Below are 115,343 nucleotides of genomic sequence, written 5' to 3'. Positions count from 1 at the left end.
CCTGATCGTTTTGCGCGCCCAAAGTGACAGAAATCACAAAAATCGCTAGCACCAGTAAGAAAATGAATAAGTATTTCACATTACTTCCCGTCATGTGGTCTTACGCGACTAAATTATGCCCGAATGCTTTTACCCAACGGTATAAACTACCATTTCCCGGGTGTTCGGGGAATCAATAGAGAGCGTCCAATTCATAAGAAATGGGGATTAAATCAATAATCTCAAGGCTCATCATCCCGTTCGGCTATTTCATCAGCTTCTTGCGGCGGCGGTGAAAGCGGGCCGCATAATTTTTGAGCAAGCCAGGTTGCCAATGTTATCAACGCCCAGGAGATGATTGTGGCTACCACTAAATCCCGTGGCCAATGCATCCCGAGAAGCAACCGGCTGCCCATTACACCTGTTGCCCAAACTAACAGCAAAGCAATTGTCAAAGTTCGCCTGCGAGGCCACAACAATCCAACACCCAATAAGGCCCAACTTGCCGCAAACATCGTGTGCCCTGACGGAAACGCAAAACCGGTCTCTTTTTGCCAGTGTTTACGTAACCAACCCGGGACTTCCTGTTGCGTTTCAAGCTGGTTTTTTACCAGTTCGCTACGCTGCTTACGCTTTAAATTGTAGAACTCATCAGTTGGAATATGTTGCGTTTTTTCCAGCCACACAACAAACGGACGCGGTTCCTGCACTTTATCTTTGATGACAGATTTAACGCCCTGCCCAATAAGGATAGCCGCACCGAGTATGGCAAATAGCATCAGTGCTGCTTTTAAGCGAAACCTCAGGCACCATAAAAACCAACCGCACAGCAAAACATGAGTAATAATGCCCCAGGGCTGGGTTACGGTTTCGGTCACCCAATACATCATTTTAAGCCAGACACTATTTCCACCAGGAACCCACTGCCACCCCGAAATCCATACGGCTAAAGGCATGATTAACAGTATTCCGGCACCCATTGTCGTTCGCTTTGCTATTGCCCGCATCACTTATCCTTATGCAATTTGAATATCAAGAATACCTGAAAAAGCGCACCGATGGGAAAACGTAGAGTAACGCAAAGCGTAAAAATAGGAGCCGTGGCAGTCAATTAGGTGAAGTACCCGCCGTTGTGGCAAAATAGCCAGAAGTAATTAAACAAGCCAGACAGCTGGCAGGCGCGATGAGTGCCAACATAAGTACCTGGAGAATCACATGCAGCTTAAACGTGTGGCAGAAGCCAAACTGCCAACCCCATGGGGCGATTTCCTGATGGTGGGCTTTGAAGAACTGGCAACTGGACAAGACCACGTTGCTCTGGTTTTTGGTGATATTAGCGGGAATGATTCTGTTCTGGCGCGAGTACATTCTGAGTGTCTGACGGGAGATGCCCTATTCAGCCTGCGCTGCGATTGCGGTTTCCAGCTTGAAGCAGCTCTTTCCCAGATTGCAGAAGAAGGCCGCGGTATTTTGTTATATCACCGTCAAGAAGGCCGTAACATTGGTCTGCTTAACAAAATCCGCGCCTATGCATTGCAGGATAAAGGCTACGATACGGTCGAAGCCAACCACCAGCTCGGCTTTGCCGCCGATGAACGTGACTTCACGCTGTGTGCTGACATGTTTAAGCTATTAAGTGTTGATGCTGTACGGTTGTTGACTAATAACCCACGCAAGGTAGAAATTCTCAGTGAAGCGGGAATTAATATCGTTGAACGTGTGCCGCTGATTGTCGGCCGTAATCCGAAAAACGCGCATTACCTGGATACTAAGGCCGCCAAAATGGGCCATTTGCTATCTGAAGATTAAGAGATTTCTCCCCCATCGCTGGGGGAGATTTTTGTCTAATTTAGCATGTTGCGAATAACGTAATGCAGAATGCCATCATTTTTGAAGTACGTTAGTTCATTGCCGGTATCAATACGGCAGCGGCACTCCACCACCTCTTTTCTACCATCGGCAAAGGTTAATATCACCGGAACCGTAGCGCCTGGCGTCAGATCGTTGAGCCCGCTGATATCAATAAACTCCTCACCGGTCAGTCCTAACGTTTTACGTGTCACTCCCTGTGGGAACTCCAGTGGCAAAATACCCATGCCAATCAAGTTTGAACGGTGGATGCGCTCAAATGACTCAGCGATAACCACTCGCACCCCAAGCAGACGCGGGCCTTTTGCCGCCCAGTCACGGCTGGAACCGGAGCCATACTCTTTACCGGCAAACACCGCGAGCGGAATGCCTTTGTCGCGATATTTCATTGCAGCGTCATAAATTGAGATGACTTCATCGCCAGGTAGCAAACGCGTCATTCCCCCTTCAACACCAGGCACCATTTCGTTACGGATGCGAATGTTGGCGAAAGTCCCGCGCATCATCACTTCGTGGTTACCCCTACGCGACCCGTAGGAGTTAAAATCTTTGCGCTCAACACCATGGTTTTGTAGATAACGCCCTGCTGGGCTATCAGGCTTAATACTTCCGGCTGGTGAAATGTGGTCAGTAGTTACTGAATCTCCCAGCATGGCCAGCACGCGGGCACCATGAATGTCCTGCAATGGTTTCGGCGTAGCTTCCATATCATCAAAGAATGGCGACAGACGAATATAAGTAGAATCACTCTGCCAACCGTAAGTATCTGAATGGTCTACTTCGATACTTTGCCATTCTGGTGTTCCCTCAAAGACTTCAGCGTACTCTTTATGGAACATCTCCGTTGATACCTGTGCGACTGCACGGGCGATTTCCTGGCTGCTCGGCCAAATATCTTTGAGGTAAACAGGATCACCTTTGCGGTCATACCCAAGTGGGTCGGTGGTCAGATTAACGTTCATATTTCCGGCAAGGGCATAAGCCACCACTAACGGTGGCGATGCCAGCCAGTTAGTTTTCACCAGCGGGTGAATACGCCCTTCGAAGTTACGGTTTCCTGACAACACGGCACCAACAGTCAGATCTCCCTTCTTAATTGCCTGTTCGATGGGGTCAGGCAACGGCCCGGAGTTACCAATACAGGTGGTGCAGCCATAACCAACCAGGTTAAAACCTAATTCATCGAGATAAGGAGTAAGTTTCGCTTTTGCCAGATAATCCGAAACAACCTTAGAGCCTGGTGCCAGTGAAGCTTTTACCCACGGCTGGCGTTTTAAACCTAAGGTCACGGCTTTTTTAGCCAGCAAGCCCGCCGCCATCAGAACGCTTGGGTTTGAAGTGTTAGTACAAGACGTAATCGCCGAAATAACCACCGCCCCATCTGGCAGCTGATAGCTCTTCCCACCCATGGTGTAATCCACGGGTGCGCGATCTTTCTGGCTGCTATTTACTTCAAGCTCATTACTAGCACTAAAGGCTTTCGGCACGTCACCCAGTGCAACACGATCCTGTGGGCGTTTCGGCCCGGCGAGGCTAGCTTCAACCTCATCCATATCCAGGGCCAGTGTGCTGGTAAATACGGGTTCATCGCCCGTATTACGCCACATACCCTGAACCTTAGCATAGGCTTCCACCAGTGCTATTTGCTCTTCACTGCGCCCGCTCAGGCGCATGTAATCCAGCGTAACGGCATCAATCGGGAAGAAACCGCAGGTTGCACCATATTCTGGTGCCATATTGGCGATGGTTGCGCGATCGGCCAGTGGCAATGAGTCCAGACCATCACCATAGAATTCAACGAATTTACCAACCACACCGTGTTTACGGAGCATTTGCGTAACGGTGAGTACGAGGTCCGTCGCAGTAATGCCCTCCCGCAATTTGCCGTTAAGTTTAAAACCGACAACATCCGGGATCAGCATCGAAACAGGCTGACCCAGCATGGCAGCTTCCGCTTCTATACCGCCCACTCCCCAGCCCAGAACACCAAGGCCGTTGATCATCGTGGTGTGTGAATCGGTGCCCACCAGCGTGTCTGGATAAGCTACCAGCTCATCACCCTGCATTTCGCTCCATACTGCTTTTCCAAGATATTCCAGATTGACCTGGTGGCAGATTCCAGTTCCTGGTGGTACCACACTAAAACGACTAAATGCTTGTTGGCCCCAGCGCAGGAAAACATATCGCTCATGATTACGTTCCATTTCCAGGCGAACGTTTTCTTCAAAAGCATCATCATTACCGAAATGATCGACAGTCACGGAGTGGTCAATAACGAGGTCAACAGGAGAAAGAGGATTAACTTTGGCAACATCTCCGCCCAGACGTTTTACGGCTTCACGCATGGCGGCTAAATCAACCACTGCCGGTACGCCAGTAAAATCTTGCATCAGAACACGCGCGGGGCGATAAGCAATTTCACGATCGGCATGAGCATTCTTCAGCCATGCGGCCAGGGCATGAATATCATCCTGAGTGACGGAGTCTTCATCCTGCCAGCGCAGCAGGTTTTCAAGCAGAACTTTCAATGACTTGGGTAACCGAGTGATATCCCCAAGTTCCTTTGCGGCCAGCGGCAAGCTGTAATAGTGATAGGTTTTATTTAGCGCCTGTAAAGTATCCTTACTGGCCTCTCGTAGGGTTAACGACATAGCTCCTCCGTAAATTTCTTAGGATAGCGGTATCCCTGACTAAGATCAGGGACAGTATTAAAGATAACACAAAGATGTCGTAACGATTTGATAACAACCCAAATTGATAAATTGGGTTGTGTAAAGACAGAAGAGAGATTTGATTACACCCCGGAGGAGACCGGGGTGTTGGAATAATTAGTGAGTAAGCATCCAGACCATGTGGGCCCAAAATGCAAACGAAACGGAAAATACGCTAAGCCATGACCAGTATTTGGCACTACAGTGAGTATCCATAATCCACTCTCTTTATTTTTGGTAAACACTATGACTGAATAATTAATCAGTCTGCTTGAATATTGCTGTGTGTAGTGATTACTTAAAGAGTGAGGTGTTAATCACATATAATAAAAAAGTGTGATTGACCGCAAGTTAAATAAAGGTAAATAAAAATAACTCTTATTGTTCTATATGTTCGTCTGTTGAAAACAGATCGATAAATTCTTTTTGTTGTTGAGTCAACTGCCACGACTCAGGAACCTGAACTTCACCAGATTTTGCTTCTTTCTGCAGCTTGTCATCTTGCTGACGTACACTTTTTTGCACTTTTGTTTGAGCAAGGGTTGTCATAATTACCCCCAAAAATGCCAGGCTGCCAACGCGACAACGAGCCAGAACAGACCTGATACGAGAAACACCGCCATCCAGGCTTTACGCTTAAGCCCTGTTTCCTTTTGCGGTTCTTCACTTCCTGAAGGCATTGCTAACCTCATACAATCGGCACCACTTATCATAAATCATTAAACAATCGGTATAATTAATCGCCAGCTGGGATTAATCCTAAAGAAACTCTAGTACAAAAGCCAGCGAAATTGCTTTCCAGTTGCAGGAAAATATTTAATCTTTTGACCTGAAATAAATAATTGAAACACTAAATTTGCGCAGTGGTTATTTATTATCTACGTTTGTCTCTTAATTGAGACAGATTAACCACTTATATTATGTGGGAAATGAGAGTTTCAAGAAGGGAATAAATATGGCGAGAGGTAAATCATATTCTTTATGCAAATGAGAAGAGGTATCTTTCGCGCATGGAAAGATACCTCGCGATATTATTTTGCTGGTAATTTAATATCTTTAAACATCGCTTCAATATCTTCGTTAGATTTTAATGCTACAGCGGTATCAACCACATCACGAGTCAGATGCGGGGCAAAACGCTGAATGAAATCATACATGTAACTGCGCAAGAACGTGCTACGGCGGAAACCAATTTTAGTGGTGCTGTGGCTAAATACGCCCTGGGCTTCAATACGCACCAAATCAGGGTCTGATACCGGGTCCACCGCCATGCTGGCAATAACCCCGACCCCTAATCCCAGGCGCACGTAAGTTTTAATCACATCAGCATCAGTTGCTGTGAACACGATACGTGGTGTTAGTCCCGCACGATTAAATGCCGTATCTAATTCAGAACGCCCGGTGAAACCAAAGGTGTAGGTAACCAGCGGATATTGCGCCAGCTCTTCAATAGAGACGGACTCTTTTGATGCTAGAGGATGATCAGGCGTGACAACAATCGAGCGGTTCCAGTGATAGCAAGGCAACATCACTAAATCATCATAAAGATGTAAAGCTTCGGTCGCTATCGCAAAATCGGCATTGCCTTTAGACACTGCTTCAGCAATTTGTGTTGGTGACCCCTGGTGCATATGCAGCGAGACACGCGGGTAGCGCTCGATAAACCCTTTAATCACATTTGGCAGCGCATAACGAGCCTGTGTATGAGTTGTGGCGACGTACAGCGAACCTTTGTCCGGCCAGGTGTGCTCACCGGCGACAGATTTAATAGCATCCACTTTTGAGAGCACTTCGCGGGCAATTCGAATAATCTCCTGCCCGGCAGGCGTCACCTGAGTCAGGTGCTTGCCGCTACGCGCAAAGATCTGAATCCCCAGTTCGTCCTCCAACATACGAACTTGTTTACTGATCCCCGGCTGAGAAGTGTAAAGCCCTTCTGCCGTCGACGAGACGTTGAGGTTGTGATTTACCACCTCTACGATATAACGAAGTTGCTGTAGTTTCATGGCGTTCCATCCGCAGTAAAAGCAGCCCCGACACACGCAGTGGCAGGGGTTCAGACGAGGTGAAATTCTCTTCAACTACTATATCAGTTATATCATCTATGTATAGATTGAAAGAAAAAATAATAATCAGGTTATATAAAAGGATATAAAAAAGCCGGAGCAAATGCCCCGGCTTTTAAATTTTAAGAAGGATTACTTCTTGCCTTCAACCCACTTACCATCAACAAAGAATGCTGACCAGCCAGTCGCTTTGCCTTCTTTTTCAGAAGAAACATACTGTTGCTTAGTCTTACGGCTAAACCGGACAACCGCTTTGTTACCGTCCGCATCTTGTTGTGGAGCGTCAGCCAGATAACGCAGTTTCTCTGGCAGACGGTCACGGAAGCGGTACAGTTCTTCCACTAATGGCGCACGTGTTTCACGCGATTTAGGGAAAGTGTTTGCCGCAAGGAAAACACCCGCCGCGCCATCACGCAGGACAAAATAGGCATCCGACTTCTCGCAAGGAAGTTCTGGCAACGGAACCGGATCTTCCTTCGGTGGAGCAACTTCACCGTTACGCAGGATCTTACGGGTATTTTTGCAATCGTCGTTAGTACAAGCCATGTACTTACCGAAACGTCCCATTTTCAGGTGCATTTCAGAACCACATTTCTCACACTCAACGATTGGGCCGTCATAACCCTTAATGCGGAACTCGCCCTCTTCGATTTCGTAACCATCACATGTTGGGTTATTACCACAAACATGCAGCTTACGTTTTGGATCGATGAGGTAGCTGTCCATCGCAGTACCGCATTTGGTACAACGACGTTTCGCACGCAGTGCGTTAGTTTCCGCATCATCCCCTTCAAGAACATTGAGGACTTCGTTTTCCGGCACCAGGTTGATGGTGGTTTTGCAGCGTTCTTTCACTGGCAATGCGTAGCCGGAGCAACCGAGAAACACACCGGTACTGGCAGTACGAATACCCATTTCACGACCACAGGTCGGGCAATCGATGCTGGTCAGTACCATCTGGTTTGGACGCATACCGCCTTCTTCCGGATCCAGCTCAGCTTTACCAAGTTGCTCACTGAAATCGCTAAAGAAGTTGTCCAGCACCCCTTTCCACTCGGCCTGATTATTGGCCACCTGGTCAAGGCTGCTTTCCATTTGCGCGGTGAAATCGTAGTTCATCAGCTCACGGAAGTTTTCTTCCAGGCGATCAGTAACGATTTCACCCATTTTTTCTGCATAGAAACGACGGTTTTCTACACGCACATAACCACGATCCTGGATGGTGGAAATGATCGATGCGTACGTAGACGGGCGACCAATCCCACGTTTCTCCAACTCTTTAACCAACGAGGCTTCACTAAAACGAGCCGGTGGTTTAGTAAAGTGCTGGCCAGGAATGATCTCAACCAGTGCGAGTTCATCGCCCTGCTCTACAGCTGGCAATGTACGGTCTTCGTCACCTTTGCGCAGCGCAGGCATCACTTTTGTCCAGCCATCAAAACGCAACGTACGGCCACGCGTTTTCAGACGGAAATCACCGGCTTGCACAGTCAAGGTAGTGGAATCGTATTGCGCAGGCGTCATTTGGCACGCTACAAACTGGCGCCAAATCAGCTGGTAAAGTTTCTGTGCATCGGCTTCCATGTCTTTGAGCGACTCGGCAACAACACTCACATCAGAAGGACGAATCGCTTCGTGCGCTTCTTGCGAGTTTTCTTTGCTGGAGTAATGATTCGCGGCTTCTGGAAGATATTTCTTACCGAAACTCTCTTCGATATAACCACGTACCATGCTCACCGCATCCTGGCTCAAGTTAGTTGAGTCAGTACGCATGTAAGTAATATGGCCCGCTTCATAAAGACGCTGTGCCATCATCATGGTTTTCTTCACACCAAAACCAAGACGGGTACTTGCAGCCTGCTGCAAAGTAGAGGTAATGAACGGCGCACCAGGTTTGCTGCTGGTTGGCTTATCTTCACGCTCAAGCACCGAATAACTGGCTTTTTCCAGTTCGCTAACCGCAGACATGGTCTGCTCACGGTTAACCGGGCGGAATGGCTTGTCTTTATGGTGACTGACCTGAACCGGCAGACTATCGCCTTTCGGCGTCGTCAGGTTCGCGTCAATTTCCCAATATTCTTCCGGCACAAACGCTTTAATTTCGCGTTCACGGTCAACCACCAGACGCACAGCAACAGACTGTACACGGCCAGCAGAAAGACCACGGGCAATTTTCTTCCACAGCAGCGGAGACACCATGTAGCCCACAACGCGGTCCATAAAGCGACGCGCTTGCTGTGCGTTAACACGGTCAATATTTAATTCGCCCGGCTTTTCGAAGGCCTGTTGAATTGCATTTTTTGTAATCTCGTTAAAAACAACGCGGCTGTAACGCGTTTCATCACCACCGATAACTTCCCGCAGGTGCCATGCAATGGCTTCCCCTTCGCGGTCAAGGTCGGTTGCGAGATAGATATGGTCTGCTTTTTCAGCCAGTGATTTCAGTTCCGAAACCACTTTTTCCTTACCAGGCAGCACTTCGTACTGCGCTTCCCAGTTGTGCCATGGATCGACACCCATACGATTTACGAGCGCGCCGCGTTCATCCTTTTTGACCTTTTTGGTCCCTTTGGTGGAGGCGGAGTCAGCGCTCTTCTTGGTGGTTGATCCACTGGTCGGCAAATCACGGATATGACCGACGCTGGACTTAACCACGTAGTCATTCCCGAGATATTTGTTGATCGTTTTGGCTTTTGCCGGGGACTCAACGATGACGAGAGCTTTACCCATATTCACCTTTACCTAATGTAATTCTTCCAGGAGACGTCGCACGCCAGTTGCACCTTCCACTGGCGACGCGCTTTTCTATATTGCGACAGCGTCAATGGATATCAACTCTTTTTTCATCACCGGCCAGATTAAGCGAACATTCGCAGGTGATTGAGATAACGAGTCTTTCGCATCGGTGACATAGCACGACGGAACTTTGGTTGAATGTCAAGCAATTCCGTTGCCAGATTTGCGAAAGCGTCACACTCTACCTGATAAAATGAGTTACGCAACTTTATTAGCATGCAGCTCCGATTCCTACCAGCACACTAAACTGATTAAATCACCTTAGGTTTACTCAGGAGATATTGCCCTTTGCAGTATAGCGGAAGTACACTACTGCCAGTTTTTAAAGGAGGAAATCATGAAACCGACCACTCAACCTATCGATAAACAGTCGCTAATTATTGAAGCCAACAAAGTTATCCGTGCCCATGAAGATTTCATGCATGGAATGGAAGCAACTGACGTCGAACAAAAAAACGGGGTGCTGGTATTCAAAGGTGAATACTTCCTTGATGAGCAAGGCTTACCTACCGGTAAAAGCACCGCCGTATTTAATATGTTTAAACATCTTGCGCATGTATTTGCTGAAAAATATCACCTGCAAGACTAAACAAAAAAACGAGGCCAAAAGGCCTCGTTTTTAATTACGCGCTGAATTTGATTACAACAGTGGTTTTTCCCCACGCTGCCACCAGCGTAGCAAAAGATTATCAAGGCTATTTGCCGCACTACCGGTAAAACGGTCCATCATTTTTTTACGGCGCGTGTAGTGAACGTTGATCACTTCGCGGTCTTTCATCAGATTAATCAGCAAATCATCACTGGTGCTCACTGCATCGACCAAACCTTTTTCTAAAGCTTGAGTGCCGTACCAATGTTCACCTGTCGCCACGGAATCAATATCTAATGATGGGCGCATATCATGGACAAACTGCTTAAACAGCTGATGGGTTTCGTTGAGGTCTTCACGGAATTTCTCGCGCCCCTGCTCGGTGTTTTCACCAAACAGTGTCAACGTACGTTTGTACTGCCCGGCAGTATGCAACTCAACATCTATATCATTGCGTTTTAGTAAGCGATGGAAGTTTGGAACCTGTGCGACGACACCAATCGAGCCAATAATAGAAAACGGAGCAGCGACGATTTTGTCAGCCACACACGCCATCATATAACCACCGCTGGCTGCTACTTTATCCACAGCAACCGTCAGACGTACTTTGCTGTCGCGCAGACGCTGTAATTGCGATGCAGCAAGCCCGTAACCATGAACAACACCGCCAGGACTCTCCAGACGCAGCAGAACCTCATCTTCGGGCTTCACTACGGCCAATACTGCGGTTATCTCTTCGCGCAGGGAAGTAACCTCGTGAGCATCCATACTTCCTTTAAAATCCAATACATAAAGTGTTGGTTTGCCAGAAATAACCGTTTCACCTCGTTTAGCGCGTGCTTTTGCTTGTTTCGCTTCGAGTTTGTGTTTTTTCTTTTGAGCTTTATGCCAGAGTTTTTGCTGATGGCCATCAAGCCTTGCCACCTGCATTTCTTCCTGCATTTCCTGGTATTGTTCACTTAAATTGGTGAGACGCAGCTCACCTCGCTGATGTCTTTTGCGACCGGCAACATTCACAATAATCGTGACAAGAATACCAATAGCCGCAACGACCGTGACAATTTTCGCCAAAAACAACCCATAGTTTGCAATCAGATCCACGCTTTCCGCCTTCCATTCAGAGCATTAAATATCTATCACCCAGTGTAACCGAGCCGTGATTCTACGTCTGTAAGCAACTATAAATGCTGCGAGCCCTCTTCCTGAATGCCTTTAGCAAAATGAAACTTTTGCAAAATGTTAATCAAAGGTATTGTCTCCTGTTGCCTGATTGAAATAACCAGTCCTTTCAGGCATAAAGCCTAAAGGTTATAAATCCGAGAAATAAGACGTGAGCAAAAGCATCGCGCGAGGAGTTGAAAGTGCACTATCAACCGAAAACAGATTTACTGCAAAATCGCATCATTTTAGTCACCGGCGCCAGTGATGGTATCGGACGGGAAGCCGCCTTAACTTATGCACGTTATGGTGCAAACGTCATTCTGCTTGGCCGCAACGAAGATAAGCTGCGTAGAGTCGCCGATGAAATCAACACCAGTAATGGCAGCTTGCCGCACTGGTTTACTTTGGATTTTTCCAACGCAACACCTGAAGACTGTCATAACCTTGCGCATAAACTTTCAGGGCTAACTCCGCGCTTAGATGGTGTACTGCACAATGCCGGTATCCTCGGCGATATTTGCCCAATGGATGAACAAGATCCGCAAATATGGCAGAACGTGATGCAGGTAAATGTTAACGTCACCTTCTTCCTGACTCAGGCATTGCTTCCTTTATTACTCAAATCTGATGCCGGTTCGTTAGTCTTCACAAGCTCAAGTGTAGGCCGCCAGGGACGTGCGGGCTGGGGTGCCTATGCGGTATCAAAGTTCGCCACCGAAGGGATGATGCAAGTGCTGGCGGAAGAATATAAACAACATAATTTGCGCGTCAATTGTATAAACCCCGGTGGTACACGTACTGCAATGCGTGCTAGCGCATTTCCCACAGAGGATCCTGATAAGCTGAAAACGCCACGGGACCTCATGCCGCTCTATTTATGGCTGATGGGCGATGATAGTCGTCGTAAAACAGGCATGAGCTTTGATGCTCAACCCAACCGTAAACCAGGAATTTCCGAATGAGTGAAGATCGTTACCAGCAGCGCCAACAGCGCCAAAAAGAGAAAGTCGATGCTCGCGTCGCTGCAGCACAAGATGAACGCGGTATTTTGATTGTCTTTACCGGAAACGGTAAAGGGAAAACAACAGCGGCTTTTGGCACTGCAACCCGTGCCGTTGGCCACGGTAAGAAAGTCGGTGTGATCCAGTTTATCAAAGGCCAGTGGCCAAACGGTGAACGTAATCTACTAGAACCACTGGGTGTTGAGTTTCAGGTTATGGCAACTGGTTTTACCTGGGATACTCAAAACCGTGAAACTGATACCGCAGCGTGTCTGGAAGTGTGGGAGCATGCAAAGCGTATGCTGGCAGATGAGTCACTGGATATGGTTCTCCTCGACGAAATCACCTATATGGTCGCCTACGATTACCTAGTTCTTGAAGAGGTGCTGGCGGCGCTTACACAGCGTCCTGCAAACCAGACGGTTATCGTGACCGGGCGCGGATGTCATCGGGATATTCTTGAAGTGGCGGATACGGTGAGTGAGTTAAGGCCGGTCAAACATGCCTTTGATGCAGGCGTTAAAGCGCAAATCGGTATCGATTACTAGATAAAAAAATCCCCTCGTCAGAGGGGATTGATGTATTAACTGGAGCGTCCACCGCGACGGCCACCACCACTACCCGTGGTTTGCGTGTGGCGTTTCACCGCACGACGAATCTGGTTCGCCTTCATGCGGCGACGGTCTTTTTCTACCGCCACTTTGCTTTCTGTCTCTTCCTGCAACTCTACCAATTTACGCAGGTAGTTAGTTTGCCCCAGATCGAGTTCAGTGTAACCACCACGTGGCAGGCCTTTCGGCAACTGGATGTCACCGTAACGCACACGAATCAGACGGCTAACCTGGACACCTACTGCTTCCCAGAGGCGGCGCACTTCACGGTTGCGGCCTTCAGTCAGAGTAACGTTGTACCATTGGTTAATGCCTTCACCACCGGTAAATTTGATGGTTTTAAACGCGGCCGGGCCATCTTCAAGCTGCACACCACGACCCAGTTGCTTCACTTTGTCGTCGTCAACTTCGCCGAACACACGTACTGCGTATTCACGCTCTACTTCGCGACTTGGGTGCATCAGGCGGTTTGCCAGCTCACCGTCAGTTGTGAAAAGTAATAAACCACAGGTATTCACATCCAGACGACCGACCGCAATCCAGCGCGCACCGCGCAGTTTTGGTAAACGATCAAATACGGTTGGACGCCCTTCCGGGTCATTACGCGTACACAATTCGCCTTCTGGCTTGTAGTAAGCCAACACGCGGCAAATCTGTTCTGCAGATTCTTTAATGGAAATCAGGTGACCATCAATACGGATTTTCAGGGCCTGTGTTACTTCAACACGATCACCTAATTTGGCAACTTTGCCATCCACACTGACACGGCCGGCAGAGATAATGGTTTCAATCTCACGACGGGAACCATGGCCTGCACGGGCCAAAACTTTTTGTAACTTTTCGCTCTTATCGCTCATTGAGCTTCCTCGGGTGTCGCCTTCACAGGCGTCGAATTGGGATAATGAAGCATGTCAGCCCCATTTTAGGCCGCACAGTATAGCCGCAGACGCACTTATAAGAAAGGCTTAGCGTCACCGGCACCTTCGCGGATAACAACAGGTGCATCCTCAGTTAAATCAACAACCGTTGTCGGCTGCTGCCCAAGGTAACCACCGTGGATAACTAAATCGACAACCTTTTCGAGACGGTCCTTAATTTCTTCTGGATCTGACTCGGTAAACTCACTGCCTGGCAGCATCAGCGATGTCGATAACATCGGTTGGTCCAGCACTTCCAGCAACGCCAATGCTATCGGGTTAGAAGGAACGCGTAAGCCAATCGTTTTACGCTTTTCCTGCAACAAACGGCGCGGAACTTCTTTGGTGCCTTTGAGAATAAAGGTGTAATTACCTGGCGTATTATTTTTGATTAAACGAAACGCCACATTATCAACAAATGCATATGTTGAAAGCTCGGATAAATCCCGGCACATCAACGTAAAATTATGTCCATCAGGCAAATGACGGATGCGGCAAATGCGCTCCATTGCCGTTTTATCTTCAAGTTTACAGCCCAATGCATAACCCGAGTCGGTTGGGTAAACGATAACGCCGCCCTTACGAACAATTTCAACTGCCTGGTTAATCAGACGCTGTTGCGGGTTATCCGGGTGAATATAGAAAAATTGACTCATACGACTGCCCTCTATTTTGCGATGTGGCCGACATCCCAATTCTGCCAAACAGGTACTACGCCTGCAGGCAGCCAGAGCTTGCGCCCAAGCTCGATCCACGCGCAAGGCATATGGAAATCTGAGCCTTGTGACGCCAGCAAATTAAATTGCTGTGCGTAACTCGCAAGTTGGGTGCGCTCATTGGGAGCTTGCTGGCACTGCGCGACTTCCATGGCATCGCCACCATTTTCGGCAAAGTGCGCCAGCAACCTTTTCAGCCATTTAGCACTCAGGTCATAACGGCCTGGATGCGCCAGAACCGCTTGCCCGCCAGAATGATGAATGACATCAATAGCTTGTTCTATTGTACACCACTGTGGCGGAACGTAACCGGTTTTCCCCTTTGCGAGATATTTCTTAAACACATCAGCCATGGTATTGGCCTTACCACACTCCACCAAGAAACGCGCGAAATGCCCGCGAGTCACTTCGCCACCATTGGCATGACGCATTGCGCCTTCAAGTGCTCCGGGGATATGTGCTTTTTCCAGGCGTTCTGCGATTAATGCTGCTCGCTGAACACGGCGCTCACTTTGCTGGGCAAGAAACTCAGCTAATTGCGGATTGTGCTCATCTACACCTAGTCCAACAATATGTATTTCATGGTTTTCCCAGATGGTAGAGATCTCAACGCCACTAATTAAACGCAGTGGCAATTGCAGGCGTGATACCGCTTCCCTTGCAGCAGCAATTCCGGCTACTGTGTCATGGTCTGTTATTGCCAGAATGCCAACACGCATTTCAACGGCTCGTTGTACTAACGCCTCGGGCGTTAGCAGGCCATCTGACGCGGTGGTATGGCTATGTAAGTCGTAAATCACCGCTAGTGTTGGTTGGCTCAAAATAACTCCGGGTGTGTTAATAAAATGAAAAACGCCGCTCATGATAACGATTTTCCTTCATAACTAAAAATCGCTATTGACTTTGATTCATCGAACTAGTTAACTAGTACGCAAGTTCACACGAGAAAGGTATCTGATAATGAAAGCGATAATCCGCATGCACAGCTGGTGGCGTACTTCCTGATAACGGGCAGTGTCATCGCTATGGCTGAAATTCAGCCCAGATACCAGGCCCGCCAATGAAGCGGGCTTTTTTTTGAACAAAATATGAGAGCAAAAAATGCAAACACAAAAACCAGCGCTCGAATTACTGATTAACGACGCGCCATATCGTGATAACCCAACAGCCGTTTTCCACCAGCTGTGCGGCGCTCGCCCTGCGACCTTGTTACTCGAATCAGCCGATATCGACAGCAAAGACGATTTAAAAAGCTTGCTGTTAGTCGACAGCGCGTTGCGCATTACCGCTTTAGGTGACACCGTCACAATTCACGCCCTTTCAGAAAATGGTGCCTCACTGCTTCCGTTGCTGGATGCGGCTTTACCTAGCGGCGTAGACAATAAACATTCTCCACAAGGCCGTGTACTGCGGTTCCCGGCGGTGAGTTCCCTTCTGGATGAAGACGCGCGCCTGTGTTCGCTTTCCGTTTTTGACGCCTTCCGCATTATGCAGGAATTGGTCACCGTGCCGGAAAACGAGCGCGAAGCGATGTTCTTCGGCGGCTTGTTTGCATACGACCTGGTGGCAGGATTTGAAGACTTGCCCGAACTCAAGCAAGACAACAACTGTCCCGACTACTGTTTCTACCTGGCAGAGACGTTGCTGGTAATCGACCATCAGAAAAAACACACCCGCATTCAGACGAGCTTGTTCACCCCGTCAGCATCAGAAAAGCAGCGTTTGATTCAACGCACTGCGCAACTGAGCAAGCAGATGGAGCAAGAGCCCGCACCACTGCCAGTACAAAAAGTCGAGCGCATGACCTGCGAATGCAACCAGAGCGATGAAGAGTTTGGCGATGTGGTGCGCAAAATGCAGAAAGCGATTCGCATCGGTGAAATTTTCCAGGTGGTGCCGTCACGCCGTTTCTCGCTGCCTTGCCCTTCTCCGCTGGCCGCCTATCAGACGCTGAAAAAGAGCAACCCAAGTCCTTATATGTTCTTCATGCAGGATAACGATTTCACGCTGTTTGGCGCATCCCCTGAAAGCTCGCTGAAATACGACGCCGATTCCCGCCAGATTGAAATCTACCCGATTGCCGGGACTCGCCCACGCGGTCGCCGTGCTGATGGTTCGCTTGATCGTGACCTCGACAGTCGCATTGAGCTGGAAATGCGTACCGACCATAAAGAGATGTCCGAACATCTGATGTTGGTTGACCTGGCGCGTAACGACCTGGCGCGCATTTGTACCCCAGGCAGCCGTTATGTTGCCGACCTGACTAAAGTTGACCGCTACTCCTTTGTGATGCACCTGGTTTCCCGTGTGGTTGGCGAGCTGCATAAAGATCTGGATGTGCTGCACGCTTACCGCGCCTGTATGAACATGGGCACGCTGAGCGGTGCGCCGAAAGTTCGCGCTATGCAGTTAATTGCCAAAGCCGAAGGCGTGCGTCGCGGCAGTTACGGCGGTGCCGTGGGTTACTTCACCGCGCACGGTGATTTAGATACCTGCATCGTTATCCGCTCCGCCTACGTCGAAAACGGCATTGCCACCGTACAGGCTGGGGCTGGCGTGGTGCTAGATTCCGTACCGCAGTCCGAAGCTGACGAAACACGTAACAAAGCCCGCGCTGTACTGCGCGCTATCGCTACCGCGCATCATGCACAGGAGATTTTCTGATGGCTGACATTCTGCTGCTCGATAATATCGACTCGTTTACCTATAACCTGGCCGATCAGCTGCGTGCTAACGGACACAATGTCGTCATCTACCGTAACCATGTTCCAGCACAGACCTTAATTGAGCGTCTGGAAACCATGGACAACCCGATACTGATGCTCTCACCAGGTCCTGGTGCGCCTAGTGAAGCGGGCTGTATGCCTGAACTGCTGACGCGTCTGCGTGGCAAATTGCCGATTATCGGTATCTGCCTCGGTCACCAGGCGATTGTCGAAGCGTACGGTGGCTATGTCGGCCAGGCGGGAGAAATCCTGCACGGTAAAGCGTCGATTATTTCTCATGATGGCGAAGCAATGTTTGCTGGTCTGCCTAATCCACTGCCGGTTGCGCGTTATCATTCACTGGTTGGCAGCAACATTCCGGCGGGTTTGACGATTAACGCTCATTTCGATGGCATGGTGATGGCAGTTCGCCACGACGCTGACCGCGTGTGTGGTTTCCAGTTCCATCCGGAATCAATCCTGACCACGCACGGCGCGCGTCTGCTGGAACAAACGCTCGACTGGGCGCTGCTGAAGTTAAAACAAGCCAACACGCTGCAACCGATTCTCGACAAGCTGTACAAAGCACAGACGCTGAGCCGTGAAGAAAGCCACCAGCTATTTGCTGCGATTGTGCGCGGCGAGCTGAAGCCAGAACAACTGGCTGCGGCGCTGGTCAGCATGAAAGTTCGCGGTGAGCATCCCAACGAAATTGCCGGTGCCGCGACTGCAATGCTTGAAGCCGCAGCGCCATTCCCAAGCCCGGATTATCCGTTTGCCGATATCGTTGGCACCGGCGGCGACGGCAGCAATAGCATTAATATTTCCACCGCCAGCGCCTTTGTGGCCGCCGCTGTGGGCCTGAAAGTCGCCAAACACGGTAACCGGAGTGTTTCCAGTAAATCTGGCTCTTCCGACTTACTGGCCGCGTTTGGTATTAATCTGGAAATGAGTGCTGAAGCGTCCCGTAAAGCACTTGATGATTTGGGCGTCTGTTTCCTGTTCGCACCGAAATACCACACCGGTTTCCGCCACGCGATGCCTGTGCGCCAGCAGTTAAAAACCCGCACCTTGTTTAACGTGCTCGGACCGCTGATTAACCCGGCTCACCCGCAAATGGCGCTGATTGGCGTTTACAGTGCAGAACTGGTGTTGCCGATTGCCGAAACCCTGCGAGTCCTGGGTTACAAACGTGCGGCGGTGGTACACAGCGGTGGAATGGACGAAGTTTCTCTGCATGCCACCACGCAAGTTGCTGAGCTGCATGACGGCGAGATTAAAAGCTACCAACTGGAAGCGACTGACTTTGGCCTTCCCGCTTATCACCAGGACCAGCTTGCAGGCGGCACACCGGAAGAAAACCGTGACATTCTCAGCCGCCTGTTACAAGGTAAAGGAGAGACAGCTCATGAGTCCGCTGTAGCGGCAAACGTCGCAATGTTAATGCGCCTGCATGGGCAAGAAGATCTTAAAGCGAACGCACAACGAGTGCTGGAAGTACTGCGCAGCGGTGCTGCGTATGACCGGGTTACTGCGCTGGCAGGAAGAGGATAAGTCATGCAGGAAACAGTATTAAAGAAGATCGTCGACGATAAGGCGATTTGGGTTGAAGCACGCAAGCAACAACAACCCCTGGCAAGTTTCCAGAACAACATCGTACCGGCAACACGCAATTTTTATCATGCTCTGCAAGGTGCCCGTACAGCCTTTATTCTGGAGTGTAAAAAAGCCTCTCCATCTAAAGGCGTGATTCGTGATGATTTCGACCCGGCGCGTATTGCTAATGTTTATAAACACTACGCTTCCGCCATTTCAGTATTGACTGACGAGAAATATTTCCAGGGCAGCTTCGATTTCCTGCCAATTGTCAGCAGCATCGTCACGCAGCCAGTATTGTGCAAAGACTTTATTATCGACGCGTATCAGATTCACCTGGCGCGTTTTTATCAGGCCGATGCCTGCCTGCTGATGTTATCGGTACTCGACGACGAACAATATCGCCAGCTCGCTGCCGTTGCGCACAGCCTGAATATGGGCGTGCTGACCGAAGTGAGTAATGAAGAAGAATTGGAACGTGCGATTGAGCTGAAAGCAAAAGTTGTCGGTATCAATAACCGCGACTTACGTGATTTATCCATCGACCTCAACCGTACACGCCAATTAGCGCCGCGATTAGGCCATGGCGTGACGGTCATCAGCGAGTCCGGCATCAGCAATTACGGCCAGATTCGTGAACTAAGCCATTTTGCCAACGGCTTCCTGATTGGCTCCGCCTTAATGGGCGAAGACGATCTCAATGCAGCGGTTCGCCGCGTCACATTAGGCAATAACAAAGTTTGCGGCCTGACCCGTGCGCAAGATGCTCGCGCCGCCTATGAAGCGGGTGCCATTTATGGCGGCCTGATTTTTGTGCCAACCTCACCGCGCTTTGTCAGCGATGAAACCGCCGCAGCGGTTATTGCTGGCGCGCCACTGAAATATGCCGGTGTGTTCCGCAATACTCCGGTTAATGAAGTCGTGCAAAAAGCTGAGGCGTTCTCGCTGAATGCCGTTCAACTGCATGGCGACGAAGATCAGACGTACATCGACGAGCTACGTGCCATCCTGCCTGCGAACGTGCAAATCTGGAAAGCACTTAGCGTTAAAGAGAGTTTACCGGCGCGTGATTTAAACCACGTCGACAAATATCTCTTCGACAATGGCCAGGGCGGTAGCGGGCAAAGCTTCGATTGGTCACTCCTGGCAGGCCAGAATCTGGACAACGTGATTCTGGCTGGCGGACTGGGTGCGGATAATTGCATAGAAGCAGCGAAAACGGGCTGCATCGGTTTAGATTTCAACTCAGGTGTCGAAAGCGCACCGGGTATTAAAGATGCTAACAAGCTGGCTGCCGTCTTCCAGACGCTGCGGGCTTACTAAGGAAAATATCATGACTTTACTTAATCCCTATTTCGGTGAGTTTGGTGGCATGTACGTGCCACAAATCCTGATGCCTGCACTGCGTCAGTTAGAAGAAGCTTTTGTAGCCGCACAAAGCGATGCTGAGTTTCAGGCTGAATTTAACGACCTGCTAAAAAACTATGCCGGCCGCCCAACGGCACTGACCAAATGTCGTAACCTGACAGCTGGCACCAAAACCACCTTGTATTTAAAACGTGAAGATTTACTGCACGGCGGCGCACACAAAACCAATCAGGTTCTCGGCCAGGCGCTGCTTGCTAAGAAAATGGGCAAAACTGAAATCATCGCCGAAACCGGTGCCGGTCAACATGGCGTGGCTTCCGCATTAGCCAGCGCCCTGCTCGGCCTGAAATGTCGCATTTATATGGGTGCAAAAGACGTAGAGCGCCAGTCGCCGAACGTGTTCCGTATGCGCCTGATGGGTGCTGAAGTGATTCCTGTGCACAGCGGTTCTGCCACGCTGAAAGATGCCTGTAACGAAGCATTGCGCGACTGGTCTGGCAGTTATGACACCGCGCATTATATGCTCGGCACCGCAGCAGGCCCACATCCATTCCCGACCATCGTGCGAGAGTTCCAGCGCATGATCGGTGAAGAAACCAAAGCGCAGATCCTTGAAAAAGAAGGCCGCCTGCCGGATGCGGTTATCGCCTGTGTGGGCGGTGGGTCTAATGCAATCGGCATGTTTGCCGACTTTATCAACGATGCCAAAGTCGGCCTGATTGGTGTTGAACCAGCCGGGCACGGCATCGAAAGTGGTGAGCACGGCGCACCATTGAAACATGGCCGTGTTGGCATCTATTTCGGGATGAAATCCCCAATGATGCAAACTGACGAAGGCCAGATTGAAGAGTCTTACTCTATCTCTGCTGGTTTGGATTTCCCGTCTGTCGGCCCTCAACATGCGCACCTGAATAGCATCGGTCGTGCAGATTATGTTTCGATTACCGATGACGAAGCACTGGAAGCATTCAAAACGCTATGTCGTAGTGAAGGTATTATCCCGGCGCTGGAATCTTCCCACGCACTGGCTCACGCGTTGAAAATGATCAAAGAGAACCCGGAAAAAGAACAGCTGCTGGTGGTAAACCTCTCCGGCCGTGGTGACAAAGACATCTTCACCGTTCACGACATTCTTAAAGCGCGAGGGGAAATCTAATGGAACGTTATCAACACGCATTTGAACAGTTGCAAGCTCGTGGTGAAGGCGCTTTTGTTCCCTTCGTTACTCTGGGCGATCCGTCGCCAGAGCAGTCACTAAAGATTATCGACACACTGATTGAAGCGGGTGCAGATGCGCTGGAGTTGGGCATTCCCTTCTCCGACCCGCTGGCAGATGGCCCGACCATTCAAAACGCGGCTCTGCGTGCTTTTGCCGCTGGTGTCACACCAACGCAGTGTTTCGAAATGCTGGCCGTTATTCGCCAGAAGCACCCGACGATTCCGATTGGCTTGTTGATGTATGCCAACCTGGTGTTTAGCCGTGGGATTGATGAGTTTTATGCGCTTTGCGAGAAAGTGGGTGTCGATTCTGTATTGATTGCTGATGTGCCAATCGAAGAGTCTGCGCCATTCCGCCAGGCAGCGATGCGCCATAACGTCGCACCAATCTTCATTTGTCCGCCAAATGCAGATGACGCGCTGCTGCGTGAAATCGCGACCCATGGCCGTGGTTATACCTACCTGCTTTCTCGTGCCGGTGTCACGGGTGCAGAAACGCGCGCCCAGTTGCCGCTGCATCATCTGGTAGAAAAACTGACTGAATTTGGTGCCGCACCATCACTTCAGGGCTTTGGGATTTCTGAACCATCGCAGGTGAAAGATGCCATTGACGCGGGCGCTGCGGGTGCAATTTCTGGCTCAGCGATCGTGAAGATTATTGAGAAGAACCTTGATAAGCCTGACGTGATGTTAAGTGAGCTGAAAGCGTTTGTTCAGAGTTTGAAAGCTGCGACAGTCGCAGCCTAAGTCGACAAAAGGCCGGAGCAATTCCGGCCTCTTTTCATCACAAATACATTAAAAACGATAACCTGCCGAGAACATAAATACCCACGGGTCAATCCGCGTCTTGATATTCTGCTCTTCACCACCAGCTTTAAACTTCACTTCAGTATCGATATCCATATACCAGACGGACATGTTCAACAGCCAATTATCGTTGACCATATAATCCAGCCCAACCTGACCCGCAGCCCCCCAGGAATCTTTCACGCTAAGATCGGTTAAGCCTGCATCTTTGCCAGTCTGATTAAAGTCGGTATCAAAAAAGGTGGTGTAGTTAATGCCGGCGCCAACATACGGACGCACTTTGCTTTTCGCATCACCAAAGTACCACTGTGCCATCAGTGTTGGCGGCAGTTGGCGAACAGTAGCCAGATCACCTGTCGGACCTAAACCAACACGGTGGCGAAATGGTGTAGCCGCAAGCAACTCGATGCCGATGTTATCGGTCACCATATAGTCAAATGTCAGTCCCAGTTGGGTATTGTTGCTGACGCTAAAACCGCCCATGCCAAGCACATTGTCAGAGCCTTCAGTTGGGCGAACGGTTGCTGAACCCGCGCGCATGAAGAATTCCCCTTGTTGATGCGCCAATGCTTCGCCAGATAAACAGGTTAATGCAAGTAACGCCACAGACAACTTTTTCATAGCCCTCTCCTTGTTATGGTTTTATAAGCGGGCTGAATATACTCAATTTTGGGTACAAGTTGATCTAACACCGATCACACTTCGCCGGGTAATTTAACATTTAATGATCTGGATTAATTTTTCGCATTTTGCTTAAAGTCGTAACTTTGGTGTAGTTTGATCCATAACCCGAGATAATCTGGCTCGGTAATATTATTTAGAACCAAAATACAAAATGGGCAGTACTGTTCAGTAACAGTGCTGCCCATTTGTCTAAGATGTGATGAATTATCGCTTTATCACCAATAACCGCATCCTCCCTTTGATGCTGGAAGATAAAGGTGAGCAATTAACCGTTGAGATGCCAGGACAACTTATTAGCAACGATATTGATGTCATGGCTGACGGAATACGCAGCGGTCTGGGAATAGGAAGAATGTTTGAGCCGGTGTATGAATTGCAGCCCGATAAAGAGCAATTTATCCCGGTGATGACGCCTTACTGGAAAATCTATCCACCGGTTAATCTTTACTATTTAAAAAGCACCGGCAAGGCAAAGCGAGTCAAGGCACTGATTGATTTCTTAATAATGAAAACAAAATAATAGTCATCAACATAACCTGTCTTAACATGCGCGGTCGCTTGTTGCGCTAGCTGAATGAAAGATGCGCTGATGTATTTTCTATCATTTATTAAAATTTAAAATTAAATACATTTTTTAAATTATCCCATTATTTTGGGGGGGCATTGTGCAATGCTTAATACTCAACAGACATTGTGGAGCAGTTTTTTGAGGATATCTTCTGCAGTAAGTTAAACCTCGATTTCCAGCTACACTGAACTATAAATTTATCTTAGTTCATCATTTGTTTAAGGGATAACATGGCTTTAACGCGCAGAGAGTTTTATAAATTCGCTCTGGGATCGGTGGTCGGTTTAGCCGTCCTCAGACAATCTCCCTCAGTGCTTGCGGACTCACGTCCACTACAAATCACCTTAAAGCATGGAGCAGGAGATAAAGGGGAAACTCTCGGTGGTCTCCCTCCCGCTAACTCCATGTGTTCGGTCACTGACTTTGATTATCAACTTAAGTATCAGCGCGCTTTCGAAGCGGTGTTGTGCTACATGCCTGCGGTAGCGATTTACAGTTTTCGCCGCGCAGCATTTGAAAATTTGGGGCTAAAGGATAATGACATAATCGCTTACTCAGCCCCGGCAACACCCAAGCTTGAAGCCATTACCGCGAACAGCACTACACCTTACATCACCGCTTTTACCGACTTGCGCAACGGGCCGGTTGTTCTGGAACTGCCCGCAGCGGGAAGCGATGGCAGTCTGTACGGGCAGATAGTGGATGCCTGGCAATTCACCATTGCCGACGTTGGCCCGGCGGGGCTTGATAAAGGCAAAGGGGGCAAGTTTTTATTAACTCCGCCAGGCTATAAAGAGGCGGTACCACCGGGTTATATCCATATCCCGTCGCCTAATTACCGCGTTGCTTTCGCTTTCCGTTCTGTACCTGTTGCAGGCAAAACTTCGCAAGATGCCTACCATTATTCAAAACGCCTGCGGATGTACAATTTATCGCAAGCGGATTCACCGCCCACGCAGCGCTTTGTCGATCCCATCAATGACCGTTACCCGACGCTGCCCTATTACGATGAGCGGCATTTCAAAGATTTGCATGCAATAGCCAGCGTAGAGCCTGTCAGGGAACAGGACAAAATCATGATGGGCATGCTTTCTTCTCTGGGAATTCATCAAGGCGAGGCTTTTAATCCTGACGAGAAAACCACCAAAGCATTACGCCAGGCGGCCATTGATGCCTGGTTTTACCTGCAAAACTGGTTCGATAATATTCCCAAAGACAAGCTGTACTGGCCGGACAGGCATTATGCGTCTCTGCTGATGGCCGATAAAAATAAAACATTCACCTTCGTCTACGACGATAAGACCGACATTATTGAACGGGCCGCAGAGTATTTCTGGTGTACTTATATGCCGAAAGAACTGACCGACTCTCCCGCGACGCAATATCTGATGTCGATGACTGATAAGAATGGAAACCTGCTCGAAGCGGGTAAGCTATATAAAATTAATATCCCTGCAAAAATGCCGGTTAAACAATTCTGGGCATTAACCGTTTATAACCGCGACACCATGTCCTTTATTTACAGCCCATCAGAAAGAACCACCTTGTCGTCGTATGACCTGGAAAAAATGAAAACAGAAGCCAATGGCAGCGTCGATATTTACGTCGGGCCGCAAGCGCCTCAGGGGCTGGAAAATAACTGGATTCCCACCAGCGGGAAACGTCCATTACCCGCGATGCGTTTTTATGGCCCAACGGAAGAATTAAATAATAAAACGTTTAAGTTGAATGACTTCGAGTTAGTCAGCCTGTGATTCATGTGAAAACCAGACATGACCAAATATTTACCTGAAAGGAAATGCCAATGATTAATCTAAAACCTTTAGCCAAAGCGATACTGTTAACCGGGTTGCTTGGTGCCTCTTCCCTCACGCTGGCACAGACCCAGGTGCAGACCTGGCATGATCCATTGCTGACATTGCAGGGCACGCCGGACGTGGTTAACAAAGGCCTTGATGTTGACGGTTACAGCTCGGCAATTTCTGCCTGGAGTTGGGGATACCCGATCGTGCGTATGGAACAAGTAGTGCGTGATTACACCAACGTGCCGTCACCCAAACCGGCAACCAGTTACCGCGCCCCTCTGAACCAGATTGGCTGGGCGACAGAACTGGCGACACCTGACGCAAAAGATATGCCGACCGCCAACAATGACACGCTGTACATGAGCGCCGTCGTGAAGTTGGATGAGCCTTATATTCTCACCGTTCCTGATACGCATGACCGCTATTACGTGGTTGATGTATTCGATATGTGGCAGGAGCTGGAGCACTACATCGGCAGAAGAACCACCGGCACGCAGGCGGGGAAATTCGTCTTAGTCCCACCAGGCTGGAAAGGCGAGCTGCCCGCTGATGCGAAAGTACTGCATGTTTCAACCAACAAAATCTGGCTGTGGGGGCGTTTGCGCGTCAAACAGGGCGAGGACATGGCGCCTCTTCATCAGCTACAAAATGAATTTAAACTCACTTCACTTAGCGGGAAAGTTTATTCCGACACCCTGCCACCGCTGCCTGAATTGAAAAATGATGGCCTCGATTTCTTCCGCCTGTTAGCCGCTGCGCTGAAAGAGAACCCGGTCAAACCTGAGGATAAAGGTTTGTTCGGGCAGTTCAGTCGTATTGGCCTGACGGACAGCGGATTTAATCCTGAAGCTGTGCCAAAGGTGATGATTGATGGCGTGAAGCGCGGCTTGGCAGATGCGCCAAACGTAGCGGCTTCAACATTGACCAGCACCTCCGAAGACCGAAACGGCTGGAGTTACGTGCGGGGGCTGGATTCCTTTGGCTATAACTACCCGTTACGTGCGCTGGTTTCCGGGCCGTACCTTGGTGGACAGGGTGAGAAAGAGGCCGTCTACCCTATCCGCTATAACGACAGCGAGAATGAGCCACTGACCGGAGCTAATGATTACACCATCAAGCTGCCGAGCGAGCCGCCGGTGAACGCCTTCTGGTCAATCACCATGTACGATGCCAAAACCAAAATGCTGGTTAGCAACGAGCTGAATCGCTACAAAGTGGGTACCGACACGGAAGGCCTGGTTAAGGGTTCTGATGGCAGTATTAATGTTTCTCTTAGCCACAAAAAACCTACCGACCCGAACGTAAACTGGTTGCCTGCACCTGAGGGCAACTTCTATCTGCTATTCCGTATGTATCAACCTAAAGACGCGGTCATGAATAATGAATGGAAGCTGCCGCAGGTGACAAAAAGTCAATGATGATAGTTGGTCTTGATGCAGTGTAAATCACTCAGGGACAGGCTGAGAGAGTCGCTGTGTAAGGGTCCGTAATATCTTTAATTACGGACCCTTTGGGCTGACTTGTTTTCGAGTATACAGAGTCTGCCAGCAACAACGCTTTCAGACTGCGCTGAGCATGAAGCGGACATATTCCACTTGCTAAAAGAGTTAAAGAACTAGAGTCGTGCAAACATAATTTATTTGTATCCATAAGTGGCGAAATGTAACTCCTTGGTTATATTTAAAAAATGAAAATGGTCAGCGGACATTTTTATTATTTGAATTAATGAATGATTTCCAGAAGTAATTATTCGGTAAGGCTGAGTAGTTAGAAGATTTTCACATGAGGGGTTCAAATGAGACTTACGTTGATCGTCAAAAGTCTTGCACTGGCAGGGTTACTCTCTTCCAGCGCACTGACACCTTTATTCGCGCAGGAAGCACCAAAAGGTGCCACCGCGTCAACAAAACAAGCTAACGATGCACTTTATAACCAGCTTCCTTTCTCCGATAACACCGATTTCACGAATGCCCACAAAGGCTTTATCGCCGCTTTACCTCAGGAGGTGATTAAAGGCGAGCAGGGAAATGTTATCTGGAACCCACAACAGTATGCATTTATCAAAGAAGGGGAAAAATCCCCTGACACTGTAAACCCGAGCCTTTGGCGACAGTCTCAGTTGATCAATATCAGCGGTCTGTTTGAAGTGACTGAGGGCGTTTACCAGATCCGTAACCTCGATTTATCCAACATGACCATCATTGAGGGTAAAGAAGGGATCACCGTCGTTGACCCGCTGGTTTCGGCAGAAACAGCTAAAGTCGGCATGGATTTGTACTTCAAAAATCGCGGTAATAAACCTGTTGTCGCCATCATTTATACCCATAGCCACGTTGACCACTATGGCGGCGTGCGGGGTGTGGTCGATGAAGCGGATGTGAAATCCGGGAAGGTCAAAGTTTATGCGCCAGCAGGCTTCATGGAAGCAGCGGTCGCGGAAAACATTATGGCGGGCAATGTCATGAGCCGCCGTGCCAGCTATATGTATGGCAACCTCCTGAAACCTGAAGCCACCGGCCAGGTCGGCGCGGGTCTGGGCACCACGACATCAGCGGGTACCGTGACGCTGATTGCACCCACCAACATCATTGAAAAAGATGGTCAGAAGGAAGTCATTGATGGCCTGACTTATGACTTCATGCTGGCTCCGGGTTCAGAAGCCCCGTCGGAAATGCTGTGGTATATCGAAGAGAAGAAACTCATCGAAGCCGCAGAGGATGTGACTCACACTCTGCACAATACTTACTCCCTACGCGGTGCGAAAATTCGTGAACCGCTACCATGGTCGAAATACATCAACGAAGCCATCGTGCGTTGGGGTGACAAAGCCGAAATCATTATGGCTCAGCACCACTGGCCGACATGGGGTAACGAAAACGTGGTTGGCCTGCTGAAAAGCCAGCGTGACCTGTATCGTTATATCAACGACCAGACCCTGCGCATGGCCAACGAAGGTCTGACACGCGATGAAATTGCTGCCAACTTCAAACTGCCAGACAGCCTGGCGAAGACCTGGGCTAACCGCGGCTATTACGGCTCCATCAGCCATGACGTGAAAGCAACGTATGTGCTGTATCTCGGCTGGTTCGACGGCAACCCGGCAACGCTTGATGAATTACCGCCGGAAGAAGCGGCGAAGAAATTTGTTGAATACATGGGCGGTGCCGATGCGATTCTTCAGAAAGCGAAAACCGACTTTGACCAGGGTAACTACCGTTGGGTTGCTCAGGTAGTGAGTAAAGTGGTGTTTGCCGATCCAAATAACCAGAATGCGCGTAACCTGGAAGCGGACGCACTGGAACAACTGGGTTATCAGGCGGAGTCTGGCCCATGGCGTAACTTCTACCTGACCGGTGCTCAGGAGCTGCGTAATGGTGTGGTTAAAGGCCCAACACCGAATACCGCAAGCCCGGATACCGTTCGTGCGATGACGCCTGAAATGTTCTTCGATTTCCTGGCGGTACATATCAACGGTGAAAAAGCGGGTAATGCCAAGGCGGTATTTAATATCGACCTGGGTAGCGACGGCGGTAAGTACAAGCTGGAGCTGGAAAACGGCGTGCTGAACCATACGCCTAATGCTGAAGCGAAAGACGCTGATGCCACGATTGCTCTGAACCGTGACACGCTGAATAAAATCATCCTGAAAGAAGAAACCCTGAAGCAGGCTGAAGATAAAGGCGAGGTTAAGGTCACCGGTAATGGTGCGAAGCTCGATGAGATGTTGGGCTATATGGACAAGTTCGAGTTCTGGTTCAATATCGTTACACCATAAATAATTCCCCTGCGGCCTCAGTGCTGCAGGGGACTTACTTCAGGTAATCCTATGCGTCTTTCATACTCGATTTTGCCTTCAATAATATGCCTTGGTTCCTCTTATGCCTATGCCGCGCAAGACCATGCCCCGGATGCAGCGCAGGCAAATAACCCTCTGGCGAATATGACTGCATTTAATATGCAGAACTATTACATCGGGGATGTGAGTGGTACGGATCAGGATGCCAATCAGTTCTGGTTCCGTTATGCGCAACCTTTTTCATTAGGTGACAGCAAATGGCTGTTGCGTGGTTCATTACCGATTAATACCTACCCTGTTGCACCTACTGGTGGTCATAAAACAGGTTTAGGTGATCTGAATTTATTTGCATCATGGCTTATTGATACCGGCAATCCGGCAGTGAGTTTTGGGTTCGGTCCACAAATCACGGCGCCGACTGCTACTGAAGATGCTCTGGGAACAGAAAAATGGTCTGCTGGTCTGGTCAACGTACTCTTCGATGCCAGTTCGTCAAAATTCCAGTACGGTTATCTGGCCTCATGGCAGCATAGCTTTGCCGGAGAGGACAACCGCAGCGACGTGAATCTGGGTACTTTCCAGCCATTTTTATTCTATCAACTGGGCGGAGGAACCTATCTGCGGGCAGCGCCTATCTGGGTCTACAACTTCCAGAATGATAGCTACAGTGTTCCGCTGGGTTTAGGTATTGGACAGGTTATCAAGCAGGATAAAACTGTCTACAACTTCTTTGTGGAGCCTCAAGGCTCGGTTGCAGACCGTGGTCCAGGACAACCTCACTGGCAGATTTTCTTCGGATTAAACCTTCAGTTCCTGAATTAATCCTTTTGTAGTTAATTCTTTTATTCGAACCAGATTGGGTCAAAGCCAAATTAACGGCATGCGAATTCCGCTGCGAATAGAAAGTAGTGTTGACCTGCTGCCATGTAACTTAGCAATGTCTGTTGTTGGCACGATGCAGACTGCCAGGAGTTACAGTCCGCTCTGAGCGATAGATGACTGCACTGTCTAATCACTTATCCAATTCGGTAATTGCCAGCTTAGCAACATTTAGTGCAATTGATGTTGCATCATTACTTTCGAGGGACCATGTTGTTGAAAGCCCACACCATGCAATTATCCATTTCAGAAGACGATCTCTATCCAGATCTGCCGTCTCGGCAACAATACTTAACCGCTGTTTAAATATCGTCGGTACAGTCGCGACACGAGGCACTGGATTACCAAGATCCGGATTAGTGAAAATATTGGCAAAGTCGAATCCCCGTTCCCCTATTAGTCCTTTTGGGTCAATGGCCAACCAGCCAGACGTTTCAAAATCAAGTACGTTACCGTGATGTAAGTCACCATGTAATGCAACCACATCACGTGGAGAAGAAAGCAATTCTTCTGAGATTTCTGCGCAACGTGTCAGGACACCACCATACTTCAGCGCTGCTGGTTTTAGAGGGTAAAACCACTCATGTAGTGATGTAAGCTGGGGTAATGGTTTTTTTGGGAATGTATGAAGCCTGTTCGCAGTAGTACACAAAATACGACAAGCAACATCATCCTGACCTTCTCGTGACATAGCTGACAGTGACGCGGTACCTGTGGCTCTTGAGAGAAGAATGGCTTCATTTTCATGTGCAATAACCTGCGCCGCGCCATTTCCTTCCCACCATGCCATTAGTGCATTACCGGATTGTTCATCCTTATCATCCGTAACTTTTAACATGGCTTTAATACCATGTGTTGCTGTTTTAACCGGGAGTAACTGTGACGTATGAGTGATGAATGGAGTGCCATCAGGAATGAGATTCCAGCGGTTTAGCCAAGGTTTTAACTTGAACGTATCCATATAACTTTCTTTAGTATCCTAATAATCAAAGCGACAAACAGGCATGCATTCATGCATTTTAACCCAAAGGTGATGAGCTTTCCTGGATGCTGTTTTAAGGCAACGTCCGCTCACACCCTGTCAACTCAGACCTCAATGGACTCAGATATCTCCAGAGCATCATCTACTTCAATATCCAGATAGCGGACATGGCTGCTCAGGCCAAAAATTTACAAAATTTTGACTTGGCTCAACACTTTTTTACCAACGAAGAGCTATTTATTTGCCGTTAAATCATATCGTCTCAATACAACAAAAAAGGAGGAATGATGATGTTGACCTATGATTGCTACCGTAACGCTATCACAACTGGCAGCCGTGTTATGGTGTTCAATAAAGGTCTGACTGGTGTTATTAAGACCATTCACGGCGAAGGTAAAACAGCCGAACAAATTCGTCGTTCTGAATGTGTTGAAATCGAAGGTTGCGAAGGTGTGTTCTGCCCGATGGAGTTGGTTAGACTTGAACTTCACTGATAGGGCTTATCGAGTCAACACATTGCTTTTACAAATAAGATAACCCTGAAACATATTGTTTAAGGCCACCGAATTGGTGGCCTTTTTTGAATTAGGCAACAGAGCACCGACGTTTTAAATATTCCCTTCTAATCCGGGTGATTTATTGCTTCACCCATACCAATTGATCAACTTTGAAGCCCAGGCTGCGCGCAGTGTTCAGGTAATCCTGCTTCACCGCATCCGGAATGGTTGGTGTACGCGACAGTATCCATAGATAGTCACGGTTCGGACCACTCACCAGCGCGTACTGGTACTCATCATCGAGCCTTATCACGTTATAACCGCCGTAGAACGGACCAAAGAATGAAACCTTCAGCGCGGCGGTTGTAGGTGCGCCGGTGAATGAGGCTTTCCCTTCACTCTCATTCCACTTGCTGTTAATCGGATCATACCCACGATTGAGCACGCTAATAGCGCCATCGCTGCGCGTGCCATAGGTGGCAGTGACCTTCTCAAGGCCGCGTTCAAAGCGGTTTTCAAGGCGAGCGACTTCATACCATTTGCCAAGATAGCGGTTGGCATCAAAGTTAGTTATCGGTTGAACGCCTTTCGGTGGCGTGGGAGATTTACAAGCAACCAGTGTCAGTGCAATAGCAACACCGGTTACAACGGGCCATAGCTTCATAAGACCTCCTTTCATCTGCGCGGTTGGAAGTAAAGTGTAGTGCAAACACCCTGCTCTTCATTCAGGCTGCAAATATTCGTAGTATATTGAGAATATTCTTTGTCATCAGGTGTACCTCATGCCCTATTCCATCGGTGAATTTGCCCGGCTTTGCGGGATAAACGCGACCACTCTACGCGCCTGGCAGCGTCGTTACGGTTTAATCAAACCGTTGCGCACCGATGGCGGGCACCGTTTATATAGTGATGATGATGTCCAGCAGGCGCTTAAAATTCTCGACTGGGTGAAAAAGGGAGTCCCCGTCAGCCAGGTGAAACCCTTGTTGGCCCGTCCGGAAGCTCGCCGCACAAACAACTGGCTCATCCTTCAGGAGAGCATGTTGCAGAAGTTGAAAGAGGGAAAGATCGAATCCCTGCGCCAGCAGATTTACGATTCGGGCCGCGAGTATCCGCGCCTGGAAATAGTCACTGAAGTACTACGCCCGCTGCGCAGTAAAGTCTCGGCTAACATCCCCGCAATAATGACGCTGCGAGAAATCCTCGATGGCATCATCATCTCCTACACCTCGTTTTGTCTCGAAGGTGATAAAAAAGCGCCTGGAGATAATTACCTCATCACCGGTTGGCACCTTAGCGACCCATGTGAAATCTGGCTCGAAGCACTTAAACGCACGGGCCAAGGGTATCGCATTGATGTGCTCCCCGTGCCGCCTGCCATGCTGGCACCCGAGATCTTCCCTGAGCGAAACTGGCTACTGGTCACCACCGGAAAAGTTACCGCTGCCCGCAAAAAACAGATCGAAATTTGGCAGCAGCAGGTCGTTTCGCTCGACGTCATTCCGCTCTAAAAACCTTTCCCCCACACCCGTTCCCTTTCCATGATAAGCAGCCGTAAAAAGTTGAGTATCTGGCATGTCTTTATAAAAAACCCATCAAACAAAGTAAAAATAGACATTGATAATCAATTGAAATAATTGATAAATAAAAACACCCTCACTACAAACTTGTACAAACATTGGTAATTGTCTAAGTTTTACTTATACGATTACATCACGTTTTTTTACATCCAGGGTGAGACTCATGAGCACAATGCCATCCGTCATCGATCGATTTTTTGATTACTACACCCCCCTGGATAACCAATCGCCTCTGAGGCTAGCGGCGCTACACGCAAAGAGCAGTAAGAGGATTACACCATGAACACTAAACCTATCATTGGGATCAGCGGATGTTTAACCGGCTCGGCAGTCAGATTTGACGGCGGTCATAAGCGTATGGGTTTTGTCATGGACGAGTTGTCTCAATGGGTGACCTGCAAACCCGTCTGCCCAGAGATGGCCATCGGACTGCCCGTTCCCCGTCCGGCGTTGCGCCTGGTTCAGACTACCGAAGGCGATATCCGGATGCGCTTTAGCCATGCCCCTCACGATGACGTGACCCAGAAAATGGCCAAATTCGCGGACTCCTGGTTACCACAGCAGGCTAATTTGTCCGGCTTTATCGTCTGCGCGAAATCGCCGAGCTGCGGCATGGAGCGGGTAAGGCTGTATGACGAAAAAGGGAATCGTGGACGCAAAGAGGGAGTGGGTCTGTTTACCGGTGCACTACTGGAAAAATTCCCGTGGCTGCCCGTAGAGGAGGATGGCCGCCTGCATGACGCTGTGCTGCGGGAAAACTTTGTCGAGCGCGTCTTTGCCCTGCACGAATTGAACACTTTACGGGCCAGCGGCCTGACTCGCCGCGCACTTCTGGATTTCCACAGCCGCTACAAACTCCAGTTATTGGCGCACCACCAGCCGGGATATCGGGAAATCGGGCCTTTCGTCGCCTCGTTGCACGAGTGGGAAGACCTGGATACTTTCTTCGTCGAATATCGCGAAAAGCTCATGACTATCCTGAAAAACCCCGCGTCACGTAAAAATCACACTAACGTACTCATGCATATTCAGGGCTACTTCCGTAAACAACTGAATACTCGCCAACGCGGGGAGCTGCGCGACGTGATCCTTCACTACCGTGATGGGCTGTTACCGCTCCTCGCCCCACTCACCCTGTTGAATCATTATCTGGGCGAGTACCCAGACAGATACCTGCTGACGCAAAACTATTTTTCCCCCTACCCCGAAAATTTATGTCTGCGTCTGTCGGTTAACTGAGCGCTTAACGCATTCAGACCTGAAGGAAAATAGTTAACCTCAAATACTAACCCTTACGTCAGTATTTGAGGTTCAGCCCGCTTTTCACGCAGTGAAAGAAAATAACAGGTAAAAACGTGCGCAATCGTGATTGACCTGATTCCATCGACTAATGGCCTGTGAGCATGTCACTGCCTGCCCCTTCTTCCGCATATAGTAAGCCCACTAGCAGCCCCTGCACGGCAAAAGAAAATGCGGTGGCTGAATCTCAACTTTGATTAATGACTGGAGCCATCTATGAAATTAACGCAAATTCGCAATGCGACACTGATGCTGGAATATGCGGGTAACAAATTCTTAATAGACCCGATGTTGGCTGAAAAGGAAGCATGGGATGGATTTGCCGGAAACGCACGACCTCACCTGCGTAACCCTATGGTTTCCTTGCCTGTAGCGATTGAAGATTTGCTGGCCGTTGATGCCGTTATTCTGACGCATACGCATACTGATCACTGGGATGAGGCAGCGCAACAGGCGGTGCCTAAAGACATGCTGATCTATACACAGGATGAGAACGATGCGGCCCTGATCCGTTCCCAGGGATTTCTAAATATTCGTGTTTTGAAAGATGAAAATCATTTCGTGGATGGTCTGACTATCTATAAAACTGACGGTCAGCACGGCAGCAACGAATTATATGCAGATGCAGTATTCGGCGATTTACTGGGTGATGCATGTGGGCTGGTCTTTACCCATCATGATGAAAAAACCCTTTATATTGCAGGTGACACCGTCTGGGTTAAGCCATATGTAAGAAGCCTACAGCGCTTCAAGCCAGAAATTGTGGTGCTTAACACCGGCTATGCTGTTAACGATCTTTTCGGGCCAATTATAATGGGCAAAGAGGACACTCTGCGCACGCATAAGATGTTGCCAGAGGCGACCATTGTTGCTTCTCATATGGAGTCGGTTAACCATTGCCTTCTCACACGCACGGAGTTACGTGAGTTCACTCGTGAACATGGCATTGAAGATAACGTTCTTATTCCTGAAGACGGTGAGACAATGGCTTTCTGATAAGTGCCTGTGTCTGAAAGATACATCCCGGAACATCACCTGTTATTCTTTAGCCTCTCAAATTCAGTGTGTTAGCCGCTGGTAAACAGTGGCTATCCTTACAAGTAAGGTTAACTTTATGTCTGCACTGACGGTCGCCGTGATTGCCACGGCAGGATTCAGCCCGTTTCACTTCTCAGTGCCCTGTATTATTTTCGGACCTTCTATGCCGCAACCGGATTTATTCCGTGTAGAGATCTGTGCCGAAAAACCGGGCATTGTTCTGTCTGATATTGGGTTATCCATCAACGTGGATCATGGTCTTGAGAGGCTTGATGTTGCAGACATTATTATTGTGCCCTACTGGAATAATCCGGATGAATTACCCTCTCCGTTATTGCTGGATAAACTTATCCACGCATGGCAGCGCGGCGCTGAAGTGGTCGGCCTTTGTCTAGGCACATACGTTCTTGCTTACTCTGGTTTGCTAGATGGGCACCGTGCAGCCACGCACTGGGAATATGAAAGGGACTTCATTCAACGTTTTCCTGCGGTGCATCTGGACCGCAACTCGCTGTATACCAGCGATGAACGTCTTATTACCTCTGCCGGTACGGCCGCCGGTATCGACTGTTGTCTGAGCATCATTCGTGATCATTACGGCTCTGCGATTGCCAACCGGGTTGCCAGAAGAATGGTTGTCCCCCCTTACCGGGAAGGTGGTCAGGCTCAGTTTATTGAACGCCCAATCCCGTTGACAACGCGGGACAGCAAAATGAACGAGCTGATGGATTATCTGCGCCGCAATCTGGATAAGCCCCACGATCTCGACTCTCTGTCCGGGTTTGTCAGTATGAGTCGACGAACACTAACCCGCCATTTTTTAAAGGCAACCGGGACGACGCTGGGAGAATGGCTGAACGCGGAGCGTCTTCAAAGAAGCCAGGAATTACTGGAAACCACGGATAGCAGCATTGAAACCGTGTCCGACATGGTTGGTTTTCAGTCACCGATATCTTTCCGTCAGAGTTTTAAGGCGAGATTCGGCGTCAGCCCTAGCGAATGGCGCCGCACATTCCGTGGCCCTGCGTCTGTTGATCAGGAAAAGAGTTAAGCCCAGTTTAAGAAATCCGAAAAGAGCGTTATTCAACGACCAATCGCCGTGCCGTGTTGCTACTGGCTGGGTTGTTGCGTTATTGCCAGGTTTATGGCAACTGATTTCGACTGCTGCCCCAGGCTCCTTGCCCCCAGTCTCACCGACATTGAGCTGATTAAGGCGGGCAACTCATAGGGATAAAATTGAGGCTGCATTATTAAGGCACTTTTAGCCGTGTACGTAATGAGTGGTTAAACTTACCCTTTCAATACGAGTAAAAATCCACCTTCGTAGAAGGTGGCATTGCTTTGGCGCCCAATAGGAGCGTGCTAAGCTCCAGACCGTAGGGTCTTCGCTTCACATTCCATTCAGACTTATTTGACTGCCTTTAAGCATTGACTCTAATTTTGGTGCTTGCCCTTAGCAAAGAGATATTTTTCAAATTATTCCTTTCATTTATTGCTGAAAAAAACTCATTTAACTCTTCTCTATTACGCATAAATCGCATCAACCCAAAATCAGGATCATAAAGATAAAGATATTTATCATCAGAACCATAGGCCATGGCATGATCTCTGAGATGGATAGTTCCACAAGGGTATAATGACTTGCCTAATTCCTCGATTATGACGTTTCTGTTCATAGTATAGTCCGAGGGGGATAAGTTGAACCATTTGAAGGTAATAATACTCCCACTGTATTTATTAACTAGCTCTAATGTATCAAATTTATTAATCTCATCATTATTTAAATCATTAACGGTTTTATTTTTTACGTAGTTCTTGTGCATAAGTTCAATTTCGCGGATGTTGAAATGATTAACATCGATCAATTGATTCTTCATGATTTTATCGAGAAAATAAAATGATGCCCCTCGGCAGGATTGGGAAGAGTAGCGTTTTCTGTAACTCGCTCCGTTACCAAAACCATACATCTCTCTATATGTTAGTGAATTCATATAACCTCACAGACTTACATTCATAAATGCCAGCCATATAATGACTGGCATTACCTAAACATTTCTTAATTAGTTTAAATTTTAGCTTTCTGCAATATAACGAGAGCCGTTAAACTTCCTGGGTATATTCCCTTTTACAATATGATATTCACCAGTGCGTATTTGTTCCTTATACGTTTCTGCACCTTCGCGACTTGCCCAGCGGTGAAAAGCCGTATAGATATAATACCCTCTGGGTGCACTGACCCAGGAAAAACGAACTCCATTCATCATCATTTTTTTAGCAAAATTATCAATCCATGTCTTTTGACCTAATTCACACGAATGGAATTTGATAACCCCCACCTCTTTCAAACCGTACTGAAGCAATCTCTCAACCAGTTTATTTTGCTTTATTTCCTCCAGACCATCAGAAGATGCATGGGAAACGATGATTAACTTATCGGATAATGTTAAATCACTCAGTAAGGTTTTCATTTCCACTGACTCTGGTTCAGGGATAATGCATACAGGATTTTTGTAGGCTGAATCCATAAATTTTTTCTGATATTTTGTATCAGGAGCCGAGTAATCGTAGGCGTATACGACCCTTGTTTTCCCATGTTTCCATTTTGCACTTGGATGTAAATATCCGGCCACTTTAGAAAGTCGACTAGTAAAGGACATAAAACCTCTTAAGTTTAGTTATGTATCAAGAAAGACAAAAGCAATGAACAAAATAATTAGTTCATTACATGACAAACAACATGAAATATAATCTTATCTAGAAAGATATTTAGTTATAAAATCAATATTCCGTTAATACCTCATGACGTAAAAATTCGTTAAACCGGCTCTTAATTTCATCATTTAAAGTATTATCCTTAATCCCTGACGCACGCTGCTGCTCACGTTCTAACAGTAATACACTTACCGGCTTTTCCATGTTTTGTAGTGCCTGTTTCATTTCGTAGATTTCAGTTTTTAATTCAGAAATGGTGATATGGCTGCGCTGTTTCTTTTCCGATTCCAGTAGACGTTGCTCTAAAGCAACGAGTCGTCGCTGCACTTCAAACCAGCCTTCAGCTCGCTTAAGGTTTTCTGAGTTTTTCTCAAGCATGGCTTTCCAGTGGGTCGATGCAGGATTTCCAGGAGCCGCCTCCTCCAGACGCTTTGCAAGATTGTTCCCCTGCGCCAGCAGCCAGGTGGCAGGCATTTGTCCCAGCGCCTGGAGATTTTCGTCGATTTTCCGGAACTGCTCCTCGCTCAGCTTCTCAGCAGCCAGGTCAGGTACATTGAACAACTGCTCAACTTGCTTAAGCGCGCTAAAAGGAGCCAGCGCCGCAGGTTGTGCGACAAGATGCTGGAATAGCCACAACCCACCGGCCGGGATAGTGATAAGCAACGTTGCTGCCAACGCACCTGCAGCAAGCCAGTGCCAACGGCGGTCAGGAATATCGTTAATCAGCACGGGTGTGGGTTCTTCAGGAACAGAAACGTCAGCCACTGGTTCAACGGGTAGCACGACCGTAGGTGTTTTACACACCAGTTGAATTTGCTGTGCCGGGTCGACATCCAGAACAATGTTTTGCGAAGTACGGGAGCGCACCTGCAAGAAATAACAGAGGTTGTTCAGCATATCTGCACCACGCACCTGCAGTTTCTGCGCCTGCCGACCAATAATCTCCAGCGCGGACTCCGCGCGTGACAGCGACTGAGCATCATCTGTCGACTGCGCCTGGGTGTACATCGGCGTAATGACATTGCCGGTAAACCACTCCAGCGCGTAACGACGCAGACCCAGATCGGCAACTTCGCTGCCGTGACGCTCGCCGAAGCTCAATGCCGACGCCAGTAGCTCCAATGATTTGGCCAGGCCAGACCAACCCGCAAGGCGCATCTGGATCAAACAGAACCATGCCCCCGTGTGCAAATCGTAACCATGACGCAGGAAGATACGTTGGCAAAGCTTATCCAGTTCAATCCAGTTCAACGGCGCATTTGGCGTACGCTGTAGTTTGCTAATTTCGCTACTGAGCAGTAAAAATGCCTTGCTGTGCTTTGGCACGCCTGGATTAAACTTCACCTCACTGAGCGTCTTTAATTTCACACTCACGTCACGTCCTTAACGGCCTTCCTGGCCAGCGCGATTTGCCCCTTACTGACCGTCAACGTCAGCTTCTGGTCGATAACACCCGAATTATCCAACAAGATATCTGCCAGCAACGGCATCAGCAGCTTATTGATCACCGCATCAATATCACGGGCACCGCTCTGTGCGACCAGACAATGCTCAGCGATAAATGCCACCACTTTGGGCTGGTACTTCAACTGACTTTCACCGTTTGCTGCAGCCACACGCTTACCCACTTTATCGAGCTTGAGGCGAATGATTTGTTGCAGACTTTCACCCTGAATCGGCAGATAAGGAATAAGCTGAACTCGGCCCATCAGCGCCGGACGGAAAAAGCGGTCAAACTCTGGACGGATCAGCGCACACAGCGCTTCACTGGTCATTTCTTTTTGCTCGCAGGCCGTCATAATTTGCTCGGATGCCAGATTACTGGTCAAAATAATCAACGTATTACGGAAATTAACCTGCTGCCCCTCGGCATCTTCCATCCAGCCTTTGTCGAACACCTGATAGAACAGTTCCATCACGTCCGGGTGAGCTTTTTCGACTTCGTCGAGTAGCACCACGCTATGCGGATTACGGCGCACGGCTTCGGTCAACACACCGCCCTGCCCGTAACCCACGTATCCAGGCGGGGAACCTTTCAGACCAGAAACAGAATGTGCTTCCTGGTATTCAGACATATTGATGGTGATTAAGCCGCGTTCGCCGCCATACATCAGCTCAGCGAGGGTTAAAGCTGTTTCGGTTTTCCCCACGCCACTTGGCCCCGCCAGCATAAACACGCCGGTCGGTTTTACCGGATCGTTGATACCAGCCTGAGCAATGCGAATCTGCTGTGCAATAGCGTTTAGGGCCGCGTCCTGACCGATGACCCGTTGTTGCAGGCGTTTTGGCAGCTCATTAATGCGTTCGGATGATTTTTCCAGCATGCGGCCCAGCGGTATGCCGGTCCAGCCCGCGACCACATCCGCCACGCAAACATCATCAACACAATCAAACACCAGCGCATATCGGCGGTGAGATTCTTTCAGTTCCTCACGTAACTCAGTGAGCCGCTGTTCGTCCGTGCAACTCTGAATGTCATTGACTAAAAGGCGCTGTTGCTGCCAGACAGGTTGTAATTCAGCCAGGTTTGCGCTCAGTTCAGACTCGCGCTGGGCTATCCATGCCAGCCGAGGCTGATGTTTGCCCTCAGCCAGTAAACAATCACGCTCGCAGCGCAGGTTATTTAACAGCGCGTGGAGATCTTCAATCTCTTTAGGTTGATGGCACTGGGAAACTGCAACGCGTGCGCAGGCTGTATCTAGCAAAGACACGGACTTATCCGGCAACTGACGGCCAACAATGTAACGCGATGAAAGCTGAACAGCCGCGGTCAGCGCGCTATTCATAATTTGTACTTTATGATGGCGAGCCATCACGGGAGCCATAGACCGTAGCATCGCTGTCGCCATCTCCTCATCAGGTTCCGCGACCTTGACGACCTGGAAGCGCCGGGCCAAAGCGGCATCTTTTTCGAAGTATTTCTTGTACTCAGCCCAGGTCGTGGCGGCAATAACGCGGACTTCTCCACGTGCCAGTGCCGGTTTGAGCAGATTGGCCGCATCGTTCTGGCCCGCCGTGCCGCCAGCCCCAATCAAGGTGTGGGCTTCATCGATAAACAGGAGGATCGGCTGCGGATGTTGCTTGACCTCTTTAAGTAACTTCTGCAAACGATTTTCAAATTCGCCTTTTACACTCGCACCGGCTTGTAGCAGCCCCATATCCAGGGTGAAGACTTCAAGCGTCTTTAATGCATCAGGCACGCTGCCCGCGACAATGCGCTGGGCCAGACCCTCTGCCAGCGCGGTTTTTCCGACACCCGGCTCTCCGGTGAGTACTGGATTGTTCTGACGCCGACGCAACAGAATATCTATCGTCTGGCGGATTTCGACTTCACGTCCCAGTACCGGGTCTAGTTGTCCGGTGCGCGCTTGCTCCGTCAAATTATGCGTATATTTTGCCAGTGCACTGTTTTCGTTGAGTTGTGACGCACTGTCCGGACGGGCTTCCGATGGGCTGTCACTCGCTGCACTTTTGAGCAGGGAATCAGCCTCATTGGTATCGCATTCAAGCGCCTGTTGAACTTTCACCGGCAGTTTCTGTTGCAGGCCCTTTTCGTCCGTTAGCAGACAGGCAAACAAAGCACTACTGGCAATATTCTTTTGTTGCCAGTTCACGCTGGCGTGGAGCCACGCAGCTTCAATAAACTGCGTTAAAGACTCGGACAGCACCGGCCCGCGAGTATTGCCGGTGCGGAAACTGTCCAAAGCCTTTTGCAGAGCGCTAACCAACTGGTCTCCCTGGAGCCCGGTATTCAGGCATAACCCTTCAACCAGGTCTGCATGATTGCTGACTAACGCCAGCAACAGGTGCTCGACATCAACTTCGTGATGCGTTCGGGCAACAGCAAGCCCAATCGCTTTATCAAGCGAGCTTCGGGCGTCAGCGCGTAGAAGATGAAGAATACTTTTTAAATAATTGCTCATGATTTCACTTACTCCTTAATTGACGCACATGGCGACCGAGGTCGGTAACGTGGCGAGTTTTCCCTGGAAATAGCCTGGCTGCTGGCGACTGCGCTGACGCTCTAACTGCTCTTCTCGCAACGCTTTCAACGTTTCGACTTCGTCATTTAAGCTTTTCCACTGTTGCCAGTGCGCCTGAACCGTCTGTTGACCGCGCAGACCGAAACGCACCAGCACTTTTTCAATTGCCAGATCTTTTAATGACTGAACGCCCGCTGGCTCGAATTCATCAAGCGCAAAAGCACGCTCTCCCTGGTCGAAATCTGCCAGGAAATCGGTCCATGCGCTGTCGCCAAAATAGCGGTGTTTAATGTCCGCCCCGGGGAATTTCACGGTCAGCGTCACGGCGTTGCATTGATTTGGCGACCAGTTAAAACGCGCTTCTTCACGCAAATTGCCGCTATCAAGTTGCGAGGAACCCGTTGCGCAGTGCAGCTCCAGTCGGGTACCGACAGGCATCAGGCGTGCCCCGCCAGGGATAGTGGCCGGTAAGCTCGCAACTTCAACGGTCAGCGCCTTTTTCTCAAGTGACGCAAGCTGTGTTTCGCGCAAAGAAATTTGTTCTTCGAGACGGCTTATTTCATCGTGGGCGCGGGTTTGCTCGCGTTCTGGCATCAGTGCCAGGTCATCGGGCTCCACCACATAATTGACGACCTGCATAAAGTCAGAAGTAAAGGGAATGCTGTGCCCATGGAAGTCGCCCGCACGCAGCCCCATCGCGGTAGCCTTCATCACGTTGATTGCCGACTCCTGAAGGAAGTCAGAAACATATCGCCAGGCTTTTTCTTGCTGCTGTTTTGGATCGCGCTGCTCGGCGCGGTTGCCCAATGGCTGTAGCACCTTGCTTTGCCAGTTTTCTTCAATCCAGCATGCAGAAGTGGCCATCGCATTGGCGGTCAGGGTATTAAGCTGACTCTCCAGCAGAGCCCAAACAGCGCCACGACCGATGTTATTTTCAGGCAGTTCCATCTGTTTACGCAGTTGGGTATAGGTCAGCCAAAGCGTATTTAGCGGGTTAGGTTTTCCCACTACACCCGTGTTAAACAGCCCTTGAGTCAATGCGGGTGAATGGCCATGTGTTGCAATCGCCTGATTAACGGATTCTTCCACAGCGCCTCGCCATTGTTGCCAACTGGCAACATCGCCACTATTCACCACGGGCATAGTGGCGTCACCGCGTACCATGCGTCGAAGCGCTGAACGCAGACTTTTCTCTTTATCATCCAGGGATTCCAGCCATGAAAATCTGCCAGGAGAGCGTTGGAGAACGTTGATGCGGCGCATTTCTGCCAGCCACGGATGCGCTTCATTTTCACGGACATCGGCAAGTTCGCGTTGGGCACGACGCATAAATTCAGCGACAGGATCCTGACCCTTGGCTATCGCCATCAGTTGAGCCGAGGTGGCTTTTTGGCCAGGTAATAGCGCCTCCTGGCGAGCCATCACCAGTAAAAAAGCCAACCATGCATCTTGCTTTAAGCCCGACCATTGTTCCCAAAAGGCGCTAAAAACGGGCAGCGTTTGCTCTTCACCACTGGCCTGCTGGATAAGTGCAATATGTTGCGTAATGACACGTTGCCCTTCTTCGAGCCAGATGCCGGACAGTGCTTTATTGCTGTCAGAATGGGGCCAGAAGTGAGTCAGGCTCAGGCTATTTAGCTGGCTGTCGTCGGCGATTAACCAACGCCATTTTGGATCGCTGTTCACGAGTTCTTTAAGAATGAGCTGCATTGCGGCAATGCCACTGGTCTTATTGCCATAGCGAAGGATCGCGCGCTCAAGCACCAGTTGCTCTTTTTCGCTCAAGTTCTCGGGAGCGGAGATCAATCGTAGTGCATCCGGGGTTCTCGGCAGATCGACAAGTTTTTCCACCGCCAGGCCTTTTAACATTTCGTGACGCGTCAAAATGCTTTGCGCCAAGGCCAGAATCATCTGGCGCTGCTGCTGAGGCTCAACGCCATAAAACTCGCGACGATAAGCCTTCAGTTGGCCATAGATATCATTGACCTGACCGTTATGGTTCACAGCAATCTCAGTTTCCAGTGCGGTATGGCGCTGGCGTAGCAGAGGAATAAACGGGGTATAACGCAACGGACTGGACATCCACTTTTCGTTATATTCAACGCCCTGGGCCAACATAGGGAGTGTATTACCCTTCACCGGAACCATTAGCTGACGAGTTTCCCAGGCGCTGAACAGCAAGGCACATGTCAGTACGCCGGTCAGCGCGGGGATTGCCCATTTGTCCAGCCACTGCTGACGTTTGCCAAACGCCTCCGGGACACGGGTTGTGCTGTTTTCAGGCAGTACCTGCGAGAGCAATTCCTGGACAAAAAGCGCATCGCGAGTCTGATGTTGTTGTGGACGCTCAACACTTGCCGTCAGCCAGATACCCGCCAACGAACCACTGGCGAAGTAGGCATCAGGCTCACAGAGCGCAGCAACATAGTGATGTAACGGCCCCTGTAACAATGAAAGGTTATGGGAAAAGTTCAGCATTGCGCCCAGGCTGGCATCTGGCAATGCGCCCGTCATCATGCTTAAACGACTCATATCGATCCCCTGCTTCAGTGAAGCAAACATCGGGTCCAACAGGGTCATGTCCTGTCTGTCGGCAACGGGCGCTTTACGCCAGCTATAGCCCAGCGCCTGTTGGCGTTGCTGCTCAGACAATTTGTTCGCCCACAGCGTAAAACCATCAAGCTTGTCGCACTCGGTCAGCACCACATAAATCGGGAGTCTGCGGCGAACAGATCTCATCACCGGTTCAAGCTGAGTGCGCAACTGCCGCGCCTGCTGATGGAGTTCAAGCACCGATTTTGTTTGCAGGTCGCGACAGGAGACGCACACCACCACGCCTGCCGGTGCGGATATTTTTCCACACCAGTTAGCCAGTTTGATCCATGCCGCTTTCGCAGCTGGTTTCCCGTGCAGGAAATAGCTTGAGATATCAAGGAAGCCTGCCGTTTTAAAGAACCACCAGCGCAGGGTTCTCGTTGGCACAACCTGCTCATTTTCAGGTTGGTGCGACATAATTGGCAGCCTTGCCGATGCCATTAATGTCGTTTTACCGCAGCGTTCACCCATTAATAAAAACCACGGCACGCTACGACGTTTTCGGCTAATACGTTTAATTACCGCAGAACCACTTCGCCAGTGCTCATATAACACCTGTTCCAGGCGCGAAAATTGCAGCGGTGCATAAAAACGACTCAGATTTCTTTTTTTCCATAATAAAGCAACACCCGACCAGGCCGCGCGGAAAATTAACAATATAAGTAACTGCGCAAGCCATAAAATTATCGCCAGATAAAGAGACTCATCTAACCATATTGTTATGAACACAGAGATTAATAATATTATGCAGAGCAGCATCGCCCACCCTGCAAAAGAGAGTAATTTCTTTAACATAATTCACTCAGACTAAGGTAAGCAGCATTCCACTTAATACGCCATATCCAATGGCGAGGAGCCATAACATGGAATACTTGCTATTAACCATACGAGATAGTATCCCGCTTTCTTTTTTTGAAGCCGAATAACAAAGCGGAGTTATCTCGCCATCATTTGGCCATTCATGCCAGGGGTTGGGCAAACTCTGGCGCTCAGTTTCAATTTTCTTAATGAGTTCACTGCTATCCTGATAATGGTATTTCCCATGAAACCCCATGAGTAAGCAATGTAAATAGACCATGCGCAGCGCAGTATTTTCACAGTCAATATTATCGAGACGGGTAAAGAACTCCTCACCGCCTATAACCGTGTTGAAATAATGCATCTGCAATAACTCATTGCGCCATCCCTGCTTAACAGGAAGATCTGAGCGCAATATCACTTCATCAAACCAGACGGCCATAGCAAATAATGCATCGTCAGCATCGGTTTCTGGAATCGCTAATTGTCGGGACGCATTAATGGCTTGTTGAAATGTCTCCAGCGTTTTCTGACGAAAACTATCATCATCTAAAGGTTGCACATCCTGATGTGATAATTCGCTTACCAGCTTTAAAACCGGCAGGTAGCAATCCACTAAATACATCATGGTGCCCCCATATACAGTAGTTGAACCTGCAAATCATCCGGCGCCTGAGTCCAGAAGAATCCAGCCTGGCGATCACGTTCGATTTTCTGCCACAGTTCGCTGCTTTGATCGATCTGCAAATAGCGCGAGTCGCTGCGTTTTGGCACGCCCCGTGGCGGCTGGCTGCACAACTGAAGCGGCACGCCAGGAAGTGCGTGCTGAATAATGGCATCCAGCGCCTGCCGCGAAGCCAACTTCATACTTTGCACAGAGTTGCTCAAGGTGCTCATTTTGCAAAATTGCGCAGAACGCACCAGCAGGTATATTGTGCCCGCCAGCTCCGCTTGCGGCCTGTCTACCTCAGCACTGTAGACATCATGTTCGTCACGTTGCAGCGTGACGTAAGTGTTCTCTTCCAGCACCAGGCTGTTCAAGAGTGCGAGAAGCACACGCCTTGCACTGTCAAAACAGCCTATCAGGTTGTGGTGATCGTACGGCAGCAAAGCATCATCGCCATGGCTCCACTCGCCGCTGAAATTACAGTCATCGTTAAAAGATGAAAGCTCACCAATAAGCTGGCTAAGCTGGGCATACATCATCCATGGATGCAGTTGTGGAGCATTGCGGTACAGCGTCAGCAGCGGCAGAGCACGGTTGAGTGAACGCATCGCCAGCAGCTGAATCACCGACTCTGTATTTTCGTCGCTATTCACCAACCTTTCTGAGCGTTTGTACTCTTCCAACATCCGCGCACGGCTACTCAACTCGTAATAAATATGATCGATTAGCTTCGTTAAGCTTGTGCAACCTTTAAGGCTGATGGACGCCGGAGCAAAACTGTGGTCGGCCACCACGTTCTGGCCGTCAAAGCGAAAACGAGCTAATGGGAAGCAGGCGTAATCTACCGCTTCGGTCTGCTCTTCATCCCACATCAGGCGCAGGTTATACGTCACGTGGGGTACCGAGGTTTCTGGTCCCTGGTGATAGACATCTTTCATCACGTGCTCATCGCGACTGTTTATCCAGCGCGTAACTGCGTGCTGCTGTTCGTCTTCGACCATGCTGACATTTTGTCGCTGCGGATCAAACTTGCGCAGCGCAAGCCATAAAGTGAAAGGACGATCGCGATGTTTCCATGCGTTGCGGAAATTACGCTTCTCTATCTGGCAATTGCCCGGATATTCGAGATACAAACCCTCTGGCAGCAACAGTCGAAGCTTGCTGATGTCAGCAGTAAAGTCGATCAACGCCTCTTCATTGAGCTGGTAATCCAAAACGCCGTAATTCCATGGTTGAGCCAGTTGATGATGGCGACTGTGGATCCAGTTCTGATGCAGGTCGGCGGACTGAAAGTGCTGAGGCTGTAGATAAAGCCCTGAGTACCAGTAAATGGCTTGTTGTTCAGGTAGCATCTTATTTTGCCTCCTGGCTTTCTGAGGCTGGCTTATACAGGTTATCTGCACCGCTGATACTTACGATTCGGCTTTTTCCCAGGGTCAATGACACCTGCAAAGGCGCCAGTTGGGCGTCCCACTCGCTGCTCCACCAGTGTTTTTTGTGAGCCAACTCAGGCACGGCAAAACGGGTGATATGCCCTTCACCAGGGGACGGGTAATAGCCGGCCACCACCGCCACCTGGCGAACATTCTCCGCTCGGTCGATGTGCAAAGTATGCTGCTGGCCTGGCATCAACATATAGCGATCAACTTTCAGAACCTTATCGTTTGCCGAAGCGCCGTTGAACAACGCGTGCAGTTCGGACTTATTCTTCAGGACTTCTTCCAGTTGGCTTTTATTGCCTCCCTGAATCACCAAAACCTGAACGCTGTTCGACATCTCTTTCCAGCTGTTCAAACCCGGCTCTGCGGTTAGCTGAATATTGACGGCCCCTTCTGCATAAGGCGCTGAGATGTTATCCAGCGCCAACTGGCGCTGGCCGCTATCGTGGCTACAACTGGCAATAAAAGGCATAAAGAACGCCAGCAATAAATACAAATGACTGTTTTTATTCATTTTGCGGGTCCATTTAACACAAAATTAATCTCGGCAAGGCTTCGCTCATCCCCCACCATTTCCTCAAGCCATTCAGCAAGTTGCATGTTGGCCCAGCGCGCCGCTCGTTCCATTAACATAGGGACCGGACTTGAAGGTTCGGTCTGGCGGAAATAGTGCGCAATGGTCAGCATCTGAGTGATAGCCAGATCGCGTGACATCACTTGCTGCGCTTGCGACGTTTGCGTTGATGCCTCCCCAGCTTGAGTCACGGCCTCGGGATCGAGTACGTTCAGCATCATGATCTCGTCCTGCTGCGAGCTGCTACAGCATTGGTTAATACGAACAAAAAAGTCATTCAGGTCGGTTAACTGCTCGTCGGTCTGGCGTAATACACTCCCTTCGCTCTGGGGATTGTGCCAGGCATAATCTTTATCAAGCTGGCCGATAAGCTGCTGAGCTTTATCAATTTGCCAGGTCACAGTTGCCACGCGCGCGGCATCCAGCTTTCCCGCCCATAGCGTAAAGCTGCCCATGCTGTAATCTTCTGCTGGCTGATCCTGGTCGCCCTTTTTACCGTGATGCTCAAAGCTGAGCACCTTTTGCCACCACGCCAGCGAACTTTGCTCATCCCCGAGCATCGGCTTTAACGCCAGCTGCAGGCTGATATCCCGGTCCAGACGGTTGAGCATGCCGTAACGATAGCTCGAGCCGTCTTCATCCAACGCCGGCCAGCAATCGTTCCACCAGTTGCTGATAAAGTGATCGAGTAACTCCAGACCGGCGACCAGTCCCTCAGTCTGATAAAGCTGAGTCCATGCCTCCACCAGCCAGCAAGTGACTTGCAGATCTTTACTATGCTGAACCAGCACCTCTTCACTGAGCTTGGCCACCAGCATCCAGTCTGCTTTACGCGGGGTGGTAGACCATTCGTCCTGAGGCAAATAATCCGGGTCGCTTTCGCGTGCCTGACGGATTCGCTCAAAAATCGGTTCGTATTCGATGTTGCAGCCAGCCGGATTCGCGGTGGAAATCGGTTGTAGCAGTGCTTCGATGTTGAAATTTCTTACGGTTGTCATTTTCTATCTATCCAATTAAAACCTTCGGGAAACCAGCGACAATCTTCCCGCCATGGGCACAGAGGTCGCCTACGCGTGCGGCTGGTTTTCCGCCAATTTTCACTTTACTACTGCCCTTTTTGATGGAGTCTGGTGGCCCATTACACACCGCAACATCCCCTTCGGTAGCGGCAGTCATCCCCCCAATCTTCACTTTGGCAATGCCCGGTCCTTGAATCGGCCCACCCACATGGGGCACCGGCACGGTACCGGGGATCACCATCGGACAGACGTGCATATCGTTGACTCGCGCTGCGGGTTGTTTCATAACGTTTATCCCTGTTAACCCAATTCGATCTGGCTACCATCGATGGCCACTTTTCCGGAGCCTTTGATATTGACCTCTGCGGCTTTCATCGCCATAGGTCCCTTACTTTCGAAGGTAATTTCCGCGCCATTGATCGTGATCCCATCAGTAGTGATAGCAATCTCGTTTTTACCGACCTTGAAAATGATTTTTTCTTTGGACTCGATAACGCAGGCTTTATCGGTGGTTAGTTGGCTCCCACCACCCTTCACGGTGGTGGTTTGATCGCCCTTCTTAAGCTCAATAGTTTGATTGCCTTTTTGCAGCGTCAGGCCGTAATTACCTTCATCCAGAATGATGCTGTAATTCCCCTTTTGCAGTGACTGCGCCTGATTACCGTCTTCAAGAACGAGGTCGCTATTGCCTTTTTTTAGCGTCAGATGGTCGTTACCTTCCGTAATTTCGCTGGTGCGATTCGCACCAATGGTGATTTGCGCTTCGTTGAGAACCGTCAACAACAGGTCTTTTTGCGACCCGACGATCAACTTTTCTTCGTCTTTTTTATCGTCAAACACCAGGCGGTGACCGTCCGTGACTTCGCCGTCCTGGGTGCTGCGGGAAACAAAGCCAGACTGTGTTTTTTCATCTGGCAGCGCGATCGGCTGCGGGTTCTCATCGCTGTAGACCGATCCGGTGACCACTGGATGATCGGGATGGCCTTGAATGAAACTCACCAATACTTCGCTACCAATACGCGGTAAAAATAGTGCGCCAAAGTTGCCACCCGCCCAGGGCTGTGACACACGTATCCAGCAGGAACTGCTATCGTCCTGCTTGTTTTCCAAATCCCATGGGAACTGGATTTTGATACGACCAAACTCGTCGGTATGAATTTCTTCAGAATCAGGCCCTACGACGGTTGCCGTCAGCATGCCGGCAATGCTCGGCACAGGTGTTACACACTCCGGACGGAAAGGTTGACTCTGCGGCCAACACTCTACCGAGCAGCTATAGCTGTCTGTCGTCAGCAGGTTATTGCTGGCAGTAAATGACAGTTTATTAATGGCGTATCGTGCGCTGGCCGTCGGGTGGTCAGTCAACTCAAAGCTTTCACCGGCGCTCAAAAAGAAGGCATTCATCTCGCCACTAAAGCGTTGGCTACCCAGTTCGTTGCACTGAAGACGCAGTTCGCTGTATTGCCCCTGGCGTTCGCTGTTCTTCTCGCCATTGGCATCCAGATGATGTAGCTGTGCCACGCTGGCATGACCAAAATCATTGAGGTCTGCCGCATTACTGGCGATAAGTTGACTCTTCACCGCCCAGCCCAACACGCCGACATGCTCCTGTGTGCCGCTAAGCGGGTGAAAAGGCAGGGGCGGGACTTTCGCGTCATTCCAGGCTTTATCGTGGTCGGCTAATACCAGTTCATGCTTGTCTTCGCCGTGAGTGAAGAAGTAGCCGATCCCCGCGTTTTCCAACAGTCGAGAGATAAAATCGAAATCAGTTTCACGATACTGAATGAAGTACTCCTGCTCGGCATATTCGGCGCTCAGGCTCAGTTTTACGTCATTGATGTCATGTTCTTTCAACAGCGCCACGACTAAATCCGGCACCGTGGTGCGCTGAAATACCCGTAGGTTTTTACGCAGCCGCGTCAGCACCAAACGAGGTTCAATCACCGCATGGAAATATCCCAGCCCATTACGGTCGTATAAGTGCTGTAATTGCGTGACCACGCCTTGTACAAAGCGCTGTTGCTCAGCGTCACCTATCCGGCAGGCCACTTCTTCACCTAAGCGAGTATTCGCATCAACCCCTTCAGCCGTTGTGAATTGGGCATTCCAGTAATAAGGCGATGAAATGGCCTCTTCACCTTTAAGGGATAACAACACCCACTCTTTCGCGCAGTCACCTACCCACCCAATAAAGCGGCTATCCTGTTTCATTAATACTGACATTCAGTTAACTCCTTTGGTAAACGCAACACCCGCACCGGCTGCGACAGATCGTCACCCAAACGGGCATCTCGACCCAATTGACTTCCTGTCAACGTATTCAACGGCGAAGTCGTATTTTCAATCTGCAACTCAATAGTGAATTCAAGCCCCAATCCGAGGTAATCACGCAGCAAGCGAGACAGGCGGATAAATCCTTTTTCACCAGGGAAAAAGCTCAGTGCCTGGCACTGGCTAATCGGCCCTATCGTCACCAGGAATGCGCTCTGATGCTCCCAGCGCAGCCGACCCAACATGGGGGAATTTCCCAGCTGCTGCTCGTTGCTTCCCAGTTGGCAACACCAACGCTCATCGGTGGGTAGCCAGTGGCGGCTAAAGGGGGTGATGCTGGTCGTCACTGCAAGCGCATGCCCTAACAGAGTTTCCAGATTGACCATCGAGCGCACTGCCGGGGCGAGTAATGACGCGTAGCGACCATCGGCAAGTTCAGAAGGCTCATTAAGCACACCGCTCAGCGCCCGTGTTGCCTGCGACAAAGGCATCTCTTCACGCAGCTCAGCTCGTGCGTAGTAATGGTATTTTTCCCATGCCAAATAACGCAGACACTGCATGCGATGGGTGAAAATATCGAAAAAGGCTTTTCCCGCACGGTCGCCATAGCGGTAGTAGCGTTCAACCAGCCATTCGGTATACACCGTGGGTAACGCGCCCAGCGCCCCGGTTAAGCCCTGCGACCAGACTTCTAGCTGCCAGCGGCCATCGGCGGTTCGGGATATCTCCCCCACCTCACCTTTTGGTGCATCCAGCGACATAGGCGAGACAAAACGGATGGCATCATCCAAGAGTTGCTCCTTGTCACCTTCTTGCTGACGGGACACCGCCTGTAACAGCAGACGAACCTGTTGATAAAAGCTCAGGCGATTACCACGGCGGCTTAAATCCATGACAACCTCCCGGCTCGAATAGGCCATATCCGGCAAGACTCAGGGTCACCACCTATCTGCGTCACCAACCGCGAAAAACTATTTACCGGCGCATAGAGTCCGAGGAGACGATCGAGGAAACGGCAGAGTAAAAAATATTCGCTTTCGTACTGTGCTTCTGCCGTAAACGTCAGGTTAATTTCCACGCCACGGGCTAACGAATGCGGATCGCCTGCCACTAAACGGGTATTGACTGGCTTCACGTTCAGCGATGCGATCATCGTCACCAGCCGGTTTATCGCGCTGTTGTTAGTAAAGTTGTACAACGCGAGCGTTTCTTTGAGTACCTGACAACCCTGAGGGCCGCTGAGCAGGACGTGATTAAGTGTTAGCTGCGAGATAAGTCGCCAGCGCGACGGCGTGTTTCCCGGCGGAGACTGGGGTTCGCTGGGGCGAGTCAATGCGTTAATCGTTACACCAGCAAGGGGTAAATCAGCCTCAAAATCGCCCTGCGGATTACCGTTTGCCATGCGAGTGGGAATGCTGCCGTTGTGACAGGTCACTTCCAGCAAGGCCACGTCACCTTCCGGTTGCAGGTTATCGCCCTGGCGGTCGGCAAAGGCGAGCACACACTGCTTGCGTGGCTTTCCGTTGACGATGGCATCGCGCTGCAACTGTTGCCAGAACAAGCCGTTTTGCGCATCAATTCCCGCTTCATCCAGGCCCAGTAACGAATAGACATGCAGTGACTCGGTTTGATTATCCCGGGTACGCTGGAGCTTGACCTGATTAATAGACCAGACTTCTACCCCCTGCTGCCCGCGTACATCGGCAATAACCGGATACTCAGCAATCTCAGGGCTCAGATTGAGGGGCTCGGCACGCTGGGTGTACAAATTAATGGCCGGCGTACAGTTCAGGCGGAAACAACTGGTGTTGATCATTGCCGCCTGACTGTCGAGCTGACGGGCAAGTGCACAACGGTTAAACACGATTTTGTAGCTAAACTGGCTCCCTGCGGCGGCGGAAAAATTCTCCGGCAATGGCAAGTCGATAAAGTGAAACTTCTGCGGGAACAATAAATAGTCGTGCATCAGACTGTGCGTCGCCGCGACGCGTGCATCACGGTTATATAACGCTTCACCTGCAGCAAAACCCACCTCGCCAATCATTCTCACGGGTAAGTCGCTCTGTTGCTGATCCTGAATCACAGCCAGTTGGTTCACTTCCGAGCTTATGAGCGCATAAAGCATGTTTACCAGGTTAGCGCTGCCATGCAGATGCAAACGTAGCCGGCTGTCTTCGACCTTTGCTCCCGGCCAAACGGAGAAATGTAACTGCAGACACCAGTACATCTGATTGCTATCCAGCGCCAGGTCCACGTTATCCAGAGACGCCGGCCAAAGGCTAAGCGGATAAAGGGTTTCAAAGCGACAGGGCTGACCATCAATCGGTTTTGAAACGATACCCAAACCCGCAGCCAGCTCTTTTTTGGCCGTCATTCCGCTGGCTTTACGCTGTGGCATGAACTGTACAATGCAGGCTGATGGGAAGGTGCGTAACAACTGTGGTGCCAGAGTTTGCATTAAACCGCTGGTGACCTGATGCATATCGTCGTCAAGGCGCTGGTGAATTTGTGCCGTTAACAATGCAAAGGATTCAATTAAGCGTTCAACATGCGGATCTTCAGAACGCCCTTCAGAAAAGCCTAAACGACGAGCAACCTTAGGGAACAGGTGTGCGAAAGCCTTACCGTGCTGATGCAGAGTGCTTAATTCTTTCTGATAATAGGAAAGCAATTTTTTCATCATAACAATGGCTACGCTTGCTCGTTTAAATAAAAAGTACTCATCGCATCGTCCCAGATTAAAGTGCAACTGAGCGATTGATCATTCAATTGCGCCTGAATAATAAATTCAACACGCGGCAAATTAGGTTGATGGATATTCACAGAGACATCTATTAATCTGGGTTCGAAACGCGCCAATAAGTTTTCAATACGTAGACGCATAATCTCTCCACGAGCAATTGAACTCTCCTGTGAATAAAACCCTTCATCTAACCCATAATTAATTACCGTACTATTTACTGCGTTATTTTCTTCCAGTGAACGGATGCGCGGACGTGAATCAAAAAGCATCCGGAGTTCATCAAAGATCCAGTGACTTTTTGTTTCCCATTCGTCTTCAATACTGTCTGGCATATCGTCTGCCAAACGCTGCAGTAAGGAATTATTCATATTTATTGGTGAAACTGGCGCAGCACGCTACGCCAGTTTCAAACTTAATTACATTTTAGTATTTTCGATGTTACTCCAGGACATTTCGCCCTCTTTATTTGTTTTTGGATCGACTGGTACGGCAACTTTGAAGAGCATCGTGTCATATGCCATAACATAATCCTCTTGCGGCACCCCACCACTATTTCTGGCTTCTAATGAATGAGCTATAAACAAACATTTCCCAAATGTATATTTCATAAGCTCTTTATCGTCGCTGCCAAGTTTTGTCATTTGTTTGACAATAACTTCTTCGATCTCTGTCGCTTCTGCAATTTTGTTCAGAAGTTTTGGTGAACGCTCATCCAGAGACTTCTTAAATGACAGGTTTTCAAAATGTGGCGAACCGTCATTAGTGACTTTGCCACTGCTGCCATCAATTCTTGCAGAACTGAAAGCGTGCATAGACATGTTTTCCAGTGGGATCCACTCTTTAATATCGTCGGGAGGCGTGTCACCCGTAAAACCTTTGATATGCATGAAAAGGGTATTAGTAGACATAATTTAACTCCATGTTAAACAGTTTATTTAAGCACCAGTTGATGCTGGAAGTTCTGCGACCAGGCGCAGAGAAAGTGTCAATCCTTCAAGTTGGAAATGCGGTTTCAAATAGGCAATGGCGCGGTATTGACCTGGGGCACCGGGCACTTCATAAACGTCTACCCGAGCTTCGCGTAGAGGCTTTTTAGCTTTAGTTGCCGGCCCCACGTCGTCAGAAGCGGTCACATACTGGCTAATCCACTTTTGCAGATAGCGCTGGCATTCGTCTTTGGACATAAAGCTACCGACCTTGTCGCGGACGATGGCCTTCAGATAATGAGCAAAGCGCGAGGTGGTCATGATGTACTGCAGTTGGCTTGACAGACGCGCATTAGCATTAGCCAGGTCCGAATCATATTTGCGCGGCTTGTTTACCGACTGCACGGCAAAGAAAGCGGCGTAATCTGTCCCTTTGCAGTAAACCAGCGGGATAAAACCGAGGTCAGCCAGCTCTTTTTCGCGACGGTCTGAAATGGCGACTTCCGTCGGGCACTGCAGCACATTTTCACCACTGCTGGCGGTATAGCTGTGTGCTGGCAGAGATTTCACCAGACCACCCCCTTCAACGCCGCGGATTGCCGCACACCAACCGTATTGTTCGAATGCTTCAACCATGCGGCCAGCCAGCTCATAAGCTGCGTTCACCCACAGGTAGCTTTCGTTAACATCCTGCTCGTTATGGCTTTCTTCAAAGTTGAAGCTTTCTACAGAAATCGTTTTTGCGCCGTATGGCAGACGGCCAATCACGCGTGGCAAGGTCAGACCCACATAGCGAGCATCATCGGTCAGGCGGAATGACTTCCAACGCGCATAGTCGGAGGTATCGAACAGCTTGCCCAAATCACGAGGACGCGGCATTTCGCCGAAGCCGTTCATGGCAAACATGCCAGGATTTGCCGCACTCAGGAATGGAGCATGGGCCGCCGCCGCAACGTGGGAAATCTGCTCCAGCAACATAATGTCTTCCGCGGTATTATCGAACTCAAAATCGCCGACAAACGCGGAATATGGCAGGCCGCCAAAGGTGCCGTATTCACTTTCATAAATCGCTTTAAACATCACTGACTGATCAAAGTCAGAGGCGGATTTAAAGTCTTTGAGTAACTCTTTTTTGGTGCAGTTGAACATGCGCACATGCGTATTTTCTGTCACGCTGCTCTGGACCAGTTTGTGCAGGCCACGCCAGGAAGATTCCATTTTCTGGAATTCTGCTGCGTGCATGATGTTGCTCACCTGCTCAGAAAGCAGTTCGTCAATTGCCGCAATGCGCTGTTCAATGCTGCCAACCAAATCGTGCGAAACGACTACCGCACCGGTCGCGACTTGTGCCAAAAAGCTATCAAGCTGACTTTTAACTTTCGGGCGGTCAGTTTCTTTACGAATCGCCTGGGTGTTGTTGATAATCTCATCCAGATAATCAAGCTCAGCCCCTGATTGCTCAACAACTGGATTCACGGTCATATCACTCATTCCGTTTCTCCTGAGTTATTTTGCTGATTCAGCATTTCAATCAACTGTTCTTTTAGGCGGTCATTACTGGCTGTACGATTGCGTAAATCACTCAACTGTTCACGCAATTCGAGTAATTTACGTAACGGTTCAACCTGCGCGACAATATTGTCCGGAGTAAAGTCATCCAGTGAATTAAACTTAAGTTCCACGGCCAGCTTCCCTTCATTTTCTGGCAATGCACTGTCAACCAACAATTCAACTTTCGGCGCCATCCCTTCCATCACTTCATTAAAATTGTCTTTATCAATTTTAATGAAGTTGCGATCGCGAAACTCTGTATCATCTTTGGTGAATTCACCCATGACACCAATAACCAGCGGCAGTTCTTTACTTTCCTGCGCGCCTCCAGTTTCTACGTCATAACTTATTTGCACACGAGGTGGGCGTGCCTTCGATAATTTACTCTGCGTATTACTCATTAATCTTCACCAATGCTGATATAAGGCTGTGGATTATCCGTTCTCGCCTGATTAAGTACTTTCTAAAGAGACGAAGCTGTCAACCTACGGTGGATGACAACAGCCACAAACTTATGCCTGCCTCCCCCTCTCATTGGAAAGTGGGTGAAATTTACCGGTCATCTAGGAAGTTTCCCACTGAGAAAACCTGAATTAATCTCATGGAAGGGTAATCTGATTTAAAACCAACGAAATCAGTAGATTGAGGTGATATTTTAAATAAAAATACCGCCTGATTACTGGGAGATATGGCGGTTATAAAACCAGTAAGCTAAGCGGTAAGATTTATTCAGGAAAGTGTTTTACCGTTCAGCCAACATTCGTCTGGCTGTGGCAATATAAACGCGGCATGCCGGCAACGCTGACAATGACATCGTCATTCGCCAAACGACTGAGCTGATAATAATCACGATGTTGTACTTTATAGGTGGGGAACAGATAAGCCTCTGCCAACGAATGAGGTAAATTATCACCAAATGCAGGGTGCACTTCGTGGGTTATAGAATGCAGATAGTTTTGATTCATATACCACGTAAACTCAGCCCGACGATTAATGCGCCAGATGGCTTCAGTGCTACCATCTTCCTGCAGCTGCACTAAATTCCCGCTGATGAAACTAATTGCAGAACGATCGGCATAGTAATGGGTTTTAATCGCACCCTGTAATCTTACCGATTGCTGTTTTTCAATACGAATATTAAAGGGAACCTGGCAATAGAGATCCAACTCTGACTTGGGTGATAATGCAAAAAGCGCCAACCAGGGCGCTATGTTTAGTGTGATAAACAGACTGACTACAGCTTTCTTTTTCATTTAAAGACTCGTTTTATCCACCATAACTGAGGTGATACATCCATTATCTCGTTCAGTAATTTCACGCTTACATAAAAAATAGCTGCTAAGCGTTTTATCAGACGTATTATTGATATAAATATATGAAGCGAGTGTTCCATCTGGTAGCCCAATGTTATCTGGAAGACGAGCAACGGCGCGTTCTGTTAGATAAGTCATGGAGGGTTTATTATTTTGGACATAAACCGCGGCATTATTGAATTCTTGTAAAAAATGCCAGCGCTGTGCCAGCATTGGCAATGAGGCTGGTAATCGTTGATAAAGATAAAATCCACATAGCAATACCAGGTTTAGCAAAACTAAAGCCAAACCGATTTTAAGTGGTTGGCTCAGCCATCTCTTATGCAGTTTTTTTGTGGGGGCCGTTTTCTCGGAAAGAATATCAGGACTGGAGGGAGTCTCATTCTCTACTATCATCGGCAAGTCATCAGCTCTTAGAATAATCTCTGCTGATAGACTTTCTGCCTGCTCCGTAATACTCAAACGTTCAACGGTGAGTTCTGACGATAATTTATAACCAATGCGCGGAACCGTGATGATTAAGCCACCATCAAGTTGAAAGTGCTCAAAAGCTTTGCGAAGCTGAGAAATAACTTGCCACATGCTACCTTCCGCCACGACGGTACCAAATTTCCCCCAACCATTATGCAGCAAGTCCTTCTTATAAATAACCTCACCTTGGTTCGCGATAAACAACCCCAAACAACGACTGGTTGTTGCACCTAAAATAATGACATCACTTTCAGACTCGCAGTGGCTCAAGGTATATTTTTCTTCATCAAATATGATGGTGCCGTTCAAGCTTACTTTCGCCATACCCTATCCCGTTCTACTGCACCCAATATGAATTTGTCATTACAGACTATATTAGTGACTGCCATCGCAAAATGACACTCACTCTTCCTGAAATTAACTTTTGAAAAAATATAAACAATTATAAAACAATTGTTTATGCAGTAAGGTTAAGTAAGATACTTATGCATTCTCTTTTGAGGAACGATCGTGAGACCATCGATGATTGCTCATCTCTTTTCGCTGGTGATACCCAAAACGCCCCAACAGATTGCTGAATAGCTCTGTTTTATAGACTTCAAGTTTTTTTAGCCCAAGAGATTTTTGCGAATATATGGTCTTGACGCTACGCTGCGAGCTCTCAGCAATTTCCCTGATCGTCTTGCCCTGGGCTAACGCCAATAGAACCATTTTTTCCTGAGGTGACAGAGGGAAATAGAGTCCCGATGACCTACGCGAACGTGTGTGAATTTCAGATTTACCATCTAAAAGTTTAAAGAGTTCAGAGGCTCTCATTTCTTTAGAATAACAGCTTAGTTTCTCGGCTTTATTAATACCGGGGTTAGATGACAATAGCGCCACCGACGCGTTCGGGAAAAGACTGCAGATCCATTTGATAGCAAAATCGCTGTAGTTTTCAGAAATATATTGAGTATCAGCATCAAAACAAATCATGCCATTAAAATGTGAACAAAGGGCTTCATGTATGAATGCCAATTCACTTAGCCTAAAATGGAGGATTTCCCTGTTTCTACTATCGTATTTATTCAATTGCGAGATAAACGCGATGTCATCCGAGATAACTATTAACGGATGTCGCATGTTCGAATTTAAAGTGCCCATCATCTATCATCCCTCTTAACATAAAGTGACTAACTCTCCTTCCCGGGCGTTGAACTTGTTGCAGTGGTATTGCGCGAATTTAAACATTCATACCATCGTTTTTATTTGGCTTTATGGTAGACACAAGCCCTGGGCAAACACACTCACTTTTCCTCAAATAACCTTTGTGATACGACGTGAGGCTCTTTTTCAGCCCAGCAAAAGTTTACTAAGCAGTTTAAATAAGGTTTTTTTGTGATAAGCGGGATGGTCTATGCTCATTAGAAAGATGAGATGCTCCTCAAGCTCTTCATTTCGCACGGTAAAAGGGCTAGTATGAGTAAGGGATTGTTAAACATTTGTTTTAATTTTGAGGTTCACCAGGTTGACACAATACCGTCTAAATCAAAGCTTAATTTTTGATGATGAGATCTTTCAGTTATCGTCTTTGAGCGCACCGCAGGTAAAGATCAAGCTCAGCGCCACCGCCTCGCGCTGTCTGACGCTTTTTATTGAGCGTCAGGGCGAAACGATTGATAAAGAAACCTTAATGCACGAATGCTGGGGCAAATTTGGCACATTAGTTACCGAAGGCAGCATGTGGAAGAATATCTCCCAGTTACGCCAGGCGTTTCAGAAGCTGAATGTTCCTTATGAGGTGATTGTTACCGTTCCCCGACTTGGCTATACCTTCAGCTCGCAAATCCAGGTTGAAAAGGCTGGCGTTGCGCAACCACTGCAATCCGAAGAATCTGCCATTGTTGAGATAGAACCGGTGACAGACGCGAGTTCTGTGAATAATGAGATAGAGATAGTCACAGACTCAGGGGGGGAAGCTGAAACCGTTGAACAGATAACTCCCCAGCCACCTCAAGCCCTTATTACCGATCGCGAACCGTCGGTGAGCGCTCGAGCCAAAATTCTTCCTGCGCTTTTAACCGCTTTAGTGGTGTTAAATATGGCAGCGGCAGGCGGTTTTTATTTCTATAAAAATCACAATCAGCAGTTACACGATTTTGATGTGCGTGAGCAATATCGCCCGACCGCTTCGCTGGGTGAAACTCAGGTTTATTTACAAGCGCCACTCAATGAGCAGTCTGTCTATGCGAAAGAAGCTGTTAATCGTTTTAATCACGACAAACCGCAAACCCTGGCTGGCAAATCCGTCAATTATCTCTACATCAATAAGGTCAGCAGCCGCAATTTGAGCAGCTATTTCCTTTGTGATGCTCCGATAACTGAAAAAGACAACGGCTGTAGCGCTTATTTTAGTCTGCGAAATGGGGCGGAAAAATGAAAAAAGTCCTGCTGAGTATACTGGTGCTAGTGTTGTTAGTTGCCCCCTGGCTTGTTGTCCGCCATTTAGATGCCCACAGTAGCCTCGCTTTCTATTGCCAGGTGCCTTATGCGATTAACTCGCAGAAAGACGACAATATGCTGCTTAAAGGTTCGATCAAAACCCACTATTACGCTAATGGCAGCGGGATTGGTATTCTTAGCGGCACGATGCAGTATCAGGCTCGGGAAGGTGATAAACCGGCTCTCTACACTATTCACCGTAATACTCGTTTTAACTGGAAAGTGAGCCATTCTTATATCACTACCCACACCGATAGCATGCACCCGGCCTTTGGCGAGAATATTCCTGCGACACTGGCTGAAGAGTTTATTTTCCCAAGTTTTAAAACGAAATTTAACGATTATTACCAGATTGAGAAAATAGCTAATGGCGACAGTATTGTGAGTGTGGCAAATATGCCACGGCTTTATTGTCATTCCGGGGCATAAAATCATGCTCCGGAGGGCTAACCCTAATGACTGTCAAAAACAGCGTTAAATATAGAAAACTTCAAGGGTCGCTGAGCCTTTAATCTCTATTTCATCGGTGACCTTCAGGCTGCCAGTCGGGGCAATTTCTACATCAACTGTTAGCGTCGTGTTGAGTTGCTCCAGTGGTGCAGGCCCAGCATTGCTGGCCACCGCTGGGGTAAAGCCAGACAACGAATCGGTGCTCAATTGCTGGCTTCCAGTAGCAGATTCACTCCAGGTACTGGCCGACAACGGAGCCTGAGTCAAATACAAACTGGAATGGCTGTCCGCATGACTGGTGGTGCTGTTGATACTGAGCGTATAAGAGCCAATCGGGTTAGCGCTGTTGTCCAGACCCAATCCAAATTGTTCAGTGCCGCTGCGCGTCGCAGTGCCCTGTTGATTATCAATGGTTTTTATCGCAAAACTGACCGGTGCTTCGCAGGCGACATTAAGTTCAATACTGCGAGGTTGCAACTGGCTAGCCTGGTTCAGACTGAGATCGCTTTGCGAGATCTTACCCAATTTCACTGTCCCCCCCTGGCTGAGAGTTGGAACGCAGGAAACAGGTTGAATACTGGCTTTCAGACTGAGCGTTCGACTTTCCCCTCCGGGTACGATTTCCAGTCGGCCACTGCTTTGCCAGTTTGTTGCCGAGCGCAGACGGAGCTGTGACTCAGACATACTGGCAGCCACATCCAGCGTTGCACGCAAACTGGTCCCTTTCACCGGTGAACCATTGTGTACTGCCGTGATCCCCTGCTCGCCTTCCCATGTCAGAGAGGGTTCACTGTGGGATGGCATCTGACCCGATGCAGAGACGCGCCCTAAGTTTACGGGCTGACCATCCACCGTGGCATCGCGTAACTTAAGCTGGTAGTTCCCCGCAGAACCAAACGTGTATCCCGGCTGATTGATACTGGCAACTGCGCGATAAAACAGCGTCATCTCCGTTGGGTTAGCACAGTTTACCGTCAGATTCAGGCTGCGCTGCCCTATCGATACCTTCTGCTGCGCCCGAGTTAACAAGCTGCGTTTGAGCTGGCCAAAATCAATGTCGCTGTTACTGACTGTCATAGAACACTCTGCTGTCTGTGCGGCAGCGACGTTTACGGGGGCAACAGCAATCCAACAAAACGCCCCCAGAATGCTGGAACCGAGCACACGTTGGGTGAATCGATTAGCTAAACTAACGAATTTATTCATCATATTACCTGCATTAGTTTGCCCGACAGACGGCCGGAACAGTTTCATAATAGTTAAGCTCATCTGCCTGTTTCGGCAGTGTAATGTCCACGCGACAACGCTGTATGCCGGCTCCAGTGACCCACAACGTTTTAAGTTCTGTGGCATTTTCAAGGAACATTTCACCCGCTCGTTCTACCATGCCTACCGGTTGGTTATTCTGATCGGTAATTAACGCTCCGGTTGGAAGCGGCTGCCCGGTGGCTGTGGTTATTTGCATCAACACACGACGGGTCGTCGTCGCATGAAAATCAACACGCTGTACCGATCCTCGTCCCGGCCGGACTTCTGCAAAACCTTGCTGAATATCGACATTTCGAGGCAGGCTATTATTCGCGACGTCTACTGTATTGCGACCGAAGCCATTGAGCTGGGAAAGTACCGCATTGCCTTTGCTGTCAGTCCATACCGGGCCGCTTGGGGTGTTGAGCTTCACGCCAGAAACATCACCGACATTGACCAATCCAAAGGTCTCTTTCACCGTATAAGGTGACGCGGTTACGCCATTAGCATGTGCAACTACTCCACCACGCATCCCGCCACTAAAGCTATTTTGTTTCTTGCCATCGCCGCTGTAATCAAGATCAACCGACGTATAGCGGGGAATAAATGAGGTCCCGGCGCTGAGTGAAGTGGTGTTATCACGCGAGTCTTGCTCACCGCCTACCCTATAACTGAAAGCATCATTCACGGAGTCGCTGGCGTTGATACCGTAACGACGGGAACCGCCGCTTTCACGCATAGTGGTAGTGATTCGCGGTCGGTCGCCAAATGGGATATTCAGGCTGACATAATAGCTGTTACTGTTCTTTGACATCCCCTCAACCCATGAAGAGCTGCCCAAATCACGTTCAGCAGACAAGTTGAGTGACACATAGCGAAAACTGATCCCCCAGTTTGCCGTCGCGCGTCGCGTCATGCTGCCATCTGAGTATGTCGCCTGGGAAAAACCGGTGGAGAAACTGCCGAGCCATGGATGACTCCAGCCCAAACGAGTATCCAACTGCTGACGCTGATGCAAGCGCGTATCGTCATCAGATGGCGAATAACTCACGTCAATCAATTCACGAAATCCAGGGCTTTGCAGACTGGCCGCAGCTTCCACATTCCAGTTTGCACCGAGGTTTTGCGTCAGCGACAGGCGCGTTAACCCGCCCTGTTTACCTTCACGATTGGCCCGCGAACCGACCATATCCCACTGGGCCAAAGCGCCTTCCCACGGGCTGTGTCCTATGCCGCTCCCCACTGAGGCATAGTGGGTTGCCAGCATTACGCCATTGGATATTGAGGTATCCGGCCCCAGCGCACCGCTCCAGCCAGCGCTTGCCACCAAAGGTTTTTCCGTCGCGCCGGAAAGGTTACGCACCTGACCTATTGCGTAGGCATAACCACTCTCCGGCGAAGCGATACCCGCTACCGCCGCAGAAACCGTAAAGCTGTGCTCGCTACCATCAGCCTCAATCACCTTCACATTGAGATCAAAGCGCTGGCTGATGCGCGGAACATCGGTCAACACGAACGGGCCACCTGGAACCACAGTGGTATAAATCAGCGATCCCATCTGCGACACTTCAACTCTGGCCGTCCCTTGGGCGATACCTTCCACTCTTCCTGGCATGTTCTGCTGTGAAAGAGCTTGCTCATTCATCCACTGAAAACCTGTGATTTGCGCCCCGCTGAGCACCGGGTTCACCAATCTGATTTGGCCGGTCTGCAAGACGGCTCCCTGCTCGGCGAAACTACGCTGAGCATAGGCTTCCATATGCTGAAACTGATTACTCCCATTACTACTACTGTAAATCTGGCGGCTTCGCACAATCCAGTCCGCGGCATTGAAACCCAACTCTGTGGTCGCGGAATAACTGTTGCTCGAGCCTCCGGCATACTGGCTATTCACTCCCAGAAGCTCATAGTTGAGCAAAGCCGCCGTGCCACCGGTGGTATATCCGCTCACATCTTGCGCGCTGTTCAGTGCTTGTGTTGGCACCACCAGATCAACTTCATTCTCACCAGTACGCAATTCCACCAGCGTCAACGGATAAGCCTCAAGAAATGCCTGACAGGCGGAGCTTGCCACAGCGCTTTGCGCCGCATCCGGGTCGCGATTTAACGGATCTTTTAATCCCGCAGCAGCCAGCAGCGCCGGATCAAAGCAAAGCTGCCCTTCCTGATTGAAGCTGGCGTTCAGTTTTCCCTTGTCAGTGCCGTTAACGATTATCCGCACGTTATGTTTACCGGGGGTAAATCGCGGGCTACCACTAAAGTAGTCGGCGAGTTGCGGATCAATACCACGCTGTTTGAGGATTTCTGCCGAAAACTCCTCCTCTTCGCGGCTGAGCTTTTCGCTCTCATTAGCCAGCGCAACGGGTAGAACGATGCTTGCAGGGATCAGCATCCCCGCCGTGAGCAGTTGCCAGGTATTAGGTGTCAAAAATGCAGTCATAGCGGAGAGTTCTGTTCCTCAAAGAATTAACGAGTAATGTTTTTGCCGTTCAGCGGCGCGTCATAGTGTTTGACGGCAAAACCATAAACGGTGGCAGGAACAAAGCGCACCGCACTTGCAGAAGCCGCAGCACCGGTGACAGAAACATCAAGCTTTTCACCCGGCAGAACATAGCTTTTGGTCATCTGCGCCCGCGTTTGGGATGGCATCAGTGTCACATCAGGAGACAGACGCACGACATAAGCCGTTGGGTTACTGACGGTCAACTTGCCGTTAGCCAGCGACCATTGCAGACCTGTCCACGGGGAATCATTGCGCGCCAGCCCCTTTGGATGAATGATGACCGGCAAATTTTGGCGTACGCCAACCCCAACTCGCGACTCCCCGGCTTCATTCTCACGTTTCTGAGATGCGATGCCTTCGAAGCTGGCTCGTTTCATGCGCTGGGTTTTTAACGGCGCATTACCGGTACGCAGAATAAAACGCACCTGCTGGGTTTTACCCGCTTCAACGCGGGCCACCGATGGGGTTACCAGCAGCAACGGCTCTTTGTCTTCCGGAATATCTAATACTTTGACATGCAACAACGAAGCAACGGCGTCGCTGTTGGTCACCTTCATGGTGGCTTCGCCATCGGCTTCATTGACGATAACCACGGAGGTTTCAGGGATCATGCCATCGGCCAGCACAGGTTTCGCAGCGGTCAGCACCAGCGCACCCAGCAGCGTCATAGTCATTACGGTCGTTGTATTCTTTTGCGTGAATTTCATAATCTGAACTCTTTCATAAATGTGAGTGAGGCTTCAGGCGTAGGCCGTTCCCTGCTCCGCCAAAGCAATGTGTGGTTAAGCACCACATTGGTATTAACGAGTCAGTTTGCTGAACAATTCTTGTACTGCCTCCTGACGTGACTGAATCCTACGCAGCAGGCGCAGTAAGGAACACGGAATAAACCTGAAAAGGTCTTACCGGAATATATTTATTTTAAATCAATAGATTATGTTTTGTTTCAGCATAATCCTGACCGAGCCTTCCCGTTGAATACTCCAGAGGTATCCAGACTGTCCCAAAGATGAATACACAAGCACACAGTGCGGGGGGGAGAGATTGTTGCTGCCCGCATCCGTTAGTCGGGAACGGGCAATAAATCGAGACTTTTGTGCTCAGGAAAGTGGGATTGATTTATTGCTCATTAATACGCGAAAAGGATTTCTGCCGGGCATTAAAAATAATTCACCACCACGGTTGCCGCACCTTCCAGTTGAATGGCTCCGGCGGTATCTAAATCATCCCGTGGGTTAATGCTCATTCTTAAATGCCGGGGAATCTGCATCCTTTTAACTGCTGGGTGACCGAGGTAATGTCTATCTTCCGCGCCATTTCCATCCGATGCCAACTCAATAAAAGAGGTTGCCGGACAACTGAGAGGGAACACCCTACCTCTGAAGATACGGACAAATTTATCCAATCCCATCAGGTTGCCGTCACCGACATCAACCTTGGTCTGCTCAGCATCTGGCAAAACAGGATCGCATCCGCCGTCAGGCAAAGCCTCGTTAGTTGAAGGCTTCCACCACGCCAGTGAACCGGTGGCCGTTCCACCGGCATGGGGTTTTAGCTGCCCACCGTTGTCAAACGGAAAAGCGACCCAAAGTCCGGTTGGCGCCGGGCATTCAATCGAGATCGTTTTTGAGAGATCCCGATGGGTAGGCGCATCGCTGTTGAGTTCATCCGCCATCATGGTGCCGAAGCGGTAGTCTTTGCCACCGGCAATCACCACCGTACAGGGGGCCGGAGCAACAGACCCCATCACGGTAAGATCGGCTTGGCTCGCTGCGAACACGGGTTGCGACAGGTTCAAGATAATGGCTAGTACGGTAAGTTTTGTTGGCATTTTCATAGTGATACCCGCTAATAATCTTCAAGTCAGGAAGAGTAGCCGGTCCTTGTTGGACCGGCGCTGTTTCTGATTAGAGGTACTCGACAATCAGGGTGGCAGAGCCAGCAAAATTGAAGTTAGTTGTCGTATCCAGAGTGTTAAGCGGTGCGATAACCGGCTCAATGTCAAGCTGGGTAACTAGCGTACTGAGCGGTTTAGGGGCGGTAGATGAGGTGTTTTCGCCATATGCATACAATATCCCCCCATGAACAATCACTGTAGGATCTATACCATTTGCCGTGGTCCAGTTTTTACCGCCATTTATTGAACGCATAGTAATAACATTACTGCCATCCCCTTGCGCGGTCCCCTGCATACTTAAAGTATATTGACCGATATTATTTGTACCTTGCTTACCCAGGCCAAAAATGGCGCCGTTATTTAGGTCCAGCGTCGAATCCATAGCATTATCCACTGCTCTAATAGCAAATGGAGCGGTCGCGCCGGCACAATCAACTGTTAAATCAAGGGATTTCTTATCCAGAGTGGTTCGTGCCGTCTCAGAAAGATCGGAGGTGGAGATTGAACCGTAGTTAATGGCGCCGCCACCGCTCAAGGTTGGTGTACAGGCCACCGGAGTGATGGTACCCGTAACGTTCAGCGTGACGTTACTTGCAGCAAAAGCCTGAGAAGAAACCAGCATGCCGAAAGCCAGTGCAGATAAAGTGAACTTATTAGTCATGTACATAAAAATTCCAACATTAAATAGAGGTTAATTAGAAAGCAGGCTCCTGCCGCTTCACTCGCCGCCTTATTAAGGCCCCGAGAAATAAAATGGGCTAGCGGCAACGACGGCAAAATTAGCACGCAGGGTGGAGGGCAGGAACTGAATAAACCTTATTTAAAATATACATATTTATCAGATGGTTATTTATTTAATTCAGGTTTAGTAAGGCTGACTGAACGTCTTAACAATGCTTACCTTGCCCGCAGCAACGTTTCGTGACGCACGTGGGCAGAGGCGCCATACAAAGGCCCCTCTTTTTTATCAACCTACAACTTTAAAAATCCAGCATCTGTTCAAATACAACCGTAATATTGCCTGACCACTCGGACCCTGGCTGGGCCAGCATTTTATCCAGTTCGCCACCTGCGACTTCAATGGTTAACTTCCCGAAAGAGGTGACCGGCGTTAAACCAGCAAGGAGATAGGACGAGTAAGCCCCTTTTATACGTTGTTACCGGATGTTTATTGACTGGACTGCCGGAATACGCGAAACGGATTTCTGCCGGGTATTAAAAATAATTCACTACCACGGTTGCCGCACCTTCCAGTTGAATGGCTCCGGCGGTATCTAAATCATCCCGTGGGTTAATGCTCATTCTTAAATGCCGGGGAATCTGCATCCTTTTAACTGCTGGGTGACCGAGGTAATAACCATCTTCTGCGCCATTTCCATCCGATGCATAATCACTAAAAGAGGTTACCGGACAACTGGGACGGAGCACGCTACCTCTGAAGATACGAACATATTTATCCAATCCCATCAGGTTGCCGTCACCAACATCAACCTTGGTCTGCTCAGCATCTGGCAAAACAGGATCGCATCCGCGGTCAGACAAAGCCTCGTTAGTTGAAGGCTTCCACCACGCCAGTGAACCGGTGGCCGTTCCACCGGCATGGGGTTTTAGCTGCCCACCGTTGTCAAACGGAAAAGCGACCCAAAGTCCGGTTGGCGCCGGGCATTCAATCGAGATCGTTTTTGAGAGATCCCGATGGGTAGGCGCATCGCTGTTGAGTTCATCCGCCATCATGGTGCCGAAGCGGTAGTCTTTGCCACCGGCAATCACCACCGTACAGGGGGCCGGGGCAACAGACCCCATCACGGTAAGATCGGCTTGGCTCGCTGCGAACACGGGTTGCAACAGGTTCAAGACAATGGCTAGTGTGGTAAGTTTTGTTGGCATTTTCATAGTGATACCCGCTAATAATCTTCAAGTCAGGAAGAACTGCCGGCCCTTATTTGACCGGCACTGTTTCTGATTAGAGGTACTCGACAATCAGGGTGGTGGAACCAGCAAAATTGAAGTTATTGGTGGTATCCAGGGTGTTGAGTGGCGCGATAGTCGCCTCAATGTCAAGTTGGGTAACTAGCTTACTGACCGGCGTAGGAGTGTTAGCTGTGCTGTTACCATATGCATGCAGTTTCCCCCCATGTATTACCATTACCGGATTGACACCCGATGTTTTGTTCCAGCTTGTACCGCCATTTATTGAAGTCATAGCGTGAACATCATTTCCATCTCCTTGCGCGGTCCCCGCAATGTACACAGTATATTGACCGATATTACTTGTTCCCTGCTTACCCAGGCCAAAATAGCCGCCAGTATTTAGGTCCAGCGTCGAATCCATATTGTTATCCACCGCTGTAATAGCAAATGGAGCCGTCGCACCGGCACAATCGACCGTTAAATTAAGGGATTTCTTATCCAGAGTGGTTCTTGCCGTCTCAGAAAGATCGGAAGTGGAGATTGAACCGTACTTAATGGCGCCGCCACCGCTCAAGGTTGGCGTACAGGCCACTGGAGTGATGGTGCCCCTGACGTTCAGCGTGACGTTACTTGCAGCAAAAGCCTGAGAAGAAACCAGCATGCCGAAAGCCAGTGCAGATAAAGTGAACTTATTAGTCATGTACATAAAAATTCCAACATTAAATAGAGATTAATTAGAAAGCAGGCTCCTGCCGCTTCACTCGCCGCCTTATTCAGAACCCGAAAGATAAATGGGCTAGCGGCAACGACGGCAAAATTAGCACGCAGGGTGAAGGGCAGGAACTGAATAAACCTTATTTGAAATATGCATATTTATCAGATGGTTATTTATTTAATTCAGGTTTAGTAAGGCTGACTGAACGTCTTAACAATGCTTACCTTGCCCGCAGCAACTTCTCGTGACGCACGTGGGCAGAGGCGCCATACAAAGACCCCTCTTTTTTATCAACCTACAACTTTAAAAATCCAGCATCTGTTCAAAGACAACCGTAATATTGCCTGACCACTCGGACCCTGGCTGGGTCAGCATTTTATCCAGTTCGCCACCTGCGACTTCAATGGTTAACTTCCCGGAAGAGGTGACCGGCGTTAAACCAGCAAGGAGATAGGACGAGTAAGCCCCTTTATATGTAGTTACCGGATGCTTATTGACTGAACTGCCGGGGTAGTTTCTCCACGGTTCGGGGAGCGTGATGGACACATTCAAATTAGCCAGATTTCCTTTTCCATCGGAAATCTGACAAATATTTGACGAAAGATAACTGCAATTCTCTAACGAAACCGCCACCCACCCCTGGGCGGTAATGGTAAAAGGTATATTTCGATATATTCTGTCGGGCTTGACGCTGCGGTTGATCCAACTGCTCCAGCCGTCTTGCGGGGTTAATACTGCCCGCTCAGAACCCGGTGGAAGGCGGAGCTTCATGGGAACGGTAGAAACATAAACAACAAACGGAATTTCGATGCGGTCGGTGTGGTAGATAGCTTCCGGCCCCATATCAAAATCTTTGCCAGGTCCCAGCGTATAATAAATGCTGCCTCGATAAATACCGGGCTCGGTAGCCGGGGTTCTTAAATCCCAATTAGTGGGAAACCCAACAACACTTCTGGCTCCAAAGATTAATGCCGTATAGTGGATATGATCAGGCCCACGTGTAGAAGCATAATTACATTCTGCAGCACCTCTAAAAGTTATAGAACCACTCTTCCCGACGGTGGCTGAAACTGGGTTACATGCGGGGTAGTCATATATTGGCGATGAAAAACCTGATTCATATCTGAAATGCCAGTTTTGTTCGTTGCCTGAAGTACCATCAAGGGCTGCCCCTTGAGAAAGACTAATCGTACTGCCTCTTTCATTAGTCAGCACAACAATAGAATTTGGCATTTTTGCTTTAATTAACAGTTGGCCACTTCCTGAGGTGAAACTTTTTTCAACATTAATCGGCACCTCATGATTATTTATCGTGGTGACCTGAGTACTGACCCCTACAATGGCGTAACCTTCGATGATATTTGAAACACCCGCATAGACAAACCCAGGTAATAACAAGAGCGTGGCGATAAGCTGCAAATAGATCAGATTTAAATAGATGAAGCGCTTCATAAAGATAACCAACCAGGATTTAAATAATTGAATTAGCCGAATGCGTTAACTTTTCACACACTGAATATCACCCACCATCAGCGCATCGTTCTCCTGCGGATGGGCGTTAATGTCGAGGGTTAACTCGCACAGCTGTTTATTCTGATGATGAATGGCAAGCGTAGGCGAAGAGGCGTTCATTTCTACGGCAAAAAAACCACCGTGTTCCGTAACGCTGCGACTGGCATGGTTAATTACCTGACCGCCGCGAATAGGCTCACCCTGAGCATCCAGTACTCGCCCGATAACCGTGACAGTTTTCATTACCTGTATTTTGCGATATTCCACGCCGCCACGATTGAGCTGATAGCGGGTGCTCTGCGGCTTGATGGTGACGGCGTGGTCGTCTTTCTCTACATCAAACTGTATATGACCCGTTTTATAAGGGGCGACGGGAATAAAGTTGCGCCCAGGGCGCAGTGGTGTGCTGCTTCCACTATGTTCATCGGCGCGTAAAAGCACCTCTGGCACATCGGACTCCACGTCAATAATCATTCCTGCGCCGCTGTAGTGAGATTCGCCACTGGCTGCCAGCTTATTGCGCCCCATCGCAACGGTACTTTCTAAATTCACACCGCCGCTTAAACCCGAGTTGTAGCTGGATTTTTGGGCGTAAGCATCGCCACGTAATACGCTGTTCTGGAAACCGGCTCCCACATCAAGGCCCGTACCATAACGGTCGGCGGTCAGGGTGCCGTTAAGATTGCGCACAAAACCCTGGTCATAATCCTGCTGCCAGCCAACTGCCGCGTTGTTATCACGCTCACCATCGCGACCGGTACGGCTACCCAGACGGGTGGTGACGCGGCCTTTTTCCGTGCTGAGATTCCAGCTAAGGTTAATATCAATGCCCCGGTTGCGCCCGTTACCACTGCTGTAGCTGCCGGGACGATCGAACAACGACACGCGCCACAAAGCGCTATTGCCGTACAGTTCACCGTTATGCTGCCAACCAAGATCCACACCGGTGCCATTACTGTTGCCACTATTATTGCTGACCCGCCCGGTCAGGCTGTTCTTGTTGGACAGCCGATGATGCAGGTTGGCGGAGCTGGTGCGGTTTTCTCCTTTATAGCTGCCATAACGGGTACGGGTATCCAGCCACGATTGGTTGTGGCTTAAGACGATGCTACCGCTGCCATAACTATAAATACCCTGTAGATCGGCCGCCTGACCGTAGTTCTCTGCCCATGACAGATTGTTATAGAAACTTAAGCTGTCGCTGATTCTCCAGTCCAGCGTGGTGCCGTACTGCATATTGCCCTGCACCTGCTGGGCTGAAAGGCCGCCTACCAGACGAGGATTAATCAGATAATTAAGCAAGACTCCGGCATTCAGCTCGCCTTGTTCGCGTTTATCCCAGTTGCTTATTAGCTGGCTCGACTTACCGGCAAACAGGTTGTAACGCCAGCGGTTGGTTGGGTCTGCCCAATTTTCCGGTTTGTAGATGGTTTCTTCACGGCGGTAAGTGACATCGCCATCTTCTACAAGACGCACTTCAATCGGGTAGATCCCCCCCGGCAACGAGCGTGTATCAATCGTTTGTAAGCCTGGCTGTACCGACTGACTGTTGATTAACTGCTGGTTTCGGTAAATTTCGACCATACCCGGGCGGTTAACTGTCACATAAATAGGCGTCGCGCTTGGGCGATCGTTACGGATGGCAAGAGTATCGGAACTTCCGATCATCACCCCCAGCGTAGTATCCGGACGACCGCCTAACGTCATGGGCTGTAGGCCAATGTTATTGCTGTCGGGCGTAAAGTAGCCAAGCCGCAGGAAGTGGCCTTCATATTCACGCTGCCCGTAAAGGTCCTGCATGCTGTAATGCATTTCATCTTCATAACCGCTGCTTTTCGCCATCTGCCAACTGCTTTGCATACTCCAGCTGCCGAGGCTTGCTGATGCATTCAGCCAGTAGTTGCCGGATGTTTCGCCCTCCCCGCTATTCACCAGATTGAGCTGATTACGGACAATCAGACCTGGTGCGCTCTCCTGCGGCAAAAGATAATACTTCGCTTCACCGTCGATAACTTCCGCATCCGCCGTGACGATAGATAACTGTGAGTTTTCAATGCTGTAATGAATCGCGAGCAGCATTTCAGGGCAGTCGGCGGCGCATTCGCCAAGCTTACGTTCCTGTTGCAGGATTTGCCCCCACAGCTCCTGACGGCGCAGCATTTCCCCCTGCACATCCACGCTGTGGGTAAATTCCAGCAGGCGGACTCGTTCATCGTGCGAGAGCGTGATCATTCCCTCCCCCAGCAACTGCCCGTTGAGTTCGATACGCACGGCCAGCGGCACGTCGAAGAAATGCTCGGCAAACCCAGCGGGCAGTTGCTCAGTTTGTTTTAATAAGCTGGCGGTGGTCATTGGGGCAGCAGAAGCAGAATAAGGAGCAGAAAGCGCAACGGCGATACAGCCCGCCAGGCATGTCTGTTGAATAATACGTGGGTTGTTCATAGTCAGCCATTCGTGAGAAAGAATCTCTTGTGCCAGTAAAGGCACTGACACAAGAGAAAAAAGAAATGCTGAAGAGTACTTACGGCGTTACCGTTTCAAACAGCATGCCGACCAGGCCGGTATAGCTACCTGGAGCATACCCACCCGTTGGCGCTGCTGCGGCACGAACCTGGAAAGGTACCGTCTGGCCAGTCGCTGCAGCTGTCGCTGCAAGCACTTCTGCCGACGTAGTGGTTAATGCCACGTTATTAACCAGAACGCTCAGGCCGATATTTTGCGCCGGCGTTCCGTTGCTCATTTCGATTGGCGAGGTCAGTTTTGCGGAGATGGCACCCGTGGTGCTTTTCATATTTAACTGGCGGGAGAAAGTGGCCAGCGTTTTAGTCTGTGAGTCGTAATCGAGGTTCTGCGGGTCGTTCATCCAGTTACCGCCGCCTGCTGGAGTCACATAAAAATCAGCGGTAGGGATGGTGGCGGTTACCGTCATTTGGTGAGCAATGGGGTCAACTGCCTGCACGCTTACAGAAGCCAGGATCAGAGCCAGAGGTGCCAAAGCAATAAGTTTTTTCATACTATTAATTCCATTTGTTTGTTAAAAATAAAATACCCAGGTTAATATTTTTTGGTTTTGTCACCTTCAATTAAATGAAAATGAAAAACCTGATTTACTTCTTTGCTAAAATTACGGCTGGCGCCGGGTAATACATGGTGCTTGCTTGAGACATCACAGTTTGTTCCGTTGCTGTCACAGGCTTTAAAATGGTCTAAAAAGACAACGCTATTACCGTTATTACGCACAGTCATACCGCTCTCACCTTGCGTAATATCCGTGTTAAACCTGACCTGACTCGGGCGAACATAAATAATGGTGCCGTAGCCCGCCATAATATTCACCCCGGCACTAAGGGTTTTGCCGTAATCGTTTACGTCTTTTTCGGAGACATTAAAATCCCCTTTACTGTCTGGCATTACCGGAACATATCTCACGCGGTAATAGCGTTCCACCTGGCGCTCGCCCATAACTAATAAACGTACGGTTTGCATGCCCTTCGCAGGAATAATTAAACGCGCAGGGCTGGCAATCAGGGTGTAACCGCCGGGTGCTTTTGCCTGATTGATATCCATTACCGGTTTTTCTTGATTGCCATTTTTCTTATCAAGAATAATTTCACTGACATCAACCTTAACGAAAGCTGTCGCATCACCTTCATTACGAATACGTTTTAGAAAAGTTGATTTATCTGCATCAATATAATCCTGCATAGTGCCTACATTGATGTCAGGCGCAGCGGCATGACCTGTCAATGGAATTAAAATCCCGACAAGTAACAAAACAGTTATCTTCATTACTTTAACTCTCTTCTGCTTAATGGTTTATTACCCACCATCATTCGCATTGCGTTTAGCTATATGTAAAAGACGCTACTTAATGGTCGTACTGCCTGTCCGACACACAATAATGATTAGAGAAGCATAAGGACACTGATATGTACTGAAAACAACCAACTCAAAAACACTCAAAATACCTACAATCAAATATTCAGTTAATAAGGGGAAATAAGGTCATATTTCGTCTATTCACCACAACATAGAGTTACAGGAACTGGATGATTGAGAGGATAGAAGCGTTCATAAAATTGAAGGTTTGTTAGGACATGGGTCAGGACAAAGTTCGACGCGTTTTTTAACCGAGCATGAGCAACTGAATACTCCTCAAAATAAAGCCACCGCAGTACAACTGCGGTGGCTTTATTTAAGTAAATCGTCCAGATAATAAGGTGATGTTTTATACGATATTTATCGTAGCACCATCTGCAATATTATAAACACCTAAGGTAAGGCCTTCATCAAGAACCTTGCCGTTGTATACCAATCTGATTCTGTCAATTGAGACACCAGTGTTATCTGCAATACGTGATTTTACATTCAATATCGTATCAGCACTCTCAACATCCAGACTGAATTCACTGTCGTTTTCATCCACGAAATTAATCTGCATAGTTAGCTCCCAAGTGTTGTTGCTGTACGACAAATTTAGGTCAAGCAAACCTTTACTGCAATGTTATGTCAATTTATAGGCAAAACGACAACCCCGCTCCAGATCAATTTTTCACATTGACAGTAACTTACTTTCACCGCGCATCTTGTCGGTGCCAGCGTCATTCATCCAGGGTACAATCCCCGCTGTTTTTTAACCGAGCAACATCAAGGAGAGTGCATGTCTATCACGGCAGGTTCTGTGTACCGTGACACGGGGAATTTTCTACGCAATCAGTTTGTTACTGTCTTACTGATCGCTTTACTTTGTGCCTTTATTTCGGTTGTGATCGGTCACGCCTTTTCACCCAGCGACGAGCAAATGTCTATCCTTAGTGAGGGAGATAATTTATCGAATAGCATGGGGCTGTTTGATCTTGTGCAAAACATGACACCTGAGCAGCAGCAAATGTTACTTAAAGCCTCTGCGGCATCGACATTTGCGGGTCTGATTGGCAATGCAATCCTTGCGGGTAGTGTGCTGGTTTTAATTCAGATGGTGAGTGCCGGGCAACGCGTGAGCGCGCTGCGTGCGATTGGTACATCGGCTCCTGTATTGCCTAAGATCTTTATCTTGATGTTCCTGACAACCTTCCTGGTGCAAATCGGCATCATGCTGATTGTGGTACCGGGCGTGCTGTTAGCAATTCTGCTGTCATTCGCGCCAGTTATGGTTGTGCAGGATAAAGTAGGAATTTTCCAGTCGATGCGCGGCAGTATGCGTCTTGCCTGGGGAAATATGCGCCTTGTTGCACCTGCGGTGATTAGCTGGTTACTGGCAAAAACTGCACTCCTGATGCTCGCATCTTCATTTGCAGCACTGTCACCTGCGGTTGGCGGGGTGGTAGCAAATACGATAAGCAACCTGATTTCTGCTGTGTTGCTCATCTACGTATTCCGTTTGTATATGCTGGTACGCCAATAACACTCACTTACTCCTGAACCTCTAACTGAAGGTTCAGGAGTCATTTTACGGAACAGATTATGAAGCAGTTTCTCGACTTCCTGCCCCTGATTGTTTTCTTCGCATTCTATAAAATGTACGACATTTATGTGGCCTCTGGTGCGCTGATCGTCGCCACCGGTTTTGCACTGATCTATAGCTGGTATAAATTCCGCAAGATAGAAAAAATGGCGCTGATCACCTTCCTGATGGTGGCCGTTTTCGGCGGTCTGACGCTGTTCTTCCATAATGATGAATTTATCAAATGGAAAGTCACCGTGATCTACGGCCTGTTTGCTGCCGCACTTCTGATTAGCCAGTTGGTGATGGGAAAACCGTTGATTCAACGCATGTTGGGTAAAGAGATCTCTCTACCGCAAGGTGTATGGTCACGTTTGAACGTCGCATGGGCGTTGTTTTTCATCGTCTGTGGCGCACTGAATATTTACGTAGCGTTCTGGCTACCACAAAGCGTGTGGGTCAACTTTAAAGTGTTCGGCCTGACGGCGGCGACGCTGGTGTTTACGCTGTTGAGCGGTGTTTATATCTATAAGCACATGCCTCAGGAAGAAAAGTAAACATTCGCGGACGCGTTTAAATATTTTCTGTTCTCGAGCACACGTTGATAAATCCAAAATCAACGTGTGCTTTTTTTTGAATCTTCCAGATGCAAAAATGCCCCAGCGGTTACCGAGGCATTTTCATTAAAATTCTGCTTTCAAACACAATTAATGATGGTCGTCATATTGGTGCTCAATCACCATCCCTTCTGCCACGCTGGCAACATGACGTGCACGCGGATGATATGCTGCAACAGGCGCTGGAGCCGGGGTGACGTATACTGTTTGAGGCGACGTGGTTGTTACGTTGATAGCCTGGGAAACAGTGACTGAAGAAGGCACTACCACCACTTTATATCCGCTCGGAACATCTACAGTGACATTTTGCGCCATTGCTGAACCAATCCCGCCAATCATAACAACTGTCAAAAGAAGAAACTTTTTCATATAAACATTAACCCACGAAATAATTAGAGTATGTAATACGCCGAAGGGAGCTTAAATAAACGGATACCGCTCTTTTGTAGGAGCGACAGTGATGCGGATAGTAGACAGTTTATCAATGTGATTATTAGCTTTGTGTGCTTAAGGTTTTTCACTCATTATTAGCATATATAAACAGTGCTTATGGACATATCCAGGCACAAACCCATACGAGCCATGGGGATCACAAATGTGATAAATTGCTGATATAGCACCATAAGTGCAAAAGCAATGGCCATGCCCGCTGCAAGCGAATTCAATAACGATGAAATCCATGACTACTTTTTGGAAAGTGATATGACTCCACAAGACACTCCCGCAGGCGAACTGGTTCTGCGCACACTAGCCATGCCGGCGGATACCAACGCCAACGGCGATATTTTTGGTGGCTGGCTGATGGCACAGATGGATATGGGCGGCGCGATTATGGCCAAAGAAATTGCCCAAGGCCGTGTGGTAACTGTCCGTGTTGATGGGATGACGTTTCTTAAGCCTGTCGCCGTTGGTGATGTGGTGTGTTGCTACGCCAACTGCATCAAACGCGGAAATAGTTCCATTACCATTAACGTGGAAGTATGGGTGAAAAAGGTCTCGTCTGAACCGATTGGCCAGCGCTATAAAGCGACAGAAGCCATTTTTATCTATGTCGCTGTCGATAATGACGGTAAACCGCGCCCTATTCCGCGCTAAGTTAGTTTTCAATAAAAAATGCGCCGAATGGCGCATTTTTTATTATCTTTGGTCTGATTCAGCTTTTTAAACCACGATTTTCCAGCATAGGCTCACTGTAAGGCGCATGCCCACGCCAGTCGTTGTATAGCGCTTTGAGTTCCTTACTGTTCCCTCGAGACAAAATCGCTTCACGGAAGCGCTGACCATTTTGTGCCGTTAGCCCGCCCTGTTCCACAAACCATTGATAGCCATCATCGGCCAACATTTGTGTCCAGATATACGCGTAATAGCCCGCCGCATAACCTCCACCAAAGATATGCGCGAAGTAGCTACTGCGATAACGCGGAGGAACGGTTGGCAGATTAATGTACTCACTTTCCAGTGCATGGGCTTCAAACCGCGCCACATCATCCACCGTACTTCCGTCCGGTAAACTGTGCCAGTTCATATCGAGTAGTGCTGCGGCAAGCAACTCTGTCATGTCGTAGCCTTTGTTAAAGCGGGCGGCACGGAATAGCTTATCTTTCAATGCATCAGGCATCGCCTCGCCAGTCTGATAATGGCGAGCATAGTTAGCAAACACCTGGGATTGGCTCGCCCAGTGTTCATTGATTTGCGAAGGGAACTCCACGAAGTCGCGCGGCGTATTCGTCCCAGAAAGTGTTGCATAGCATTGGGTCGCAAATAGCCCATGTAACGTATGACCAAATTCATGGAATAACGTCACCACATCGTCCCAGGATATAAGCGCGGCTTCACCGGCTGCCGGTTTGTTGTAGTTGCAAACATTGTAAATCACCGGAGAGTTATCCAGCAGCGTGGATTGTTCAACAAAGTTGCCCATCCATGCTCCGCCACCTTTACTCTCGCGAGCAAAGAAATCGCCATAGAACAGCGCCATGCCGCGCCCGTCTTTATCAAAGATTTCCCACACGCGCACGTCATCGTGATAGACGGGGATATCAAAGCGCTCGACAAAATTCAGACCAAATAGCTGGCTGGCTGCCCAAAAAACACCATTGCTTAGAACATTGTTCAACTCGAAATAGGGCTTAATTTGCCCTTCATCAAGGTCGTATTTAGCTCGTCTGACTTGCTCTGCGTAGAATGCCCAGTCCCATGCTTCGGCTTTAAATCCACCCTGTTGTGCGTCAATCACCTGCTGAATATCCACAAGTTCGCGTTGCGCACGTGCGGTGGCTGCAGGCACGATGTCACGCATGAATTGCAGTGCTGCTTGCGGCTTTTCTGCCATTTGGTCGGCAATTTTCCAGGCCGCATAATTCTCGAAACCAAGCAATTGCGCCTGTTCTGCACGCAGTATGGCCAGGCGCGCGACAATCGCCCGTGTGTCGTTGCCGTCATTTTGCTGAGTACGATCCCAACCCGCTTTAAACAGTTTTTCGCGTGTCTGCCGGTTTTGCAGTGATTGCAGCGCGGGCTGTTGGGTGAAATTAAGCAATGGAATTAAGTATTTTCCATTCAGCCCCTTAGCACTGGCATGTTGTGCAGCAGATGCAATTTCTGCCGGCGTTAAGCCCGCCAGTTGCTCTACATCGTCAACCACCAGACCTGCGGCTTTATCTGCTGCATGCAGGCGATTATTAAACTGGCTACTAAGCTGGGCGGCTTCTTTATTCAGCACCTTAAGACGTGCTTTTTTCTCATCACTTAATGTTGCACCCGAAAACCTAAAACTCTGCCAGACGACTTCAACTAAACGCCGCGATTCTTCATCAAGACCTGCTGAGTTACGGTGTTGATAAACGCTATCCAGACGCTCAAACAGCAGGGTATTAAGGCGCATTTCATCGGCGAGCTCCGCCAGTTCGGCGGCAAATTCTTCATCGAGCTGTTGCAGGTAATCATTGGTATTGGCGGAAGTCATGGCGAAGAAAACGTTGGTTACTCGCCCTAACATCTGCCCGGTTTTTTCCAGCGCAAGGAAGGTATTTTCAAAAGTGGGTGCCGCAGTGTCATTGGCAATCGCCGCGATTTCTTCGCGCTTGATGCGTTTAGCTTCGTCAAATGCCGGACGATAGTGGCTGTCCTGAATGTCATCAAAGTGAGGTGCCTGGTAAGGCAATAAACTGATGTGGTAGAACGGATTTTCCATCTGCATTCTTTAATTCCTGCTGACCGCAAAACTAATTTATAGCTCAACTCGCTACCTGATACACAGCAATAATCTCGGCGGCAATGGCCACGGCGATTTCTGCCGGGAGTTTCCCTTTCACATCCGGCAACCCCACCGGGCAACGCAAGGTGCTCAGTTGTTGCTCAGTAATTCCTTTTCCCGCCAGCCGATATTCAAAGCGTTGCCGTTTGGTTTGCGAACCAATCAAGCCCAGATAGCGGTAATCACCGCGTTTAAGTATCGCTTCGGTCAGTTCAAGGTCACGCGGATGGTGGTGGGTCATCACAATAAAATAGCTTTGCGCGGCCGCCGATTTCACCGCATCCAATGGGTCTTCAGCCTGCCAGGTTGTTACCCCTTTTGGAGCCACTGAAAACATATCAGGCCGTTCATCCACCCAGGTGATGTGACAGGGCAACGTTGATAATAATGCCACCAGCGCTTGCCCTACATGACCTGCGCCGAAAACCATGATTTGTGGCTGCGACTGAATTAACGGTTCAAATAAAACTGTGGTCATGCCGCCACAACACTGGCCTAGCCGCGCTCCAAGATTAAAATGCTCGGTATGTGGTGCCGTAGCCTGCTTTTCCAGCATCTCACGCGCCATCGCAATGCACTGGAATTCAAGATGCCCGCCACCGATAGTCAGGAACGTTTGCTTTCGCCCGACAATCATCTTCGTGCCACAATTTCTCGGCACTGAGCCTTTGTCAGCCAGCAGCGTGAGCAATACGCACGGTTCGCGTTGCTCGCGAAGCTGCATCAGAATGCTAATCCATTCATCATTCATGGCACCTCCTGACAGCCCCAGAAAACACGTTCCGGCGTTGCGGGGGCATCTAACAGCGGGTGTTTCTGATAATCCGTGACGCTTGCCACAGCATCTTGCAAAGCACACCACACTGAAATTCCTAACATAAATGGCGGTTCACCCACTGCTTTGGAGCGATAAACCGTGTGCTGCGGGTTAGCATGATTCTCCAGCAACTGGACTCTGAAGTCGGCTGGCGCATCGCTGATAGCCGGGATTTTGTAACTCATCGGGCTGTCAGTCAGCAGTCGCCCTTTTTCATCCCATACCAGCTCTTCACAAGTCAGCCAGCCTGCGCCCTGCACAAACCCGCCTTCGATTTGGCCAATATCCAGCGCCGGGTTCAGAGAGTTGCCAACATCATGCAGAATATCGGTACGTAGCAGGCGATACTCGCCAGTTAGTGTGTCGATAACCACTTCAGAACACGCCGCGCCATATGAGAAGTAATAGAACGGTTGCCCACGCCCGGCGGCGCGATCGTAGTGGATACCCGGCACTTTGTAGAAGCCCGTTGCTGAAAGTGGTACCTGGTTTAGCCACGCAAGATTCGCGATTTCAGTAAAGGTGAAATGGTGGCCTGGCACTTTAACCACGCCATTACGGAATTCCACCTGTTCAGTGGTGCATTTGTGCAAGCGGCATAGCATTTCCACCAGCTGTTCTTTAATTGTCAGCGCTGCAATTTCAGCTGCTTTGCCATTGAGATCAGCACCAGATGACGCCGCCGTTGGCGAGGTATTTGGCACTTTCCCCGTATTGGTTGCCGTAACCTGAATCTGTTCCACAGGAATTTGCAGCACCTCGGCAACCACCTGCGCCACTTTGGTATTCAAACCCTGTCCCATCTCCGTGCCACCGTGGTTAAGCTGCACAGTGCCATCGGTATAAATCAGCAACAGTGCTCCGGCCTGGTTGAGAAAACTGGAGGTGAAAGAGATGCCAAATTTGACCGGCGTAAGAGCCAGCCCGCGTTTTAACACTGGACTACTGCGATTGTATTCGCTGATTTGTTCGCGCCTGGAGTGGTAATCGGCACTTGCTTCAAGCTGGCGGGTGATTTCCGGCATGATGTTGTGTTCAACAGTCTGATGATAGTGCGTGACGTTACGCTCAGTATCGCCGTAGTAATTACGTTTACGCACTTCCAGCGGGTCGAGGCCGAGTTCACGGGAAATGTGATCCATAATCTGCTCAATGGCGACCATGCCCTGTGGCCCGCCAAACCCGCGATATGCCGTATTGGAAGCCAGATTCGTACGACAGCGATAGCCCGTTATTCTCGCATCACCCAGATAGTAGGCATTATCGGCATGGAACATGGCGCGATCGCAGATCGATCCTGAAAGATCCAGCGAGTAACCGCAATTAGCCGCCAGATCGATGACTACCCCATCGAGCATCCCTTCATCCGTAAACCCGACATCGTAGCGAACAAAAAATGGATGCCGTTTACCGGTGATACGCATATCGTCACGACGCGAAAGACGCATTTTGGCTGGTCGGCCGGTTAATGCCGCAGCCAGCGCCGCGTGGCAGGCAATGCCCGCAGCCTGTGTCTCTTTGCCACCAAAACCACCGCCCATACGGCGCATATCTACAGTAACTCTATTCATTGTTACACCGAGCACTGATGCCACGAGTTTTTGTACTTCAGTGGGGTGCTGAGTCGACGACCAGACAGTAACGCAACCATCCTCCCCCGGTTGCACCACGGCAATTTGCCCTTCGAGATAAAAGTGTTCCTGCCCGCCGATATGAAATTGCCCCTGAATACGATGCACCGCACAAGCCAGCGCTCGGTCTGCATCACCACGCTGATGAACGTGCGGTTCTTGCACATATTGCTCGCGGCGCAAGGCTTCTTCGACATCCAGTACCGGCTCAAGAAGTTCATATTCAATGACCGCTTTGAGTGCCGCCTCACGTGCAGCTTCGGGCGTTTCCGCAGCTACAGTCAGTACAACCTGGCCATGGTATTCAACCAAATCTCGGGCAAATAGTGGGTCGCCAGGTGCCAGTGGGCCAATATCCAGCTCACCGGGAACATCCTGCCAACTAAAGACTCGCACCACGCCAGCAATGGAGTAACACTCGGCAGTGTCGATTCTGGTAATTCGCGCATGAGCATGTTGGCTAAGAACCGGGCACAGATACATCATACCCGGCAATGTTAGCTTATCGTCAATGTACTCAGCTTTGCCGCTCGCATGCTTATCGGCACTTTCATGCTTACGGCTCTTACCCGCTCCACCGTTCATCTCGCGGGAAAATTGTTCGATTAATGCCTGCTCTGAAAGGCGTGCCGGGTTAATTGACATAGTTTTGTACCTCCAGCACATAACCGGGTTCGGTTTGTTGCAACAGCAAACGCCTCAGCAGATTTTGCGCAACAGTCAAACGGTAGCGCCCAGAACCCCGGAAATCAGTTAACGGCTGGAAGTCTGCGGCCAGTGCATGACATGCCAGGTCTAATGTTTGTTGGGTGAATGGCTGGCCTGACAGTTTTTGCTCAGCACTTTTAGCTCGCGCCGGGACCGCAGCCATGCCGCCAAATGCCAGTTTCACACTTGTCACAACGCCACGATTAAAATGCAGGTTAAACGCGCCAAATACCGTCGAAATATCATCATCCATACGCTTTGATATTTTCCACGCGGCAAATGTCGGGGAGATAGCAGTACGGTCAATCAGCACCGCACTGATAAATTCACCTGGTTGCAAAGCGGTTTTACGATAGCTCAGGAAGAACTCATCAAGCGGTAGTATGCGCACGGTTTCGCCGCAACGTAGCTCGAGTTCGGCACCCAGAGCCAGTAACATCGGTGCACCATCGCCGATGGGCGAGGCATTCGCCAAATTCCCTGCCAGTGTGCCGTGGTTGCGAATTTGCGCAGAAGCAAAACGATCCAGCACCTGTGCAAACGCCGGAATCAAAGGTTGTAAGATATCCTGACACGCCTGCAAAGTTGCCATCGCTCCAATACGAATCTGGCTCTCCGCCACCGTAATCGTCTTAAGCTCGTCAATCTGGTTAAGCCCGATAATCAATGGCAGTGTCTGATACTGCTGGGTAATCGCCAGCGCCAGATCGGTGCCCCCAGCCAGTAATCGTGCCTGAGGATTTTGCTGATAAAGTCCTGCCAACTGGGTAACTGTTTTAGGTAACAGACACCGGTTGGATTTTGTAAGTTCTCCCACGCCCGTTGGTTGCAGCGCTTTTAATCGCGATACAGTTTGCGGCTCAGTCTGCGTGAACTGATCTTGCGTGGTTGCGCAGCTTTGCTCCATGGCGTCAATAATTGGGCGATAGCCAGTACAGCGGCAAAGATTCCCCGCAAGACTCTTTTCGATCTCATGGCGCTGTACGGCTGTGTGCGATTTTTGCAGCGCAAATCCCGACATAACAAAACCTGGAGTACAAAAGCCGCACTGTGATGCATGGCAATCGGCCATCGCTTGCTGAACCGGGTGCAACTCATTGCCTTGCGATAAATCTTCCACCGTCAGCAATTGTTTGCCAGCAAGTTGGCTGATGAGCGTGATACAGCCATTTGCCGTCTGGTAACGCATGTTCTCACCGTCTACTTGACCGAGAACGACCGTACAAGCGCCGCAATCACCAGATGCACATCCTTCTTTGCTGCCGCAGCGCTGTTCACTGCCGCGCAGCCAGTTCAGTACCGTGGTATTCGGGTCCACATCATCGAGGGTTTTTAACGTTTGATTTAGCAAAAATTGAATCATGCTGCGACCTCCAGCGTATCTCGCTGCCACACGCATTTGCCGTTGACCCAGGTGTGCCAGATGTTGCGATCGTCACCAAGCGTCATCAGCACGAACAGTTTTTCGTAAATGTCGCGGCTATTGGCGTGGCGCATCTTCTGTAGCGGAGATACAGCCAGGTCGAGAACCACGAAGTCGGCCTCTTTGCCGGGTAAGAAATTGCCAATTTTGTCATCAAGATCCAACGCGTGAGCTCCGCCAAGGGTTGCGTGATAAAACGCTTCGCTGGCACACAAACGGTAGCCTTGAAGTTGCGCGACTTTGTACGCCTCAGCCAGTGTTTGCAGCATATTAAAAGTGGTGCCTGCGCCAACATCAGTACCAATACCCATGCGGATCCCTCGGTCATGGCACTGCTTTAAGTTAAACAAGCCACTCCCGAGAAACAGGTTAGAGGTTGGACAGAAGGCGATTGCCGATTCGGTTCGATGCAGACAATCCCACTCGCACTCTTGCAAGTGGATGGCATGCGCAAAAACGCTACGTTTGCCAGTCAATTGGTACTGGTGATAGACGCCCAAATAGCTTTCGGATTCCGGCCACAGACTTTTTACCCAGGCGACTTCATCGCTGTTCTCACTAAGATGAGTGTGCAGCCAGGTATCGGGAAATTCTTCACGTAACGTTTGCACCGCTGCGAGTAATTCAGGTGAGGAGGTTGGCGCAAAACGAGGCGTCAGGGCATAGTTCAGCCGCCCTTTTTTGTGCCAGCGTTGAATAAGCTCACGGGTTTGCAGGTAGCTTTGCTCGGGTGTTTCCGTGAGATAGTCTGGCGCGTTACGATCCATCATCACTTTACCGGCAATAAGCCGCATCGAGAGATGTTCCGCCGCGCTAAAAAGCGCATCGACCGATTGCGGATGCACGGTGCCAAATACCAGAGCCGTGGTTGTACCATTACTGAGTAACTGGCTAAGAAAGAAGGCTGACATTTTTGCCGCGTGCGAACTATCCTGATATTGGCTTTCAACCGGGAAGGTATAAGTCTGCAGCCATTCCAATAGTTGTTCACCATAGGCACCTATCATTTCTGTTTGCGGATAATGCAGATGGGTATCAACGAAGCCCGGAATAATCAGCTTACCGCGATAATCAATGTAATCATTTTCAGCACGCAGATGGCTGCGCCCTTCTTCCCACGGTAACAACGCGACGACAGTGCCATCATTAAGGAACAGCACAGCATCTTCGTGATGACGAGCATTAGCCAGTAATTCGTCGGGATTCGTCCCGGTTTGAGTAATATCGAAAAACTGACCGCGTAGCGCTTGCGTGTAATTAACTGTCATCGCCGTACCTGTAATTGGTTTGTGAAGAATGAGTTAATAGCTGCAATGTTGATGCCATGTTGGAATTTAGATTTAATCATTTTGATAACAGTAGCTTAGATTACACACCCTCTTGTTGCGCAACATTTACGCAACTTTTTAGCATGCAAACGATTGCTCACACCTGCAAACGGTTGCCTTTTGGTATCATGAGCTGGATTGTTAAAAATTGAGGAATTGCCCGCACCAACAAGTTGCACTGACATGGCCTTGTTGCACCAGTAATGCACAGGTGCTGCCATACTAAAGTTCAATTATCACTAACTGCCTTAGCGTGCTAAGGTATTGCGACATAAAAAGCGTTGAGGAACAGTGAGATGATTATTCTGGTAACCGGCGCCACTGCCGGATTTGGTGAGAGTATTACCCGTCGTTTCGTGCAACAGGGCCATAAAGTGATTGCCACTGGTCGCCGTCATGAACGTCTACAAGAGCTTAAAGAAGAACTGGGCGATAGCATCATTACGCTGCAACTTGATGTTCGTAATCGCGCGGCTATCGAACAAGCGATGGAGCAGTTGCCTGCCGAATGGCGCAATATCGATGTTCTGGTCAACAATGCAGGTCTGGCGCTGGGCATGGAGCCTGCACACAAAGCCGACCCGGATGACTGGGAAACGATGATCGATACCAATAATAAAGGTTTGGTCTATATGACTCGCGCCGTGCTGCCTGGCATGGTTGAGCGTAATCGTGGTCATATCATCAATATCGGCTCTACCGCAGGTAGCTGGCCATATGCCGGTGGCAACGTCTATGGCGCGACTAAAGCGTTCGTACGCCAGTTCAGCCTGAACCTGCGTGCAGATCTGCATAAAACTGCCATCCGCGTGACGGATATTGAACCGGGTCTGGTGGGTGGTACTGAGTTTTCTAACGTGCGGTTCAAAGGCGATGACGGCAAGGTTGAAAAAACCTACGAAAATGCCAACGCACTGACCGCAGAAGATGTCACTGAAGCTGTCTGGTGGGTTGCCACTCTACCAAAGCACGTCAACATCAACACGCTTGAGATGATGCCTGTTAGCCAGTCGTTTGCAGGACTTAGTGTTCACCGCGAAGGTTAATCACCCAGCCCATACCCACAACGCTCTTCTGGGTATGGGCGATCGTACAAATAAATGTTAAATTTGCACGGCTCATCAACGATAAGAAAAAAATTCATGTCACCGTCAAACTTGCTCAACCCCACACAACCTGTAAACCAACAAATCTACCGCATTTTGCGTCGTGATATTGTTCGTTGCTTAATACCGCCTGGAACGCCCCTTTCTGAAAAAGAAGTGTCAATACGTTTTGAAGTATCGCGCCAACCGGTGCGCGAAGCCTTTATTAAACTGGCAGAAACCGGGCTGGTACAAATTCGCCCGCAGCGTGGCACTTATGTTAATAAAATTTCTGTAAACCAGGTAAAGAATGGTTGTTTCGTCCGTGAAGCAATTGAACGTGCCGTGGTGAAACGTGCAGCGAGTATGGCCACAGATGAACATCTGTATATGCTTGAGCAGTTATTGAACCAGCAACGAACCGCCATTGATCGCAATCAGATGGATGATTTTTTCCAGTTGGACGATGAGTTCCATCAGCAATTAGCTCTGGTCGCCGATTGCAGCCTGGCGTGGGACACCGTCGAAAATATCAAAGCGACCATGGACCGTGTGCGTTATATGAGCCTTGATCACGTCACACCACCGGAAATGTTGCTTTCACAGCATCACGATATTTTTGAGGCACTTAAACGCAAAGATGAAGAGAGTGTGGATCAGGCGATGCATCGCCATCTGCATGAGATAAGCCAGTCAATATTGTTGATTCGCAAAGAAAAGCGCGACTGGTTTAGTGAAGAGTAATATCTCGCCCGTTGCCGGGCGAGTTTAGAGCTTTATATTTAGAACTTAGCAACCGTCGCTTTCGCGCCGTTTTCACGCAGTGCCAGATAAGTTTCAGTAACCTGGGCTACGAATTTCTCGTTAGCAGGTAAATCTTCACCAAAGATTGTTTTTAGCCCCAGCAGAGCTTTAACACGGGTTTCCCCTTCCTGGCTCGCGCTAACCGCTTGCTCGATTGTAGAAAGCAGCGGGTCACTGACTTCGATTGTATTGCCCTGCTCGTCAACACCGCCAACGTAACGCATCCAACCTGCAACACCCAGTGCCAGCAGATCAAATTTGCTGCCGTTCGCCAAATGCCAGCGAATGGAGTCTAACCAGCGCTGTGGCAGTTTCTGGCTACCATCCATGGCGATTTGCCAGGTACGGTGGCGCAGTGCTGGGTTGGTATAACGTGCAATCAATGAATCGGCATATTTCGCCAGATCAACACCCTGCACTTTCAGAGTTGGCGCTTGTTCTTGCAGCATTAATGCGTGCGCAGTGCGACGATAGTTCTCATCCAGCATGCATTCAGAAATATGCTGATAACCCGCCAGGTAGCCGAGGTATGCCAGGAATGAGTGGCTACCGTTCAACATGCGCAGTTTCATTTCTTCGTATGGCAGAACATCTTTAACCAGTTCAGCACCGGCTTTTTCCCACTCAGGACGACCCGCGACGAAGTTATCTTCGATGACCCACTGGCGGAATGGTTCGCATGCGATTGCCACAGGGTCAGCTACACCCGTCGCTTTTGCTACTTGCTCCAGTGTTTCTGCAGTCGCAGCCGGAACGATACGGTCAACCATGGTGGATGGGAATGTTACGTGAGTTTCAATCCACGCCGCCAGCTCTGGGTTAATTGCCTGAGCGTATGCGGTGATAACGTTACGGGTTACGTGGCCGTTTTCTGGCATGTTATCGCACGACATCACGCTAAATGCAGGCAGGCCTGCCGCTTTACGACGAGCCAGCGCTTCAACAATTACACCCGGCGCAGATTTCGGCTGCTGCGGATTGGCCAGGTCGTGTGCAATTAATGGATGATCCAGCAAGATAGTGCCGGTTGCCGGAGTATGGCAGTAGCCTTTTTCAGTCACGGTTAATGAGACAATCGCAACTTCAGGTTGAGTCATTGCGGTAAATACCGCTTCCAGGCCATCAACCTGAGCGTGAATGGCATCTTTCACCACACCTACAACGCGGCAATGCCATGCGTCGGCTGACATTTCAGCCACGCTATAAAGGTTGTCTTGCTGTTTCAAATCAGCAATTTGCTGTTCGCCACCAATCAGGTTGACTTCGCAGTAACCCCAATCGCTACCATGTTCATTTGCCAGGATATCGGCGTAAACCGCCTGATGAGCGCGATGGAATGCACCGAATCCAAGATGAACGATACGGGATACCAGTTTGCTACGGTCGTATTGTGGGAGAATAGCTTTTGCAGATAAGAGCTTGTTTTCCATTTTAAAACTCGCTGAGTAGTGAACTTGGGGACTGCCACAGACTACCTGACATGGTAGTCTGCATATTGATTTGCATTAAACTTTAGTGCTTTTGGTATGACACGAAAATTAAAGTTGTATAACAGCTCTTTTTTATGTGTTCATACCGGCAGTCCCTTTACTACCCGCTACGCTTTTGATGTTTCCGCAGCCTCTTCAATAAATGTGTTTAGAAGAGAGGACTAATCAGCCCCGGCTCCAGCCAGCAACAATGATCAACATGCCGCAGAATGCGACTGTGGCACCTATCCAGTCATAAGTACTTAACTTGACGCCATCCACCCAACGTAACCACAGCAAAGCGGTCACAACGTACACCCCGCCGTATGCGGCATAAACGCGCCCACTGGCAGCTGGGTGTAGGGTTAATAACCAGACAAATACCGCAAGGGAGAAGGCGGCGGGGATCAGCAATAGTGGGGAACCTTCGCGCTTTAACCACAGCCACGGTAAAAAGCAGCCGATGATTTCAGCAAGAGCTGTGGCAAAAAAAAGCACGGTTGTTTTGATCATATTGAACAATCTCTGGGATAATGAGGTCAATAATGGGTCGTCTGGTACGTACCCCACTCCATAATTTATTTACTTTAATAAGTCGGGCTTCACCCTAAAAGGAAACAGCAATGAACACAATCCTTCGCAAACGTCTCACCATGGCAACACTGCCGTTGGCGTTGCTGCTGAGTGCATTTGCGTTTGTTCAACCACTCCATGCTCAGACCAATAAGCTGATCATTGAATCTGGTGACAATGCGCAGACTCGCCAGGATGCGGCGATGGACAAAGAGCAATGGAATGACACACGCTCTCTGCGCCAAAAAGTGAACAAACGCGCCGAAAAAGAGTGGGACAAAACCGACACGGCTTTTGATGCCCGCGATAATTGCCAGAAAAGTGCTAACGTTAACGCTTACTGGGAACCTAACACCCTACGTTGCCTGGACCGTCGAACTGGTCGAACTGTCGCACCGTAATTTTGTACTGTTACCCAATAAGGCTTCTTAACAGGAGCCTTATTCACTTTGAAAGGAATTCAAATGAGCCACGATCTACAAATCAAGCTTCGCCCACTTGAGCGCGAAGATCTCCGCTTCGTCCATCAACTGGACAACAACGCAAGCGTGATGCGCTATTGGTTTGAAGAGCCTTATGAAGCGTTTGTCGAGCTGTCGGACCTTTATGACAAACATATTCACGATCAAAGTGAGCGTCGTTTTGTTATCGAGTGTAACGGCGAAAAAGCAGGCCTGGTTGAACTGGTAGAAATTAACCACGTTCACCGCCGCGCTGAATTCCAGATAATTATTTCTCCTGACTATCAGGGCAAAGGCCTGGCATCGCGCGCCGCAAAACTTGCAATGGATTATGGGTTTATGGTGTTAAACCTGTACAAGCTCTATTTGATTGTCGATAAAGAAAATGAAAAAGCCGTGCATATATATAAGAAGCTGGGCTTTATGGTGGAAGGTGAATTAATCCATGAATTCTTTATCAATGGCGAATACCGCAACACAATTCGTATGTGTATTTTCCAGCATCAATATCTGGCGGAACACAAAAGTAGTGGCACGATTTTAAAACCGACTGCGCAGTAATCAATGTGGTGGATGTCGCTTACGCTAATCCACCCTACAAATCCCTGTTACGCCAGATTCAACGTAGCGCGGTGTTTCGCAGATTCCATACCCAGCTCGATCATTTCCATGACTTGAATCGCCTGTGCCGCAGGTACCGGGTTCTCTCCGTGTCCGGTCAATGCATCACGAATCCCGGCATAATAAGCCGGATAATTACCCGGGACCGTCAGCAAGGTTTGCTCGGTCATAACCTCACCCTGCGCTAACGTTAATACGCCATCACGCATATCGTAGCCCCAATCCTCTTGTGGCAAACGTTCGCCAGATTTGAGGCGATCTTCCTGCGGATCCAAACCATATTTGATATAGCTGCCGCGCGTACCATGGACGATATAACGAGCGGTTTCTGCCGCAGCAAGCAACGTGCCATGCAGCACGACACGACGCTGTGGATAGGCCAGCACAGCATGGAAGTAGTCTGTCGCTTGCGCGCCTGGACGCAACTGACCTAAATCCACCGTCAGACTAACCGGTAGCCCGAAAAGATTCAGCGCCTGGTCGATAAGATGTGGCCCTAAATCGTACCAAATCCCGCTCCCCACACCGGCCTGCTCACGCCAGCGGTTGCGCACCTGTGGGCGGTAGCGGTCAAAATGCGACTCAAAGTACGCGACCTCACCTAGCGTCCCATCTGCCAGTAACGTTTTCAGCGTTAAGAAATCGCTGTCCCAGCGGCGATTATGGAACACTGAAAGCAGTAAACCGCAGCTTTTAGCCAGCGCATCAAGCTCACGAGCTTGTGACAACGTCACGGTAAAGGGTTTATCGACAACGACATGCTTACCCGCTTCCAGCGCTGCTTTAGCCAGTGGGAAGTGCGTATCGTTTGGGGTCGGAATAACAATTAAATCGATATTTGGGTCATTAAACAGATGATGAGGATCAGAGACTACCGGCATATTTGGCCAGTCAGCATGAACTTTCGTGGCATCGCTGCTGGAAACACCGGCCAGAACCATACCCGGCGTGCCCACAATTAAGGGGGCATGAAACGTCTTGCTGGCATAACCGTAACCGATTAATCCGACACGAATGTTATCACTCATTTTCTTTCCTCAAATTTTTGGACAACCTATTGGATACTATCCTGGGGATTGTAACAACAGGTAATTATATTGTTGCGTTCTGGTTGCGCATTCATCAGACAACCGTCTTGTAGCCAGCGCTCTTGGGCATCAGTTATGTCACTTACCTGCTCATGAAAACTCCTAAAAAATCAATCATGAGCATTAGGTTATATATATGAATAAGCATTTCCGTTTATTATTCACGCACACCCTACGCACAGCGTGCCCTGGTCATTTACTGCATGGATAACTACACCTCATGACTGCTCTCGATTATTTAATGAAGTTTCGTAAAATCAGCTCGCCTGAAAGCCTTGAAAAACTCTTCGACCATCTTAATTACACTCTGACTGATGATACTGACCTGATGAATATGTATCGCGCGGCCGATCACCGTCGTGCTGAATTAGTTTCTGGTGGGCGGCTGTTTGATTTAGGTTGTGTCCCAAAATCCGTCTGGCGATATGTTGTCTAGTGCCGCGACGGTAGCAAAGTGTTGAAAAAACCTTATAATCCCCCCGCCTTATGAATCGCATAAGGAAAGTCTTATTATTTTCGGGAGGAAACATGGCGACTACCCAAGTCCCTACGCAGGCACCACGTATTGCAGGCTGGCTCCTGGCCCCTCTCGCATGGCTATTAATGACCTTACTCAGCAGCAGTATTGCTCTGGCCATTTATCTTATGATGCTTATCTCCCCAGAAAGCCATCGACTTATGAGCGCACAAGGCCCCAAAATGGTCGTGCTCTGGTACACCTCTATCGCCTGTGCGATTGCCATGTGGGGTTATACCGTGTGGTTGACTATTGCCTTCTTCAAACGCCGTAAGAATGTGGTACGTCATTATATTCTTTGGTTATTGCTGTCTGTGTTGTTGGCGATTAAAACCTTCGCGTTTTCCCCAGTGAGTGACGATCTGGCATTACGTCAGCTGATGTTCCCTCTGTTGGCTGCAGCCTTGCTGGTTCCTTACCTCAAGCGCTCGCAACGCGTTAAGCAAACATTTATTAAGCCTTAACTACGCTGTAATAACCCTATAAACGCCCAGTTGTCGTCATCTTGCGGTTAGACGATAATAGGCGGCTTTTTTTTGTTTCAGGTCTCATTCATGACAGATTATCTGCTGCTCTTTGTTGGTACGGTTCTGGTCAATAACTTCGTATTAGTGAAGTTTCTTGGCCTGTGTCCGTTTATGGGCGTTTCCAAAAAACTGGAGACGGCTATTGGCATGGGGCTGGCGACCACTTTTGTACTGACTCTGGCGTCAATTTGCGCATGGCTGGTCAATGAGTTGATCCTTATTCCTCTTGATCTGGTCTATCTGCGCACCCTGGCGTTTATTCTGGTGATTGCAGTCGTCGTGCAATTTACCGAAATGGTGGTGCGTAAAACCAGCCCGGCGCTCTATCGCCTGTTGGGTATCTTTTTACCGCTAATCACCACTAATTGCGCGGTACTTGGTGTTGCGTTGCTAAATATCAATCTCGGTCATAACTTCCTGCAATCGGCACTCTACGGTTTTTCAGCAGCGGTAGGCTTCTCACTGGTAATGGTGCTGTTTGCTGCGATTCGCGAACGCCTTGCGGTAGCCGATGTTCCTGCACCTTTTCGTGGTAATGCCATCGCGCTTATCACCGCAGGCTTAATGTCTCTGGCGTTTATGGGCTTTAGCGGATTGGTGAAGTTCTGATGAGTACGATTTGGATTGCTGTGGTTGCTCTGGGCCTGTTAGGCCTGATATTTGGGCTTATCCTGGGTTATGCCTCGCGCCGCTTTCAGGTCCAGGAAGACCCTATTGTTGATAAAATCGATGAATTGCTGCCACAAAGCCAGTGCGGGCAATGCGGCTACCCGGGTTGCCGTCCTTATGCGGAAGCTGTCGGCAATCAAGGATCGAAAATCAATCTGTGCGCCCCCGGTGGCGAAGCCGTGATGCTAAAGATCGCCACGTTGCTTAACGTCGACCCGCAGCCGATTGAAGGCGATGCAGTAGCCCAGGAGCCTGTGCGCATGTTGGCGGTTATCGACGAACCCAACTGTATTGGCTGCACAAAATGTATTCAGGCCTGCCCGGTAGATGCCATTGTTGGCGCGACCCGCGCAATGCATACCGTTATTAGTGACCTTTGCACCGGATGCAATTTATGTGTCGACCCATGTCCTACGCGCTGTATTGAGCTGCGACCGGTCGAAACCACCACAGAAAGCTGGAAGTGGGATCTGCAAACAATCCCGGTTCGTATCATTCCGGTGGAGCAACATGCTTAAGTTATTTACCCGTTTTAAAAAAGATAAAATCTGGGATTTCGATGGTGGCATTCACCCACCAGAAATGAAAACTCAGTCCAACGGCACGCCACTGCGCCAGGTTCCGTTACCGCAAAAACTGGTTATTCCTTTGAAGCAGCATATTGGTGCTGAAGGCGAACTGTGCGTAAAACCTGGCGATTATGTGTTACGAGGGCAACCTTTGACTCGTGGGCGTGGCCGTATGTTACCTGTTCACGCACCGACATCCGGTACCGTAACTGCCATTACCCCCCACTCCACTGCCCATCCTTCTGCGCTGGCGGAACTAAGCGTTATGATTGAAGCCGATGGTGAAGATAAGTGGATTGAGCGTGATGGCTGGCAGGACTACACCTCCCGCAGTCGCGATGAGTTGATTACCCGCATTCACCAGTTTGGTGTTGCAGGCTTAGGTGGTGCAGGTTTCCCGACCGGCAACAAATTACAAGGCGGTGGCGATAAAATCGACACGCTGATTATCAATGCTGCCGAGTGTGAACCTTACATCACTGCCGATGACCGCCTGATGCAGGATTGCGCTGCGCAAATCATCGATGGTGTGCGAATTCTTGCGCATATTCTGCAACCCCAGCGCGTGTTAATCGGTATTGAAGATAATAAACCGCAGGCGATTTCTATGCTGCGTGCAGTGCTTTGCAATACACAGGGTATTGAACTGCGGGTGATCCCAACCAAATACCCGTCCGGTGGTGCCAAGCAACTGACGCAAATTCTGACGGGTAAGCAGGTTCCACAAGGTGGTCGTTCTTCCGATATCGGTGTACTGATGCAAAACGTCGGTACTGCGTTTGCGGTAAAGCGCGCCATTATAGACGGCGAGCCATTAACCGAGCGCGTGGTGACGTTAACTGGCGGCGCAGTTCAACAGCCAGGTAATGTCTGGGCACGACTGGGGACCCCTGTTCGTCATCTGCTCGACTTTGCCGGATTCCGTCCGGGGCACGATCAGCAAGTGATTATGGGTGGCCCACTAATGGGCTTTAGCCTGCCGTGGCTCGATGTGCCGGTCGTCAAAATCACCAACTGTTTGCTGGCACCGAACGCCAATGAAATGGGTGAACCGCAGGAAGAACAGGGTTGCATTCGTTGTAGCGCCTGTGCTGACTCCTGTCCGGCAGATTTGTTACCGCAACAACTTTACTGGTTCAGCCGGGGGCAGCAGCACGATAAAGCCCAGGCCCATAATCTTAAAGACTGTATTGAATGCGGCGCTTGTGCCTACGTCTGCCCCAGCAATATTCCGCTAGTGCAGTATTTCCGCCAGGAAAAAGCGGAGATCCGCGAAATTGAGCTGGAAGCCAAACGTACAGCTGAAGCAAAAGTTCGCTTTGAAGCTCGTCAGGCTCGTCTTGAGCGCGAAAAGGCTGCTCGTCTTGAACGCCATAAGCAGGCTGCTGTTCAACCGACAGCGAAAGATAATGATGCTATTCAGGCGGCCCTTGCCCGAGTGAAAAATAAAAAAGCTCAGGGTAGTGAGCCAATTGTTATTAAGCCGGGTAGCTTGCCTGATAACCAGCAAGTGATTGCGGCGCGTGAAGCGCGCAAAGCGCAAGCTCGGGCTCGTCAGGCTGAAAAAGAAGCGCAAGACAGCGCGAGCTCGGACCCTCGCAAAGCGGCGGTTGAAGCCGCTATTGCCCGTGCCAAAGCCCGTAAAGCAGCGCAAGCACATGAATCGGCTGCAGATACTAAAGCGGCTGAAGTCGAAACCATCGACCCACGCAAAGCAGCTGTTGAAGCAGCTATTGCCCGTGCCAAAGCCCGCAAAGCAGTGCAAGCTCAAGAATCGGCTGCAGATGCTGAAGCGGCTGAAGTCGAAACCATCGACCCACGCAAAGCGGCGGTTGAAGCAGCTATTGCCCGAGCCAAAGCCCGTAAAGCGGCCCAGGCTGAACAACAATCTGTAGAAACACCTGCCGAAGAACAAGATCCGCGCAAAGCCGCAGTGGCCGCCGCGATTGCCCGTGTTCAGGCACGTAAAGCTGCGCTTCAAATGGCATCAGAGGAATAGATGGTTTTCAAGATAGCAAGCTCCCCTTATACCCATAACCAGCGCAGCACCTCACAGATTATGTTGCTGGTGACCTGGGCCACGTTGCCTGGAATGGCAATGCTTTGGTATTGGTTCGGCTGGGGTAGCCTGGTGCAAATAGCATTAGGCATTCTGACCGCAGTTGCTGCAGAACTGTTGGTACTTAAACTTCGCAAACAACCACTGAGAATCCTCGGTGACAATTCTGCCGCATTAACCGGTCTGCTATTAGGGATGAGCATTCCACCTTTTGCTCCGTGGTGGATGGTAGTACTTGGAACCGTTTTTGCGGTTATTATCGCAAAACAATTGTATGGCGGACTTGGTCACAACCCATTTAACCCGGCAATGGTCGGGTATGTCGTACTGCTGATTGCCTTCCCGGTGCAAATGACATCCTGGTTACCGCCACACACACTGGCCGCTACGGTTCCCGGCTTTGCTGATTCGCTGCACGTTATTTTCTCCGGCTCCACTCTGGCTGGTGACACTATGACGCAATTGCGCATGGGTATTGATGGGATAAGTCAGGCAACACCACTGGATACCTTTAAAACAGGCTTACGCGCCGGGCATTCCGCCAACGATCTGTTACAAGAGCCAATTTATAACGGTGTCCTGGCTGGTATCGGCTGGCAATGGGTTAACCTCGCTTTCCTGGCGGGCGGCCTGTTTATGCTCCTCAAAGGTGCCATTCGTTGGCATATTCCGGTTAGTTTCCTGCTCACACTTGCCGTGTGTTCCACGCTCGGCTGGATGTTTGCTCCGGAAAAATGTGCATCTCCGCTGATTCACCTGTTCTCGGGTGCCACTATGCTAGGCGCATTTTTCATTCTCACCGACCCGGTAACGGCCTCGACCACCAATCGTGGGCGCCTGATTTTCGGTGCATTGGCCGGATTACTGGTCTGGCTGATTCGTACATTTGGTGGTTATCCGGATGGTATTGCTTTCGCCGTTTTGCTGGCAAACATCACTGTTCCGTTGATCGATTATTACACCCGCCCACGTGCTTACGGGCATCGCTAAGGAGCCGTCATGCTAAAAACGATGCAAAAACATGGCGTTACTTTGGCTCTGTTTGCGATATTGGCAACCGGACTAACTGCGGTCGTCAATGCCTTAACGAAAGACACTATCGAACAGCAAGCTGTTGCACAGCAGAAGCTATTGTTTGATCAGGTGATTTCGACCGATATCTATGACAACAATATTCAGGCCAGTTGCGTCGTCGTCAATGATTCACCGTTAGGTAAAGGCGAACGCCATATTTATGTGGCGCGTAAAAGTGAACAACCGGTTGCGGTTGTCATGGAAACCACCGCCCCTGATGGCTATTCTGGCGCCATTCAATTGCTGGTCGCGGCTGATTTTAGCGGCAAAGTGTTGGGTTCACGTGTCACTGAACATCATGAAACACCCGGCCTTGGCGATAAAATCGAAACACGTCTGAGTGATTGGATCACGCATTTTGCCGGTAAGACAATTCAAGGCAATGATGATTCAAGCTGGGCGGTAAAAAAGGATGGCGGTCAGTTTGATCAGTTTACCGGCGCGACCATTACCCCTCGCGCAGTTGTCAATGCGGTAAAACGAGCGGGATTATTCGCCAAAACACTGCCATCGCAAGTTGATAATCTTCCAGCCTGTGGAGCTCAACCATGAGCGAAGTAAAAGATATTGTCGTTCAGGGATTATGGAAAAATAACTCGGCTCTGGTGCAGTTATTAGGCCTTTGCCCACTGTTGGCGGTCACCTCTACTGCCACCAACGCCCTTGGACTGGGACTTGCGACTACGCTGGTGTTGGTATTGACCAACAGTGCCGTATCCGCCCTACGTCGTTGGGTCCCGACAGAAATTCGTATTCCAATTTATGTCATGATCATCGCCTCGGTAGTCAGTACCGTTCAGATGCTGATCAATGCCTACGCTTACGGTCTGTATCAATCGTTGGGGATTTTCATTCCATTGATTGTTACCAACTGCATCGTTATTGGTCGAGCCGAGGCGTTTGCTGCAAAAAGTAGTGTGCCGCTCGCCGCTTTGGATGGTTTAGCTATTGGTATGGGTGCCACCAGCGCAATGTTTGTTTTAGGCTCGTTGCGTGAAATCATTGGCAATGGGACCTTGTTCGACGGTGCCGATGCGCTGCTGGGTAGTTGGGCAAAAGTCCTGCGCATTGAAGTTTTCCACACTGATACCCCTTTCCTGCTGGCAATGTTGCCACCCGGTGCATTTATCGGCCTGGGTTTAATGCTGGCGGTTAAATATCTTATTGATGAAAAAATGAAAACGCGCCGCGCAGCGAAAGCTGCGGCAATGGAAGGTAATCCAGAGAAAGCGTTATGAATAAGAGTAAACGGTTAGAGATCCTCACGCGCCTGCGTGACAACAACCCTCACCCTACCACTGAGTTACAATTCAATTCTCCATTCGAATTGCTGATAGCTGTGTTGCTATCAGCTCAGGCGACGGATGTCAGCGTCAATAAGGCAACAGCGAAGCTCTACCCTGTGGCTAATACACCGCAGGCTATGTTGGATCTGGGTGTTGACGGTATTAAGTCGTACATCAGAACCATTGGCCTTTTTAACAGTAAAGCTGAGAACGTCATCAAGACATGCCGGATGTTGATTGAGCTGCATAACGGTGAGGTACCCGAAGACAGGGCGGCACTCGAAGCCCTACCAGGCGTTGGTCGCAAAACCGCGAACGTGGTGCTTAATACTGCCTTTGGATGGCCAACTATCGCCGTAGATACTCATATCTTCCGTGTATGTAACCGCACCAACTTTGCGCCTGGGAAGAACGTTGAGCAGGTCGAGGAAAAACTACTGAAAGTTGTTCCGGCAGAATTTAAAGTCGATTGCCATCACTGGCTCATTTTGCACGGCCGTTATACCTGTATAGCTCGCAAGCCGCGCTGTGGTTCGTGCATCATTGAAGATCTGTGTGAATTCAAAGAGAAAGTCGATATCTAATCCCCCTCCCACCTGCTGCGTAAGTGGCAGGTTAGGTTCATGTTCATTCCCACATCGCTGTCTGCCGTATCTAATCAATTGTTTTATTCTACGAATCATTACCGTTTCGGTTTAATCATGTGGTGAATAATCACCCCAACAGGTTAATCGTTTTTTTACGATAAGAATTTTCCATAACTATGTGACGCAGATCACACTGATAACACGGTGTTAAATTTAGGTCATCAAAATGAAACAAATAACCTCGCATTCATCAGTGATTAGCTAACTTAAGCAGTACAATAGGCTGCACAAATCTTTACACCCCACCCATATCACTACACATTAAGCCATAAAGCAGAATATATAACTAAAATGAATTTTTTTTAGCATTACCAAAGAGAATAAATCGATAAAGCGCATTTTGATAAAATTTAACGCTGAATAACAATTTGCTTTTTGGAACTTTATTCCGCGGGGGATATATGTAACAGAGTATTACAAAGCCCTTGCCTGAAGCCGCAGGATAGTGAACATTACCCGCCGTTTCCCCTTTCTTATAACTAAAAAAGCGAATGCCGCTGGCATGACGCTTAGAAAACTCCTGTTAAATTGGGATGTAAAAAAAGAGGTATATGTGTCGACTGCAAACAAGAAACCAGCAGAAAGCATTAGTCTGAATGCTTTCAAACAACCTAAATCGTTCTATCTGATTTTCTCTATCGAATTGTGGGAGCGTTTTGGCTACTACGGTCTGCAAGGTATTATGGCCGTTTACCTGGTCAAAATGCTGGGTATGTCCGAAGCTGACTCCATCACCCTGTTCTCTTCCTTTAGCGCACTGGTCTACGGAATGGTCGCTATCGGTGGTTGGTTAGGCGATAAAGTCCTCGGCACCAAGCGCGTCATTGTGCTCGGTACTATCGTACTGGCTATCGGTTACGCGCTGGTAGCTTACTCCGGTCACGATGTGGCTGTGGTGTACATGGGTATGGCGACTATCGCTGTGGGTAACGGTCTGTTTAAGGCTAACCCGTCCTCCCTGCTTTCTACTTGCTATGAAAAAGATGATCCGCGTTTGGACGGTGCATTTACTATGTACTACATGTCCATCAACATCGGTTCATTCTTCTCTATGCTTGCCACTCCATGGCTTGCAGCAAAGTATGGCTGGAGCGTTGCGTTCTCCCTGAGCTTCGTGGGTATGCTGATCACTCTCGTGAACTTCATGTTCTGTAAGAAGTGGGTCAAAAACCACGGTTCTAAACCTGACTTCCAGCCGGTGCATTTCGGCAAACTGGCGACCACTATTGTTGGTGTGCTGGTGCTGGTGACTGCGGCAACCTGGCTGCTGCACAACCAGGGCATCGCACGTATGGTTCTGGGCGTAGTCGCTCTGGGCATCGTGATTATCTTTGCTAAAGAAGCTTTCGCAATGCAGGGTGCTGCTCGTCGTAAGATGATTGTTGCATTCATTCTGATGGTTGAAGCGATTGTGTTCTTCGTGCTGTATAGCCAGATGCCAACCTCTCTGAACTTCTTTGCGATTCGTAACGTTGAACACTCCATTCTGGGTGTGATGTTCGAACCTGAGCAGTTCCAGGCACTGAACCCATTCTGGATCATGATTGGTAGCCCGATTCTGGCTGCTATCTACAACAAAATGGGCGACCGCATGCCGATGCCGCACAAATTTGCGTTCGGTATGATCCTGTGTTCTCTGGCCTTCCTGGTGCTGCCACTGGGTGCGAAGTTCGCATCTGATGCAGGTATCGTGTCTGTAAGCTGGTTGATTCTGAGCTATGCGCTGCAGAGTATCGGTGAGCTGATGATTTCTGGTCTGGGTCTGGCGATGGTTGCACAACTGGTTCCACAGCGCCTGATGGGCTTCATCATGGGTAGCTGGTTCCTGACTACCGCGGGTGCTGCAATCATTGCTGGTAAAGTTGCGAACCTGATGGCTGTTCCAGAAAACGTAACCGACCCACTGCAATCACTGGCTGTATATGGTCACGTGTTCATGCAGATTGGTATTGCTACCGCTGTTATCGCGGTTCTGATGATGCTCACTGCGCCTAAGCTGAACCGTATGGCACAGCAGGTTGACGAAAAAGCTGAGACCTCTAAGGAAACAGCTACCGCGTAATGTAGCGGGGAACATGTTATTTTCAGCCGTTAGCTTTTATCGCTAACGGCTTTTTTTTTGCCCATATGCGCACTAACATAGGGTATCTTAGCGCCCCATAGGAGTTCAGTAATGAAACTGTATTATAAAGCTGGTGCCTGTTCCCTCTCCCCACACATTATCCTGCGCGAAACCGGTGTTGATTTCTCCCTGGTGAAAGTCGATTTAGCGGCGAAGAAAACCGAAGACGGCGGTGATTATCTTGAGGTCAATTCCAAAGGCCAGGTTCCAGCACTGCTGATGGATGACGGATCGCTGCTCACCGAAGGCGTAGCGATTGTGCAGTATCTGGCAGATAAAGTGCCTGACCGCCAGTTACTAGCCCCTTCAGGTAGCATGACGCGCTACCACACGCTGGAATGGTTGAACTACATCGCGACAGAACTGCATAAAGGTTTCTCCCCGTTGTTCAACCCTGCAACGCCAGATGATTTTAAAACCCTCACTCGCGCAGCACTTGAGAAGAAATTCAAGTACGTCAATGAAGAGCTGAATGACAAACAGTGGCTGATGGGTCTGCGTTTTAGCGTGGCGGATGCGTATCTGTTCACCGTGCTGCGCTGGGCGCAGGCGCTGAAACTCAATCTGGAAGGGCTAAGCAATATTGATGCGTTTATGGAGCGAATGAAAGCGCGTCCGGCAGTTGCGGCGGCTTTAACAGCTGAAGGGATTTAACGCGTCCGTAATTGAAAACGCCCTCTGTTGAGGGCGTTTGTGTGTTAAAGCTTCACAGCTGTGAAATAATGCTCTGGTTTCGCAATGCCTTCTTGGGCCGCAACCAGTTGCAGTTCGTACTCTTCCATTTTCTTCGTCACGACCATAATGTCGTAAACCGCAGCAGTAACATGCTCCAGAGCCTCACGAAGCGTTGCACCTTGCAGCAATTTCACCAACAGCAGACCACTGGTCACATCGCCAACGCCGACGGGCTGACGATCGCCAAAATCCACCAGCGGACGGTGAATATGCCAGGCTTCGTCTGCAGTCACTAACAACATCTCAAAGCGATCCTGCTGATATGCCGCACGTGCAAGGTGTTTCACCAGCACGATTTCCGGGCCTTTCGCGATGAGTTCTCTCGCAGTCGAAACCGCTTCGTCAACGGAGTTAACCGCATGACCGCTCAGGATCTCAAGCTCGATCAGGTTTGGAGCAATAATATCACTGGCTGGTAATGCGTAGCGCGTATGGAATTCGGCAACACCTGGGGCGACGATGCAGCCTTTTTCAGGATGGCCCATTACCGGATCGCAGAAATACTTCGCCTGCGGATTGGCCTCTTTCGTTTTACGAACAATAGAAAGAATATGTTCGCCCTGCTCAGCAGAGCCAAGGTAACCACTCAACACCGCATCGCAACGTTTAAGCTGCCCGATGTCCGCAATTCCTTGCACAATGTCGCTTAGGTGGCTGGCAGGCATCACGCTGCCCGTCCATTTTCCGTATTGGGTATGGTTGGAGAACTGGACAGTGTTCAGTGACCATACATTAGCGCCCAGACGGCGCATCGGGAATTCGGCGGCACTATTGCCTGCGTGACCGAAAACCACATGGGACTGGATGGCAAGGATGTTTTTCATTTTTCTACTCGGATGGAACGATATTGGTTCTGGTTGTGTGTAAACAAATCGGACAAAAATAAAGGGCGTGGTTTCCCACGCCCTTCTGGTCTTTCTTAATTACTTCCAGCAAACGAGGCAGTAATTTTTCTTACCCCGGCGCAGCAAGGTGTAGCGATTGAACAGAATATCGCTATCAGCAAAGGTATATTCTGGGTCAGACTGCTTCTCACCGTTGATGGTAATAGCATTTTGCGCGATGGTTTTACGCGCCTGGCCACGAGATGGTTGCAGTTCGGAGTCAACCAGAGCTTGTTGTAAATCTGCACCACGATCCATTTCAACCATCGGTACACCATCTTGAGCCAGTTGCTCAAGGTCAGCTTCGGTCAAATCACTCAGGTTGCCGTTAAACAGGCTGCTGGTAATACGCTTGGCCGCTTCAAGACCCTCTTCACCGTGAACCAGACGAGTGACCTGTTCAGCCAGCACATATTGCGCACGAGGAGCGGTACCGCTGTTTTTATCTTCTTGTTCCAGCGCATCGATCTCTTCGAGGCTCATGAAGGTGAAGAATTTCAAGAAGCGATACACATCAGAGTCAGCGGTGTTGATCCAGAACTGGTAGAACTTGTACGGGCTGGTTTTCTTCGGATCAAGCCATACTGCGCCGCCTTCGGTTTTACCGAATTTGGTGCCATCTGATTTAGTAATCAACGGCACAGTCAGACCAAACGCTTGTTGCTGATGCAGACGGCGAGTTAAGTCGATACCAGAGGTGATGTTACCCCACTGGTCGGAACCGCCAATTTGCAGCACCACACCGTGCAGCTTGTTCAGGCAGGCGAAGTCATAACCTTGCAGCAGGTTGTAGGAAAACTCGGTGAAAGAAATGCCCACGTCATCACGGTTCAGACGCTGCTTCACCGCTTCTTTGTTGATCATCTGGTTAACAGAGAAGTGCTTACCGATATCACGCAGGAAGGTCAGCACGCTCATGCCGCCAAACCAGTCGTAGTTATTCGCAGCAACCGCTGAGTTTTCGCCACAGTTGAAATCGAGGAACGGTGCAACCTGGCGGCGGATTTTTTCCACCCACTCTTGCACGGTATCTTCAGTGTTGAGCTTACGCTCAACCGCTTTAAAACTTGGGTCGCCAATCAGACCTGTCGCACCACCTACCAGCGCAACCGGTTTGTGGCCCGCTTCCTGGAAGCGTTTCAGGCACAGCAGTGGAACCAGATGGCCCAAGTGCAAGCTGTCAGCGGTAGGATCGAAGCCGCAATACAGCGCAATTGGCCCTTGCGCCAGTCGCTGTGCTAACGCTTCTTCATCCGTTACCTGGGCGACTAAGCCCCGCTCTTGCAATTGTTTTATCAAATTGATGCCTGCCATCAAATTCTCCATCTATATACGACTGCACCTATACCGGTACACGGCTTTTCGCCTGGTGGCGAAAGAAGTTAATTTCTTAGGGGACATAGAATAAAGCGCAGACAGCAGGAGTGCCAGCGCTTAACACAACAAATTCCCGATGTTATGGGGCCAGGCGGTCTATTTTCCAGGCACTACCATCGCGCTGGTATAAAAAACGATCGTGCAGACGATGTTCACCGCCCTGCCAGAATTCCATTTGCTCGATTGTTACGCGATAACCGCCCCAAAAACTCGGTAATGGAATTTCGCCCTGCTGGAATTTCTGTTTCAGTTCGAGGAATTTGCTTTCCAGAATACCGCGCGCGGAAATACGGCTGGATTGCTTTGAAACCCAGGCGCCAATCTGGCTATCACGCGGGCGACTGTGGAAATATTTCATCACTTCAAGAGTCGATAAACGCTCCGCTGTGCCTTGTACCATCACCTGGCGATCCAGCATATGCCACGGGAAATGCAGGCTGATGCGCGGATTAGTTTCCAGATGATGTGCTTTGCGGGAGCCGAGATTGGTGTAAAAAACCAAACCACGGTCATCGAAATGTTTGAGCAACACAATGCGCTGATACGGCTGGCCGGTTTCATCAACGGTTGCCACGACCATTGCGGTAGGGTCGGCAAGTTTTGCATCACATGCCTGAGCTAACCATCGCTCAAACAATGGCAGAGGTTGTTCGGTAAGATCATTGCGGCGCAAACCACCTTTGGTGTATTCGCGGCGCAAGTGCGCAATTTGTTGCAAAGAGTCGTTATCAGACATGGCTTTACGTCAGGCAATTGTCAGGTGGAGCTATTGTGCGCTCCACCCTCAAAAATCTCTACTCAAAATAATTCAGGTTGCAGGCAGGCGGCAAACGAACGAGGCCCCAGGAGCTTACTTGAGTAAGTGACTGGGGTGAGTAAGCGCAGCGAACGTCCCTGCAACCTGAAGTATGAAGAGTATCAATGTTTCGGGTTTTGTAACTGGCAATTATCCATCACAACCGTGTCTTTGCGGTACACCGTTGCGGTATCACCTTTAGACCAGAATACGTAAACACCATCGGTATAGCGCGCACCTGATGCAGACAACCCTTGTGTCAGCGACAAATATTCGTTGTCATAGACAAAGTTCACCATCTGCTTTTGGTTATTTAATTTAACGGTAAGCGGTTTTTCATCACACTGATATTGCAGAGTGTCCGTCTGCATCTTCTCAACAAAGGTGTTGTAGTAGCTACATCCTGAAAGCATGAAGGGAATGGCGGCAATAAGTAGTTTTTTCATCTGCATGTCCTGAAGTTCTTTTTTTTATAGCGGGGGATAATAACGTCCCCCATTCCCTTCAGTTTAGAGATTTAGTGCGGTAGTGAATTTCAGTTAACTCTGATTATGTTCATCATAATTCAAGTTACCTTTTTATTGGCGACGTTCACCCGCTCGAACAATTTAGGCTAAGTACAGCGGGTTGGCAGGGAAAATTGCACCAATCACGCTTGCTGCAGACGCCCCGGTTACCGAAGGCAAGTTTCCAGGCAGACCTGACATAGTGCGATAAGCAAGCCAGGCAAACGCCAGCGCCTCCATATCGTCACCGCTAATTCCTGCTTCATCAGTCGTCGTGACTTCGATACCCGGCAGCAACCCACTCAAACGAGCCATCAACAATGGATTACGGCTTCCACCACCGCATACCATCAGCCTCTCACAACCGCCGCTCAGCAATACTTGCTCTGAAATAGTGACGGCAGTCAGCTCTGTGAGCGTTGCCTGGACATCTTCTCCGGCAAGCCCCGGGAATGCGGCTAACTGGCGCTCAAGCCAGCCATAATTGAAATACTCACGGCCAGTGCTCTTTGGCGCAGGCATGGCAAAATATGGATCGCTAAGCATCTGCTGCAATAATGGGAGAATGACTTTGCCGCTGCTCGCCCATTGAGCGTCTTTATCATACGCTTTGCCACGCTGGCGCCAGATCCACGCATCAATAAGCATGTTTCCTGGGCCGGTATCAAACCCTCGTACTGGCTGTTCAGGGATCAGGAGAGAGAGATTGGCGATCCCGCCAATATTTAGCACCATGCGATGCTCCGAAGGATGCGCCAGTAAAGCATGATGGAATGCAGGCACCAGTGGAGCGCCCTGCCCACCCAAAGCCATATCCCGACGGCGGAAATCTCCAACCACAGTGACGCCTGTTCGCGCAACGATTTGATTGTTATCCCCAATTTGCATGGTATGCGCAGCTTCACCTTGTGGCTCGTGCCAGACGGTTTGCCCATGGCAGCCAATCGCGGTGATATCGGTGTAGGTAAGCCCCTGGTTGTTCATCAATGTCTGAACAGCTTCAGCGAATAATTTACCAAGGCGATTATCAAGTTGGCCGAGCTGAGAAAGGGTTAATGGCTGCCCCTGGCAAATGGCCAGAATGGCTTTTTTTATCTCTAAAGGAATGGGATGGCTGTAACTTGCCTGTTGTGCAACAAGATGTTCATCAATCGCGGCCAGAACGACATCAATCCCGTCCAGGCTGGTGCCTGACATCACACCGATATAACGCCCTGATTTCATCTGTTACTCCTTTCGACTTACCAAATTGGGGATAAACTCAACCATAAACTAGCATTCTATGCGATGGTTACTTAATAATTTTTAACAAAAATACTCTATAAATAGGTATTAATGCCGCAGTCACTTTAATTTATGAATGGTTGATGCTCGGTTAAGTGAGGCTTTTCTAATATGAATGCTATTAATAGTCTGAACTTATTTTAAATTCAGCACCTAAATACCATATAATTTAGCCATGAAGGATGCTCAGTTGAGCGTTTCAAGTGTTCAGGAGAGTCACAAATGATTTCACGTATACTGGTAGTCTCGTTAGTTGGGTTAACTCTGGCTGGTTGCGCTAATACCAGCTCACTTTCAGGCGACGTATATAGCGCTTCTGATGCTAAACAAGTACAAAGCGTCACTTATGGTACTTTGGTATCTGCTCGCCCGGTTCAGATTCAGGCCGGTAACGATTCAAATGTGATGGGCGCAATTGGTGGCGCTGTGCTGGGTGGTTTCCTGGGTAATACTGTTGGTGGCGGTACAGGTCGTTCACTGGCGACCGCTGCGGGCGCAGTGGCAGGTGGAGTAGCGGGTCAGAGTGTTCAGGGTGCGATGAACAAAACTCAGGGTGTGGAACTGGAAATCCGTAAGGACGATGGCAACACCATTCTGGTCGTTCAGAAACAAGGTGATACCAAATTTACTGTGGGCCAACGTGTAAGACTTGCCAGCAACGGCAGCCAGGTAACCGTTTCGCCAAATTAATTATGAAGGGTGACTTGTTTACAGGTCACCCCTCTTCGCTTCTTTGCCAGCCAAATAATCAAAACAGAAAACCTCACCGAATGATGAGGCTTACAATAAACAACTTATTCTTTCGTCTGCAAATCAACGATATTTTTTTCCAGCCGATTTATCAAATTAAGCAACAGCGCCTGCTCTTCAGCATTGATACCTAACAAAATTTCCTCGCGCGTTTTCTTGATAACCGTCTCCATCTCGTTGATGATAGGCTCAGCACGCTCAGTGAGCTTGATGCGTTTTGCCCTACGGTCATTCGCGCAGGTTTGACGAGAAATCAGCCCTTTCTCTTCGAGTTGATCAAGCGTTCTGACCAGTGACGGTTGCTCTATGCCGATCGCTTTGGCCAACTGAATCTGCGACTGCTCGGGCGGCAACTGATGAATATTATGCAGCGTTACCCAATGTGTCTGTGTCAATTCCAGAGGTTTCAGGCGATGGTCAATCAGAGCACGCCAAATGCGCACCAACCGTGCCAGATCTGATCCTAATGGCGATTCCAATTTCATCTCCTTATAATTAGCTTGCTAACTTATTATACTGATTTTAAACTATTGTGCAGGCTTTACTTGAAAAAACAAAATCCTTATTTTTGCTGATGTTATGCAACCAGCTATACTTTTAGTTTACATCTAAGTCTGGGGAAACGGCAGTCTTCCCGGTATTTTAAAGGATTATCTGACGTGAGCTTCAATTTTTTAACATCAGGCCTACCTCTTCAGGACCTGGTGTTTGGCGCTTCTATCTATTTCCCTCCTCTTTTTAAAGCGGTTATCGTCGGCTTTTTTATCTGGCTAATTTTGCATCATCTGCTGCGTGACTGGATGTACTCCGGCGAGATCTGGCATCCAACGTTAATGGATTTGTCATTATTCTCGCTGTCAGTTAGTGCAGGCCTTATAATTCTGGTGGTGTGGTAAAGCATGAATATGAAAACAATAAAGTACTTTTCCACGCTAGTGATTTTCGCGGCAGCCCTCATTGTTGGCTGGCTGTTATGGAATTATTACATGCAATCCCCCTGGACGCGAGACGGGAAAGTCCGTGCGGAGCAAGTCAGCATCACGCCGCAGGTGTCCGGAACGATAACTCAGCTGAATATCGAAGATAACCAGTTCGTCAAAGCGGGAACCATTCTCTTCACCATTGACTCTACGCCCTACCACATCGCGCAGCTCAATGCCCAAGCGCAATTAGCTCAGTCTCAGTCAGAATTATCAAAAGCCAGCAATGAAGCGAATCGCCGCAAAAATCTGCCGCGTAACTACATTTCCGCAGAAGATATGGACACGGCAAATATTAATGTCAAAGCCGCGCAAGCTGCGGTAAAAGCCGCTGAAGCTACTGTTGAACAGGCGAAATGGCAGATCTCTCAAACAACAGTTACCGCACCTGTTGATGGCTGGGTAACCAATCTGTCAACACGTACTGGTAATTATGCGACCGCAGGACAGCCCGTATTTGCGCTGGTCGACAGTCATTCTTTCTATGTTGTAGGTTATTTTGAAGAAACCAAACTGCGCCATATTCAACCCGGTGATCTAGCAGAAATTGTTCTCTATAGCGGGCATGTACCGTTATCAGGCAAAGTGCAAAGTATTGGCCGTGCCATTTATGACCAAAGTGTTGAAAGCGATAGCGATCTGGTGGCGGATATCAAACCCAATGTGCCGTGGGTGCGCCTTGCTCAGCGTGTGCCGGTACGCATTCAGCTAAACCAAATCCCGCAAGGTATTACGCTGGTTTCCGGTACCACCTGCACCGTTTCAATTAAACACTGAATCCAGCGATGAAACTCTCGTCACTGGCATGGAAAAATACGCCCTGGGGAAAAGCAAACGCCGGGCAATGGCGCTATGCCCTGCGTAATGCCATTGCGATGTGCCTCGCATTAACCATCGCTTACTACCTGGATTTAGATGAACCTTATTGGGCGATGACCTCCGCGGCGGTCGTCAGTTTCCCCACTGTCGGTGGCGTGGTCAGTAAAAGTCTCGGACGAGTCGCCGGTAGCCTGATTGGCGCAATGGCCTCTTTGATTATTGCGGGAAACACACTCAACGACCCCTGGTTGTTTACCTTTGCGATGGCATCCTGGCTCGCACTGTGCACATGGAGCTCCAGCCATTTCCAGAACAACGTAGCCTATGCTTTTATGCTGGCGGGCTACACCGCTGCGATCATCGCTTTCCCGATGGTCAATACCGTCGAAACAACCCAGCTTTGGGACATCACTCAGGCGCGTGTTTGTGAGGTAATTGTCGGAATTTTGTGTGGTGGATTTATGATGATGGTACTGCCCAGTACCTCAGATGGCACCACCCTTCTTAGTGCGTTGCGAAATATGCATGCCCGGTTGTTAGAGCACGCATCAATGTTATGGAAACCAGAAACCACAGATGCCATTCGAACTGCGCACGAAGGTGTTATTGGGCAGATTCTAACCATGAATCTATTGAGAATTCAGGCGTTCTGGAGCCATTACCGCTTCCGCCGCCAGAATAATTTGCTCAATTATCTAATCCATCAACAATTACGTCTGACCAGCGTAATCTCAAGCCTTCGACGCATGCTAATGAACTGGCCAAATCCCCCGGAAAACCTGTGGCCGGTTCTTGAAGCATTGATTAATGAACTGGCGCGGGAAGGCACCCATAAATATACCGTTGCCCGGCTGTTGCAACAGATTGCCCCAGGCCCCGAAGCTGATTACCGTCATCAGGCATTCTGGCTGCGTTTACGGTATTTCTGTTGGTTGTATCTGAACAGTAGCCGCTGGTTGCGTGAACTGGAAAATGCCACCCCGGTTTCAGAACTCACTCCGCCCAAAACGCCGCCGCTGGCACGTCATACCGATAATACCGAAGCATTGTGGAGCGCGTTACGTACCTTTTGCGTGATAACCGTAACCGGAGCATGGTGCATTAACACTCAATGGGACGCCGGGAGTGGCGCGTTGTCGTTGGCCGCGATAAGTTGCGTGCTCTATTCGTCGGTCGCCTCACCGCTTAACTCACTTACGCTACTGATGCGCACCTTGCTATGGCTGTCATTATTCAGCTTCCTGGTCAAATTTGGCCTGATGGTACAGATTACCGATCTCTGGCAATTCCTGGTTTTCCTGCTGCCGTTGCTGGCGACAATGCAACTGCTGAAACTGCAACAACCTAAGTTTGCCGGGCTGTGGGGGCAATTAATTGTTTTTATGGGGTCATTTATCGCCGTCACTAATCCACCGGTTTATGACTTAGCTGACTTCCTCAATGACAATCTGGCAAAAGTCATTGGTGTAGGTCTTTCCTGGGTTGCGTTTTCTGTGCTTCGCCCGGGCTCAGATACACGCAAAGGCCGCCGTCATATTCGTGCCTTGCGGCGCGGTTTTGTCGATCAGTTAAGCCGTAAGCCGCAACACTCTGAGAACCAGTTCGAATCGCTGGTTTATCACCACATCAGCCAATTGAGTAACAGTAAAGATGACGTGGCGCGCCGCTGGTTGCTGCGCTGGGGAGTGGTTTTACTCAATTGTTCTCATGTGGTGTGGCAATTACGAGTATGGGAAACACGCTCCGACCCGCTCTCGCAAGTGCGCGATGTGTGTATTCATACCTTGAGGGATGTCATGAGTGAGCGCGGAGTACAACAACGCTCGTTAGCAGCCACGTTACAGGAATTGCAGCGAATGTCTGAGACGCTCGCACATCATCACAATCCGGCAGCACGAGAGCTTGCGGGAATTATCTGGCGGCTCTACTGCTCACTTTCACAGCTGGAACAGGCGCCACCTGCCGGAACTCTGGCAGGTAGCCACTGATTTTATTGAATGACGCCGCAAGCGTAACGTGCTCCACCACCACCAAGTGGTTTAGGTTGATCGGACATATTATCGCCGTCAACATGCACCATAAGCGCTTTGCCTTTTATTTCATCAAGTGTTTTCAGGCGAGGTGCGGTGACCGGTTCGGTAGCGCTTCCATCATTATCGACCACAAGTACAGGCAAATCACCCAGGTGCCCAACACCCATCGGCCCCATGTGTTTCCCAGTGTGATCAGGATCCAGGTGGCCACCAGCAGCCTCTGCAGCTGAAGGTTTTCCAGCTTTCATTGCAGGTTCACAGCTGCCATTGGTGTGAACATGAAAACCATGTTCGCCTGGAGGAAGGGTTCTAAGATCGGGTGCAAAGACCAGCCCTTTGTCGGTTTCGGTGATTTTCACGGTACCAAGAGAATGTCCAATCCCTTTAGGCGTGACGAGATTCATTTGAACTTCGGTGCTCGCAGCCTGAACAGCCGCACAGCTAAACAACGTTAAAAAAGCCAGACTTATTCGCTTCATATTAACTCCCGGATTCACGTTCAACCTGTTAAGCATAGGTCAGACAAGTTGAATCCTCCGGGAGATAACTGTTTTTGTGGGTTATGGCACGTCGTAACCCAACGCAGCTTTACGGATACGGAACCACTGCTGGCGGCTCATATCGAGGCTTAAGGAGTGAATCGCTGAACGCACGCGTTCAATTTTACCGGAACCGATGATTGGCAACGGTTTAGACGGCAATCTCATCACCCATGCGTAAACTACCTGTTCAATAGTTTCCGCACCGATTTCATTTGCGACGGCTTGCAGCTCATCACGCAGCGGCTGGAACGCCTCGTCGTTAAACAGGCTACCACCACCCAGACATGACCATGCCATCGGGTGAATGCGCAACTGTTGGCATTGGTCCAGCGTACCGTCGAGAATAGCAGGCTGATGTACTGGGGAGATTTCTACCTGATTGGTCGCAAGCGTGAAAGGCAAACGTGATTGCAACAAAGCAAACTGCGCAGGTGTAAAGTTAGACACGCCAAAGTGACGCACTTTTCCACTCTGATGCAGCGAAGTGAAGGCTTCTGCAACTTCATCAGCATCCATCAAAGGATCAGGTCGGTGGATCAACAGAAGATCGAGATAATCGGTTGCCAGATTCTCAAGCGATTTTTCAGTCTGGCTGATGATGTGTGATTTATCGGTAATGTAGTGACCCAGTGCGTGTCCCGGGTTTGCCGTGGTGGCAATACCACACTTGGTGACAATTTCCATTTTCTGACGCAAATGTGGCGCCAGGCGCATCGCTTCGCCAAATGCCGCTTCGCACTGATAACCGCCATAAATATCGGCGTGATCGGCAGTAGTAATTCCTAAATCGACATGCTCTTCAATAAAGCTGGCTAGCTGAGGCGCGGACATGTTCCACTCCATCAAACGCCAATACCCCATGACCAGGCGTGAAAATTCTGGGCCCTGCGGGGAAATCGTAATGCGCTGTACCATAAAGCCTGTCCTCAGTAGTAAACGAATTCTGCGACTGAGTATAACGGCATCAAGGAATTAAAAAAGTGAGGGTTGTTGCGGTTCTTCAGGGGAATCAGGCTTGTTTGCGCGTAATTTGCGCATCAATCTCTGGCGGCATAACCGAAGCACGTCTTGTTTTTGCCCATCGCTTAATTGCTGCCACTGAAATCGTTCATCACGGCTGCGCATACAGCCACGGCAAAAACCGCGTTCATCTGACTGGCAGATCCCACGACACGGGCTTTGAATCGGGAAGAATTCTAACTGTTCAGACACCCTCACACCTCTTTCGTAGCATTGCTTCAATTGAAGTCCGACAAATAAAATGTTGCAAGCGGTGCGGTAAATATTCTTAGTGCTTGTCCCGCAAACAAAGATATGAATGAATTTTTTGAAACTAAGGTTCACCTAATCTTTATTTATTAGTCTATGCGCATTCTTTATGATCTTTTATGGCTGTTATGGAATCCCTGAAAAAGTTACAGTGTAACGATTCTAAGTTTAATATTTGCTGTGCACTCTTCTTCACTTTAATCAATTTCTTGTTCATAAAACGCACCTGGGAAATCATTGCTCCAGTTTCCTTCCATAGCTGGCTCTTCGCAATTTCTGTACCAGTGGTGTTATTCAGCGCCTGGTTGACTATTTTCAGCATGATTAACCTGCCGTGGTTGCGTAAGCCTGTGCTGGTGATACTGATAATTGGCTGTGCTGCCAGTAACTATTTTATGTACACCTACGGCGCCGTCATCGACAAAAACATGATGACGAACGTTTTTGAAACCGACTCCCAGGAAGCTGTAGCACTGGTTACACCACAGTTGCTTATTTGGCTCAGCCTTGCGGGCATCGTGCCTGCGCTCATCCTTGCATCAATCAAAATCAAACCTTCACGTTGGTGGTATACCCTCCTGACTCGATTGGTAGGCGTCTTAGCTGGCCTGCTGATCATTATTCTTGTCGCATCCGTATTTTATAAAGACTACGCCTCACTGTTCCGTAACAACAAAGGCGTGGTGAAAATGGTGACACCTGCCAACTACATTAGCGCGATAAGCCGCTACAGCTTGACTCGCTGGTTTGCCGGCGATCAAACGCTGGTAAAAATTGGTGAAGATGCGAAAAAAGGCACCTTGATTAGCCAACAGAAAAAGAAAACCGTTGTTGTCTTTGTTGTGGGGGAAGCCTCGCGCGCTGAAAACTATTCACTGAATGGTTACACTCGTGATACCAATCCGGAACTGAAAAAACGCGACGTTATTTATTTCCCTAATGCATCATCTTGCGGTACCGAAACGGCTGTTTCCGTTCCATGCATGTTCTCTAATATGCCACGCAAAAATTACGATGCATCGTTGGCTCGTCACCAGGAAGGGTTGCTTGATGTCATGGCACATGCAGGAATCAATCTGCTATGGCGTGATAATGATGGCGGTTGTAAAGGGGCTTGTGACCGTATCCCGCATACCGATATGACCCAATGGAATTTAGACGCGTTGTGCAAAGACAAATCCTGCTGGGATGACGCGATTTTGCATCGTTTTGGTAACGTGTTGGATGGTTTGCAGCAAGATTCCGTCATTGTATTGCACCTGATGGGTAGCCATGGCCCGGCCTACTATCGCCGCTACCCGGATAAATTCCGCAAGTTCACACCAACGTGTGACAGTAACCAGATTCAGGACTGCGATCGCCAGTCGCTCATCAATACCTATGACAACACCATTTTGTATACCGACGATATTGTTAGCCGCACCATCGATGAATTGAACGCACATGGCGACAAATTCAATACCGCACTGGTCTATCTTTCCGACCACGGTGAATCACTGGGTGAAAACGGTATTTATTTGCATGGCACGCCATATATGCTGGCCCCTTCACAGCAAA

Annotated in this window: 108 protein-coding genes, 1 pseudogene and 1 other annotated feature (2 of these 110 only partly in view); of the genes and pseudogenes, 44 read left to right on the top strand and 65 right to left on the bottom strand. The window is 49.3% G+C overall.

The genetic code is table 11. The annotated features are described in order from the left end of the window. Together LVQ76_RS04530 and pgpB are read right to left on the bottom strand one after the other, a co-directional pair. Positions 1 to 79 carry the 5' portion of a LapA family protein gene (locus LVQ76_RS04530; RefSeq protein ID WP_151993611.1) on the bottom strand. Its footprint begins 227 nt before the window's first position, so 79 of the gene's 306 nt are visible here — the first part of the coding sequence; its start codon is at positions 77 to 79; its stop codon lies off the left edge, out of view. Between the two features lie 142 nt (positions 80 to 221). Further along, a complete protein-coding gene (pgpB, locus tag LVQ76_RS04525) occupies positions 222 to 986 on the bottom strand; it encodes a phosphatidylglycerophosphatase B (protein ID WP_232863635.1) in 765 nt (254 codons plus the stop codon). Between the two features lie 208 nt (positions 987 to 1,194). On the opposite strand from pgpB, the gene ribA reads away from it, so the two are divergent. Next, entirely contained in the window at positions 1,195 to 1,788 is a 594-nt protein-coding gene (gene ribA, locus LVQ76_RS04520; protein WP_034455434.1) for a GTP cyclohydrolase II, read from the top strand. A 35-nt stretch (positions 1,789 to 1,823) separates the two neighbouring features. Here the strand turns inward: ribA and acnA are convergent, their stop codons facing one another. The 6 genes from acnA to topA all read right to left on the bottom strand — a co-directional run bounded on the left by acnA (position 1,824) and on the right by topA (position 9,355). After that, positions 1,824 to 4,499 (bottom strand): aconitate hydratase AcnA, encoded by a 2,676-nt coding sequence (acnA, locus tag LVQ76_RS04515; protein ID WP_232921092.1) that lies wholly within the window; start codon positions 4,497 to 4,499, stop codon positions 1,824 to 1,826. Between the two features lie 177 nt (positions 4,500 to 4,676). Then, positions 4,677 to 4,775: a small membrane protein YmiC gene (gene ymiC, locus LVQ76_RS22320; protein WP_279586320.1), complete on the bottom strand. Its 99-nt coding sequence runs from the start codon at positions 4,773 to 4,775 to the stop codon at positions 4,677 to 4,679. A 162-nt stretch (positions 4,776 to 4,937) separates the two neighbouring features. Beyond that, positions 4,938 to 5,108: a YciX family protein gene (locus LVQ76_RS04510; RefSeq protein ID WP_232863633.1), complete on the bottom strand. Its 171-nt coding sequence runs from the start codon at positions 5,106 to 5,108 to the stop codon at positions 4,938 to 4,940. A gap of 2 nt (positions 5,109 to 5,110) precedes the next feature. Then, positions 5,111 to 5,272: a YmiA family putative membrane protein gene (locus tag LVQ76_RS04505; protein ID WP_074388631.1), complete on the bottom strand. Its 162-nt coding sequence runs from the start codon at positions 5,270 to 5,272 to the stop codon at positions 5,111 to 5,113. A 318-nt stretch (positions 5,273 to 5,590) separates the two neighbouring features. Then, positions 5,591 to 6,565 carry an HTH-type transcriptional regulator CysB gene (cysB, locus tag LVQ76_RS04500; protein ID WP_064511628.1) on the bottom strand — a complete coding sequence of 325 codons (975 nt, stop codon included), beginning with the start codon at positions 6,563 to 6,565 and terminating at the stop codon, positions 5,591 to 5,593. A 192-nt stretch (positions 6,566 to 6,757) separates the two neighbouring features. Then, positions 6,758 to 9,355, bottom strand: coding sequence for a type I DNA topoisomerase (topA, locus tag LVQ76_RS04495; RefSeq protein ID WP_232863632.1), 2,598 nt, complete (start codon positions 9,353 to 9,355; stop codon positions 6,758 to 6,760). Positions 9,356 to 9,758: 403 nt separating this feature from the next. Between topA and LVQ76_RS04490 the strand changes: the two genes are divergently transcribed. Beyond that, positions 9,759 to 10,010 (top strand): YciN family protein, encoded by a 252-nt coding sequence (locus tag LVQ76_RS04490; RefSeq protein WP_034455430.1) that lies wholly within the window; start codon positions 9,759 to 9,761, stop codon positions 10,008 to 10,010. A gap of 51 nt (positions 10,011 to 10,061) precedes the next feature. Here the strand turns inward: LVQ76_RS04490 and sohB are convergent, their stop codons facing one another. Beyond that, positions 10,062 to 11,111, bottom strand: a complete 1,050-nt coding sequence (gene sohB, locus LVQ76_RS04485) for a protease SohB (RefSeq protein WP_232921091.1) — start codon at positions 11,109 to 11,111, stop codon at positions 10,062 to 10,064. A 260-nt stretch (positions 11,112 to 11,371) separates the two neighbouring features. Between sohB and LVQ76_RS04480 the strand changes: the two genes are divergently transcribed. Both LVQ76_RS04480 and cobO read left to right on the top strand, forming a co-directional pair. Then, the gene (locus tag LVQ76_RS04480) at positions 11,372 to 12,133 is read left to right on the top strand and encodes a YciK family oxidoreductase (protein ID WP_232921090.1); all 762 of its coding nucleotides are present in this window, start codon (positions 11,372 to 11,374) and stop codon (positions 12,131 to 12,133) included. Then, positions 12,130 to 12,720 carry a cob(I)yrinic acid a,c-diamide adenosyltransferase gene (cobO, locus tag LVQ76_RS04475; protein ID WP_232863629.1) on the top strand — a complete coding sequence of 197 codons (591 nt, stop codon included), beginning with the start codon at positions 12,130 to 12,132 and terminating at the stop codon, positions 12,718 to 12,720. The genes LVQ76_RS04480 and cobO overlap by 4 nt, the downstream gene beginning before the upstream one ends. Positions 12,721 to 12,755: 35 nt before the next feature. Here cobO and rluB read toward each other — a convergent pair whose 3' ends face one another. The 3 genes from rluB to rnm all read right to left on the bottom strand — a co-directional run bounded on the left by rluB (position 12,756) and on the right by rnm (position 15,279). Next, positions 12,756 to 13,640, bottom strand: coding sequence for a 23S rRNA pseudouridine(2605) synthase RluB (rluB, locus tag LVQ76_RS04470; protein WP_064511633.1), 885 nt, complete (start codon positions 13,638 to 13,640; stop codon positions 12,756 to 12,758). Between the two features lie 95 nt (positions 13,641 to 13,735). Beyond that, the gene (locus LVQ76_RS04465) at positions 13,736 to 14,356 is read right to left on the bottom strand and encodes an L-threonylcarbamoyladenylate synthase (protein WP_034455425.1); all 621 of its coding nucleotides are present in this window, start codon (positions 14,354 to 14,356) and stop codon (positions 13,736 to 13,738) included. 11 nt (positions 14,357 to 14,367) lie between these two features. Then, complete coding sequence (gene rnm, locus LVQ76_RS04460) at positions 14,368 to 15,279, bottom strand: RNase RNM (protein ID WP_370639815.1); 912 nt, start codon at positions 15,277 to 15,279, stop codon at positions 14,368 to 14,370. 118 nt (positions 15,280 to 15,397) lie between these two features. Continuing rightward, positions 15,398 to 15,495, top strand: a sequence feature (Trp leader region). A gap of 22 nt (positions 15,496 to 15,517) precedes the next feature. Between rnm and LVQ76_RS04455 the strand changes: the two genes are divergently transcribed. The 5 genes from LVQ76_RS04455 to trpA are packed head-to-tail and all read left to right on the top strand — an operon-like array spanning position 15,518 to position 22,050. Next, positions 15,518 to 17,080, top strand: a complete 1,563-nt coding sequence (locus tag LVQ76_RS04455; protein WP_232921089.1) for an anthranilate synthase component 1 — start codon at positions 15,518 to 15,520, stop codon at positions 17,078 to 17,080. Beyond that, positions 17,080 to 18,675: a bifunctional anthranilate synthase glutamate amidotransferase component TrpG/anthranilate phosphoribosyltransferase TrpD gene (gene trpD, locus LVQ76_RS04450; protein WP_232903487.1), complete on the top strand. Its 1,596-nt coding sequence runs from the start codon at positions 17,080 to 17,082 to the stop codon at positions 18,673 to 18,675. The genes LVQ76_RS04455 and trpD overlap by 1 nt, the downstream gene beginning before the upstream one ends. Before the next feature lie 3 nt (positions 18,676 to 18,678). After that, positions 18,679 to 20,040, top strand: coding sequence for a bifunctional indole-3-glycerol-phosphate synthase TrpC/phosphoribosylanthranilate isomerase TrpF (gene trpCF / locus LVQ76_RS04445; RefSeq protein WP_232921088.1), 1,362 nt, complete (start codon positions 18,679 to 18,681; stop codon positions 20,038 to 20,040). A 7-nt stretch (positions 20,041 to 20,047) separates the two neighbouring features. Then, positions 20,048 to 21,241 (top strand): tryptophan synthase subunit beta, encoded by a 1,194-nt coding sequence (gene trpB / locus LVQ76_RS04440; protein ID WP_034457050.1) that lies wholly within the window; start codon positions 20,048 to 20,050, stop codon positions 21,239 to 21,241. Further along, positions 21,241 to 22,050, top strand: a complete 810-nt coding sequence (gene trpA, locus LVQ76_RS04435) for a tryptophan synthase subunit alpha (RefSeq protein WP_151993622.1) — start codon at positions 21,241 to 21,243, stop codon at positions 22,048 to 22,050. The genes trpB and trpA overlap by 1 nt, the downstream gene beginning before the upstream one ends. A 48-nt stretch (positions 22,051 to 22,098) precedes the next feature. Here trpA and ompW read toward each other — a convergent pair whose 3' ends face one another. Further along, the gene (ompW, locus tag LVQ76_RS04430) at positions 22,099 to 22,731 is read right to left on the bottom strand and encodes an outer membrane protein OmpW (RefSeq protein ID WP_232921087.1); all 633 of its coding nucleotides are present in this window, start codon (positions 22,729 to 22,731) and stop codon (positions 22,099 to 22,101) included. 259 nt (positions 22,732 to 22,990) lie between these two features. Here ompW and LVQ76_RS04425 point away from each other — a divergent pair. From LVQ76_RS04425 to LVQ76_RS04405, 5 genes and pseudogenes are all read left to right on the top strand, one after another. Further along, positions 22,991 to 23,314, top strand: a pseudogene (locus LVQ76_RS04425) (type 2 periplasmic-binding domain-containing protein); the annotation flags it as partial. Positions 23,315 to 23,592: 278 nt separating this feature from the next. Then, positions 23,593 to 25,116 (top strand): DUF1254 domain-containing protein, encoded by a 1,524-nt coding sequence (locus LVQ76_RS04420; protein WP_232921086.1) that lies wholly within the window; start codon positions 23,593 to 23,595, stop codon positions 25,114 to 25,116. Positions 25,117 to 25,166: 50 nt separating this feature from the next. Then, complete coding sequence (locus tag LVQ76_RS04415; protein WP_232921085.1) at positions 25,167 to 26,585, top strand: DUF1254 domain-containing protein; 1,419 nt, start codon at positions 25,167 to 25,169, stop codon at positions 26,583 to 26,585. Between the two features lie 377 nt (positions 26,586 to 26,962). After that, positions 26,963 to 28,942, top strand: coding sequence for an alkyl/aryl-sulfatase (locus LVQ76_RS04410; protein WP_232903482.1), 1,980 nt, complete (start codon positions 26,963 to 26,965; stop codon positions 28,940 to 28,942). 51 nt (positions 28,943 to 28,993) lie between these two features. Continuing rightward, positions 28,994 to 29,785 (top strand): hypothetical protein, encoded by a 792-nt coding sequence (locus tag LVQ76_RS04405; protein ID WP_232921084.1) that lies wholly within the window; start codon positions 28,994 to 28,996, stop codon positions 29,783 to 29,785. Between the two features lie 190 nt (positions 29,786 to 29,975). Here the strand turns inward: LVQ76_RS04405 and LVQ76_RS04400 are convergent, their stop codons facing one another. Beyond that, positions 29,976 to 30,803: an aminoglycoside phosphotransferase family protein gene (locus tag LVQ76_RS04400; RefSeq protein WP_232863618.1), complete on the bottom strand. Its 828-nt coding sequence runs from the start codon at positions 30,801 to 30,803 to the stop codon at positions 29,976 to 29,978. A 311-nt stretch (positions 30,804 to 31,114) separates the two neighbouring features. Here LVQ76_RS04400 and ydfZ point away from each other — a divergent pair, with 311 nt between their 5' ends. Further along, positions 31,115 to 31,318 carry a putative selenium delivery protein YdfZ gene (ydfZ, locus tag LVQ76_RS04395; RefSeq protein ID WP_064511879.1) on the top strand — a complete coding sequence of 68 codons (204 nt, stop codon included), beginning with the start codon at positions 31,115 to 31,117 and terminating at the stop codon, positions 31,316 to 31,318. Between the two features lie 142 nt (positions 31,319 to 31,460). On the opposite strand, the gene LVQ76_RS04390 is transcribed toward ydfZ, so the two are convergent. After that, a complete protein-coding gene (locus LVQ76_RS04390) occupies positions 31,461 to 31,985 on the bottom strand; it encodes a lipocalin family protein (RefSeq protein WP_232921083.1) in 525 nt (174 codons plus the stop codon). 118 nt (positions 31,986 to 32,103) lie between these two features. Here LVQ76_RS04390 and LVQ76_RS04385 point away from each other — a divergent pair, with 118 nt between their 5' ends. From LVQ76_RS04385 to LVQ76_RS04370, 4 genes are all read left to right on the top strand, one after another. Beyond that, a complete protein-coding gene (locus LVQ76_RS04385; protein WP_232903481.1) occupies positions 32,104 to 32,832 on the top strand; it encodes a MerR family transcriptional regulator in 729 nt (242 codons plus the stop codon). Positions 32,833 to 33,180: 348 nt separating this feature from the next. Continuing rightward, positions 33,181 to 34,140, top strand: coding sequence for a YbgA family protein (locus LVQ76_RS04380; RefSeq protein ID WP_232863615.1), 960 nt, complete (start codon positions 33,181 to 33,183; stop codon positions 34,138 to 34,140). A 276-nt stretch (positions 34,141 to 34,416) separates the two neighbouring features. Beyond that, the gene (locus tag LVQ76_RS04375) at positions 34,417 to 35,196 is read left to right on the top strand and encodes an MBL fold metallo-hydrolase (RefSeq protein ID WP_232921082.1); all 780 of its coding nucleotides are present in this window, start codon (positions 34,417 to 34,419) and stop codon (positions 35,194 to 35,196) included. A 118-nt stretch (positions 35,197 to 35,314) separates the two neighbouring features. Beyond that, positions 35,315 to 36,289, top strand: coding sequence for a GlxA family transcriptional regulator (locus tag LVQ76_RS04370; RefSeq protein WP_232921081.1), 975 nt, complete (start codon positions 35,315 to 35,317; stop codon positions 36,287 to 36,289). Positions 36,290 to 36,659: 370 nt separating this feature from the next. On the opposite strand, the gene LVQ76_RS04365 is transcribed toward LVQ76_RS04370, so the two are convergent. The 20 genes from LVQ76_RS04365 to LVQ76_RS04270 all read right to left on the bottom strand — a co-directional run bounded on the left by LVQ76_RS04365 (position 36,660) and on the right by LVQ76_RS04270 (position 59,446). After that, on the bottom strand, positions 36,660 to 37,229 hold the full coding sequence (locus LVQ76_RS04365) for a hypothetical protein (RefSeq protein WP_232921080.1): 570 nt from the start codon (positions 37,227 to 37,229) through the stop codon (positions 36,660 to 36,662). 81 nt (positions 37,230 to 37,310) lie between these two features. Beyond that, a complete protein-coding gene (locus LVQ76_RS04360; RefSeq protein WP_232921079.1) occupies positions 37,311 to 37,895 on the bottom strand; it encodes a hypothetical protein in 585 nt (194 codons plus the stop codon). Between the two features lie 121 nt (positions 37,896 to 38,016). After that, positions 38,017 to 39,324 (bottom strand): VasL domain-containing protein, encoded by a 1,308-nt coding sequence (locus tag LVQ76_RS22375; RefSeq protein ID WP_232921078.1) that lies wholly within the window; start codon positions 39,322 to 39,324, stop codon positions 38,017 to 38,019. Continuing rightward, a complete protein-coding gene (gene tssH, locus LVQ76_RS04350; protein ID WP_232921077.1) occupies positions 39,321 to 41,873 on the bottom strand; it encodes a type VI secretion system ATPase TssH in 2,553 nt (850 codons plus the stop codon). The genes LVQ76_RS22375 and tssH overlap by 4 nt, the downstream gene beginning before the upstream one ends. Positions 41,874 to 41,888: 15 nt before the next feature. Continuing rightward, positions 41,889 to 45,185 carry a type VI secretion system protein gene (locus LVQ76_RS04345; protein ID WP_232921076.1) on the bottom strand — a complete coding sequence of 1,099 codons (3,297 nt, stop codon included), beginning with the start codon at positions 45,183 to 45,185 and terminating at the stop codon, positions 41,889 to 41,891. 145 nt (positions 45,186 to 45,330) lie between these two features. After that, positions 45,331 to 45,954 carry a DotU family type IV/VI secretion system protein gene (locus LVQ76_RS04340; RefSeq protein WP_232921075.1) on the bottom strand — a complete coding sequence of 208 codons (624 nt, stop codon included), beginning with the start codon at positions 45,952 to 45,954 and terminating at the stop codon, positions 45,331 to 45,333. Then, positions 45,951 to 47,345 carry a type VI secretion system baseplate subunit TssK gene (gene tssK, locus LVQ76_RS04335; protein ID WP_232921074.1) on the bottom strand — a complete coding sequence of 465 codons (1,395 nt, stop codon included), beginning with the start codon at positions 47,343 to 47,345 and terminating at the stop codon, positions 45,951 to 45,953. Before tssK ends, LVQ76_RS04340 begins: the two co-directional genes overlap by 4 nt. A gap of 1 nt (position 47,346) precedes the next feature. Continuing rightward, positions 47,347 to 47,946 (bottom strand): type VI secretion lipoprotein TssJ, encoded by a 600-nt coding sequence (locus tag LVQ76_RS04330; RefSeq protein ID WP_232903473.1) that lies wholly within the window; start codon positions 47,944 to 47,946, stop codon positions 47,347 to 47,349. After that, on the bottom strand, positions 47,943 to 49,004 hold the full coding sequence (tssA, locus tag LVQ76_RS04325; RefSeq protein WP_232921073.1) for a type VI secretion system protein TssA: 1,062 nt from the start codon (positions 49,002 to 49,004) through the stop codon (positions 47,943 to 47,945). Before tssA ends, LVQ76_RS04330 begins: the two co-directional genes overlap by 4 nt. Positions 49,005 to 49,011: 7 nt before the next feature. Continuing rightward, positions 49,012 to 49,311 (bottom strand): PAAR domain-containing protein, encoded by a 300-nt coding sequence (locus LVQ76_RS04320; protein WP_232863603.1) that lies wholly within the window; start codon positions 49,309 to 49,311, stop codon positions 49,012 to 49,014. A 14-nt stretch (positions 49,312 to 49,325) separates the two neighbouring features. Next, a complete protein-coding gene (locus LVQ76_RS04315; protein ID WP_232921072.1) occupies positions 49,326 to 51,248 on the bottom strand; it encodes a type VI secretion system Vgr family protein in 1,923 nt (640 codons plus the stop codon). Continuing rightward, positions 51,236 to 52,189, bottom strand: coding sequence for a type VI secretion system baseplate subunit TssG (gene tssG, locus LVQ76_RS04310; RefSeq protein ID WP_232903470.1), 954 nt, complete (start codon positions 52,187 to 52,189; stop codon positions 51,236 to 51,238). Before tssG ends, LVQ76_RS04315 begins: the two co-directional genes overlap by 13 nt. Beyond that, a complete protein-coding gene (tssF, locus tag LVQ76_RS04305) occupies positions 52,180 to 53,979 on the bottom strand; it encodes a type VI secretion system baseplate subunit TssF (RefSeq protein WP_232903469.1) in 1,800 nt (599 codons plus the stop codon). The genes tssG and tssF overlap by 10 nt, the downstream gene beginning before the upstream one ends. A gap of 8 nt (positions 53,980 to 53,987) precedes the next feature. Next, the gene (locus tag LVQ76_RS04300) at positions 53,988 to 54,371 is read right to left on the bottom strand and encodes a GPW/gp25 family protein (RefSeq protein WP_232921071.1); all 384 of its coding nucleotides are present in this window, start codon (positions 54,369 to 54,371) and stop codon (positions 53,988 to 53,990) included. Positions 54,372 to 54,455: 84 nt separating this feature from the next. Beyond that, positions 54,456 to 54,947 carry a type VI secretion system tube protein Hcp gene (locus LVQ76_RS04295; protein WP_232863598.1) on the bottom strand — a complete coding sequence of 164 codons (492 nt, stop codon included), beginning with the start codon at positions 54,945 to 54,947 and terminating at the stop codon, positions 54,456 to 54,458. A gap of 27 nt (positions 54,948 to 54,974) precedes the next feature. After that, a complete protein-coding gene (tssC, locus tag LVQ76_RS04290; protein WP_370640068.1) occupies positions 54,975 to 56,447 on the bottom strand; it encodes a type VI secretion system contractile sheath large subunit in 1,473 nt (490 codons plus the stop codon). A 5-nt stretch (positions 56,448 to 56,452) separates the two neighbouring features. Continuing rightward, entirely contained in the window at positions 56,453 to 56,917 is a 465-nt protein-coding gene (tssB, locus tag LVQ76_RS04285; protein ID WP_232863596.1) for a type VI secretion system contractile sheath small subunit, read from the bottom strand. Between the two features lie 348 nt (positions 56,918 to 57,265). Further along, positions 57,266 to 57,769, bottom strand: a complete 504-nt coding sequence (locus LVQ76_RS04280; RefSeq protein ID WP_232921070.1) for a hypothetical protein — start codon at positions 57,767 to 57,769, stop codon at positions 57,266 to 57,268. After that, positions 57,770 to 58,624 (bottom strand): winged helix-turn-helix domain-containing protein, encoded by an 855-nt coding sequence (locus LVQ76_RS04275; RefSeq protein ID WP_232903465.1) that lies wholly within the window; start codon positions 58,622 to 58,624, stop codon positions 57,770 to 57,772. Positions 58,625 to 58,783: 159 nt separating this feature from the next. Continuing rightward, on the bottom strand, positions 58,784 to 59,446 hold the full coding sequence (locus LVQ76_RS04270) for a LuxR C-terminal-related transcriptional regulator (RefSeq protein ID WP_232863593.1): 663 nt from the start codon (positions 59,444 to 59,446) through the stop codon (positions 58,784 to 58,786). A gap of 424 nt (positions 59,447 to 59,870) precedes the next feature. Between LVQ76_RS04270 and LVQ76_RS04265 the strand changes: the two genes are divergently transcribed. Continuing rightward, positions 59,871 to 60,719, top strand: a complete 849-nt coding sequence (locus tag LVQ76_RS04265; RefSeq protein WP_232863592.1) for a transcriptional regulator — start codon at positions 59,871 to 59,873, stop codon at positions 60,717 to 60,719. Continuing rightward, a complete protein-coding gene (locus tag LVQ76_RS04260; protein WP_232921069.1) occupies positions 60,716 to 61,210 on the top strand; it encodes a hypothetical protein in 495 nt (164 codons plus the stop codon). Before LVQ76_RS04265 ends, LVQ76_RS04260 begins: the two co-directional genes overlap by 4 nt. Before the next feature lie 45 nt (positions 61,211 to 61,255). Here LVQ76_RS04260 and LVQ76_RS04255 read toward each other — a convergent pair whose 3' ends face one another. From LVQ76_RS04255 to LVQ76_RS04200, 12 genes are all read right to left on the bottom strand, one after another. Beyond that, positions 61,256 to 62,437 (bottom strand): DUF1120 domain-containing protein, encoded by a 1,182-nt coding sequence (locus tag LVQ76_RS04255; RefSeq protein WP_232863590.1) that lies wholly within the window; start codon positions 62,435 to 62,437, stop codon positions 61,256 to 61,258. A 13-nt stretch (positions 62,438 to 62,450) separates the two neighbouring features. Further along, positions 62,451 to 64,919: a fimbria/pilus outer membrane usher protein gene (locus LVQ76_RS04250; RefSeq protein ID WP_232921068.1), complete on the bottom strand. Its 2,469-nt coding sequence runs from the start codon at positions 64,917 to 64,919 to the stop codon at positions 62,451 to 62,453. A 26-nt stretch (positions 64,920 to 64,945) separates the two neighbouring features. Continuing rightward, positions 64,946 to 65,656: a fimbria/pilus chaperone family protein gene (locus LVQ76_RS04245; RefSeq protein WP_370639819.1), complete on the bottom strand. Its 711-nt coding sequence runs from the start codon at positions 65,654 to 65,656 to the stop codon at positions 64,946 to 64,948. A 485-nt stretch (positions 65,657 to 66,141) separates the two neighbouring features. Continuing rightward, positions 66,142 to 66,819 (bottom strand): fimbrial protein, encoded by a 678-nt coding sequence (locus LVQ76_RS04240; protein WP_232863587.1) that lies wholly within the window; start codon positions 66,817 to 66,819, stop codon positions 66,142 to 66,144. Between the two features lie 70 nt (positions 66,820 to 66,889). Continuing rightward, complete coding sequence (locus tag LVQ76_RS04235; protein ID WP_232863586.1) at positions 66,890 to 67,540, bottom strand: DUF1120 domain-containing protein; 651 nt, start codon at positions 67,538 to 67,540, stop codon at positions 66,890 to 66,892. A 554-nt stretch (positions 67,541 to 68,094) separates the two neighbouring features. Beyond that, entirely contained in the window at positions 68,095 to 68,766 is a 672-nt protein-coding gene (locus tag LVQ76_RS04230; RefSeq protein WP_232921067.1) for a DUF1120 domain-containing protein, read from the bottom strand. A 76-nt stretch (positions 68,767 to 68,842) separates the two neighbouring features. Then, entirely contained in the window at positions 68,843 to 69,490 is a 648-nt protein-coding gene (locus tag LVQ76_RS04225) for a DUF1120 domain-containing protein (RefSeq protein WP_232863584.1), read from the bottom strand. A gap of 318 nt (positions 69,491 to 69,808) precedes the next feature. After that, entirely contained in the window at positions 69,809 to 70,957 is a 1,149-nt protein-coding gene (locus tag LVQ76_RS04220) for a hypothetical protein (protein ID WP_232903460.1), read from the bottom strand. A gap of 45 nt (positions 70,958 to 71,002) precedes the next feature. Further along, entirely contained in the window at positions 71,003 to 73,510 is a 2,508-nt protein-coding gene (locus LVQ76_RS22290) for a TcfC E-set like domain-containing protein (RefSeq protein ID WP_232921066.1), read from the bottom strand. Positions 73,511 to 73,538: 28 nt separating this feature from the next. Continuing rightward, a complete protein-coding gene (locus tag LVQ76_RS04210) occupies positions 73,539 to 74,030 on the bottom strand; it encodes a CS1 type fimbrial major subunit (RefSeq protein ID WP_232921065.1) in 492 nt (163 codons plus the stop codon). A 41-nt stretch (positions 74,031 to 74,071) separates the two neighbouring features. Continuing rightward, the gene (locus LVQ76_RS04205; RefSeq protein WP_232863580.1) at positions 74,072 to 74,806 is read right to left on the bottom strand and encodes a hypothetical protein; all 735 of its coding nucleotides are present in this window, start codon (positions 74,804 to 74,806) and stop codon (positions 74,072 to 74,074) included. Positions 74,807 to 75,245: 439 nt separating this feature from the next. Further along, positions 75,246 to 75,458, bottom strand: a complete 213-nt coding sequence (locus LVQ76_RS04200) for a ubiquitin-like domain-containing protein (RefSeq protein WP_232903457.1) — start codon at positions 75,456 to 75,458, stop codon at positions 75,246 to 75,248. Between the two features lie 219 nt (positions 75,459 to 75,677). Between LVQ76_RS04200 and LVQ76_RS04195 the strand changes: the two genes are divergently transcribed. Both LVQ76_RS04195 and LVQ76_RS04190 read left to right on the top strand, forming a co-directional pair. Further along, positions 75,678 to 76,421, top strand: a complete 744-nt coding sequence (locus tag LVQ76_RS04195; RefSeq protein ID WP_151995899.1) for a YciC family protein — start codon at positions 75,678 to 75,680, stop codon at positions 76,419 to 76,421. Positions 76,422 to 76,480: 59 nt separating this feature from the next. Further along, positions 76,481 to 77,017 (top strand): septation protein A, encoded by a 537-nt coding sequence (locus LVQ76_RS04190; RefSeq protein ID WP_064511702.1) that lies wholly within the window; start codon positions 76,481 to 76,483, stop codon positions 77,015 to 77,017. A gap of 150 nt (positions 77,018 to 77,167) precedes the next feature. Here LVQ76_RS04190 and LVQ76_RS04185 read toward each other — a convergent pair whose 3' ends face one another. Continuing rightward, positions 77,168 to 77,446: a hypothetical protein gene (locus LVQ76_RS04185; RefSeq protein ID WP_232921064.1), complete on the bottom strand. Its 279-nt coding sequence runs from the start codon at positions 77,444 to 77,446 to the stop codon at positions 77,168 to 77,170. Positions 77,447 to 77,779: 333 nt separating this feature from the next. On the opposite strand from LVQ76_RS04185, the gene yciA reads away from it, so the two are divergent. Further along, positions 77,780 to 78,172, top strand: a complete 393-nt coding sequence (gene yciA / locus LVQ76_RS04180) for an acyl-CoA thioester hydrolase YciA (protein ID WP_232863756.1) — start codon at positions 77,780 to 77,782, stop codon at positions 78,170 to 78,172. A gap of 58 nt (positions 78,173 to 78,230) precedes the next feature. Here the strand turns inward: yciA and dcp are convergent, their stop codons facing one another. The 5 genes from dcp to guaD are packed head-to-tail and all read right to left on the bottom strand — an operon-like array spanning position 78,231 to position 86,180. After that, on the bottom strand, positions 78,231 to 80,276 hold the full coding sequence (gene dcp / locus LVQ76_RS04175) for a peptidyl-dipeptidase Dcp (protein ID WP_232921063.1): 2,046 nt from the start codon (positions 80,274 to 80,276) through the stop codon (positions 78,231 to 78,233). Between the two features lie 37 nt (positions 80,277 to 80,313). Next, the gene (gene xdhC, locus LVQ76_RS04170) at positions 80,314 to 81,084 is read right to left on the bottom strand and encodes a xanthine dehydrogenase accessory protein XdhC (protein ID WP_232921062.1); all 771 of its coding nucleotides are present in this window, start codon (positions 81,082 to 81,084) and stop codon (positions 80,314 to 80,316) included. Beyond that, a complete protein-coding gene (xdhB, locus tag LVQ76_RS04165) occupies positions 81,081 to 83,426 on the bottom strand; it encodes a xanthine dehydrogenase molybdopterin binding subunit (protein ID WP_232921061.1) in 2,346 nt (781 codons plus the stop codon). Before xdhB ends, xdhC begins: the two co-directional genes overlap by 4 nt. Continuing rightward, entirely contained in the window at positions 83,416 to 84,852 is a 1,437-nt protein-coding gene (gene xdhA / locus LVQ76_RS04160) for a xanthine dehydrogenase small subunit (RefSeq protein ID WP_232921060.1), read from the bottom strand. Before xdhA ends, xdhB begins: the two co-directional genes overlap by 11 nt. Beyond that, a complete protein-coding gene (gene guaD, locus LVQ76_RS04155) occupies positions 84,849 to 86,180 on the bottom strand; it encodes a guanine deaminase (protein ID WP_232863573.1) in 1,332 nt (443 codons plus the stop codon). Before guaD ends, xdhA begins: the two co-directional genes overlap by 4 nt. Before the next feature lie 356 nt (positions 86,181 to 86,536). Between guaD and ydfG the strand changes: the two genes are divergently transcribed. Together ydfG and LVQ76_RS04145 are read left to right on the top strand one after the other, a co-directional pair. Next, complete coding sequence (gene ydfG / locus LVQ76_RS04150; RefSeq protein ID WP_232863572.1) at positions 86,537 to 87,286, top strand: bifunctional NADP-dependent 3-hydroxy acid dehydrogenase/3-hydroxypropionate dehydrogenase YdfG; 750 nt, start codon at positions 86,537 to 86,539, stop codon at positions 87,284 to 87,286. Between the two features lie 96 nt (positions 87,287 to 87,382). Then, positions 87,383 to 88,069, top strand: a complete 687-nt coding sequence (locus tag LVQ76_RS04145) for a GntR family transcriptional regulator (protein ID WP_064511730.1) — start codon at positions 87,383 to 87,385, stop codon at positions 88,067 to 88,069. A 38-nt stretch (positions 88,070 to 88,107) separates the two neighbouring features. Here LVQ76_RS04145 and LVQ76_RS04140 read toward each other — a convergent pair whose 3' ends face one another. Continuing rightward, the gene (locus LVQ76_RS04140; RefSeq protein WP_232863571.1) at positions 88,108 to 89,559 is read right to left on the bottom strand and encodes a mannitol dehydrogenase family protein; all 1,452 of its coding nucleotides are present in this window, start codon (positions 89,557 to 89,559) and stop codon (positions 88,108 to 88,110) included. 225 nt (positions 89,560 to 89,784) lie between these two features. Next, positions 89,785 to 90,111 carry a YnfA family protein gene (locus LVQ76_RS04135; RefSeq protein ID WP_232863570.1) on the bottom strand — a complete coding sequence of 109 codons (327 nt, stop codon included), beginning with the start codon at positions 90,109 to 90,111 and terminating at the stop codon, positions 89,785 to 89,787. A gap of 110 nt (positions 90,112 to 90,221) precedes the next feature. On the opposite strand from LVQ76_RS04135, the gene LVQ76_RS04130 reads away from it, so the two are divergent. Beyond that, entirely contained in the window at positions 90,222 to 90,572 is a 351-nt protein-coding gene (locus LVQ76_RS04130; RefSeq protein WP_134182297.1) for a DUF1283 family protein, read from the top strand. A gap of 63 nt (positions 90,573 to 90,635) precedes the next feature. Then, on the top strand, positions 90,636 to 91,193 hold the full coding sequence (gene speG, locus LVQ76_RS04125) for a spermidine N1-acetyltransferase (protein ID WP_232863569.1): 558 nt from the start codon (positions 90,636 to 90,638) through the stop codon (positions 91,191 to 91,193). 47 nt (positions 91,194 to 91,240) lie between these two features. Here the strand turns inward: speG and LVQ76_RS04120 are convergent, their stop codons facing one another. Further along, complete coding sequence (locus LVQ76_RS04120; protein ID WP_232863568.1) at positions 91,241 to 92,281, bottom strand: oxidoreductase; 1,041 nt, start codon at positions 92,279 to 92,281, stop codon at positions 91,241 to 91,243. Positions 92,282 to 92,561: 280 nt separating this feature from the next. Here LVQ76_RS04120 and ydgT point away from each other — a divergent pair, with 280 nt between their 5' ends. The 11 genes from ydgT (at position 92,562) to gstA (ending at position 102,465) form a co-directional block, all read left to right on the top strand. Then, the gene (gene ydgT, locus LVQ76_RS04115; protein ID WP_134182293.1) at positions 92,562 to 92,777 is read left to right on the top strand and encodes a transcription modulator YdgT; all 216 of its coding nucleotides are present in this window, start codon (positions 92,562 to 92,564) and stop codon (positions 92,775 to 92,777) included. A 92-nt stretch (positions 92,778 to 92,869) separates the two neighbouring features. Beyond that, positions 92,870 to 93,322, top strand: coding sequence for a DUF2569 domain-containing protein (locus tag LVQ76_RS04110; RefSeq protein ID WP_232903449.1), 453 nt, complete (start codon positions 92,870 to 92,872; stop codon positions 93,320 to 93,322). A gap of 90 nt (positions 93,323 to 93,412) precedes the next feature. After that, the gene (gene rsxA / locus LVQ76_RS04105; protein WP_034455395.1) at positions 93,413 to 93,994 is read left to right on the top strand and encodes an electron transport complex subunit RsxA; all 582 of its coding nucleotides are present in this window, start codon (positions 93,413 to 93,415) and stop codon (positions 93,992 to 93,994) included. After that, complete coding sequence (rsxB, locus tag LVQ76_RS04100; RefSeq protein ID WP_064511743.1) at positions 93,994 to 94,572, top strand: electron transport complex subunit RsxB; 579 nt, start codon at positions 93,994 to 93,996, stop codon at positions 94,570 to 94,572. Before rsxA ends, rsxB begins: the two co-directional genes overlap by 1 nt. Continuing rightward, the gene (gene rsxC / locus LVQ76_RS04095) at positions 94,565 to 96,622 is read left to right on the top strand and encodes an electron transport complex subunit RsxC (RefSeq protein ID WP_232921059.1); all 2,058 of its coding nucleotides are present in this window, start codon (positions 94,565 to 94,567) and stop codon (positions 96,620 to 96,622) included. Before rsxB ends, rsxC begins: the two co-directional genes overlap by 8 nt. After that, positions 96,623 to 97,672 (top strand): electron transport complex subunit RsxD, encoded by a 1,050-nt coding sequence (gene rsxD, locus LVQ76_RS04090; protein WP_151995875.1) that lies wholly within the window; start codon positions 96,623 to 96,625, stop codon positions 97,670 to 97,672. It abuts the gene before it with no gap. Between the two features lie 9 nt (positions 97,673 to 97,681). Next, positions 97,682 to 98,308, top strand: coding sequence for an electron transport complex subunit RsxG (rsxG, locus tag LVQ76_RS04085; protein WP_232921058.1), 627 nt, complete (start codon positions 97,682 to 97,684; stop codon positions 98,306 to 98,308). Beyond that, positions 98,305 to 98,994 carry an electron transport complex subunit E gene (locus LVQ76_RS04080; RefSeq protein WP_232863564.1) on the top strand — a complete coding sequence of 230 codons (690 nt, stop codon included), beginning with the start codon at positions 98,305 to 98,307 and terminating at the stop codon, positions 98,992 to 98,994. The genes rsxG and LVQ76_RS04080 overlap by 4 nt, the downstream gene beginning before the upstream one ends. Further along, on the top strand, positions 98,991 to 99,626 hold the full coding sequence (gene nth, locus LVQ76_RS04075) for an endonuclease III (RefSeq protein ID WP_151995872.1): 636 nt from the start codon (positions 98,991 to 98,993) through the stop codon (positions 99,624 to 99,626). The genes LVQ76_RS04080 and nth overlap by 4 nt, the downstream gene beginning before the upstream one ends. Positions 99,627 to 100,242: 616 nt before the next feature. Next, positions 100,243 to 101,751 (top strand): dipeptide/tripeptide permease DtpA, encoded by a 1,509-nt coding sequence (gene dtpA, locus LVQ76_RS04070; RefSeq protein ID WP_232863562.1) that lies wholly within the window; start codon positions 100,243 to 100,245, stop codon positions 101,749 to 101,751. Positions 101,752 to 101,862: 111 nt separating this feature from the next. Beyond that, entirely contained in the window at positions 101,863 to 102,465 is a 603-nt protein-coding gene (gene gstA, locus LVQ76_RS04065) for a glutathione transferase GstA (protein WP_232863561.1), read from the top strand. Between the two features lie 44 nt (positions 102,466 to 102,509). On the opposite strand, the gene pdxY is transcribed toward gstA, so the two are convergent. The 5 genes from pdxY to anmK all read right to left on the bottom strand — a co-directional run bounded on the left by pdxY (position 102,510) and on the right by anmK (position 107,333). Further along, positions 102,510 to 103,370: a pyridoxal kinase PdxY gene (pdxY, locus tag LVQ76_RS04060; protein WP_151995868.1), complete on the bottom strand. Its 861-nt coding sequence runs from the start codon at positions 103,368 to 103,370 to the stop codon at positions 102,510 to 102,512. 99 nt (positions 103,371 to 103,469) lie between these two features. After that, positions 103,470 to 104,744, bottom strand: a complete 1,275-nt coding sequence (tyrS, locus tag LVQ76_RS04055; RefSeq protein ID WP_232863560.1) for a tyrosine--tRNA ligase — start codon at positions 104,742 to 104,744, stop codon at positions 103,470 to 103,472. 142 nt (positions 104,745 to 104,886) lie between these two features. Then, a complete protein-coding gene (pdxH, locus tag LVQ76_RS04050) occupies positions 104,887 to 105,543 on the bottom strand; it encodes a pyridoxamine 5'-phosphate oxidase (RefSeq protein ID WP_232863559.1) in 657 nt (218 codons plus the stop codon). 182 nt (positions 105,544 to 105,725) lie between these two features. Next, a complete protein-coding gene (gene mliC / locus LVQ76_RS04045; RefSeq protein ID WP_232863558.1) occupies positions 105,726 to 106,049 on the bottom strand; it encodes a C-type lysozyme inhibitor in 324 nt (107 codons plus the stop codon). A 162-nt stretch (positions 106,050 to 106,211) separates the two neighbouring features. Further along, a complete protein-coding gene (anmK, locus tag LVQ76_RS04040; protein ID WP_232921057.1) occupies positions 106,212 to 107,333 on the bottom strand; it encodes an anhydro-N-acetylmuramic acid kinase in 1,122 nt (373 codons plus the stop codon). A 282-nt stretch (positions 107,334 to 107,615) separates the two neighbouring features. On the opposite strand from anmK, the gene slyB reads away from it, so the two are divergent. Next, positions 107,616 to 108,083 (top strand): outer membrane lipoprotein SlyB, encoded by a 468-nt coding sequence (slyB, locus tag LVQ76_RS04035; protein WP_064511755.1) that lies wholly within the window; start codon positions 107,616 to 107,618, stop codon positions 108,081 to 108,083. Positions 108,084 to 108,187: 104 nt separating this feature from the next. Here slyB and slyA read toward each other — a convergent pair whose 3' ends face one another. Continuing rightward, complete coding sequence (gene slyA, locus LVQ76_RS04030) at positions 108,188 to 108,628, bottom strand: transcriptional regulator SlyA (protein ID WP_232863556.1); 441 nt, start codon at positions 108,626 to 108,628, stop codon at positions 108,188 to 108,190. A gap of 174 nt (positions 108,629 to 108,802) precedes the next feature. Between slyA and LVQ76_RS04025 the strand changes: the two genes are divergently transcribed. Genes LVQ76_RS04025 through LVQ76_RS04015 form a run of 3 tightly spaced genes read left to right on the top strand, consistent with a single transcriptional unit; the run spans position 108,803 to position 111,930 of the window. Next, complete coding sequence (locus tag LVQ76_RS04025) at positions 108,803 to 109,039, top strand: DUF1656 domain-containing protein (protein WP_232921056.1); 237 nt, start codon at positions 108,803 to 108,805, stop codon at positions 109,037 to 109,039. A gap of 3 nt (positions 109,040 to 109,042) precedes the next feature. Next, positions 109,043 to 109,900 carry an efflux RND transporter periplasmic adaptor subunit gene (locus LVQ76_RS04020; RefSeq protein WP_232863555.1) on the top strand — a complete coding sequence of 286 codons (858 nt, stop codon included), beginning with the start codon at positions 109,043 to 109,045 and terminating at the stop codon, positions 109,898 to 109,900. Positions 109,901 to 109,908: 8 nt separating this feature from the next. Then, complete coding sequence (locus tag LVQ76_RS04015; protein ID WP_232921055.1) at positions 109,909 to 111,930, top strand: FUSC family protein; 2,022 nt, start codon at positions 109,909 to 109,911, stop codon at positions 111,928 to 111,930. Positions 111,931 to 111,932: 2 nt separating this feature from the next. Here the strand turns inward: LVQ76_RS04015 and sodC are convergent, their stop codons facing one another. The 3 genes from sodC to LVQ76_RS04000 all read right to left on the bottom strand — a co-directional run bounded on the left by sodC (position 111,933) and on the right by LVQ76_RS04000 (position 113,729). Then, positions 111,933 to 112,454: a superoxide dismutase [Cu-Zn] SodC gene (gene sodC / locus LVQ76_RS04010; protein ID WP_232921054.1), complete on the bottom strand. Its 522-nt coding sequence runs from the start codon at positions 112,452 to 112,454 to the stop codon at positions 111,933 to 111,935. Between the two features lie 81 nt (positions 112,455 to 112,535). Then, entirely contained in the window at positions 112,536 to 113,432 is an 897-nt protein-coding gene (locus tag LVQ76_RS04005; RefSeq protein ID WP_232863553.1) for an aldo/keto reductase, read from the bottom strand. 57 nt (positions 113,433 to 113,489) lie between these two features. Next, a complete protein-coding gene (locus LVQ76_RS04000) occupies positions 113,490 to 113,729 on the bottom strand; it encodes a DUF1289 domain-containing protein (protein ID WP_232863552.1) in 240 nt (79 codons plus the stop codon). 185 nt (positions 113,730 to 113,914) lie between these two features. On the opposite strand from LVQ76_RS04000, the gene eptA reads away from it, so the two are divergent. Further along, on the top strand, positions 113,915 to 115,343 hold the 5' portion of the coding sequence (gene eptA / locus LVQ76_RS03995) for a phosphoethanolamine transferase EptA (RefSeq protein ID WP_232921169.1). It continues 197 nt past the right edge of the window; 1,429 of the gene's 1,626 nt are visible here — the first part of the coding sequence; its start codon is at positions 113,915 to 113,917; its stop codon lies beyond the right edge, outside the window.

It is taken from the genome of Buttiauxella cochleicola (assembly GCF_021283185.1).
In the GTDB taxonomy this organism is placed as follows: Bacteria; Pseudomonadota; Gammaproteobacteria; order Enterobacterales; family Enterobacteriaceae; genus Buttiauxella; species Buttiauxella massiliensis.
Note: the sequence above shows the minus strand (reverse complement) of the source record. Positions and strands in the feature narration are given on the sequence as shown.

Coding starts and splice junctions, on each gene's coding strand:
- pgpB (WP_232863635.1), bottom strand. CDS start 986: ATGCGGGCAATAGCAAAGCGAACGACAATGGGTGCCGGAATACTGTTA.
- ribA (WP_034455434.1), top strand. CDS start 1,195: ATGCAGCTTAAACGTGTGGCAGAAGCCAAACTGCCAACCCCATGGGGC.
- acnA (WP_232921092.1), bottom strand. CDS start 4,499: ATGTCGTTAACCCTACGAGAGGCCAGTAAGGATACTTTACAGGCGCTA.
- ymiC (WP_279586320.1), bottom strand. CDS start 4,775: ATGGATACTCACTGTAGTGCCAAATACTGGTCATGGCTTAGCGTATTT.
- LVQ76_RS04510 (WP_232863633.1), bottom strand. CDS start 5,108: ATGACAACCCTTGCTCAAACAAAAGTGCAAAAAAGTGTACGTCAGCAA.
- LVQ76_RS04505 (WP_074388631.1), bottom strand. CDS start 5,272: ATGATAAGTGGTGCCGATTGTATGAGGTTAGCAATGCCTTCAGGAAGT.
- cysB (WP_064511628.1), bottom strand. CDS start 6,565: ATGAAACTACAGCAACTTCGTTATATCGTAGAGGTGGTAAATCACAAC.
- topA (WP_232863632.1), bottom strand. CDS start 9,355: ATGGGTAAAGCTCTCGTCATCGTTGAGTCCCCGGCAAAAGCCAAAACG.
- LVQ76_RS04490 (WP_034455430.1), top strand. CDS start 9,759: ATGAAACCGACCACTCAACCTATCGATAAACAGTCGCTAATTATTGAA.
- cobO (WP_232863629.1), top strand. CDS start 12,130: ATGAGTGAAGATCGTTACCAGCAGCGCCAACAGCGCCAAAAAGAGAAA.
- rluB (WP_064511633.1), bottom strand. CDS start 13,640: ATGAGCGATAAGAGCGAAAAGTTACAAAAAGTTTTGGCCCGTGCAGGC.
- LVQ76_RS04465 (WP_034455425.1), bottom strand. CDS start 14,356: ATGAGTCAATTTTTCTATATTCACCCGGATAACCCGCAACAGCGTCTG.
- rnm (WP_370639815.1), bottom strand. CDS start 15,279: ATGAGCGGCGTTTTTCATTTTATTAACACACCCGGAGTTATTTTGAGC.
- LVQ76_RS04455 (WP_232921089.1), top strand. CDS start 15,518: ATGCAAACACAAAAACCAGCGCTCGAATTACTGATTAACGACGCGCCA.
- trpD (WP_232903487.1), top strand. CDS start 17,080: ATGGCTGACATTCTGCTGCTCGATAATATCGACTCGTTTACCTATAAC.
- trpCF (WP_232921088.1), top strand. CDS start 18,679: ATGCAGGAAACAGTATTAAAGAAGATCGTCGACGATAAGGCGATTTGG.
- trpA (WP_151993622.1), top strand. CDS start 21,241: ATGGAACGTTATCAACACGCATTTGAACAGTTGCAAGCTCGTGGTGAA.
- ompW (WP_232921087.1), bottom strand. CDS start 22,731: ATGAAAAAGTTGTCTGTGGCGTTACTTGCATTAACCTGTTTATCTGGC.
- LVQ76_RS04420 (WP_232921086.1), top strand. CDS start 23,593: ATGGCTTTAACGCGCAGAGAGTTTTATAAATTCGCTCTGGGATCGGTG.
- LVQ76_RS04415 (WP_232921085.1), top strand. CDS start 25,167: ATGATTAATCTAAAACCTTTAGCCAAAGCGATACTGTTAACCGGGTTG.
- LVQ76_RS04410 (WP_232903482.1), top strand. CDS start 26,963: ATGAGACTTACGTTGATCGTCAAAAGTCTTGCACTGGCAGGGTTACTC.
- LVQ76_RS04405 (WP_232921084.1), top strand. CDS start 28,994: ATGCGTCTTTCATACTCGATTTTGCCTTCAATAATATGCCTTGGTTCC.
- LVQ76_RS04400 (WP_232863618.1), bottom strand. CDS start 30,803: ATGGATACGTTCAAGTTAAAACCTTGGCTAAACCGCTGGAATCTCATT.
- ydfZ (WP_064511879.1), top strand. CDS start 31,115: ATGTTGACCTATGATTGCTACCGTAACGCTATCACAACTGGCAGCCGT.
- LVQ76_RS04390 (WP_232921083.1), bottom strand. CDS start 31,985: ATGAAGCTATGGCCCGTTGTAACCGGTGTTGCTATTGCACTGACACTG.
- LVQ76_RS04385 (WP_232903481.1), top strand. CDS start 32,104: ATGCCCTATTCCATCGGTGAATTTGCCCGGCTTTGCGGGATAAACGCG.
- LVQ76_RS04380 (WP_232863615.1), top strand. CDS start 33,181: ATGAACACTAAACCTATCATTGGGATCAGCGGATGTTTAACCGGCTCG.
- LVQ76_RS04375 (WP_232921082.1), top strand. CDS start 34,417: ATGAAATTAACGCAAATTCGCAATGCGACACTGATGCTGGAATATGCG.
- LVQ76_RS04370 (WP_232921081.1), top strand. CDS start 35,315: ATGTCTGCACTGACGGTCGCCGTGATTGCCACGGCAGGATTCAGCCCG.
- LVQ76_RS04365 (WP_232921080.1), bottom strand. CDS start 37,229: ATGAATTCACTAACATATAGAGAGATGTATGGTTTTGGTAACGGAGCG.
- LVQ76_RS04360 (WP_232921079.1), bottom strand. CDS start 37,895: ATGTCCTTTACTAGTCGACTTTCTAAAGTGGCCGGATATTTACATCCA.
- tssH (WP_232921077.1), bottom strand. CDS start 41,873: ATGAGCAATTATTTAAAAAGTATTCTTCATCTTCTACGCGCTGACGCC.
- LVQ76_RS04340 (WP_232921075.1), bottom strand. CDS start 45,954: ATGATGTATTTAGTGGATTGCTACCTGCCGGTTTTAAAGCTGGTAAGC.
- tssK (WP_232921074.1), bottom strand. CDS start 47,345: ATGCTACCTGAACAACAAGCCATTTACTGGTACTCAGGGCTTTATCTA.
- LVQ76_RS04330 (WP_232903473.1), bottom strand. CDS start 47,946: ATGAATAAAAACAGTCATTTGTATTTATTGCTGGCGTTCTTTATGCCT.
- tssA (WP_232921073.1), bottom strand. CDS start 49,004: ATGACAACCGTAAGAAATTTCAACATCGAAGCACTGCTACAACCGATT.
- LVQ76_RS04320 (WP_232863603.1), bottom strand. CDS start 49,311: ATGAAACAACCCGCAGCGCGAGTCAACGATATGCACGTCTGTCCGATG.
- LVQ76_RS04315 (WP_232921072.1), bottom strand. CDS start 51,248: ATGTCAGTATTAATGAAACAGGATAGCCGCTTTATTGGGTGGGTAGGT.
- tssG (WP_232903470.1), bottom strand. CDS start 52,189: ATGGATTTAAGCCGCCGTGGTAATCGCCTGAGCTTTTATCAACAGGTT.
- tssF (WP_232903469.1), bottom strand. CDS start 53,979: ATGATGAAAAAATTGCTTTCCTATTATCAGAAAGAATTAAGCACTCTG.
- LVQ76_RS04300 (WP_232921071.1), bottom strand. CDS start 54,371: ATGCCAGACAGTATTGAAGACGAATGGGAAACAAAAAGTCACTGGATC.
- LVQ76_RS04295 (WP_232863598.1), bottom strand. CDS start 54,947: ATGTCTACTAATACCCTTTTCATGCATATCAAAGGTTTTACGGGTGAC.
- tssC (WP_370640068.1), bottom strand. CDS start 56,447: ATGACCGTGAATCCAGTTGTTGAGCAATCAGGGGCTGAGCTTGATTAT.
- tssB (WP_232863596.1), bottom strand. CDS start 56,917: ATGAGTAATACGCAGAGTAAATTATCGAAGGCACGCCCACCTCGTGTG.
- LVQ76_RS04280 (WP_232921070.1), bottom strand. CDS start 57,769: ATGAAAAAGAAAGCTGTAGTCAGTCTGTTTATCACACTAAACATAGCG.
- LVQ76_RS04275 (WP_232903465.1), bottom strand. CDS start 58,624: ATGGCGAAAGTAAGCTTGAACGGCACCATCATATTTGATGAAGAAAAA.
- LVQ76_RS04270 (WP_232863593.1), bottom strand. CDS start 59,446: ATGATGGGCACTTTAAATTCGAACATGCGACATCCGTTAATAGTTATC.
- LVQ76_RS04260 (WP_232921069.1), top strand. CDS start 60,716: ATGAAAAAAGTCCTGCTGAGTATACTGGTGCTAGTGTTGTTAGTTGCC.
- LVQ76_RS04255 (WP_232863590.1), bottom strand. CDS start 62,437: ATGAATAAATTCGTTAGTTTAGCTAATCGATTCACCCAACGTGTGCTC.
- LVQ76_RS04250 (WP_232921068.1), bottom strand. CDS start 64,919: ATGACTGCATTTTTGACACCTAATACCTGGCAACTGCTCACGGCGGGG.
- LVQ76_RS04245 (WP_370639819.1), bottom strand. CDS start 65,656: ATGACTATGACGCTGCTGGGTGCGCTGGTGCTGACCGCTGCGAAACCT.
- LVQ76_RS04240 (WP_232863587.1), bottom strand. CDS start 66,819: ATGAAAATGCCAACAAAACTTACCGTACTAGCCATTATCTTGAACCTG.
- LVQ76_RS04235 (WP_232863586.1), bottom strand. CDS start 67,540: ATGACTAATAAGTTCACTTTATCTGCACTGGCTTTCGGCATGCTGGTT.
- LVQ76_RS04230 (WP_232921067.1), bottom strand. CDS start 68,766: ATGCCAACAAAACTTACCACACTAGCCATTGTCTTGAACCTGTTGCAA.
- LVQ76_RS04225 (WP_232863584.1), bottom strand. CDS start 69,490: ATGACTAATAAGTTCACTTTATCTGCACTGGCTTTCGGCATGCTGGTT.
- LVQ76_RS04220 (WP_232903460.1), bottom strand. CDS start 70,957: ATGAAGCGCTTCATCTATTTAAATCTGATCTATTTGCAGCTTATCGCC.
- LVQ76_RS04210 (WP_232921065.1), bottom strand. CDS start 74,030: ATGAAAAAACTTATTGCTTTGGCACCTCTGGCTCTGATCCTGGCTTCT.
- LVQ76_RS04205 (WP_232863580.1), bottom strand. CDS start 74,806: ATGAAGATAACTGTTTTGTTACTTGTCGGGATTTTAATTCCATTGACA.
- LVQ76_RS04200 (WP_232903457.1), bottom strand. CDS start 75,458: ATGCAGATTAATTTCGTGGATGAAAACGACAGTGAATTCAGTCTGGAT.
- LVQ76_RS04195 (WP_151995899.1), top strand. CDS start 75,678: ATGTCTATCACGGCAGGTTCTGTGTACCGTGACACGGGGAATTTTCTA.
- LVQ76_RS04190 (WP_064511702.1), top strand. CDS start 76,481: ATGAAGCAGTTTCTCGACTTCCTGCCCCTGATTGTTTTCTTCGCATTC.
- LVQ76_RS04185 (WP_232921064.1), bottom strand. CDS start 77,446: ATGAAAAAGTTTCTTCTTTTGACAGTTGTTATGATTGGCGGGATTGGT.
- yciA (WP_232863756.1), top strand. CDS start 77,780: ATGACTCCACAAGACACTCCCGCAGGCGAACTGGTTCTGCGCACACTA.
- dcp (WP_232921063.1), bottom strand. CDS start 80,276: ATGCAGATGGAAAATCCGTTCTACCACATCAGTTTATTGCCTTACCAG.
- xdhC (WP_232921062.1), bottom strand. CDS start 81,084: ATGAATGATGAATGGATTAGCATTCTGATGCAGCTTCGCGAGCAACGC.
- xdhB (WP_232921061.1), bottom strand. CDS start 83,426: ATGTCAATTAACCCGGCACGCCTTTCAGAGCAGGCATTAATCGAACAA.
- xdhA (WP_232921060.1), bottom strand. CDS start 84,852: ATGATTCAATTTTTGCTAAATCAAACGTTAAAAACCCTCGATGATGTG.
- guaD (WP_232863573.1), bottom strand. CDS start 86,180: ATGACAGTTAATTACACGCAAGCGCTACGCGGTCAGTTTTTCGATATT.
- ydfG (WP_232863572.1), top strand. CDS start 86,537: ATGATTATTCTGGTAACCGGCGCCACTGCCGGATTTGGTGAGAGTATT.
- LVQ76_RS04145 (WP_064511730.1), top strand. CDS start 87,383: ATGTCACCGTCAAACTTGCTCAACCCCACACAACCTGTAAACCAACAA.
- LVQ76_RS04140 (WP_232863571.1), bottom strand. CDS start 89,559: ATGGAAAACAAGCTCTTATCTGCAAAAGCTATTCTCCCACAATACGAC.
- LVQ76_RS04135 (WP_232863570.1), bottom strand. CDS start 90,111: ATGATCAAAACAACCGTGCTTTTTTTTGCCACAGCTCTTGCTGAAATC.
- LVQ76_RS04130 (WP_134182297.1), top strand. CDS start 90,222: ATGAACACAATCCTTCGCAAACGTCTCACCATGGCAACACTGCCGTTG.
- speG (WP_232863569.1), top strand. CDS start 90,636: ATGAGCCACGATCTACAAATCAAGCTTCGCCCACTTGAGCGCGAAGAT.
- LVQ76_RS04120 (WP_232863568.1), bottom strand. CDS start 92,281: ATGAGTGATAACATTCGTGTCGGATTAATCGGTTACGGTTATGCCAGC.
- ydgT (WP_134182293.1), top strand. CDS start 92,562: ATGACTGCTCTCGATTATTTAATGAAGTTTCGTAAAATCAGCTCGCCT.
- LVQ76_RS04110 (WP_232903449.1), top strand. CDS start 92,870: ATGGCGACTACCCAAGTCCCTACGCAGGCACCACGTATTGCAGGCTGG.
- rsxA (WP_034455395.1), top strand. CDS start 93,413: ATGACAGATTATCTGCTGCTCTTTGTTGGTACGGTTCTGGTCAATAAC.
- rsxB (WP_064511743.1), top strand. CDS start 93,994: ATGAGTACGATTTGGATTGCTGTGGTTGCTCTGGGCCTGTTAGGCCTG.
- rsxC (WP_232921059.1), top strand. CDS start 94,565: ATGCTTAAGTTATTTACCCGTTTTAAAAAAGATAAAATCTGGGATTTC.
- rsxD (WP_151995875.1), top strand. CDS start 96,623: ATGGTTTTCAAGATAGCAAGCTCCCCTTATACCCATAACCAGCGCAGC.
- rsxG (WP_232921058.1), top strand. CDS start 97,682: ATGCTAAAAACGATGCAAAAACATGGCGTTACTTTGGCTCTGTTTGCG.
- LVQ76_RS04080 (WP_232863564.1), top strand. CDS start 98,305: ATGAGCGAAGTAAAAGATATTGTCGTTCAGGGATTATGGAAAAATAAC.
- nth (WP_151995872.1), top strand. CDS start 98,991: ATGAATAAGAGTAAACGGTTAGAGATCCTCACGCGCCTGCGTGACAAC.
- gstA (WP_232863561.1), top strand. CDS start 101,863: ATGAAACTGTATTATAAAGCTGGTGCCTGTTCCCTCTCCCCACACATT.
- pdxY (WP_151995868.1), bottom strand. CDS start 103,370: ATGAAAAACATCCTTGCCATCCAGTCCCATGTGGTTTTCGGTCACGCA.
- tyrS (WP_232863560.1), bottom strand. CDS start 104,744: ATGGCAGGCATCAATTTGATAAAACAATTGCAAGAGCGGGGCTTAGTC.
- pdxH (WP_232863559.1), bottom strand. CDS start 105,543: ATGTCTGATAACGACTCTTTGCAACAAATTGCGCACTTGCGCCGCGAA.
- mliC (WP_232863558.1), bottom strand. CDS start 106,049: ATGAAAAAACTACTTATTGCCGCCATTCCCTTCATGCTTTCAGGATGT.
- anmK (WP_232921057.1), bottom strand. CDS start 107,333: ATGAAATCAGGGCGTTATATCGGTGTGATGTCAGGCACCAGCCTGGAC.
- slyB (WP_064511755.1), top strand. CDS start 107,616: ATGATTTCACGTATACTGGTAGTCTCGTTAGTTGGGTTAACTCTGGCT.
- slyA (WP_232863556.1), bottom strand. CDS start 108,628: ATGAAATTGGAATCGCCATTAGGATCAGATCTGGCACGGTTGGTGCGC.
- LVQ76_RS04020 (WP_232863555.1), top strand. CDS start 109,043: ATGAATATGAAAACAATAAAGTACTTTTCCACGCTAGTGATTTTCGCG.
- LVQ76_RS04015 (WP_232921055.1), top strand. CDS start 109,909: ATGAAACTCTCGTCACTGGCATGGAAAAATACGCCCTGGGGAAAAGCA.
- sodC (WP_232921054.1), bottom strand. CDS start 112,454: ATGAAGCGAATAAGTCTGGCTTTTTTAACGTTGTTTAGCTGTGCGGCT.
- LVQ76_RS04005 (WP_232863553.1), bottom strand. CDS start 113,432: ATGGTACAGCGCATTACGATTTCCCCGCAGGGCCCAGAATTTTCACGC.